At 62.5% G+C, this 110,444-nt stretch carries 113 protein-coding genes, 3 tRNA genes, 1 other RNA gene and 3 pseudogenes (2 of these 120 cut by a window edge); 70 read left to right on the top strand and 50 right to left on the bottom strand.

What is annotated here, in order from left to right:
* Both FQV27_RS03585 and FQV27_RS03580 read left to right on the top strand, forming a co-directional pair.
* Positions 1-629, top strand: partial view of a hypothetical protein gene (locus tag FQV27_RS03585; RefSeq protein WP_147096422.1) — the 3' portion only. The gene continues 1,177 nt to the left of window position 1, outside the view; only the last 629 of its 1,806 coding nucleotides appear in the window; its start codon lies beyond the left edge, outside the window; its stop codon occupies positions 627-629.
* 49 nt (positions 630-678) lie between these two features.
* The gene (locus tag FQV27_RS03580) at positions 679-1,668 is read left to right on the top strand and encodes a type 2 periplasmic-binding domain-containing protein (protein ID WP_186827202.1); all 990 of its coding nucleotides are present in this window, start codon (positions 679-681) and stop codon (positions 1,666-1,668) included.
* Between the two features lie 59 nt (positions 1,669-1,727).
* On the opposite strand, the gene FQV27_RS03575 is transcribed toward FQV27_RS03580, so the two are convergent.
* The 4 genes from FQV27_RS03575 to FQV27_RS03560 all read right to left on the bottom strand — a co-directional run bounded on the left by FQV27_RS03575 (position 1,728) and on the right by FQV27_RS03560 (position 4,572).
* Positions 1,728-2,156: a DUF6691 family protein gene (locus FQV27_RS03575; RefSeq protein WP_147096420.1), complete on the bottom strand. Its 429-nt coding sequence runs from the start codon at positions 2,154-2,156 to the stop codon at positions 1,728-1,730.
* A gap of 4 nt (positions 2,157-2,160) precedes the next feature.
* The gene (locus FQV27_RS03570; RefSeq protein WP_147096419.1) at positions 2,161-2,592 is read right to left on the bottom strand and encodes a YeeE/YedE family protein; all 432 of its coding nucleotides are present in this window, start codon (positions 2,590-2,592) and stop codon (positions 2,161-2,163) included.
* A gap of 143 nt (positions 2,593-2,735) precedes the next feature.
* On the bottom strand, positions 2,736-4,136 hold the full coding sequence (locus tag FQV27_RS03565; protein ID WP_147096418.1) for a hypothetical protein: 1,401 nt from the start codon (positions 4,134-4,136) through the stop codon (positions 2,736-2,738).
* A 346-nt stretch (positions 4,137-4,482) separates the two neighbouring features.
* A tRNA-Ser gene (locus tag FQV27_RS03560) sits at positions 4,483-4,572 on the bottom strand.
* A 103-nt stretch (positions 4,573-4,675) separates the two neighbouring features.
* Here FQV27_RS03560 and FQV27_RS03555 point away from each other — a divergent pair.
* From FQV27_RS03555 to FQV27_RS03530, 6 genes are all read left to right on the top strand, one after another.
* Complete coding sequence (locus tag FQV27_RS03555; protein ID WP_147096417.1) at positions 4,676-5,557, top strand: hypothetical protein; 882 nt, start codon at positions 4,676-4,678, stop codon at positions 5,555-5,557.
* Positions 5,554-6,645 (top strand): NUDIX domain-containing protein, encoded by a 1,092-nt coding sequence (locus tag FQV27_RS03550; protein WP_147096416.1) that lies wholly within the window; start codon positions 5,554-5,556, stop codon positions 6,643-6,645. The genes FQV27_RS03555 and FQV27_RS03550 overlap by 4 nt, the downstream gene beginning before the upstream one ends.
* Positions 6,646-6,742: 97 nt before the next feature.
* Entirely contained in the window at positions 6,743-7,771 is a 1,029-nt protein-coding gene (locus FQV27_RS03545) for a cysteine synthase A (RefSeq protein WP_147096415.1), read from the top strand.
* A gap of 5 nt (positions 7,772-7,776) precedes the next feature.
* Positions 7,777-10,269 carry a mechanosensitive ion channel family protein gene (locus FQV27_RS03540; protein WP_147096414.1) on the top strand — a complete coding sequence of 831 codons (2,493 nt, stop codon included), beginning with the start codon at positions 7,777-7,779 and terminating at the stop codon, positions 10,267-10,269.
* A gap of 153 nt (positions 10,270-10,422) precedes the next feature.
* Positions 10,423-11,793 carry a homogentisate 1,2-dioxygenase gene (gene hmgA, locus FQV27_RS03535; protein ID WP_147096413.1) on the top strand — a complete coding sequence of 457 codons (1,371 nt, stop codon included), beginning with the start codon at positions 10,423-10,425 and terminating at the stop codon, positions 11,791-11,793.
* A gap of 63 nt (positions 11,794-11,856) precedes the next feature.
* Positions 11,857-11,932: transfer RNA gene (locus FQV27_RS03530), tRNA-Val, on the top strand.
* On the opposite strand, the gene FQV27_RS03525 is transcribed toward FQV27_RS03530, so the two are convergent.
* Both FQV27_RS03525 and FQV27_RS03520 read right to left on the bottom strand, forming a co-directional pair.
* Positions 11,920-12,777 (bottom strand): glycosyltransferase, encoded by an 858-nt coding sequence (locus FQV27_RS03525; RefSeq protein WP_147096412.1) that lies wholly within the window; start codon positions 12,775-12,777, stop codon positions 11,920-11,922. The two genes, FQV27_RS03530 and FQV27_RS03525, sit on opposite strands and share 13 nt — an antisense overlap.
* A gap of 15 nt (positions 12,778-12,792) precedes the next feature.
* Positions 12,793-13,401, bottom strand: a complete 609-nt coding sequence (locus FQV27_RS03520) for a sulfotransferase family 2 domain-containing protein (protein ID WP_186827201.1) — start codon at positions 13,399-13,401, stop codon at positions 12,793-12,795.
* 232 nt (positions 13,402-13,633) lie between these two features.
* Between FQV27_RS03520 and FQV27_RS03515 the strand changes: the two genes are divergently transcribed.
* From FQV27_RS03515 to FQV27_RS03480, 9 genes are all read left to right on the top strand, one after another.
* Positions 13,634-14,779 carry an isovaleryl-CoA dehydrogenase gene (locus tag FQV27_RS03515; protein ID WP_246133007.1) on the top strand — a complete coding sequence of 382 codons (1,146 nt, stop codon included), beginning with the start codon at positions 13,634-13,636 and terminating at the stop codon, positions 14,777-14,779.
* Positions 14,780-14,802: 23 nt separating this feature from the next.
* Positions 14,803-15,402, top strand: a complete 600-nt coding sequence (locus FQV27_RS18820; RefSeq protein ID WP_186827200.1) for a hypothetical protein — start codon at positions 14,803-14,805, stop codon at positions 15,400-15,402.
* Positions 15,399-15,926, top strand: a complete 528-nt coding sequence (locus FQV27_RS03510) for a lysozyme inhibitor LprI family protein (RefSeq protein WP_186827199.1) — start codon at positions 15,399-15,401, stop codon at positions 15,924-15,926. The genes FQV27_RS18820 and FQV27_RS03510 overlap by 4 nt, the downstream gene beginning before the upstream one ends.
* Positions 15,927-15,960: 34 nt before the next feature.
* Positions 15,961-17,565 carry a carboxyl transferase domain-containing protein gene (locus FQV27_RS03505; RefSeq protein ID WP_147096409.1) on the top strand — a complete coding sequence of 535 codons (1,605 nt, stop codon included), beginning with the start codon at positions 15,961-15,963 and terminating at the stop codon, positions 17,563-17,565.
* A 2-nt stretch (positions 17,566-17,567) separates the two neighbouring features.
* Complete coding sequence (locus FQV27_RS03500) at positions 17,568-17,942, top strand: ASCH domain-containing protein (protein WP_147096408.1); 375 nt, start codon at positions 17,568-17,570, stop codon at positions 17,940-17,942.
* On the top strand, positions 17,939-18,424 hold the full coding sequence (locus tag FQV27_RS03495; RefSeq protein ID WP_147096407.1) for an O-acetyl-ADP-ribose deacetylase: 486 nt from the start codon (positions 17,939-17,941) through the stop codon (positions 18,422-18,424). Before FQV27_RS03500 ends, FQV27_RS03495 begins: the two co-directional genes overlap by 4 nt.
* Positions 18,425-18,506: 82 nt before the next feature.
* Positions 18,507-20,438: an acetyl-CoA carboxylase biotin carboxylase subunit gene (locus FQV27_RS03490; protein ID WP_147096406.1), complete on the top strand. Its 1,932-nt coding sequence runs from the start codon at positions 18,507-18,509 to the stop codon at positions 20,436-20,438.
* The gene (locus FQV27_RS03485; protein ID WP_147096405.1) at positions 20,435-21,304 is read left to right on the top strand and encodes a hydroxymethylglutaryl-CoA lyase; all 870 of its coding nucleotides are present in this window, start codon (positions 20,435-20,437) and stop codon (positions 21,302-21,304) included. The genes FQV27_RS03490 and FQV27_RS03485 overlap by 4 nt, the downstream gene beginning before the upstream one ends.
* Positions 21,301-22,092, top strand: a complete 792-nt coding sequence (locus FQV27_RS03480; RefSeq protein ID WP_147096404.1) for a crotonase/enoyl-CoA hydratase family protein — start codon at positions 21,301-21,303, stop codon at positions 22,090-22,092. The genes FQV27_RS03485 and FQV27_RS03480 overlap by 4 nt, the downstream gene beginning before the upstream one ends.
* Here FQV27_RS03480 and FQV27_RS03475 read toward each other — a convergent pair.
* Positions 22,089-23,204, bottom strand: a complete 1,116-nt coding sequence (locus tag FQV27_RS03475; protein ID WP_281290014.1) for an NADH:flavin oxidoreductase/NADH oxidase — start codon at positions 23,202-23,204, stop codon at positions 22,089-22,091. The two genes, FQV27_RS03480 and FQV27_RS03475, sit on opposite strands and share 4 nt — an antisense overlap.
* 66 nt (positions 23,205-23,270) lie before the next feature.
* On the opposite strand from FQV27_RS03475, the gene FQV27_RS03470 reads away from it, so the two are divergent.
* On the top strand, positions 23,271-23,573 hold the full coding sequence (locus FQV27_RS03470; RefSeq protein ID WP_147096403.1) for an ArsR/SmtB family transcription factor: 303 nt from the start codon (positions 23,271-23,273) through the stop codon (positions 23,571-23,573).
* On the opposite strand, the gene FQV27_RS03465 is transcribed toward FQV27_RS03470, so the two are convergent.
* Positions 23,570-24,772, bottom strand: coding sequence for an aminotransferase-like domain-containing protein (locus FQV27_RS03465; protein WP_147096402.1), 1,203 nt, complete (start codon positions 24,770-24,772; stop codon positions 23,570-23,572). The two genes, FQV27_RS03470 and FQV27_RS03465, sit on opposite strands and share 4 nt — an antisense overlap.
* A 178-nt stretch (positions 24,773-24,950) precedes the next feature.
* Between FQV27_RS03465 and FQV27_RS03460 the strand changes: the two genes are divergently transcribed.
* The 23 genes from FQV27_RS03460 (at position 24,951) to cysE (ending at position 44,772) form a co-directional block, all read left to right on the top strand.
* Positions 24,951-25,976, top strand: coding sequence for an NADP-dependent oxidoreductase (locus FQV27_RS03460; RefSeq protein WP_222611653.1), 1,026 nt, complete (start codon positions 24,951-24,953; stop codon positions 25,974-25,976).
* A gap of 97 nt (positions 25,977-26,073) precedes the next feature.
* The gene (fabF, locus tag FQV27_RS03455; protein WP_147096401.1) at positions 26,074-27,336 is read left to right on the top strand and encodes a beta-ketoacyl-ACP synthase II; all 1,263 of its coding nucleotides are present in this window, start codon (positions 26,074-26,076) and stop codon (positions 27,334-27,336) included.
* On the top strand, positions 27,336-28,493 hold the full coding sequence (gene mltG / locus FQV27_RS03450; RefSeq protein ID WP_147096400.1) for an endolytic transglycosylase MltG: 1,158 nt from the start codon (positions 27,336-27,338) through the stop codon (positions 28,491-28,493). Before fabF ends, mltG begins: the two co-directional genes overlap by 1 nt.
* A 112-nt stretch (positions 28,494-28,605) precedes the next feature.
* Positions 28,606-29,049, top strand: coding sequence for a hypothetical protein (locus FQV27_RS03445; RefSeq protein ID WP_147096399.1), 444 nt, complete (start codon positions 28,606-28,608; stop codon positions 29,047-29,049).
* 369 nt (positions 29,050-29,418) lie between these two features.
* Positions 29,419-29,706 carry a permease gene (locus tag FQV27_RS03440; protein WP_246132983.1) on the top strand — a complete coding sequence of 96 codons (288 nt, stop codon included), beginning with the start codon at positions 29,419-29,421 and terminating at the stop codon, positions 29,704-29,706.
* A complete protein-coding gene (locus tag FQV27_RS03435) occupies positions 29,657-31,003 on the top strand; it encodes a DNA-packaging protein (protein WP_147096397.1) in 1,347 nt (448 codons plus the stop codon). Before FQV27_RS03440 ends, FQV27_RS03435 begins: the two co-directional genes overlap by 50 nt.
* A 78-nt stretch (positions 31,004-31,081) precedes the next feature.
* On the top strand, positions 31,082-32,263 hold the full coding sequence (locus FQV27_RS03430) for a phage portal protein (protein WP_147096396.1): 1,182 nt from the start codon (positions 31,082-31,084) through the stop codon (positions 32,261-32,263).
* 1 nt (position 32,264) lies between these two features.
* Positions 32,265-32,489, top strand: coding sequence for a GTA head formation protein, RCAP_rcc01685 family (locus tag FQV27_RS03425; RefSeq protein ID WP_147096395.1), 225 nt, complete (start codon positions 32,265-32,267; stop codon positions 32,487-32,489).
* Positions 32,490-32,492: 3 nt separating this feature from the next.
* Positions 32,493-33,017 carry an HK97 family phage prohead protease gene (locus tag FQV27_RS03420; protein ID WP_147096394.1) on the top strand — a complete coding sequence of 175 codons (525 nt, stop codon included), beginning with the start codon at positions 32,493-32,495 and terminating at the stop codon, positions 33,015-33,017.
* A gap of 90 nt (positions 33,018-33,107) precedes the next feature.
* Positions 33,108-34,271, top strand: coding sequence for a phage major capsid protein (locus FQV27_RS03415; protein WP_147096393.1), 1,164 nt, complete (start codon positions 33,108-33,110; stop codon positions 34,269-34,271).
* Between the two features lie 139 nt (positions 34,272-34,410).
* Positions 34,411-35,016: a head-tail connector protein gene (locus tag FQV27_RS03410; protein WP_147096392.1), complete on the top strand. Its 606-nt coding sequence runs from the start codon at positions 34,411-34,413 to the stop codon at positions 35,014-35,016.
* On the top strand, positions 35,016-35,345 hold the full coding sequence (locus FQV27_RS03405; protein ID WP_147096391.1) for a head-tail adaptor protein: 330 nt from the start codon (positions 35,016-35,018) through the stop codon (positions 35,343-35,345). Before FQV27_RS03410 ends, FQV27_RS03405 begins: the two co-directional genes overlap by 1 nt.
* A 2-nt stretch (positions 35,346-35,347) precedes the next feature.
* The gene (locus tag FQV27_RS03400) at positions 35,348-35,767 is read left to right on the top strand and encodes a DUF3168 domain-containing protein (RefSeq protein WP_147096390.1); all 420 of its coding nucleotides are present in this window, start codon (positions 35,348-35,350) and stop codon (positions 35,765-35,767) included.
* Positions 35,768-35,778: 11 nt separating this feature from the next.
* A complete protein-coding gene (locus FQV27_RS03395; protein WP_147096389.1) occupies positions 35,779-36,192 on the top strand; it encodes a phage major tail protein, TP901-1 family in 414 nt (137 codons plus the stop codon).
* Positions 36,192-36,509 (top strand): gene transfer agent family protein, encoded by a 318-nt coding sequence (locus FQV27_RS03390; protein ID WP_147096388.1) that lies wholly within the window; start codon positions 36,192-36,194, stop codon positions 36,507-36,509. Before FQV27_RS03395 ends, FQV27_RS03390 begins: the two co-directional genes overlap by 1 nt.
* Positions 36,506-36,736, top strand: a complete 231-nt coding sequence (locus tag FQV27_RS03385; protein WP_147096387.1) for a rcc01693 family protein — start codon at positions 36,506-36,508, stop codon at positions 36,734-36,736. Before FQV27_RS03390 ends, FQV27_RS03385 begins: the two co-directional genes overlap by 4 nt.
* Positions 36,708-37,358 carry a phage tail tape measure protein gene (locus tag FQV27_RS03380; RefSeq protein ID WP_147096386.1) on the top strand — a complete coding sequence of 217 codons (651 nt, stop codon included), beginning with the start codon at positions 36,708-36,710 and terminating at the stop codon, positions 37,356-37,358. The genes FQV27_RS03385 and FQV27_RS03380 overlap by 29 nt, the downstream gene beginning before the upstream one ends.
* Before the next feature lie 6 nt (positions 37,359-37,364).
* Positions 37,365-37,994: a DUF2460 domain-containing protein gene (locus FQV27_RS03375; protein WP_147096385.1), complete on the top strand. Its 630-nt coding sequence runs from the start codon at positions 37,365-37,367 to the stop codon at positions 37,992-37,994.
* Positions 37,991-38,863, top strand: a complete 873-nt coding sequence (locus FQV27_RS03370) for a DUF2163 domain-containing protein (protein WP_147096384.1) — start codon at positions 37,991-37,993, stop codon at positions 38,861-38,863. The genes FQV27_RS03375 and FQV27_RS03370 overlap by 4 nt, the downstream gene beginning before the upstream one ends.
* Complete coding sequence (locus FQV27_RS03365) at positions 38,853-39,281, top strand: C40 family peptidase (protein ID WP_147096383.1); 429 nt, start codon at positions 38,853-38,855, stop codon at positions 39,279-39,281. Before FQV27_RS03370 ends, FQV27_RS03365 begins: the two co-directional genes overlap by 11 nt.
* 16 nt (positions 39,282-39,297) lie before the next feature.
* Positions 39,298-43,161 carry a baseplate multidomain protein megatron gene (locus tag FQV27_RS03360; protein ID WP_147096382.1) on the top strand — a complete coding sequence of 1,288 codons (3,864 nt, stop codon included), beginning with the start codon at positions 39,298-39,300 and terminating at the stop codon, positions 43,159-43,161.
* Positions 43,161-43,874: a DUF2793 domain-containing protein gene (locus FQV27_RS03355; protein ID WP_147096381.1), complete on the top strand. Its 714-nt coding sequence runs from the start codon at positions 43,161-43,163 to the stop codon at positions 43,872-43,874. The genes FQV27_RS03360 and FQV27_RS03355 overlap by 1 nt, the downstream gene beginning before the upstream one ends.
* Before the next feature lie 52 nt (positions 43,875-43,926).
* A complete protein-coding gene (gene cysE, locus FQV27_RS03350; protein ID WP_147096380.1) occupies positions 43,927-44,772 on the top strand; it encodes a serine O-acetyltransferase in 846 nt (281 codons plus the stop codon).
* On the opposite strand, the pseudogene FQV27_RS03345 reads toward cysE, so the two are convergent.
* The 4 genes and pseudogenes from FQV27_RS03345 to ade form a co-directional block, all read right to left on the bottom strand.
* A pseudogene (locus FQV27_RS03345) lies at positions 44,769-45,446 on the bottom strand (NAD-dependent deacylase). The gene cysE and the pseudogene FQV27_RS03345 sit on opposite strands and share 4 nt — an antisense overlap.
* Complete coding sequence (locus FQV27_RS03340) at positions 45,447-45,746, bottom strand: hypothetical protein (RefSeq protein WP_147096379.1); 300 nt, start codon at positions 45,744-45,746, stop codon at positions 45,447-45,449.
* Positions 45,747-45,904: 158 nt separating this feature from the next.
* The gene (locus tag FQV27_RS03335) at positions 45,905-46,090 is read right to left on the bottom strand and encodes a heavy-metal-associated domain-containing protein (RefSeq protein WP_147096378.1); all 186 of its coding nucleotides are present in this window, start codon (positions 46,088-46,090) and stop codon (positions 45,905-45,907) included.
* 44 nt (positions 46,091-46,134) lie between these two features.
* Positions 46,135-47,820 carry an adenine deaminase gene (gene ade, locus FQV27_RS03330; protein ID WP_147096377.1) on the bottom strand — a complete coding sequence of 562 codons (1,686 nt, stop codon included), beginning with the start codon at positions 47,818-47,820 and terminating at the stop codon, positions 46,135-46,137.
* A gap of 181 nt (positions 47,821-48,001) precedes the next feature.
* On the opposite strand from ade, the gene FQV27_RS03325 reads away from it, so the two are divergent.
* Positions 48,002-48,181 (top strand): hypothetical protein, encoded by a 180-nt coding sequence (locus FQV27_RS03325; protein ID WP_147096376.1) that lies wholly within the window; start codon positions 48,002-48,004, stop codon positions 48,179-48,181.
* Positions 48,182-48,332: 151 nt separating this feature from the next.
* Here the strand turns inward: FQV27_RS03325 and FQV27_RS03320 are convergent, their stop codons facing one another.
* On the bottom strand, positions 48,333-49,445 hold the full coding sequence (locus tag FQV27_RS03320; RefSeq protein ID WP_147096375.1) for a Hint domain-containing protein: 1,113 nt from the start codon (positions 49,443-49,445) through the stop codon (positions 48,333-48,335).
* Between the two features lie 342 nt (positions 49,446-49,787).
* Positions 49,788-51,587 (bottom strand): translation elongation factor 4, encoded by a 1,800-nt coding sequence (gene lepA / locus FQV27_RS03315; protein WP_147096374.1) that lies wholly within the window; start codon positions 51,585-51,587, stop codon positions 49,788-49,790.
* A gap of 164 nt (positions 51,588-51,751) precedes the next feature.
* Here lepA and FQV27_RS03310 point away from each other — a divergent pair, with 164 nt between their 5' ends.
* Complete coding sequence (locus FQV27_RS03310) at positions 51,752-53,731, top strand: acyltransferase family protein (RefSeq protein ID WP_186827198.1); 1,980 nt, start codon at positions 51,752-51,754, stop codon at positions 53,729-53,731.
* A 3-nt stretch (positions 53,732-53,734) separates the two neighbouring features.
* Here the strand turns inward: FQV27_RS03310 and FQV27_RS03305 are convergent, their stop codons facing one another.
* Positions 53,735-54,508, bottom strand: a complete 774-nt coding sequence (locus FQV27_RS03305; RefSeq protein WP_147096372.1) for an alpha/beta fold hydrolase — start codon at positions 54,506-54,508, stop codon at positions 53,735-53,737.
* 73 nt (positions 54,509-54,581) lie between these two features.
* On the opposite strand from FQV27_RS03305, the gene FQV27_RS03300 reads away from it, so the two are divergent.
* Genes FQV27_RS03300 through FQV27_RS03290 form a run of 3 tightly spaced genes read left to right on the top strand, consistent with a single transcriptional unit; the run spans position 54,582 to position 56,669 of the window.
* Positions 54,582-54,965 carry a hypothetical protein gene (locus tag FQV27_RS03300; RefSeq protein WP_147096371.1) on the top strand — a complete coding sequence of 128 codons (384 nt, stop codon included), beginning with the start codon at positions 54,582-54,584 and terminating at the stop codon, positions 54,963-54,965.
* 58 nt (positions 54,966-55,023) lie between these two features.
* Positions 55,024-56,337 (top strand): tRNA (N6-isopentenyl adenosine(37)-C2)-methylthiotransferase MiaB, encoded by a 1,314-nt coding sequence (miaB, locus tag FQV27_RS03295; protein WP_147096370.1) that lies wholly within the window; start codon positions 55,024-55,026, stop codon positions 56,335-56,337.
* The gene (locus FQV27_RS03290) at positions 56,337-56,669 is read left to right on the top strand and encodes a DMT family transporter (protein WP_147096369.1); all 333 of its coding nucleotides are present in this window, start codon (positions 56,337-56,339) and stop codon (positions 56,667-56,669) included. Before miaB ends, FQV27_RS03290 begins: the two co-directional genes overlap by 1 nt.
* Positions 56,670-56,679: 10 nt before the next feature.
* Here the strand turns inward: FQV27_RS03290 and FQV27_RS03285 are convergent, their stop codons facing one another.
* Positions 56,680-57,141, bottom strand: coding sequence for a DUF4177 domain-containing protein (locus FQV27_RS03285; RefSeq protein WP_147096368.1), 462 nt, complete (start codon positions 57,139-57,141; stop codon positions 56,680-56,682).
* Positions 57,142-57,272: 131 nt separating this feature from the next.
* Here FQV27_RS03285 and FQV27_RS03280 point away from each other — a divergent pair, with 131 nt between their 5' ends.
* Positions 57,273-58,187 (top strand): DUF5996 family protein, encoded by a 915-nt coding sequence (locus tag FQV27_RS03280; RefSeq protein WP_147096367.1) that lies wholly within the window; start codon positions 57,273-57,275, stop codon positions 58,185-58,187.
* Positions 58,188-58,258: 71 nt separating this feature from the next.
* Here FQV27_RS03280 and gatB read toward each other — a convergent pair whose 3' ends face one another.
* Positions 58,259-59,773 carry an Asp-tRNA(Asn)/Glu-tRNA(Gln) amidotransferase subunit GatB gene (gene gatB, locus FQV27_RS03275; protein ID WP_147096366.1) on the bottom strand — a complete coding sequence of 505 codons (1,515 nt, stop codon included), beginning with the start codon at positions 59,771-59,773 and terminating at the stop codon, positions 58,259-58,261.
* 80 nt (positions 59,774-59,853) lie between these two features.
* Entirely contained in the window at positions 59,854-60,372 is a 519-nt protein-coding gene (locus tag FQV27_RS18815) for a hypothetical protein (protein ID WP_186827197.1), read from the bottom strand.
* Positions 60,373-60,462: 90 nt separating this feature from the next.
* On the opposite strand from FQV27_RS18815, the gene FQV27_RS18810 reads away from it, so the two are divergent.
* A complete protein-coding gene (locus FQV27_RS18810) occupies positions 60,463-61,119 on the top strand; it encodes a lytic transglycosylase domain-containing protein (RefSeq protein ID WP_186827196.1) in 657 nt (218 codons plus the stop codon).
* A gap of 29 nt (positions 61,120-61,148) precedes the next feature.
* Here FQV27_RS18810 and FQV27_RS03265 read toward each other — a convergent pair whose 3' ends face one another.
* Positions 61,149-62,531 carry a dipeptidase gene (locus FQV27_RS03265; RefSeq protein ID WP_147096364.1) on the bottom strand — a complete coding sequence of 461 codons (1,383 nt, stop codon included), beginning with the start codon at positions 62,529-62,531 and terminating at the stop codon, positions 61,149-61,151.
* 154 nt (positions 62,532-62,685) lie between these two features.
* Here FQV27_RS03265 and hemA point away from each other — a divergent pair, with 154 nt between their 5' ends.
* From hemA to fnrL, 3 genes are all read left to right on the top strand, one after another.
* Complete coding sequence (gene hemA, locus FQV27_RS03260; RefSeq protein WP_147096363.1) at positions 62,686-63,915, top strand: 5-aminolevulinate synthase; 1,230 nt, start codon at positions 62,686-62,688, stop codon at positions 63,913-63,915.
* A 114-nt stretch (positions 63,916-64,029) separates the two neighbouring features.
* A complete protein-coding gene (locus FQV27_RS03255) occupies positions 64,030-65,346 on the top strand; it encodes a helix-turn-helix domain-containing protein (RefSeq protein ID WP_246132982.1) in 1,317 nt (438 codons plus the stop codon).
* Between the two features lie 143 nt (positions 65,347-65,489).
* Positions 65,490-66,257, top strand: a complete 768-nt coding sequence (fnrL, locus tag FQV27_RS03250) for a transcriptional regulator FnrL (RefSeq protein ID WP_147096362.1) — start codon at positions 65,490-65,492, stop codon at positions 66,255-66,257.
* Here fnrL and FQV27_RS03245 read toward each other — a convergent pair.
* The 5 genes from FQV27_RS03245 to FQV27_RS03230 are packed head-to-tail and all read right to left on the bottom strand — an operon-like array spanning position 66,254 to position 70,587.
* A complete protein-coding gene (locus FQV27_RS03245; RefSeq protein ID WP_147096361.1) occupies positions 66,254-66,940 on the bottom strand; it encodes a M48 family metallopeptidase in 687 nt (228 codons plus the stop codon). The genes fnrL and FQV27_RS03245 overlap by 4 nt on opposite strands.
* Before the next feature lie 5 nt (positions 66,941-66,945).
* Complete coding sequence (locus FQV27_RS03240; RefSeq protein WP_147096360.1) at positions 66,946-67,533, bottom strand: DedA family protein; 588 nt, start codon at positions 67,531-67,533, stop codon at positions 66,946-66,948.
* Positions 67,530-68,711 (bottom strand): vWA domain-containing protein, encoded by a 1,182-nt coding sequence (locus tag FQV27_RS03235; RefSeq protein WP_147096359.1) that lies wholly within the window; start codon positions 68,709-68,711, stop codon positions 67,530-67,532. Before FQV27_RS03235 ends, FQV27_RS03240 begins: the two co-directional genes overlap by 4 nt.
* Positions 68,711-68,875 (bottom strand): hypothetical protein, encoded by a 165-nt coding sequence (locus FQV27_RS18805; RefSeq protein ID WP_186827195.1) that lies wholly within the window; start codon positions 68,873-68,875, stop codon positions 68,711-68,713. Before FQV27_RS18805 ends, FQV27_RS03235 begins: the two co-directional genes overlap by 1 nt.
* Positions 68,872-70,587 (bottom strand): MORN repeat-containing protein, encoded by a 1,716-nt coding sequence (locus FQV27_RS03230; protein WP_246132981.1) that lies wholly within the window; start codon positions 70,585-70,587, stop codon positions 68,872-68,874. The genes FQV27_RS18805 and FQV27_RS03230 overlap by 4 nt, the downstream gene beginning before the upstream one ends.
* A gap of 117 nt (positions 70,588-70,704) precedes the next feature.
* On the opposite strand from FQV27_RS03230, the gene FQV27_RS03225 reads away from it, so the two are divergent.
* A complete protein-coding gene (locus FQV27_RS03225; RefSeq protein ID WP_147096358.1) occupies positions 70,705-72,375 on the top strand; it encodes an NAD+ synthase in 1,671 nt (556 codons plus the stop codon).
* 93 nt (positions 72,376-72,468) lie between these two features.
* Here the strand turns inward: FQV27_RS03225 and FQV27_RS19245 are convergent, their stop codons facing one another.
* Both FQV27_RS19245 and fucP read right to left on the bottom strand, forming a co-directional pair.
* A complete protein-coding gene (locus FQV27_RS19245; RefSeq protein ID WP_281290013.1) occupies positions 72,469-72,591 on the bottom strand; it encodes a hypothetical protein in 123 nt (40 codons plus the stop codon).
* Between the two features lie 122 nt (positions 72,592-72,713).
* Positions 72,714-74,006 (bottom strand): L-fucose:H+ symporter permease, encoded by a 1,293-nt coding sequence (fucP, locus tag FQV27_RS03220; protein WP_147096357.1) that lies wholly within the window; start codon positions 74,004-74,006, stop codon positions 72,714-72,716.
* Positions 74,007-74,166: 160 nt separating this feature from the next.
* Between fucP and rnpB the strand changes: the two genes are divergently transcribed.
* Positions 74,167-74,538, top strand: an RNA gene (rnpB, locus tag FQV27_RS03215) — RNase P RNA component class A.
* A gap of 19 nt (positions 74,539-74,557) precedes the next feature.
* Here rnpB and FQV27_RS03210 read toward each other — a convergent pair.
* Together FQV27_RS03210 and FQV27_RS03205 are read right to left on the bottom strand one after the other, a co-directional pair.
* Complete coding sequence (locus FQV27_RS03210; protein ID WP_147096356.1) at positions 74,558-74,896, bottom strand: antibiotic biosynthesis monooxygenase family protein; 339 nt, start codon at positions 74,894-74,896, stop codon at positions 74,558-74,560.
* Positions 74,893-75,063 (bottom strand): annotated as a pseudogene (locus tag FQV27_RS03205) (NIPSNAP family protein); the annotation flags it as partial. The pseudogene FQV27_RS03205 and the gene FQV27_RS03210, both read right to left, overlap by 4 nt.
* Positions 75,064-75,451: 388 nt before the next feature.
* On the opposite strand from FQV27_RS03205, the gene rpmG reads away from it, so the two are divergent.
* The gene (gene rpmG, locus FQV27_RS03195) at positions 75,452-75,619 is read left to right on the top strand and encodes a 50S ribosomal protein L33 (RefSeq protein WP_011750518.1); all 168 of its coding nucleotides are present in this window, start codon (positions 75,452-75,454) and stop codon (positions 75,617-75,619) included.
* A gap of 84 nt (positions 75,620-75,703) precedes the next feature.
* Here the strand turns inward: rpmG and lnt are convergent, their stop codons facing one another.
* Positions 75,704-77,269, bottom strand: coding sequence for an apolipoprotein N-acyltransferase (gene lnt, locus FQV27_RS03190; RefSeq protein WP_147096354.1), 1,566 nt, complete (start codon positions 77,267-77,269; stop codon positions 75,704-75,706).
* Between the two features lie 511 nt (positions 77,270-77,780).
* Positions 77,781-79,373: pseudogene (locus tag FQV27_RS03185) on the bottom strand (DEAD/DEAH box helicase); the annotation flags it as partial.
* A gap of 211 nt (positions 79,374-79,584) precedes the next feature.
* Between FQV27_RS03185 and FQV27_RS03180 the strand changes: the two are divergent.
* A complete protein-coding gene (locus FQV27_RS03180) occupies positions 79,585-81,636 on the top strand; it encodes a cation:proton antiporter (RefSeq protein WP_147096352.1) in 2,052 nt (683 codons plus the stop codon).
* Between the two features lie 131 nt (positions 81,637-81,767).
* A complete protein-coding gene (locus tag FQV27_RS03175) occupies positions 81,768-83,408 on the top strand; it encodes a DUF4139 domain-containing protein (protein ID WP_147096351.1) in 1,641 nt (546 codons plus the stop codon).
* 55 nt (positions 83,409-83,463) lie between these two features.
* Here FQV27_RS03175 and FQV27_RS03170 read toward each other — a convergent pair whose 3' ends face one another.
* The 3 genes from FQV27_RS03170 to tkt all read right to left on the bottom strand — a co-directional run bounded on the left by FQV27_RS03170 (position 83,464) and on the right by tkt (position 87,383).
* Positions 83,464-84,357, bottom strand: coding sequence for a lysophospholipid acyltransferase family protein (locus FQV27_RS03170; RefSeq protein ID WP_147096350.1), 894 nt, complete (start codon positions 84,355-84,357; stop codon positions 83,464-83,466).
* On the bottom strand, positions 84,338-85,288 hold the full coding sequence (locus FQV27_RS03165; RefSeq protein ID WP_147096349.1) for a DMT family transporter: 951 nt from the start codon (positions 85,286-85,288) through the stop codon (positions 84,338-84,340). The genes FQV27_RS03170 and FQV27_RS03165 overlap by 20 nt, the downstream gene beginning before the upstream one ends.
* Positions 85,289-85,364: 76 nt before the next feature.
* Entirely contained in the window at positions 85,365-87,383 is a 2,019-nt protein-coding gene (tkt, locus tag FQV27_RS03160) for a transketolase (protein WP_147096348.1), read from the bottom strand.
* A 320-nt stretch (positions 87,384-87,703) separates the two neighbouring features.
* Between tkt and FQV27_RS03155 the strand changes: the two genes are divergently transcribed.
* The 5 genes from FQV27_RS03155 (at position 87,704) to FQV27_RS03135 (ending at position 90,881) form a co-directional block, all read left to right on the top strand.
* A complete protein-coding gene (locus tag FQV27_RS03155; protein ID WP_147096347.1) occupies positions 87,704-88,441 on the top strand; it encodes a 50S ribosomal protein L21 in 738 nt (245 codons plus the stop codon).
* 4 nt (positions 88,442-88,445) lie between these two features.
* Positions 88,446-88,718, top strand: a complete 273-nt coding sequence (rpmA, locus tag FQV27_RS03150) for a 50S ribosomal protein L27 (protein WP_147096346.1) — start codon at positions 88,446-88,448, stop codon at positions 88,716-88,718.
* Between the two features lie 88 nt (positions 88,719-88,806).
* Positions 88,807-89,367 carry a GNAT family N-acetyltransferase gene (locus tag FQV27_RS03145; RefSeq protein WP_147096345.1) on the top strand — a complete coding sequence of 187 codons (561 nt, stop codon included), beginning with the start codon at positions 88,807-88,809 and terminating at the stop codon, positions 89,365-89,367.
* Positions 89,368-89,472: 105 nt separating this feature from the next.
* Entirely contained in the window at positions 89,473-90,366 is an 894-nt protein-coding gene (locus FQV27_RS03140) for an aldo/keto reductase (RefSeq protein ID WP_147096843.1), read from the top strand.
* Positions 90,363-90,881 carry a flavin reductase family protein gene (locus FQV27_RS03135; RefSeq protein ID WP_147096344.1) on the top strand — a complete coding sequence of 173 codons (519 nt, stop codon included), beginning with the start codon at positions 90,363-90,365 and terminating at the stop codon, positions 90,879-90,881. The genes FQV27_RS03140 and FQV27_RS03135 overlap by 4 nt, the downstream gene beginning before the upstream one ends.
* Here the strand turns inward: FQV27_RS03135 and FQV27_RS03130 are convergent.
* The 3 genes from FQV27_RS03130 to FQV27_RS18800 all read right to left on the bottom strand — a co-directional run bounded on the left by FQV27_RS03130 (position 90,869) and on the right by FQV27_RS18800 (position 94,651).
* Positions 90,869-92,347: a carboxypeptidase M32 gene (locus FQV27_RS03130; protein ID WP_147096343.1), complete on the bottom strand. Its 1,479-nt coding sequence runs from the start codon at positions 92,345-92,347 to the stop codon at positions 90,869-90,871. The two genes, FQV27_RS03135 and FQV27_RS03130, sit on opposite strands and share 13 nt — an antisense overlap.
* Positions 92,344-93,492: a heme A synthase gene (gene ctaA, locus FQV27_RS03125; protein WP_147096342.1), complete on the bottom strand. Its 1,149-nt coding sequence runs from the start codon at positions 93,490-93,492 to the stop codon at positions 92,344-92,346. Before ctaA ends, FQV27_RS03130 begins: the two co-directional genes overlap by 4 nt.
* A 73-nt stretch (positions 93,493-93,565) precedes the next feature.
* Complete coding sequence (locus FQV27_RS18800; RefSeq protein ID WP_186827194.1) at positions 93,566-94,651, bottom strand: DUF5671 domain-containing protein; 1,086 nt, start codon at positions 94,649-94,651, stop codon at positions 93,566-93,568.
* A 150-nt stretch (positions 94,652-94,801) separates the two neighbouring features.
* On the opposite strand from FQV27_RS18800, the gene FQV27_RS03115 reads away from it, so the two are divergent.
* Positions 94,802-94,876, top strand: a tRNA-Gly gene (locus tag FQV27_RS03115).
* A 92-nt stretch (positions 94,877-94,968) separates the two neighbouring features.
* On the opposite strand, the gene FQV27_RS03110 is transcribed toward FQV27_RS03115, so the two are convergent.
* Positions 94,969-95,217, bottom strand: coding sequence for a BolA family protein (locus FQV27_RS03110; RefSeq protein WP_147096341.1), 249 nt, complete (start codon positions 95,215-95,217; stop codon positions 94,969-94,971).
* Positions 95,218-95,287: 70 nt separating this feature from the next.
* On the opposite strand from FQV27_RS03110, the gene FQV27_RS03105 reads away from it, so the two are divergent.
* Positions 95,288-95,917, top strand: coding sequence for a J domain-containing protein (locus FQV27_RS03105; protein WP_147096340.1), 630 nt, complete (start codon positions 95,288-95,290; stop codon positions 95,915-95,917).
* Between the two features lie 73 nt (positions 95,918-95,990).
* On the opposite strand, the gene FQV27_RS03100 is transcribed toward FQV27_RS03105, so the two are convergent.
* Together FQV27_RS03100 and FQV27_RS03095 are read right to left on the bottom strand one after the other, a co-directional pair.
* Positions 95,991-97,283: a homoserine dehydrogenase gene (locus tag FQV27_RS03100; protein WP_147096339.1), complete on the bottom strand. Its 1,293-nt coding sequence runs from the start codon at positions 97,281-97,283 to the stop codon at positions 95,991-95,993.
* 162 nt (positions 97,284-97,445) lie between these two features.
* On the bottom strand, positions 97,446-97,985 hold the full coding sequence (locus FQV27_RS03095) for a hypothetical protein (protein ID WP_147096338.1): 540 nt from the start codon (positions 97,983-97,985) through the stop codon (positions 97,446-97,448).
* Positions 97,986-98,134: 149 nt separating this feature from the next.
* On the opposite strand from FQV27_RS03095, the gene FQV27_RS03090 reads away from it, so the two are divergent.
* Complete coding sequence (locus FQV27_RS03090; RefSeq protein WP_147096337.1) at positions 98,135-98,671, top strand: DUF4174 domain-containing protein; 537 nt, start codon at positions 98,135-98,137, stop codon at positions 98,669-98,671.
* Positions 98,672-98,808: 137 nt separating this feature from the next.
* Here FQV27_RS03090 and FQV27_RS03085 read toward each other — a convergent pair whose 3' ends face one another.
* The 6 genes from FQV27_RS03085 to FQV27_RS03065 form a co-directional block, all read right to left on the bottom strand.
* Positions 98,809-99,372 (bottom strand): hypothetical protein, encoded by a 564-nt coding sequence (locus FQV27_RS03085; protein WP_147096336.1) that lies wholly within the window; start codon positions 99,370-99,372, stop codon positions 98,809-98,811.
* A 130-nt stretch (positions 99,373-99,502) separates the two neighbouring features.
* Entirely contained in the window at positions 99,503-99,727 is a 225-nt protein-coding gene (locus tag FQV27_RS03080; protein ID WP_147096335.1) for a YMGG-like glycine zipper-containing protein, read from the bottom strand.
* A gap of 80 nt (positions 99,728-99,807) precedes the next feature.
* On the bottom strand, positions 99,808-100,041 hold the full coding sequence (locus FQV27_RS03075) for a hypothetical protein (RefSeq protein ID WP_147096334.1): 234 nt from the start codon (positions 100,039-100,041) through the stop codon (positions 99,808-99,810).
* Between the two features lie 126 nt (positions 100,042-100,167).
* Positions 100,168-100,590 carry a hypothetical protein gene (locus FQV27_RS03070; protein ID WP_147096333.1) on the bottom strand — a complete coding sequence of 141 codons (423 nt, stop codon included), beginning with the start codon at positions 100,588-100,590 and terminating at the stop codon, positions 100,168-100,170.
* Positions 100,591-100,691: 101 nt separating this feature from the next.
* Positions 100,692-100,829, bottom strand: a complete 138-nt coding sequence (locus FQV27_RS18795) for a hypothetical protein (RefSeq protein ID WP_186827193.1) — start codon at positions 100,827-100,829, stop codon at positions 100,692-100,694.
* Positions 100,830-100,992: 163 nt separating this feature from the next.
* The gene (locus FQV27_RS03065) at positions 100,993-101,655 is read right to left on the bottom strand and encodes a DUF6497 family protein (RefSeq protein ID WP_147096332.1); all 663 of its coding nucleotides are present in this window, start codon (positions 101,653-101,655) and stop codon (positions 100,993-100,995) included.
* A 239-nt stretch (positions 101,656-101,894) separates the two neighbouring features.
* Between FQV27_RS03065 and alr the strand changes: the two genes are divergently transcribed.
* The 6 genes from alr to FQV27_RS03035 all read left to right on the top strand — a co-directional run bounded on the left by alr (position 101,895) and on the right by FQV27_RS03035 (position 107,072).
* On the top strand, positions 101,895-102,941 hold the full coding sequence (gene alr / locus FQV27_RS03060) for an alanine racemase (RefSeq protein WP_246133005.1): 1,047 nt from the start codon (positions 101,895-101,897) through the stop codon (positions 102,939-102,941).
* Positions 102,938-103,705 (top strand): MlaE family ABC transporter permease, encoded by a 768-nt coding sequence (locus FQV27_RS03055; protein ID WP_147096330.1) that lies wholly within the window; start codon positions 102,938-102,940, stop codon positions 103,703-103,705. Before alr ends, FQV27_RS03055 begins: the two co-directional genes overlap by 4 nt.
* On the top strand, positions 103,702-104,430 hold the full coding sequence (locus tag FQV27_RS03050) for an ABC transporter ATP-binding protein (RefSeq protein ID WP_147096329.1): 729 nt from the start codon (positions 103,702-103,704) through the stop codon (positions 104,428-104,430). The genes FQV27_RS03055 and FQV27_RS03050 overlap by 4 nt, the downstream gene beginning before the upstream one ends.
* A 155-nt stretch (positions 104,431-104,585) precedes the next feature.
* On the top strand, positions 104,586-105,665 hold the full coding sequence (locus FQV27_RS03045; RefSeq protein ID WP_147096842.1) for a PhoH family protein: 1,080 nt from the start codon (positions 104,586-104,588) through the stop codon (positions 105,663-105,665).
* Complete coding sequence (ybeY, locus tag FQV27_RS03040) at positions 105,658-106,143, top strand: rRNA maturation RNase YbeY (RefSeq protein ID WP_147096328.1); 486 nt, start codon at positions 105,658-105,660, stop codon at positions 106,141-106,143. The genes FQV27_RS03045 and ybeY overlap by 8 nt, the downstream gene beginning before the upstream one ends.
* Positions 106,143-107,072 carry a hemolysin family protein gene (locus FQV27_RS03035; RefSeq protein WP_147096327.1) on the top strand — a complete coding sequence of 310 codons (930 nt, stop codon included), beginning with the start codon at positions 106,143-106,145 and terminating at the stop codon, positions 107,070-107,072. Before ybeY ends, FQV27_RS03035 begins: the two co-directional genes overlap by 1 nt.
* 39 nt (positions 107,073-107,111) lie before the next feature.
* Here FQV27_RS03035 and lexA read toward each other — a convergent pair whose 3' ends face one another.
* The 5 genes from lexA to FQV27_RS03010 all read right to left on the bottom strand — a co-directional run.
* Positions 107,112-107,804 carry a transcriptional repressor LexA gene (gene lexA / locus FQV27_RS03030; protein WP_147096326.1) on the bottom strand — a complete coding sequence of 231 codons (693 nt, stop codon included), beginning with the start codon at positions 107,802-107,804 and terminating at the stop codon, positions 107,112-107,114.
* 92 nt (positions 107,805-107,896) lie between these two features.
* Complete coding sequence (locus FQV27_RS03025; protein ID WP_147096325.1) at positions 107,897-109,072, bottom strand: molybdopterin molybdotransferase MoeA; 1,176 nt, start codon at positions 109,070-109,072, stop codon at positions 107,897-107,899.
* A complete protein-coding gene (gene moaC / locus FQV27_RS03020) occupies positions 109,069-109,539 on the bottom strand; it encodes a cyclic pyranopterin monophosphate synthase MoaC (protein ID WP_147096324.1) in 471 nt (156 codons plus the stop codon). The genes FQV27_RS03025 and moaC overlap by 4 nt, the downstream gene beginning before the upstream one ends.
* Positions 109,536-110,324, bottom strand: a complete 789-nt coding sequence (trpC, locus tag FQV27_RS03015) for an indole-3-glycerol phosphate synthase TrpC (RefSeq protein ID WP_147096323.1) — start codon at positions 110,322-110,324, stop codon at positions 109,536-109,538. Before trpC ends, moaC begins: the two co-directional genes overlap by 4 nt.
* Positions 110,325-110,367: 43 nt before the next feature.
* Positions 110,368-110,444, bottom strand: the 3' end of a protein-coding gene (locus FQV27_RS03010) for a uracil-DNA glycosylase (RefSeq protein WP_147096322.1). The gene runs 583 nt beyond the window's last position; the window shows 77 of its 660 coding nt (coding positions 584-660); its start codon lies beyond the right edge, outside the window — the gene reads right to left on this strand; it ends in the stop codon at positions 110,368-110,370.

Raw genomic sequence — 110,444 nt, 5'->3', positions numbered from 1 at the left:
GCTCTTGGGTGAAATGGGCATTGAGGAAGCCGCCTCTGTGGAGACTGATAATCACGAGTATATTGCCGTCGTTCGTGGCGATGCTTTTCGTCGGTCTATTGCTTCTGTTGATTGATTTTGCGTTTGGGAATTTAAGGACCAGCACTCAGATGCGGGACTTTCTTACGGCTAACTGGAGATATATTCTGTTCTTCTGGCCGCTCGGCATGTGCGCTTCCGTTGGTGTGCTGATCGCGACCGACCAGCACCTGCGACTTCCGGCCAAAAAGACGGTCTTGTGGACGCTGACCTGCATCCTTCCGTTGGCGCTTATCGCGCTGACTTGCGTGCTGGTGGCGGTGCCCAACAACACCGGTTCCGAGGGCTGGATGTCATTTTTGTGGACCGTTCGTGAGACTCTGTATCATGTCGTCCCGATCACCATCTTCTTGCTGGGCTATGCGGGCTTGCTCGAGTTTTGGGAAGATGAGGAGGATAACAGAAAGGCCAGTGAAAGTGTGCGGGCAGTCAGCAGAAAGTGGCCTGCAAGGTCACGCAGCAGAAAGTGGTCCGTGTGGGCACGCGGCAGATTGTGGCCCGTGTGGGCACGCAGCAGAAAGTGGCCCGCACGATCGCGCGGCAGAAAGTGACCCGCTGATGAAATATCTTTTCATGCTGTTACTTCTCATCCTGCCCTCGATGGCATTGCCAGATGCGACTCGCGATGATGAGAGGCTTACACTTCATGTCGGCGTGCGCGCCGATGCACCGCCGTTTTCGTATCTGCCGCGCCCGATGTTCGTCGCTGCCGGGAAGGGCACGGCGACACTGGGTAAGGCGGGTTATGCGGGATATATCGTTTATATCTGCGACCGTGTCATCGACGTGATGAAAAGCCGACGTGATCTGACGCCAAACGAGGCTGACACTGGCCTCGACTTCGACGTCGAGATTGTTCAGGTTACCGCGGATAACCGGTTTGATCTGCTGACAGCGGAAACCGGGACGAAGATCGATATCCTCTGCGATCCCGCCACGGCCACCTATCGGCGGGTAAGGGATCATACGGCTTCAGTGCCGCTATATATGTCAGGCATAGGGTTTGCGGCGCGAATCCGCGACGGGCAGGTGAATACAGGCGGTAGCGGTCGGATCGCTGTCGTGGGGAAGACCACAGCCGGCGATTACGGCATCAAGCGAATACTCGATGCCGGCGAGTGGCCCAATTACAAAGAGCGCCTGCTTGCATACATTCACAATCCGTCGGATCACGCCCAGTCAGTTCAGGGCGCCGTCCCAGCATCGCTCGGCATCGTCGAAGCCTTTCCAACACATGAACAGGCCGCCCGCGCATTCTGCAGCGACCCTGAAGACGCGAAATACAGGTTCAACTACTATGTCGGCGATATGGAGATCGTGAACCGGGCGCTGATGGTGTACGGCACGCCGAATTGCAAGTTCGAGCGGGCGACCGCTACTTACAGCGACGACCGCTACACGATCTTCATGCGCAACCCGGAACAGGCCGATGCCAGAAAGGCGCGGCTTTTGATGCGCTTTTCCCGCACATTGACCGAACTGGTGCTGACAAATCCCTCGCTGCTGGAGGAAGCCTTCCAGGCGAATTTCGAGCGCTACAGCCGCAGCGACAAGCTTCGTATCTTTTTCTGGAGCCTCTATGGCCCGTAACCGGGACCAATTGCCCGGCGTTTGGTGACTGCGCCTGACGCGGCTTCCTCTGCTGGCTTTCAGCCGGCAGCGCGTGTCGCGGTTTTGGCAAGCACGCGGTGCAGATAAATCCCGGCAACGACCGAGATTAAGAACAGCGCGACCTCCCAGCGGCCTGTCCCAAGCGCCGGGATCGCCGCACCGGGGCAGAAGCCTGCGATACCCCACCCCATGCCGAATAAGGCCGAACCGCCGATGAGCTTGCTGTCGATGATCATCGAGGTCGGGATCTGGAAGCTGCCACCGAACAGAGGGGCGTCGCGCCGCCAGACCAGACGGTAGCCGCTAAATGTCACGATCAGGGCACCGCCCATGACAAAGGCGAGACTGGGATCCCAGCTGCCCGCAATGTCGAAGAAGTTCAGCACCTTGGCGGGGTCCATCATACCTGAGATGGCAATACCTGTGCCGAAAACGAGGCCTGTGAGCCAAGCGAACATCAACTTCATCGGCTCAGCCTCCAAACACGTGGCGGATCAGGAAAACGGTGATTGCGGCAGTCGCCATGAAGGTCGGCACAGCAATAAGCGAGCGGACCGACAGGCGCGCCAGCCCGCAGACGCCGTGGCCCGAGGTGCATCCCGACCCGAGGCTTGCGCCCAGACCGACGATGACGCCGCCGACGACGATCATGGCGGGGCTTATCGGAACCGTCAGTGCCGGCATCGTGCCTGTCACGGCGAAGATCAGCCCGGGTGCGAGGACCATCCCGGCGATGAGGACAATGCGCCAGTCCATCTCCTCGCGGTCCTGGGCGAACACGGCGCCCGACAGGATGCCCGTCGCACCGAAGATGCGCCCAAGGCCCAGCATCAGCAGAACGGCACCGAGACCGATCAAAAGACCTCCGCCGAAGGAGGCGAGGGGCGTGAATTCTGTGGGCATTTAGAACCTCGTCACTTTCATTTGCGAGCGCCGCTTCGAGCCCGATTTTGACGCTGAAAGGCTCCGCAGTTCAAGCGTGGCGCTTCGCCGGACGGACGAGTTCTTCAAGCCTGTTCATTCTGATGGAGTTGCTCCCGATACGGCTACTTCGGAAGTTTTACTGGCACCAGCTGCCCGACCTCTTCGAGCGGGCCGAAGGCTGACGCCTCCTCGACCTGCTGCTCGGTCAGCAGGACCGCATAGCCCGTCATCGCCATTGAATAAACCTCGGATACAGCTACTGTTCCTTCATAGACGCTGCCAAGGTTCAGTGCTTTGACAACGTCATCAGGCTCGGGACCAAACATGACCCCTACGACCGGCGTACCAGGCTCCAGCGTCGATCCCGGTTGCAGGATGAAATAGCCACCGGCCGAACGAGCAGCTGAATCGCAGGTGCTGCGCGGGTCGCCCACCTTCAGGATCGGATGCCCAGGTGAGATTGCGATCAAGCGATCGCGTTCGGCCATTTCGGGGCGGGTGCCATACCAGCTGAGCGTTGTATCGCGAAGATGCGACGGTGCGTTCGCTTGTGTGAACTCGCATTCGATGATCGGTGCATTGCCACCAAAAGACAGGTCCCGAAGATCCTGACAGATCGCCTGTTGGGTGGCCTCCTCGTTGTCGATGCCGTCAAAGCAAGTGTCATCCGCCGTAACGTCTTGCCAACTGAAATTGTGAATACGGGCAGAAACCAACGACCGGCCCTCGCGAGGCTTCGTCACGAGTTTCACGCCCTTTGGCTTCGCGGGGTCTTCGGTCAGCTGCTTCAGCACGACTTCTTCCGGCGGAAACGGCAGTTCGAACTGGTCGGGAACATCCCCGAAATAGACCGTGGTATAGCGGATATCATCTGCGACGATCTCGGGAATGACGCGACCAGCCTTGCGCTGCTGCTGCATCTTGGTCAGCTGCGCCAGCAGGTCGAGATCTTCTACAGAGCAGGCGTTGAACAGTTTTGCGGTGTCATAGCACATATGCTCGACCCCGAGCTGCAGTCCTGACCAGCGATATCTGCTTCCCGTGCCCTGCTCGAATGCATCGACGCAGTTGAAATGGGCCTCGCCTGGCGCGCGGCACGCCGGATTGACCTCGGCAAGCCACTTCGCGCGGTCGAAATCGTAACCTTCCAACGGTGCCCTGCGCTCGGTCATCGGCATGTCGATATCCAGAAAATTCGCCAGCAGCGGGGGCATTCCGGATATGCGCGCCAGCTGCCCGGCCACGTCCTGGAACTCGTTCTCAATTCCTTGCCACTTGTCCAGCTCAGCCTGGGCCGAAGCACATCCGCCACACGCATCGAGCTGAGCCGTGGCCGCGGCGATGTTGTCGCGCCAAAGTTGCCTTTCGGCCTGATAGTCGGCGAAGCTTCGCGCTGCCAAGCCAACCTGATCGCCCATGGTTTCGTAGAAAAAGTACTCGGCAACGACATCAGCATACGCCGAGTGCTGCGGCAGACCCGCAAAACTTCCCACGACCAGCAGCGAGATACAACGACGTCTCATATGGCCACCACTCCTGATGCCAGACTATTGCATTCGAATCGCCGGTCGATCCTAGGATTATAGCATTTTGGACATAAAAAATCACTCAAAAACAAATGGGTACGGTATCGCGTCGAAGCGACCTTCCCGTTGGCCTCGCGCACGCACGAGCCGAAAGAGCGGCAAAGGATCAGTCTATCAGATCGCCCTGCCGTTCCGCGGCATCGGTTTCAGGCGCCGTGAGAAGACACTGAGAGCGGAGCAGTGGGACGCATCCCGATGCGAGAGCAGACCGCACTTAGCAGACCCACCCGTGCTTGCGCAGGTCAAAAGAGGCTTAGCACTATCAGTGAAACACTTGGAATAATGGCGGAGAGGGTGGGATTCGAACCCACGGAACCCGTGAAGGCTCAACGGTTTTCGAGACCGCCCCGTTCGACCACTCCGGCACCTCTCCGCGCTTTTCTGGTGTGGTGGAGGCGCATGTAGCGGGCGGGGGGTTGAAGCGCAAGGGGGTTTGGGATGAAAAAGCATCTCCGTCCTTGCGCTGAGGGTTTCTGATGCGGCGGCGCAGCCTGCTTGTAACTTTGCTGATCGTGACTGCGCTGCCGGGGTCGCTGACCTCGCGGGGCGGGTTGCTGAATGGCGCAGCGGCGGCGGGTCACGATCTGACATTGGCGGAACAGGTGTTCCGCGCCACGCTTGCGGACCGGCACGCGGCGGTGATCGAGGCGGAATCGGCGGGCTTCGCGGATCGTATGGCGGCCGTTTATCTGGGCGATGGCAGCGGTGCAGACTGGCGCGAGCAGGTCGCGCGCATCCACGATGCCGGACGGGTCGCCGCGCTTCTTCTTGGCGCTCTTGAATGGCGGCTGGCAGAAAACCCGGCGCTGGCGCAGCGGATGCGCAACTATCTGGGCGCGACCGGAGTTGCCAATGGCACGGACGGCATGGGGCTGGAAATGGCAGCGCGCCTGCAGCTGACGCGTCCTGCGGTCCTGGCTGCGGCGGCCAGACGCATGCAGCAGGACGATGCGGATGGCGGCGCCGCACTTGCCGCGATCCGGCGGATGATCGCGCAAAACGATCCTGTGTCTGCGCGCCTTGCCGCACAGCTTAATCGAGAACTGTCCTTCGCGCGTGGATATTCGGCGGCAGGCGGCTTTGATTTCCCGACCGAACCTGACGATGTCGCCGCCGACCTTTCGCTGCAGCTTCCCGAACACGTGGCGCAGATCTCTGCCGAAACCGAACTCGCGCTTTATACCGCTTTTGCGCCACTTGGGGCGCAGGCGATCGAGCGGATTGCGGCGGCGCGCGCAACGCCGCAGTCGCGCGCGTTCCGGGCCGTTCTGGACCTTGCGGAAGCGGATGTTCTTGACCAGCTTGCGGCAGAAAGCGGCCGTGCCGCAGCCAGACGCGATAAAGGGAGCCCGCTATGAGCGAAAGCCGAATGATCCTTGCCGGGCCGCTGGCCACGGACGAACTGTGCGACGTGCTGGGTGTGGCGGGTCAGACGCTTGCGCTTCCCGGCAGAGTTTGCGGCGGTGCGCAAGCCGGGATCGGCGGTGACTGGCCCCGGTATGAGACAGCGGCGGGCGAGGTTCCGGCGATTGAGGTGGCACCGACAGCGGCGCTGATGCGCTATCTGGATGTGATGGGCCTGCATCCGCAGCATATTGCGGGGCGGGAGGTCTGGGGCTTCGGCGGCGGTGGTGGTGATGACTGGTCGACGGCTGCGGCACCGCTCATGGCACTTGTGGCAAAGCTGATTCTTGAACGCGGGACTGAACGGGAGGCCGCGCAGGTCCGCGCACGTCTGCGCCGCATTGCCGAAGTCGCCGCCGCGGGCCTGCGCATCCGCACTGAGCCCGAGGCCACGGAATTGCTGCCCGAACCCGATTCGTCGCGCGTCGAGGTCCGGTCGCGGCATGAACGCTATGGCCGCTATTTCTCGGTCGAAGAGGTCGAACTGCGGCATCGGCGGCATGATGGAAGCTGGTCCGAACGCCTTGCGCGCGAGGTTTTCATCTCTGCCGACGCGGCGCTGCTGTTGCCCTATGACCCGGTCCGCGACGAGGTGCTGCTTATCAGTCAGTTCCGCGTCGGCCCCTTCGCGCGTGGTCAGGCGCAATGCTGGATGCTGGAGCCGATCGCCGGGCGCATCGACGTGGGCGAGACGCCCGCCGATGCGGCGCGGCGCGAGGCGGTGGAAGAGGCCGGGCTGAGCGTCGGCAGGCTTTACGCGCTACCCGGCCATTATCCGACACCGGGCGCAAACAGCGAATATTTCTATCCCTTCGTGGCGACCGTCGATCTTTCGGATTACCGGGCCGGGCAGGGCTTCGGCCTGGATGACGAGGGCGAGGATATCACGACCCATGTCCTGCCGCGCGCCGCGCTTTTGCGGCTGGCGATGTCGGGGCAGTTGCAATGCGGGCCGCTGTTCGCGATGGCGCTGTGGCTGGACCGTCAGGCAGACGCGATCCGTGCCGGGACGCAGCCTGAAGCGGGAACGATGCTGGCGTGAACGTGATTCCAACCTGCTGATTTCACGCCTTCATGCCTTGCCGCCGTGGCTTCGCCTGCTATTCATCAGGATTGGACGTGACAGGAAAGGCCCGGACATGGACATCCGCGACGATCTCGCCGCCGCTATCGGCAATACCCCTCTGATCCGCTTGCGCGGCGCCTCCGAGGCGACGGGCTGCGAGATTTTCGGCAAGGCAGAGTTCATGAACCCCGGCCAGTCCGTCAAGGACCGCGCGGCGCTGTTCATCATTCAGGATGCGGTCGCGCGCGGCGAATTGCGCCCCGGCGGAACCATCGTCGAAGGGACTGCGGGAAATACCGGGATCGGGCTGGCGCTTGTCGGCGCCTCGATGGGGTTCCGGTCGGTCATCGTCATCCCCGAGACGCAGAGCCAGGAAAAGAAGGACATGATCCGGCTGGCCGGTGCGGAACTGGTGCAGGTGCCCGCCGCGCCCTACAAGAATCCCAATAATTTCGTGCGCTATTCCGAACGGCTTGCAAAGGAGCTGGCCCGAACAGAGCCGAATGGCGCGATCTGGGCGAACCAGTTCGACAATGTCGCCAACCGACAGGCGCATATGGAAACCACAGGCCCCGAGATATGGGAGCAGACCGACGGGAAGCTGGACGGTTTCATCTGCGCCGTCGGTTCTGGCGGGACCCTGGCGGGCGTCGCCATGGCGCTGCAGCCGAAGGGCGTGAAGATCGGTCTTGCCGACCCGGAAGGTGCGGCGCTGCATTCATTCTATACGACGGGAGAGTTCGACAGCCCCGGTAGCTCTATCACCGAGGGTATCGGCCAGGGCCGCATCACCGCCAACTTGGAGGGGTTCACGCCCGATTTCAGCTATCGCATTTCCGACAGCGAGGCACTGGAGGTGCTGTTCGATATGGCCGAGAATGAAGGGCTTGTTCTGGGCGGATCTTCCGGGATCAACGTCGCGGGCGCGATCCGTATGGCGCGTGACATGGGGCCGGGCCACCGCATTGCCACGATCCTCTGCGACGCGGGGAACCGCTATCAGACCAAGCTCTATAATCCCGAATTCCTGCGCGAGAAGGGCCTTCCTGTGCCGCGTTGGCTTGACGGTGCAACCAGCGAAATGCCCGAAGTATTCGAGTGATTGCCTTGTTTTTTAAAGTTTTTCGCATTGCCGCGCTGGCGCTGCTTTTGCTTGCCACGCAAGTTGCGGCCCAGACAGATCAGAATATCGACTACAGCCGCTGGGAAACCTTTGCCGGTCAGGCAGAAAACGCACTCGGCAATAAAGAGACGACGACCGCGACGCTGAATTCGATCCGGCAGAACGCCGATAACTGGCGAGAGCAGTTCGCGGGTTACAAAAACCCGAACGAATCGCAGATCCAGTCCGTTCAGGATCAGATCGACGCGCTTGGACCTGCCCCTGCCGAAGGCGCGACAGAGCCGGAGGAAACGGCCAATCGCCGCGCCGACCTGAACGACCAGCTCGCCAAGTTGAAGGCCCCGGCGACGCAGGCGTCAGAGGCACTGGCCCGTGCGCGGTCCATCATCGCGCAGGCGGATGAGGCGATCGGTGAGCGCGAGGCGCAAGAAATCCTGTCGCAGACCCCATCGCCGCTGCTGCCGTCAAGCTGGCTTGCCGCGTTGCAGGATGGGGTGGCGGTATGGGACGGGATAGGCACGGACGCCATCAATGGCCGGACGCGCGCGCAGTTTCTGGAAAGCGCCCCGAAAATCCTGTCCTATTTCCTTGCAGCGCTGGCGCTGCTGACCTTCGGGCGGCGCTTCGTTGATTCGCTGCCGTCGCGGCTGGGGGCGCGCGCCACCGGCGATGCGCGCGCGGTCATCGCCTTTGTCGTGTCGCTGGGTCAGATCCTCGTGCCGATGCTGGGCATCGCGCTGTTGGCCTGGGGGCTTGATGCGGCGGGACTGTTCGGGCGCTGGCTGACGCCGTTCCTTCTGTCCCTGCCACCGGCAGCTTTGGTGTTCTTCAGCGGTCGCTGGCTTGTGCGGACGCTGTTTTCATCAGCCTCGGTCGCCTATGACACGTTGAACATCCCGGCGAGCAAGCGCGGATTCGCGCGCTTTTACGGGACCGGGCTGGCCGTCATGCTGGCGCTTCATTCGATCCTGTCGCACGCAGCGCTGCCACTGGCGGGCTATGTGCGCAGCAGCAATGCGCCACCGCAGATTCCCCATGCGATTTCTGCGGCGGGCGCGGGTGTCTTTCACCTGATCCTGTTCATTCCCGCAGCGTTCTTCCTGTTCCAGCTTGCCAATATCCTGCGCCGCATGACGCGCTATGACGGGACCGAGACACCGCCTTTCCGCGCCCGTGTTCTGTCCTATTTCGCTGCCTTCCTGCGCATCGCCATCGTCGTCCTGCTGGTGCTGATGGCACTTGGCTATGTGAACCTCGTCAACGCGATCTTCTGGTCGCTGGTCAAAAGCCTTGGCCTGATCGGCCTTCTGATCCTGCTTTATGACTTCTGCGCGGATCTCTATTCGCTCAGCCGTCGCGGCAAGGAAGGGGCGCGTGATTCGCTCATTCCGATGCTGCTCGGCTTCCTTCTGGTTTGCGCTTCCATCCCGGTTTTCCTGCTGTTCTGGGGTGCCACGCCTGCCGAACTTGAAACCTTGCGTCAGCGCATCGTCAGCGGCTTCTCGGTCGGTGGTATCACGATCTCGCCCGGCGGCGTTTTCGCCTTCGGCGTTGTGTTTGCGATCGGCTATTTCCTGACCGGCACCGTCAAGAACGTGATGCGCAACAGCGTGTTGCCGCGGACACGTCTGGACGCGGGCGCGCAGAATGCCGCCGTCGCCGGGATCGGCTATGTCGGGATCACGCTGGCGATCCTGCTTGCCGTCACCTCGGCCGGGATCAACCTGTCAAGCATCGCCATAGTCGCCGGTGCGCTTTCCGTCGGGATCGGCTTCGGCCTGCAGACCATCGTGCAGAACTTCGTTTCGGGCATCATCCTGCTGATCGAGCGTCCGATCAGCGTCGGTGACTGGGTCGAAGCCGGGGGACAGCAGGGGATCGTGCAGGATATCTCGGTCCGCTCGACGCGGATCAAGACCTTCGATCAGACCGATGTGATCGTGCCGAACAGCGATCTGATAAGCCAGTCGGTGACGAACTGGACGCGCGGGAATTCGCGTGGCCGCATCATCGTTGCGGTCGGTGTCGCCTATGGCAGCGATACCCGCAAGGTAGAGCGTATCCTGCGCGAGATTGCCGAGGATCAGCCGACCGTCCTGATCGACCCGGCCCCCGCGGTTCTGCTGACCAATTTCGGGGCCGACAGCCTTGATTTCGAGGTGCGCTGCATCCTCTCGGACATCTCGGGCGGCGTCGGCGTTGCCTCGGAAATGCGACACCAGATCGCGCAGCGCTTCTCGGACGAGGGGATCGAAATCCCCTTCGCGCAACGCGATCTGTGGCTGCGCAACCCCGAAACGCTTTTCGTCAAGCCGAACGGCAGGGCCAAACCCGCCAAGGCCGACAAGGCCGAACTTGCCGGGCCGCAGGAGGTGCCAGAGAAGCACGAGATCGCCGATATCCGGTCAGTGGGAGAGTTCCCGGACAACGATGGCGGCGGCGACGGCGATGGGGGTGGCGACGGCGACAGCACCTGATGCCGCTTCCGCGCGCGCCGATGCGTTCTGCGCCCCGCCTGTCGCCATATGCGACGGCGGGGCGTTTTCTTTCCAGACGGCAGATCCCCGGATTTCGCGGTTGACTTGGTTGCATATGCAACTTAATCTTGTGCCAGAAAATGGGGGATCAACATGACAATCGACGCCTTGCCGCAAGGCATGATCCGTGCCGCCACCGCCAATGGCACCGCAGCGCATGAAGGCTATATGCCCGGTTTCGGCAATGACTTCGAAACCGAGGCGCTGCCGGGCGCGCTGCCGCAGGGGCAGAACAGCCCGCAGAAATGCAGCTATGGTCTTTACGCCGAACAGCTTTCCGGCACCGCCTTCACAGCGCCGCGCGGCCAGAACGAACGCACCTGGTGCTATCGCATCCGCCCCAGCGTCAAGCATGTCGGGCGGTTCAAGAAAATAGATCTGCCATACTGGAAATCGGCCCCGCATGTGCTTCCCGATGTCACCAGCCTTGGCCAGTATCGCTGGGACCCGGTGCCCCATAAGGCAGGCGAGGCGCTGACCTGGATCACAGGCATGCGCACGATGACCACGGCGGGCGATGTGAATACGCAGGTCGGCATGGCGGCCCATATCTATCTGGTCACGGAATCGATGAAGGATGAATATTTCTTCAGCGCCGACAGTGAGTTGCTGGTGGTGCCTCAGGAAGGCAGGCTGCGGTTCTGCACCGAACTGGGCATCATAGATCTGGAGCCGAAGGAGATCGCGATCATCCCGCGCGGTCTGGTTTACCGCGTCGAGGTGCTGGAAGGGCCGGCGCGCGGCTTCGTTTGCGAGAATTATGGTCAGAAGTTCGACCTGCCCGGACGCGGCCCGATCGGCGCGAACTGCATGGCCAATCCGCGCGATTTCAAATCCCCTGTCGCCGCATTCGAGGACCGCGAGGCGAAAAGCCGCGTCGTCATCAAATGGTGCGGCCAGTTCCACGAAAGTTTTATCGACCACAGCCCGCTGGACATTGTTGCCTGGCACGGTAACTATTGCGCCTATAAGTATGATCTTCGTACATATTCCCCGGTCGGCGCTATCCTGTTCGATCACCCGGACCCGTCGATCTTTACGGTTCTGACCGCGCCGTCAGGGCAGGAGGGCACGGCGAATATCGACTTCGTGCTGTTCCGAGAACGCTGGCTGGTAGCCGAACACAGCTTCCGTCCGCCGTGGTATCACAAGAACATCATGTCCGAGATGATGGGAAATATTTACGGCATCTACGACGCCAAGCCACAGGGCTTCGTGCCGGGCGGGACCAGCCTGCACAACATGATGCTGCCGCACGGGCCTGACCGGAACGCCTTTGAACACGGCTCGACCGAGCCGATGGTGCCCGCCAAGCAGGACAACACCATGCAGTTCATGTTCGAAACCCGCTTCCCCCAGCAACTGACAGAGTTCGCCGCGAACGAAGCACCTCTGCAGGACGATTATGTCGATTGCTGGGACAGTCTGGAAAAGAAGTTCGACGGCACACCGGGCGAGAAATAACCGCTGAAAGCCCCTTGATCCCGCGCCCGCGCCGGTCTAATCCGGCGCGGTTCGCATTCGCGCGGGCGGTTAGCTCAGTTGGTAGAGCGCTTCGTTTACACCGAAGATGTCGGGGGTTCGAGCCCCTCACCGCCCACCATTTTCCCCATCCTGTTCGGCAGCACGCTTTTCCAGCGACGCGAGTTCTCGCTGGCGCTTGGCGATCTTGTGTTCGATCGCGCCTGCGATATCCGCACGTTCGGGCGCAAGGATGCGTGCATCCTTCAGGCGCTGGCGGAAGCTTGCGATGTCCATGCGAAGATAGCGGCGGTCGTGATCCAGGTCGTTTTCGGTGCGCGCGGTCAGCCCGACGCCACGACGATAGCGGACCAGCTTCTGGTCGATGTAATGCGCACGCTCCAGCAGACGGGCGCGGAAGTAGAAAACCCGATCCTCGATCGCGTCGGTTTCCGTGATCGGGCCGCAGTCATCCATGATCCGCGGGCTCCATGCGCAGGTCGCCCCGATGCATGTCGAGTTTGTCCGCGCCGTCCGCACGATGTCGAAATCCATGCCAATCCGCTGCCGCTTGCGTCGCCGCTGGCTGCCCCACAGCTTGCCGTCGGGACGCATGTCCAGCACATCGGAATGCAGAAGCCACGCGCCGGTTTCGCGATAGGCCTGCGCCAGCACGGAAACCCGATCCGGCTCTGATATGTCGTCGCCCGCGTTATAGACGATCAGGTCACTGTCGGCGGCCAGTTCGAACAGGTGATTGACATGCCCGATCAGCCCCTTGTTCGGGACGTTTCTGTTGATCGTTATGTTGTGCGGCCCGTCATAGTCGTCAACGGTGCGGCGGATCACGTCATACGTCCCGTCCGGAGAGTTGTCGTCGCTGATGAGGATGTTCAGGCCGTCATGGTCCTGCGCGAAGGCGCCCAGCAATGTCTCCCGGATGAAGTCCTGCTGCTTGTAGCACATGATCGCCAAGGTGATTTTCATTCGGCCCCCGTCGGATCAGCTATATCCGAATCTCTCATAGTCAGCGTTATAGATGCGGCGGATCAGGTCGTCCGTCTGTTGGTCGTCATCCGCAGCGGCCTTGTAGCTGCCGCGCAACTCTTGCGGGAAGGGGGCGGTTGCCGGAAGATCCAGCAGCCCCGCAAGCCAGTCTTCCAGCGCGGCGGTGCCGTCTTCAAGCCGAAAAACCCGGCACCAGTCCGGCACGAAGGCGTTCTGCGGCAGAAAGTGGTGATCGAAGCTGCGATGCCGCCTGTCGTCGAAGCCTTCGATCTGCTGAACGAAATTGGCGAAGGTTTCCCCGGCCGGGATGCGCTTTTCGTGGTCGCGGTGATAATGGAACGCGCTGCGAAGCCGGGCCTTCGGCGCGCGGACAATGGCAAAACCCGCATCGAAGAAATCTGCCGGAAACAGCCGTTCAAGATCCTTCGCAAGCATGTGCTGGGGCGAGCTTTGCGTCCAGTTTCTGCCGCGCCCTGCCTTGTACTTGCGATCCAGCATGGCCACGCATCCGAAGCGGCGCAGATAGTCTTCGGCACTGCTGCCCGCGCATTTCGGGACATGCGCGAAGTAGATGACCTTGCCCTGTCCCCGAAAGATCGGCACTGCGCTTCCCTTCATGAATCCCAACGTCGCGGTGATGGCCTAAATGCGCGTGACGCTGTCCAAGTGCAAGCAGGCCTTTCAGCCCGAGACGTTTTATCGCGGCCGCGCGATTGACGCGATGCCTTGTGCGGCGCAGTCTTTGCTTGACGCATGGCCCGTCGATGACGCATATACGGCGTTATATGAACGTGCGTTCAAATAACGGGAGGGGATGGCCTTGTTCACGCATGGTATGGAATTCGATCTGGGCGAGGATATTGGTGCGCTGCGCGAGATGGTGCATCGGTTTGCGCAGGAACGTATCAAGCCGCTGGCCGCAAAGACCGACAGCGAGAACGCCTTCCCGAACGAGCTTTGGCAGGAATTGGGGGAACTCGGCCTGCTCGGCATTACCGTGTCAGAAGACTATGGCGGCTCCGGCATGGGCTATCTTGCCCATACCATCGCGACCGAGGAAATCGCGCGGGCGTCCGCCTCGATCAGCCTGTCTTACGGTGCGCATTCGAACCTGTGCGTGAACCAGCTGAAGCTGAATGGCAGCGAGGAGCAGAAGCAGAAATACCTGCCGAAGCTGTGTTCCGGTGAACATATCGGCGCGCTTGCCATGTCCGAGGAGGGTGCCGGTTCCGATGTCGTCGGCATGAAGCTGAAGGCGGAAAAGCGCAACGGTTACTATGTCCTGAACGGGTCCAAATACTGGATCACCAACGGCCCGGATGCCGATACGCTGGTCGTCTATGCGAAGACCGACCCAGAGGCCGGATCGAAAGGCATCACCGCCTTCATCATCGAAAAGGGCATCAACGGCTTCACGCAAGGCCCGCATTTCGACAAGGTCGGGATGCGCGGATCGAACACGGGCGAGCTGATTTTCGACAATTGCGAAGTTCCGTTCGAAAACGTGCTGGGCGAGGAAGGCAAGGGCGTGCGGGTGCTGATGTCGGGGCTCGATTACGAACGTCTGGTGCTGTCGGGGATCGGGACGGGCATCATGGCCGCCTGTCTGGACGAGGTCGTGCCCTACAGCAAGGAACGCAAGCAGTTCGGTCAGGCGATCGGAAATTTCCAGCTGATGCAGGCCAAGATCGCAGACATGTATGTCGCGATGAACACCGCCAAGGCTTATGTCTATGAGGTCGCGAAGGCCTGCGACGCGGGCAAGGTCACGCGGCAGGATGCGGCGGGCGCGGTGCTTTACGCATCCGAACAGGCGATGGTGCAGGCGCATCAGGCCGTGCAGGCGCTTGGCGGCGCAGGCTTCCTGAATGACAGCGTGGTCAGCCGCCTGTTCCGTGACGCCAAGCTGATGGAAATCGGCGCAGGCACATCCGAAATCCGCCGCATGCTGATCGGGCGCGAATTGATGGCGGGGGCGTGACCCGCGCGCCGATGATATGGTTGATGACGGCGCTGCCCGCCGCGGCGCCGCTTGCCGCCGTGGCGCAGAATATGCCCAGCCTGCCGGAAATGCCGCCGCCTCCCGGCCGCAATGCCCTGTTCGAACAGGTTCTGGAAGACGCAAGCGCCGAAGAACGCATCGAACTGGCAACCACCTATTACGCGACCGACAAATGTGCGGTGTCGGACGATCCTGACGGCTGCTTCATGGACGGCTATCAGACCTGCTTGGCCAATCTGGGCGATCGGGCGGAACTGGCCTGCATGACCGCCCATGCCATGGGATGGGAAGGGACGATGAACGTGCGCAGCTCCGAAATGGCGTTTGCTGTGCTGGATGCGCAGGACCGGTCGCCCAAGCGCGCCGAAGGCGATGCATTCGATGACGCAGTCGATGACTATTTCGAAGAACAAAGCGCGTTGATCCGCACCGCAAACGGTGAATGCGATGCGAAGGGCCGCATGATGTCCGGGGACGAGGCGCTTGTTGCGATGATGCGCTGCCACGCCGAACGAAAGTTCGCCATCTTCATGCAGTTGGAAGACCTGATCCAGCCGCTGCAGGATATGCTGGCGCAAGCCGGGATGGAGGCGATTCCATGATGCTCCGCTGCGCCGCCCTGCTGGTATGCGCCGCGGCAAGCGCCGGCGCGCAGGAACCGTCCGCCGACACCTCGCTGGTCGAGGCCTGTCTGGACAATATCTCTATCGCGCAGGCTGATGGGGTCGATGCGAAACCGCAGGATTGCATCGGCCTGTCCGCCAACGCCTGCATGGCACAACCCGGCGGGGATTCCACCGCGAGTATGATAAGCTGCACTTCGGGCGAGATCGACTTCTGGGACCGGCAACTGAACGAATCCTATCAGGCGCTTCTGACCGAAGCGAAGGCATGGAAGCCCTCCGGCGATCCGCGTGTCACACCGGATATGGCCCCCGAAAAGGTGCTGCGGCAGATGCAGCGCGACTGGATCGCCTATCGCGATTCCAGCTGTGACTGGGCGTCGCGCCCGTGGGAAGGCGGCAGCATCATCGGCGTCATCCGGGCAGGCTGCCTGCTGGATGCGACCGCCGAACAGGCGATCCGGCTGCGCGGCAGGTTGATTGAAGAAGAAGGGATGCGCTGATGGACCATCATTACGCCGAGAGAAGGGGACAGGCATGAAACTGAAGTCATCGGTGATCCCGACATCCGACGCCTTCAAGGCCAATCGCGAGGCGCATCTGGGCCTGATCGCCACCGCACGCGAGGCGGCAGAGGCCGTGCTGGCAGGCGGCGGCGAAAAGGCGATGGAACGCCATACCTCTCGCGGCAAGATGCCGCCGCGCGAACGGGTGGCAAACCTTCTCGATCCCGGCTCTCCGTTTCTGGAAATCGGCGCGACGGCGGCGCATGGCATGTATGACGGCGACGCGCCGGGCGCGGGCGTGATCGCGGGGATCGGCAAGGTTCACGGGCAGGATGTGATGGTCGTGGCCAATGACGCGACGGTCAAGGGCGGCACCTATTACCCGATGACGGTGAAGAAGCATCTGCGCGCGCAGGAGATCGCCGAGGAGTGCCATCTGCCCTGCGTCTATCTGGTCGACTCGGGCGGCGCGAACCTGCCCAATCAGGACGAGGTCTTCCCGGATCGCGATCATTTCGGGCGCATCTTCTATAATCAGGCGCAGATGAGCGCGAAGGGTATCCCGCAGATCGCGGTGGTGATGGGGTCCTGCACGGCGGGCGGGGCCTATGTGCCCGCCATGTCGGATGTAACAATCATCGTCAGGGGTCAGGGAACCATCTTTCTGGCGGGGCCGCCGCTGGTCAAGGCCGCAACCGGAGAGGTCGTCAGTGCCGAGGATCTGGGCGGCGGCGATGTTCATACCCGCCTGTCGGGCGTCGCCGATTATCTGGCCGAGGATGACGCCCATGCGCTGGCACAGGCCCGCCGCGCGATTTCGAACCTGAACCGCCACCTGCCGCAGACGGTCGTCTGGGAAAACCCGGAAGCCCCGGCCTATGACCCCGAGGAAATTTTGGGCGTTGTCCCCGGCGATCTGCGCACGCCCTATGACATCCGCGAGGTTATTGCGCGGGTGGTGGACGGGTCGCGCTTTGACGAGTTCAAGGCGCGCTACGGCGAAACGCTGGTGACAGGCTTCGCCCATATCGAAGGCTGCCCGGTCGGTATCATTGCCAATAACGGCGTGCTGTTTTCCGAGGCGGCCCAGAAGGGCGCGCATTTTGTCGAACTGTGTTCGCAGCGCGGTATTCCGCTGATTTTTCTGCAGAACATCACCGGGTTCATGGTGGGGCGCAAATACGAAAACGAAGGCATCGCGCGGCATGGGGCCAAGATGGTCACCGCCGTTGCCACCACGAATGTCCCGAAAATCACCATGCTGGTGGGCGGGTCGTTCGGCGCGGGGAACTATGGCATGTCGGGCCGAGCCTACAGCCCGCGCTTTTTGTGGACATGGCCGAACAGCCGGATCAGCGTCATGGGCGGGGAACAGGCGGCGGGCGTGCTGGCGACCGTTCGACGCGACGGGATCGAACGCAAGGGGGGCACATGGTCGGCGGAAGAAGAGGCCGAATTCAAGCGCCCGACAATCGAGATGTTCGACCGCCAGTCGCACCCGCTTTATGCCTCGGCCCGGCTTTGGGATGACGGCATCGTGGACCCACGCAAGACCCGCGACGTGCTGTCGCTGTCCCTGCGCGCCAGCCTGAACGCCCCCATCGAGCCCACACGCTTCGGCGTCTTCAGGATGTAACGATGGACCCGGTCGGCTTCACATTCGGCGACTCGCGCGAGTTGAACGAAACGCTCATCGCTCTGGTCCGCGCGGGCACGAAAACCGCCACCTGCGGCGCGCTGCGCGATTTCGACGAAGGCGAGGAAATGCCGGTGGTCGGCCGGCGTGACATCGCGCTCGACTGGGACGGCAAGCCCGCGTTGCTGATCGAAACGACCGAGGTAACAACCCTGCCGTTCAGCGAGGTCCCGCAGGATTTCGCACTGGCCGAAGGCGAGGGCTGCTTCGACGACTGGCGCCAGGCCCATATCGCCTTCTTCACCCGCAACGGGGGCTATGATCCCGATATGCTGCTGGTCTGCGAGCGCTTCCGTCTGGTTGAGGTGCTGCGATGATCCAGGTCTTGCAGGGCGATATCACCACGCTTGACGTTGACGCCATCGTCAATGCGGCCAATGAAACGCTGCTTGGCGGGGGCGGTGTGGATGGGGCGATCCACCGCGCGGCAGGGCCGGAATTGCTGGCGGAATGCCGCAGCATCGGCGGCTGCCCGACGGGTCAGGCGCGGATCACCAAGGGCTATAATCTTCCCGCGCGCCATGTCATCCACACCGTCGGTCCGGTCTGGAAGGGCGGCGGTCAAGGCGAGGATACGCTGCTGGCCTCGGCCTATCGCAACTCGCTCGAACTGGCGCGCAGCCACCGCCTGACCACCATCGCTTTCCCGGCCATCTCGACGGGCGTCTACGGCTTTCCGGCAGATCGCGCATCGCATATCGCGGTCGACATGATCCGGCGCCACGCCGCTGGGATGACCGTGACGCTCGTCGCCTTTGACGACACCGCCGCGCAAGTTCTGCGACAGGCTCTGACATGAGCCCTTCTTCTTCACCCAAATATCCCGCGGGGGTGCGGGGGCGCGAAGCCCCCGTATTGGCCCGTCAGACAAAGGAGCCGCCATGTTCCAGAAAATCCTGATCGCCAACCGGGGCGAGATCGCCTGCCGCGTTATCGACACCTGCAGGAAGCTTGGGGTGGCCACGGTCGCGGTCTATTCCGACGCCGACCGCGCGGCGCGCCATGTGGCAATGGCGGATGAGGCCGTGCATCTGGGCGGGCCGGCGCCGAAGGACAGCTATCTGCGCGGCGACGCGATCATTCAGGCAGCGAAGGATACAGGCGCGCAGGCGATCCATCCGGGATACGGGTTTCTCAGCGAAAATCCGGATTTCGTCGATGCGGTCGAGGCTGCGGGGCTGGTCTTCATCGGTCCCTCCGCCAAGGCCATTCGCGCTATGGGGCTTAAGGATGCCGCAAAGGCGCTGATGGAAAAAGCGGGTGTGCCTGTCGTGCCCGGTTATCACGGCGACAATCAGGATGCGGGTTTTCTGGCCGAACAGGCCGAACAGATCGGCTATCCGGTGCTGATAAAGGCGGTCGCGGGTGGTGGCGGCAAGGGCATGCGGCGCGTCGATGCGCCCAGGGATTTTGCCGATGCGCTCTCCTCGGCACAGGGCGAGGCGCAGACGGCATTCGGCAACCCGGATGTGCTGATCGAGAAATATATCCTCCAGCCCCGCCATATCGAAGTGCAGGTTTTCGGCGATGGTGTGCGGGCCGTGCATCTTTTCGAACGCGACTGCTCGCTGCAGCGCCGCCACCAGAAGGTGATCGAGGAAGCGCCTGCGCCCGATATGCCTGAACAGGTCCGCAAGGTCATGGGTGCTGCGGCCACCCGCGCGGCCGAGGCGATCAATTACAAGGGCGCGGGCACGATCGAATTCATCGTGGACGGATCGGACGGTCTGCGCGAGGACGGATTCTGGTTCATGGAAATGAACACCCGCCTGCAGGTCGAACATCCCGTGACCGAATTGATTACCGGCGTCGATCTGGTGGAATGGCAGCTTCGCGTCGCGTCCGGCGAACAGCTTCCGGTCAGGCAGCAGGAACTCTCGATCCACGGTCACGCCTTCGAGGCGCGGCTTTATGCCGAGGATGTGCCTGCGGGCTTTCTGCCCGCCACGGGAACGCTGGCGCATCTGGAATTTCCCGATCACGCGCGGATCGAAACCGGGGTGCGGCCCGGCGATACGATCAGCCCGTGGTACGACCCGATGATCGCCAAGGTGGTGACCTGGGGACCGACGCGCGCGATTGCGCTGCGGGCGCTGGAAACCGCGCTTGTCGATACCGAGGTTGCGGGATCTGTCACCAATGTCGATTTCCTGATCGCCCTGACCCGACATGACGGGTTCCGCAAGGGTGATGTCGATACCGGCCTGATCGGGCGCGATCTGGATGCGCTGATCGACGCCGCCGAACCCGATCCGCGCGCGCAGGCGCTTGGCGTGGTCGGGTTGGCGGGGCTGGCTGATCCGTCGGTGCAAGGTGGCATGACTTTGTGGCAGCCCTTGCGCCGGACGATTGCGTGGGAAGGCGGCGAGGCGCTGCTGGAAGTCGAAGGACCGGGTGCGGCCCGCGTGACAATCGACGGGACCGCCCACGAGGTCCGCTGGCAGGGAGAGCGCTGGTGGGTCGATGATACGCTGCGCCGCAACCGCATTGTCAGCCACGCCGCCGGGGTCAGTGTCTTTGGCGGGCGGACGGTGTCGATGAAGCCTGTGGATGCGCTTGACCGCGCCGGGGACGAGGCCGGGGGCGGGCTTACCCTGTCGCCGATGCCGGGGTTGGTCAAGGCGGTGTTTGTCGAAGCTGGCCAGCAGGTCAGCGCCGGGGACAGGCTTGCCGTGCTGGAGGCGATGAAGATGGAACACACGCTGACCGCCGCGCGCGACGGTATCGTAGCCGAGGTTCTGGCCGCCGCCGGCGATCAGGTCGAGGCAGGTGCAGCATTGATCCGGCTGGAGGAAGAGGAGGCAGCGGCATGAGCGGCTTTGTCGAAATCTTCGAAATGGGCCCGCGCGACGGCTTGCAGAACGAAAAGCGGCTGATCGATTCCTGCGACAAGATCACGCTGGTGGACCTTCTGTCGAAGGCGGGCTTCCGGCGGATTGAGGTGACAAGCTTTGTCAGTCCGAAATGGGTGCCACAAATGGGCGACGCGGCCGAGGTCATGGCCGGGATCAGGCGCGCGCCGGGTGTCAGCTATGCCGTGCTGACGCCCAACATGAAGGGCTATGAGGGCGCGAAGGCGGCCCGCGCGGATGAGGTCGCGGTCTTCACGAGCGCCTCGGAAGGGTTTGCAAAAGCCAATCTCAACGCCACCATCGACGAAAGTTTCGAACGCTTCGCGCCCATCATGGACGCCGCGAAAGCCGACGGCATCCCGGTGCGCGGCTATGTCAGCGTTGTCACGGATTGCCCCTTCGATGGACCGACCCCGCCCGAAAACGTGGCCCGCGTCGCGGCGCGTCTGGCCGCGATGGGCTGCTATGAAATCAGCCTTGGCGATACGATCGGGCAGGGGCGCCCCGAAACCATCGACGCCATGCTGGCGGCGGTGCTGGAGGAGGTGCCGGCAGAACAGCTTGCCGGGCATTATCATGATACGGCGGGGCGCGCGCTTGACAATATCGACGCCTCGCTGGCGCGCGGGCTGCGGGTGTTTGACGCCGCCGTGGGCGGTCTTGGCGGCTGCCCCTATGCGCCGGGTGCCGCCGGGAACGTGGCGACGGAACGGGTCGCCGCGCATCTGTCGCGGGCGGGCCATGACACCGGGCTGGACATGAACGCCATCACACTCGCCGCCGATTTTGCGCGCGGCATGCGCAGCACGACGGAGACATCTGCATGAGCGAATTCGATACCATACGCATCGACACCGACGCGCGGGGCGTGGCGACATTGTCGCTGGCGCGGGCCGAGAAGCATAATGCGCTTTCGGCGCAGATGCTGGCGGATCTGACCCGCGCGGCCAGCCTGCTGAGCCATGATGACGCGGTGCGCGTGGTGATCCTTGCGGCTGACGGGCCGACCTTCTGCGCGGGCGGCGATCTGGCATGGATGCGCGAACAGATCGATGCGGATGCCGAGACGCGCCGGGCGGGCGCGCGGCAATTGGCGAATATGCTGATGGCGATGAATACGATGGCCAAGCCCGTGATCGGGCGTGTGCATGGCAATGCCTTCGGCGGCGGGATCGGCATGATGTCGGTCTGCGATGTCGTCGTGGCCGCGCGGGGTGCGAAATTCGGCCTGACCGAGACAAAGCTGGGCCTGATCCCCGCGACCATCGGCCCCTATGTTCTGGCCCGGATGGGCGAGGACAAGGCGCGGCGCGTCTTCATGTCGGGCCGGCTTTTCGATGCCGAGGAAGCAGTCAGCCTGAACCTCGTGGCGCGGCTGGCCGATGCGGCCGATCTGGATGCCTTTGTCGAGGAAGAGGTCGCGCCCTATCTGCTTTGCGCGCCGGGTGCCGTGGCCGAAGCCAAGCGAATGGCCCGCACCCTTGGCCCTCGCATCGACGAAGCTGTGATAGATCACAGCATCGACAGGCTGATCGCCATGTGGGAAGGCGACGAGGCCCCCGAGGGCATCGCCGCCTTCTTCGACAAGCGCAAGCCGCGCTGGCAGCAGGGCTAGGCCGCGCGGTAGCGCTGCAGCCAGTGTGCGTAGGGCGTGGGCAGGGTGGCCCATGCCGGGTTTTCGACGCCAAGCTTCTGTGCAGCGTCATAGGGCCAGTGCGGATTGGTCAGCATCGGTCTGCCAAGCGAGATCAGATCGACAAGTTCGTCCTCGATAAGCTGGTTGGCCTGTTCGGGCTTGCTGATATACCACGAGGTCGAGGTCGGAAGTCCGGTTTCCTGCCGCACGCGCCCCGCGATGGGCGCCAGGAATGCCGGCCCCCACGGGATGTCGGCGTCCGGCGTGGAAAAGCCCATGCTGACATCGACGAGGTCCAGGCCCTCGGCCTTCAGGCTGCGGATCGTGTCGATCGCGTCGCCTAATGTTTCCTCGTCCTGCCCGTCGAATTCGATGACGCCGATCCGCGCCAGAATGGGCTTCTGTTCTGGCCAGACCTTGCGAACGGCTGCAAGTGTCTCGATCAGGAAGCGGGCGCGGTTCGCCGCGCTGCCGCCATAGGCATCGGTGCGGGTGTTGGAATGCGGCGACAGGAAGCTTTGGCCAAGATAGCCATGCGCGAAGTGCAGCATGAGACTGTCCAGTCCGATCTCGTTCGCGCGCAGGGCCGCATCGACAAAGCCCTGCTGGACGCGGGCGATATCATCCAGCGTCATCTCTCGCGGGATCTTTGGCAGATCGCCGCCAAAGGCGATTGCTGAAGGCGCGATGGTCTGCCAGCCACGCGGGTCGTTGCCCGGGATATGATTGTCCCCTTCCCACGGGGCGTTGGCACTGGCCTTGCGCCCGGCATGAGCGAGCTGGATACCCGAGGCTGCGCCCGACTTGCCAATCTCGGCGACGATGGGCGCGAGCGCTTCTGCCTGCGCGTCGTTCCACAGGCCCAGACAGCCGGGGGTAATGCGCCCCTCGGGCGTGACGCCGGTCGCCTCGATCGTGACCAGCCCCGCACCGCCGCGCGCCAGGCTGGACAGATGCGTTCTGTGCCAGTCGTTGGCCAGGCCGTCGGTTGCGGAATATTGACACATCGGCGACACCGCGATGCGGTTGCGAAGCGTCAGGCCCCTGAGCGTGAGGGAATCGAAAAGTTCGGGCATGAGAGTTCCAGTCATTCGGTACTGTTGTTCGAATATTATCGAACTATAGACTTAAGCTGGCCGATATGTCAAGATGCCGCCATGAGAGCGTTCAAGCACCCGCAGATCGAGGATGTGGCAATTGCCGATGTCCTGCATGCATTAAGCGACCCGATCCGGCTTGGAATCGTGGCGCAGCTTGCACAAGAGGGCGAGGCGAGTTGCAGCGCGCTGGATGGTGGCCGGCCGAAATCCAGCATGTCGCATCATTTCCGGGTCCTGCGCGACGCGGGGATCATCATGTCGCGCCCAGAAGGCGTGTCGCATCTGAACACGCTGCGGCGCGACGACCTGAATGATCGGTTCCCCGGTCTTCTGGACGCCGTTCTTGGGGCCGTGCGCTAGCTGGCGCGGAGCAGGCGGCCAAGCCGGGCAATGCCCTCGTCAACCAGTTCCTTTTCGTGCAGCGTGAAGCTGAGGCGGATCGTGTTGCGGCCCGTTCCGTCCGGGTGGAAGGCATGTCCGGGAACGAAGGCGATACGCTCTGTCTTCAGGGAGCGGGCAAGAAGCTCTGCACCATCTGTGCCGTCGGGCAGGGTCAGCCAGACGAACATGCCGCCTTCGGGCCGCGTCCAGGTCACACCTTCGGGCATCTCTCGGTCAAGTGCGTCCAACATCAGGTCGCGGCGGCGGCCATAGGTTTCACGCAGCGACGGGATGTGATCCGCGAAATGATCGCGGGCGACGATATGGGTGGCAATCTGGTTCAGCGTTGACGTATGCAGGTCGGCCGCCTGTTTCATCAGCACCAGCCGCCCGATGACAGACGCTGCCGCGCAGACCCAGCCGATGCGCAGACCCGGCGCGAGGGTCTTGGAGAAGGAGCCGCTATAGATTGTGCGGCAGGCGTCGATGCTGCCTTTTCGTGCGATTTCCGTGGCGAGGATCGGCGGGATCGCCGTGCCGTCATAGCGTAGCGTCTGATAAGCCGCGTCTTCGATTATGGCGATGTCCAGTTCTTCTGCCAGATCCAGCAATCGCTCGCGCCCGGCCTGATCCAGCGTGACGCCGGTCGGGTTGGCGAAATCGGCGGAGAGATAGGCGAATTTCACCCGGCCCGGCGCTGCGGCATCGTGGTAATCCTGCGCCTCGCGGTTCGATCCGGGATCGAGCCGGTCAAAGCGCGGCTCATAAGCGTTGAATGCGCCGAGCGCGCCCAGATATGTCGGCCAGCCGACAAGGGCGGTATCGCCGGGCGACAGCATCAGCTTGCCCAGATAATCCAGTGCCTGCTGCGAGCCGGAGGTGATGAGGATATTGTCGGGGGTACAGGGAACGCCGATCAGGCCCATCTGGTCGGCAATCCAGTCGCGCAGGGGGCCGTAGCCTTCGCTGACCGAATATTGCAGCGACGTTGCATATTGGCTGTCGGACAGGGCGGTGGTCATCGCGTCGCGAAACGCTTCGGCCGGGAACAGTTTCGGGTCCGGGATGCCACCCGCGAAAGATATGATGTCCGGCTGATCCAGAAGCTTCAGAAGCTCTCGGATCTCGGATGCTTTCATTCGCGACATGCGACCGGCAAGTATCTGTTCCCAATTCATGATTCGACTCCCCCAAATCGTCAGCGGAAGCGTTTGCGCAAGGCCGTAAGTAAGTCAATAGCATTGACCTGTATGGCGATGCCGCAGCGTCAGTTTCGGGTGTGCCAATCTTGAAATGCGGCGCTGATACGATTTGATCGAAGGGCGACAGTCCAGCACAAGATCATGGAGCGGCGCGATGGGGACCGAGACGATGCAGGCATTCGCGATGACGAAATATGGCGGCCCTGAGGTCGCCGAACTGCGCGAGATGCCGAAGCCAGCGCCCGGCGCTGGCGAGGTGCTGGTCCGCGTCCATGCCGCGGGGCTGAACCCGGTCGACTACAAGATCCGCGAGGGTGGCCTGAAGGCGATCCTGCGCTTTCCGCTGCCCGCCGTGATGGGCAACGAAATTTCGGGCGTGGTCGAGGCGCAGGGTGAGGGGGCGAGCCAGTTCCCACCGGGAACGCGGGTCTTTGCGCGGATGCCGAAGGACCAGATGGGCGCATTTGCCGAATATGCGGTTCTGCCGGAAAAATTCGTGGCTCGTGTCCCCGACGGGGTCGATATGGTGGCGGCGGCAGGTGTGCCACTTGCCGGGCTGACCGCCCTTCAGGCGCTGCGCGACGAGCTGCATCTGACGCCGGGCAGCCGCGTGTTCATTCCCGCAGGTGCGGGCGGGGTCGGCACATTTGCGATTCAGATCGCGAAATGGCTGGGGGCAGAGGTCGTGACCACGGCGTCGCCGCGCGGTCGCGAATTGGTTGAGCGGCTCGGTGCCGACGAGATCATCGACTACACCACGGAAAAGTTTCAGGACCGGCTGAGCGGACTGGGCGGCGTCTTTGACCTGTTGGGTGGGGATGATCTGCTGGCCGCATTCGATGTGGTCAAACCGGGCGGCAAGGTCGTCTCGATCGCGGGCCTGCCAGAGCCGGTGACGGCGCGTAAGGATCTGGGACGTGGACCACTTCTGACCGCAGCGTTCTGGTTTGTTTCCAGAAAGTTAAGGAAAGAAGCCAGAAAGCGAGACGTCACCTATCGGTTCCTGTTCATGCACCCGAGCGGACCGGAACTGGCTGAACTTGCCACACTGGTCGAGGCAGGAAAGATCGAGCCGGTGATCGACAGGGTCTTTCCCTTCGCACAGATGAAAGAGGCTATGGCCTATCTGGAATCCGGGCGTGCCAAGGGCAAGGTCGTCGTGCAGATGGCGGAAGAATAGGTCGCAGCGCCTGCATCGACAGGGCAGCGCGACATTGCGCGTTGCCCGCCTCGCGTGTATCACGGCTGAAATTTCGGGCAGAGCGAGGAAGATGCCGATGCGCAGGGTTGTTGTCACCGGGCTGGGAATGGTCACGCCGCTGGCTTCTGGCGTGGAAGAAACCTGGGGCCGTCTTCTGGACGGTCAGTCCGGTGCCGGGCCGATAACGCGGTTCGACGCCGAGAACGTGGTGACGAAATATGCCTGCGAAATTCCGTTTGGCGACGGAACGGATGGCAGTTTCAATCCTGATGACTGGATGGAGCCGAAGGACCGCCGCAAGGTCGATGATTTCATCCTTTACGGGATGGCGGCTGCCGTGCAGGCGGTGCGCGACGCCGGGATCGAGGATTTGCCAGAGGACGAGAAGCTGCGCGCCGGCGTGATGATCGGATCGGGCATTGGCGGGCTGACATCTATTGCGGAAACGGCCGTTCTGATCAAGGAAAAGGGGCCGAAGCGGGTGTCTCCGTTCTTTATCCCCGGCTCCCTCATAAACCTGATCTCGGGTCAGGTGTCGATCCGTTTCGGCCTGAAGGGGCCAAACCATTCCGTCGTGACGGCCTGTTCGACCGGGGCGCATGCGATCGGCGATGCGGCGCGGCTTATCATGCTGGGCGATGCCGATATCATGGTCGCAGGCGGCGCTGAAAGCCCGATCAGCGAGATCGGAATCGCGGGTTTCAACGCGTGCAAGGCGCTGTCCACGAAACGTGGCGACGACCCGCAGGCGGCCAGCCGGCCCTATGACGATGACCGCGACGGCTTTGTGATGGGCGAAGGCGCAGGTGTCGTCGTGCTGGAGGAATATGAACACGCCAAGGCGCGCGGCGCGAAAATATATGCCGAGGTGCTGGGATACGGGCTGTCCGGCGACGCCTATCACATCACCGCGCCAAGCGAGGACGGTGATGGCGGCTATCGCGCAATGCAGAACGCGCTGAAGAATGCCGGGCTGGAACCCGCCGATGTCGACTATGTGAATGCACATGGCACCTCGACCATGGCAGATACGATCGAACTGGGCGCGGTCGAGCGTCTGCTGGGTGATCATGCCAAGGATGTAACCATGTCGTCGACGAAATCATCTATCGGGCACCTTCTGGGCGCCGCCGGTGCGGTCGAGGCGATTTTCTGCATCCTCGCCGTGCGCGACCAGATCGCGCCGCCGACGATCAATCTGGACAATCCTGCGGTCGAGCCAAAGCTCGATCTTGCCGCGAACGCAGCCGTGCGGCGCAAGATTGACGTCGCCCTGTCCAACAGCTTCGGTTTTGGCGGCACGAATGCCAGCCTGATCGTGGGCAAGGTGCGCGACTGATGTGGAAGAATATCGCCTCTACCTTCCTGACGCTCGCGGTGGTTCTGCTGATCGCGGTTGCAGCGTTGGTGGCGTGGGGAAAGACGCAATATACGGGACCGGGCCCGGCGCAGGTCGCGCAATGCGTGCAGGTCGCACGCGGGGCCAGCCTGTCCGCCGTGTCAAAGACGCTGGCCGAGCAGGGCGCAATTTCGAACGCCTATATTTTCCGCACCGGGGCAGATGCCGCCGGAAAGTCGCGCGATCTTAAATTCGGATCTTACCTCGTGCCGCCGCAGTCGAGCATGGAGGATATTGTCGGCGTCATCACCGCAGGCGGTCCATCGACATGCGGCACCGAGGTGATTTACCGCGTCGGCGTGCGGGCGGATTCGGTCGTGCTGCGGGACATCAACCCGGAAACGGGCGCCTATGAGGAGCGGGTGAAATACGATCCCGCAACCGAACAAGTCCCGGAGGCGATCGCCAAGGCTGAGGAACAGGCCGATGCCAGACTGCGCGTGGCAATCGCCGAGGGCGTGACGAGCTGGCAAGTTGTCGAGGGTTTGAAGCGGGCGGATTTCCTGTCGGGTGACGTCGGCTCGGTCCCGGCCGAGGGGACGCTGGCACCCGACAGCTACGAGGTCGCGAAGGGCGCGGATCGCGCCGCCCTGCTGGCCGAGATGGAGCAGCGCCAGTCGGCGATACTTCAGACGGCCTGGGATGCACGGCCATTTGGGCTTCCCTACGAAAACCCTGAACAGGCGCTTATCATGGCCTCGATCGTAGAGAAGGAGACCGGCATCCCCGACGAGCGCGCCACCGTGGCCAGCGTCTTCGTCAACCGGCTTGAACAGGGCATGCGTCTGGAGACCGATCCGACCGTCATCTATGGCGTGACGGAAGGGCGCGGCGTGCTCGATCGCGGTCTGCGCCGGTCGGAACTGTCGCGCCGGACGGATTGGAACACCTATCAGATCGACGGGCTGCCAAAGACACCGATTGCCAATCCCGGTCGGGCCGCCATTGAGGCTGCCCTTAACCCGGCAGAAACGGATTATGTGTTCTTCGTCGCCGACGGCACTGGCGGGCACCAGTTCTCGCGCACTTTGGAAGAGCATAATGCCGCCGTTGCACGCTGGCGCGAAATCGAGGCGCAGCAGGGAAGCGGCGGCTGATCCTGACGGGTCCTTCCTGTACTGATCATCCCCGCGCGGAACTTCCGGGCGGGGATTTTGGTTGATGGGAAAGCCGTTCGCGGCGTTCAGTTTTCAACCACGGAGTCTCGATATGAAACTTTCGGATATGTTTGCCAGCCTGTCCCGCAACGCGCAGGAGCTGGAGAAACGCGCCGCCAAATGGCAGGAAGAACTGGGCAATCGCAGCGATGAAATGATCGACAGCGCGAAAACCTGGATGGCCAATGCCCAGAAGCGGGACAATGATCTGCAAGAACAGGTGAAGAACTATTTCAACGACGCCAGCGAGCAGGTGAAGGCGCAGTGGGATACCGCCAAGGCCGAGTGGGATGGCGAGGTCGCCAAGCTGAAGGCCAAGGGCGAGGAGGTTCGCAAGAAGGCAGAAACCATGCAGGCCGAGGATACTGCCGATTGGTACGAGGCCTATGCCGCGAATATGGTCGCATATGCGCAGCAGGTTCAGGACGAGGCTGCGAATGCCGTGGCCGCCGCCAACGAGGCCCGTGCGAAAGCGGAAGACACGAAATCTGCCTGAGCGGCTGTGACACGGAATCGCGCGCTGTTATGTCGCGCGATTCTGCCGTCTCGCGGCCTGAATCGCGACTGTTTCTGGCAAGTGTTGCGTGACGAGCGCTTGGGTGTTGCGCAAATTAAGTAGCTGTGTCTACTTATATAAATTGATCTACGTTGCAACCATAGGTTTAATCATTGACTTGGCGAACGGTCTAAAGTAGAAAGTTTACATGCTGGGAGAAATGGGCAAGCCGCCGGGTCACTGACCTTGGGCGGCTTTTTCGTTTCTTGGCTCGTGCGGACAGATCACGAGGCGGGGCATGACTGGATGACAGTGAATTTCGATCCGGGGAAGGAACAGCCAGAGGGGCCGTTCCTGCCCCAATCGGCCATGGAAGACATCGATATTGCGGGACAGCTGTTTCGCGATTGCGCGGAAGATCTGACCCGGCTGCAGCACAAGTTGCGGGCCGGTGAGGTGGGCGAGCTGAAAGACGCGGTCAAAGTCGCGCGAGAGCTTCGTTCCGCCACGCAGATGATGCTGGAGGAAAGGAACAAGGTTGAAAAACTTCGCAAGGACATTGCAGGAAGCGTCGGGGACGGCTGTTTCGACCTCGACGCCGCCAGAGATGAAATCGGGCGCCGCCTGGCTTGCCTCCGCCGCGCCGGGGGAAGTTGACGAGTTTTTGTCAGGGCTGAGCGACAACGCGCTGGCAAGTCTGCCCTGGATTTTCGAGTTCTGGGCGTTGCCGCATCAATTGCCGCCAGCGGGCGACTGGAAGAGCTGGGTGATTATGGGTGGGCGTGGCGCGGGGAAAACCCGCGCCGGGTCCGAATGGGTGCGCCGCAAGGTCGAAGGCGCGACGCCGGAAGCGGCGGGGGAATGCAGCCGCGTGGCGCTGATCGGGGAAACCTTCGATCAGGTGCGTGAGGTGATGGTGTTCGGTGATAGCGGCATCCTTGCCTGCTCTCCGCCCGACCGGCGGCCCGTCTGGGAAGCCTCGCGCCGTCGGCTGGTCTGGCCGAACGGGGCGGTTGCGACGGCGTTTTCGGCGCATGAACCGGAGGCCCTGCGAGGCCCGCAATTCGATGCGGCCTGGGTTGACGAACTGGCCAAGTGGAAAAAGGCCGAGGATAGCTGGGACATGCTGCAATTCGCACTGCGGCTTGGCCGCCATCCCCAGCAGGTCATCACGACCACGCCAAGGAATGTGGAGGTGCTGAAGCGTATCCTGCAAAGCGCGTCCACCGTAACGACGCACGCGCCCACGGACGCAAACCGGGCCTATCTGGCGGAAAGCTTTCTGGCCGAGGTTGAAAGCCGATATGGCGGCACGCGGCTTGGGCGGCAGGAACTGGACGGCATGCTTCTGGAGGATGTCGAGGGTGCGCTGTGGACAACGCAGATGATCGAAGCGTGTCGCGTCGACCGCCTGCCGGCGCTGGATCGCGTCGTTGTGGCGCTTGATCCGGCGGTGACTGGCGGGGCGGAATCTGATGAGTGCGGGATCGTCGTTGCCGGTGTCGCCATGACGGGAGAGCCGAAGGATTGGCGCGCCTACGTGATCGAAGATGCGACGATACGCGGCGGACCAACTGACTGGGCGCGCGCCGCGATTGCGGCGATGGACCGGCACAAGGCTGAAAAACTGGTGGCCGAGGTCAACCAGGGCGGCGATCTGATCGAAAGCGTTATCCGCCAGATCGACCCGCTGGTGCCGTTCCGCGCGCTGAGGGCCGGGCGCGGCAAGGCGCTTCGCGCCGAGCCCGTCGCAGCGCTCTATGAACAGGGCCGTATCAGGCACTTGCGTGGTCCCTCGCTAGGCGCGCTGGAGGACCAGATGTGCAGGATGAGCCTGCGCGGCTATGAGGGCAGGGGATCGCCCGACCGGCTCGACGCGCTTGTCTGGGCGGTTCACGAGCTGATGATCGAGCCCGCGCAGGGCTTCAGGCGACCGCAGATGCGAAGCCTCTAGAGGCTTTCCAGACGATATTGACGCGAAGGGCTGTCCTGCGGGGCGGCCTTTTTTCATGAACAGAGACGGAGGCGAGGCATGGCGTTTCGTTTGTTTTCACGGCAGCCCGACGCGGCGCCGGCACTGGAAAGAAAGGCAAGCGCAACCGGGCGCATCGCCGCTTTGGCGGCGGGGGCCGGTCGGGTCATCTGGTCGGCGCGCGATACCGGCACGCTGACGCGGGGCGCGTTCATCGGCAACCCGGTCGGCTTTCGCGCCGTCCGCCTGATTGCCGAGGCGGCGGCCGCGGTGCCGCTGGTTTGCCAGGATTCCGAGCGGCGCTATGACACCCACCCGGTCATGGAACTGCTGCGGCGACCCAATCCGGGGCAGGGCAGGGCAGAGCTGTTCGAGGCGCTGTTCGGGCAGATCCTTCTGAGCGGCGACGGCTATCTGGAAGCCGTCGGGACCGGCGAGGGCATGCCTGCGGAACTGCATGTGCTGCGATCCGACCGGATGAGCGTGGTGCCCGGCCCTGACGGCTGGCCGGTTGCCTTCGAATATGCGGTCGGCGGTCGCAAACACCGTTTCGATATGATGGGCAGCCCGGACCCGATCTGTCACATCAAAAGCTTCCATCCCAGCGACGACCATTATGGTCTGTCGCCCCTGCAGGCGGCGGCTGTGGCGGTGGACGTCCATAACAGCGCCTCGGCCTGGTCGAAGGCCCTGCTGGACAATGCCGCCCGGCCGTCGGGCGCTATCGTCTACAAGGGGCCGGACGGGCATGGGAACCTGTCGGCAGAACAGTATGACCGGTTGGTCATCGAGATGGAGAGCCACCATCAGGGCGCGCGCAATGCCGGGCGCCCGATGCTGCTGGAGGGCGGTCTGGACTGGAAACCGATGGGGTTTTCGCCGTCCGACATGGAATTCCATCAGACCAAGCAGGCTGCGGCGCGAGAGATTGCGCAGGCCTTTGGTGTCCCGCCAATGCTGATCGGCATTCCGGGCGATGCGACTTACGCGAATTATGCTGAGGCGCACCGGGCCTTCTATCGCCTGACGGTCTTGCCGCTGGTGACGCGTGTCGCGGCATCTGTCGCGTGGTTCCTGTCCGAGCATCTGGGGGCCGAGGTCGATCTGCGCCCGGATCTCGATCAGGTGCCGGCACTGGCCGAGGAGCGCGATCAGCAATGGGCGCGTGTGGGCGCCGCCACATTCCTGAGCGATGCAGAAAAACGCGCGGCACTTGGGCTGCCGCCATTGGCGGAAGGCTGAGATGGAGGGGTCGCGTTTTGTGGAGGACCCGCATCATCACCGCTTCGAGGCGCAGGAACGCGTGATGGCGCTGCAATTCGGCGCGGTCGACAAGCGGCTGGAGCGGATCGAGGCGCTGATCGAAGGTCTGGAGAAGCGGCTGTGGATGACGGTTTACGGCGTGGTCGGGGTGATCCTGACGCAGGCCGTGCAGTCGATCCTTGAATTTGCACCGAAAGGAGGCTGACCGATGGAAAGCGGTCTGGAGCTGAAATTTGCCGGCGGCAAGCCGGTGATGACCGAGGGGTCGGTCATCGAAGGTTATGCGAGCCGCTTTGGCGTCCCCGATCAGGGTGGCGACATCGTGGCGAAGGGTGCGTTCGGTGCCTCGCTTGCCAGGCTTGCCGCCAGGGGGGACAAGGTGCGGATGCTGTGGCAGCACGATCCCACCAAGCCGATAGGCGTCTGGGATGAGATCCGCGAGGATGCCACCGGGCTGTGGGTCAAGGGGCGGCTTTTGCACGATGTGGCGCTGGCGCGCGAGGCTGCGACCCTGATCGAGGCAGGCGCGATTGACGGGCTGTCCATCGGCTATCGCACCATCCGTGCCGAAAAGGACCAGAAGGCACGCAGGCTGCTTTGCGAGGTCGAGCTTTGGGAGGTGTCGCTGGTGACGTTCCCGATGCTGCCCGAGGCGAAGCTTGGCGCGAAAGCAGATCACGAGATGGAATTCGCCGCAGCGCTGATCGCTGCGACGGAGGCGCTGCGCGGCTGATCCCGCACAGACCGTAAGGGTTCGGGCGGTGCCTGTCGCACCACCCGCACGAACCGGGGCCAGACCCCGATTACCGATGAGGAGACGCTGATGAGCGAGGTCAAGACGGGGGCGCAGGCCGCCCCCGGCGAGTTGAAGGGTGCGCTTCTGGGGTTTGTCGATGAACTCCGGAACTACCGCCAGGATATCCAGAAGAAACTCGATGCACAGGATGAACGCATGAGCATGTTCGAACGCAAAAATGCCTTTCGCGCCCGTAGCCCGCTGTCAACGGAGGCGGCGACCGAAGTTCCCCATCAGAAGGCATTCAATGACTATCTTCGCAGCGGCGACGACGCCGGCCTGCGCGGTCTCGCGATCGAGGAAAAGGGTCTGACCGCCGCCGGCGATGGCGGCTTTCTGGCCGCACCGCAGGTTGAGGCAATCGTGCAGAGTTCGCTGAGCAATGCGGTCTCGCTTCGTGCTCTTGCGAATGTGGTTGCTGTCGAGGCGTCAAGCTATGACGTGCTGGTCGATCGCGACGACATGGTGACGGGCTGGGCATCCGAGGACAGCACCACCGAGACGGCATCTGCAGGCGTCGAACGGATCTCGATCCCGCTGCACGAGCTCTCTGCCATGCCGAAGGCCAGCCAGCGACTGCTGGACGACGCCGCATTCGATGTCGAGACCTGGCTGGCAGACCGGATAGCCGAGAAGTTCGCCCGAGCCGAGGCACACGCCTTCCTGCGCGGCGACGGTCTGGAAAAGCCGATGGGCATTCTGAACGCCGATACCGACACCTCCGGCAAAGGCGCGATCGGCAGCATCGGCGAATTGTCGACCGGGGTTTCGGGCGGGTTCGCGGCCGATACCGCCGCAGAGGTGCTGATCGATCTCGTCTATGCGCTGCCCGCCGCGCATCGCGCCAATGCTACCTTTATCATGAGCTCGAAAACCGCGGCGACTGTGCGGAAGCTGAAGGACGGCGATGGCCGGTTCATCTGGGCTGACAGCCTTGCTGCGGGCGAACCCGCGCGCCTGCTCGGCTATCCGGTGATGCTGGCCGAGGAGATGCCGGAAATCGCGGCCGACAGCCACTCGATCCTGTTTGGCGATTTCAAGGCTGCCTACACCATCGTGGAACGGCCCGAGCTGCGTGTGCTGCGTGACCCGTTCTCTGCCAAGCCGCATGTCCTGTTCTACGCCACCAAGCGCGTCGGCGGCGGTCTGGTCGATGGCCGTGCCGTCAAGGTTCTGAAGTTCGGCGCCTGATCCAAAGGGCGATCGAGGGCCGCGCCGGCTGTCACCTGCCGGTTCAGCAACTGTCCGCGCATGCCCAGGCTGGCATGCCGGCGCGGCTTTTCCTGTGAACAACCGGCCAGTTTGGTCCGGCTCGGACGGGAGGTTCGGGATGATACTTGTCGAGGAGACGACACTGGCGGATGCGGCGCTGCCAGTGGCCGAATTGCGGGCGCATCTGCGGCTGGGGTCCGGCTTCGATCTGGCCGAGAGCAGCGACGAAGACCGCGCACTGGCGGGATTTCTGCGCGCGGCCATGGCGACGATCGAGGGGCGCACCGGTAAGGTGCTGTTGAGCCGTCAGTATCGCATGGTACTGGACGACTGGCGCGACAGCGCGGCACAGGCGCTTCCGATGGCGCCTGTCAGCGAGGTTCAAGGCATAGAGATTTCGGTCGCAGACGGCATATCACGCGCTATCGCGTCCCAACATTGGTACCTGGTGGCCGATATAACGCGCCCCTTTATCCGGCCGCGCGGTGCAGCGCTTCCATCGGTGCCAGAGGGTGCGAATGTTGTCATCCGGTTCACGGCAGGATTTGCCGATAACTGGGCAGGGGTGCCCCCGGATCTGGCGCAGGCCGTTCTGATGCTGGCGGCGCGTTACTACGAGGATCGCAGCGATGACAGTGCGCGGCGCGCATTGCCGATGGGCGTCAGTGCGCTGATCGAACGCTGGCGCGCAGTGCGTGTCCTGGCCGGACGGAGGGCGAGGTGATGTCGGCACCAAAGCTTACGGTGCCTCTTCGGCTGGAAACGAAGGAGCGGCAGGCCGACGGGCTGGGTGGCCATCGCGCTGTCTGGCGCACCATCGGTCTGGTCTATGCCGAGATGCGCAGCGGAATTGGCAGGCTGCGCGGTGCCGAAGCAGGCCCGGAAAGCGTCGTTGGCTGGACGATCACGCTTCGGGCATTTCCCCAAGGCGATCCGCGACGCCCGATCGCTGGACAGCGGCTGCGTATGGGATCGCGCAGTTTCCGCATCGACGCGGTTGCCGAGGCAGATCCTGCCGGTCGGCATCTGCGGGTCATCGCAGAGGAGGAATGAGTATGAGTTATCTCGCTTCGGTCGCCCTTCAGGGTGCCGTGTACCAGTGCCTGCGTGATGATCCTGAGCTGAACGCACTTGTCGGCGACGCGGTGTTCGACGCCATGCCGATTGATGCGCCGAGCGGTGTCTATGTCTCGCTTGGACCGGAGGAGGTCACCGATCAGTCCGATAGTGGCGGTCGCGCGGCGCGTCACGACTTTGTCGTTTCGGTTCTTGCCGGAACCGAGGAGGCGGCAGGGTTTCGCGCGGTCAAGGAGGCGGCGGTCGCTGTCAGCGCGGCGCTGGAAGGCGCTGATCTTGTAACGGAAGCAGGCCGCCTCGCCGGCCTGTGGTTTCTGCGCGCCCGCGCCAAGCGGGTGAAAAACGGCGCCGAAAGGCGGGTCGATCTGACCTTTCGCGCGCTTATCGATATGGCCTGAGGAGGCAAAGCATGGCGGTACAAAACGGGCGAGATCTGCTGATCAAGATGGACATGACCGGTGCGGGCGAGTTCGAGACGGTTGCGGGGCTTCGCGCCACGCGGATCGGGTTTAACGCGGAAACCGTGGATGTCACCAGTCTGGAAAGCGAAGGTCGCTGGCGAGAGCTTCTGGGGGGCGCTGGGGTACGATCTGCTTCGATTTCGGGGTCGGGCGTTTTTCGCGACGCGGCGACAGATGGGCGCGCCCGGCAGGTGTTTTTCGACGGCGAGGTGCCACGTTGCCAGGTCATTATTCCCGATTTCGGGATTATCGAGGGGCCGTTCCAGATCACATCGCTGGAATATGCCGGCAGCCATAATGGCGAGGCCACTTACGAAATCGCACTTGCAAGCGCCGGTGCACTGAATTTCGTGGCTCTGTGATGGTCAATCCGATGCGTGGCGAGGTTGAGATCAAGCTGGACGGTGTCGCCCACACGGCAAAGCTGACGCTTGGTGCGCTGGCGGAGCTGGAAACAGCGCTGGGGACAGCGTCACTGGTCGAGATTGCGGAGCGATTTGAGCAAGGGCGCTTTTCGGCTGCGGACGTCATCTCGGTCATCGTTGCGGGCTTGCGGGGCGGAGGCTGGCGCGGCGAGCGGGAGGTCTTGCTTTCGTCGGAAATCGAGGGCGGGCCGGTGGAGGCTGCGCAGGCCGCAGCACGGCTGCTTGCGCGCGCCTTCGGCATAGCGGGCCAATGACCGGCCTCGACTGGCCAGGCCTGATGCGGGCCGGAATGACAGGACTGGGGCTGACACCTGAACAGTTCTGGTCGCTCACCCCAGTAGAACTCGCGCTGATGCTGGGCATTGACCCGGTTTCAGCGCCCATGACTCGGTCGCGGCTGGCCGCGTTGGCAGCAGCTTGGCCAGACCGGCACTCGACAACGGAGGATCTGGATGACGGACAAGAACGGTCTCGATCGTGAGAGCGACGAACTCGACCGCCAATACGAGCGATCTACGCAGATGACCGCGACACTTTCGGCAGAACTGGGGCGAATGCAGCAGTCGATGCTGTTGACCAGCAGAGAGGCCGACAGCTTCGCAAATGGCATGGGCAGCGGACTGAAGCGCGCCTTCGACGGCCTCATCTTCGACGGAATGAAATTGAGCGATGCATTGAAGGGCGTCGCGCGAAGTATGGCCGACACGGCGTACTCAATTGCGATGAAGCCCATCAAGGATGCCGTTTCGAGCGCGCTTGCCCAGAGCATCGGGGGCGGAGAGCCCACACCATTCGCGAAAGGTGGCGCGTTCAGCCAGGGCCGCGTGACTGCCTTCGCGAAAGGCGGCGTTGTCGCGCAACCGACGCATTTCCCGATGCGGGGTGGCACCGGTCTGATGGGAGAGGCCGGACCCGAGGCAATCATGCCGTTGACGCGCGGTGCGGATGGGCGTCTGGGTGTGGCGTCATCCGGCGGAGCCGGCAGACCAATCAACGTAAGCATCACGGTGAACACACCGGACGTCGCGGGCTTCGCCCGCAGTCAAAGCCAGATCGCCGCGCAGATGGGTCGTCTGCTCGCGCGTGGTCAACGCAACCTGTGAGGCAACATGTTCCACGAGATCCGATTTCCAGCAAATCTGTCCTTCGGTTCCATAGGCGGTCCCGAGCGTCGTACCGAGATTGTCGCACTGACGAACGGTTTCGAGGAACGCAACACACCCTGGGCACATTCGAGACGCCGCTACGACGCGGGTCTTGGCCTGCGGTCGCTCGACGATATCGAGGCTCTGATCGCCTTCTTCGAAGCGCGGGCCGGTCAGTTGCATGGCTTCCGGTGGAAGGATTGGGCTGACTTTAAAAGCTGTCCGCCTAGCCGCACGCCGGAATTTCGCGATCAGGTGATTGCAACGGGCGATGGGAGCACGCGCAAGTTTCAACTCATCAAGACCTACAATTCGGGGCCAGCGTCGTATTCACGCCCAATTCAGAAGCCGGTTCGCGCAACCATCTCGATCGGCGTAGGTGGCGACGAGATGCGCGAGGGTGAGGATTTTACGGTGAATGCAGCGACTGGCGTCGTCACGCTGGCGCGCTCACCCGGCCAGGGCGCAGAAGTCACCGCAGGATTCGAGTTCGATGTGCCGGTGCGCTTCGATACTGACCGCATCGCGGTATCCGTCTCGTCGTTTCAGGCGGGTGATATTCCCGAGGTTCCGGTTATCGAGGTCCGACAGTGACAACAACAACAATTGCAAGGGCGTGGTCGATCACCCGCAAGGACGGGCTCACGCTCGGTTTCACCGATCACGATCAGCAGCTGAGCTTTCACGGTATTTCCTTCAGACCAGACGTCGGGCTGACTGCGCAGGCGGTCGTTCAAGGCACCGGTCTTTCGGTTGATAACACCGAGGTCATCGGCGCACTTTCCGATGGTGCAATTGAAGAACGCGATATTGTCGCTGGCCGTTGGGACGGCGCTGAATTGTGCCAATGGGAGGTCGATTGGGCTGACCCCTCGAAAGCTGTTCTGGTTTTCCGCGGGCATCTTGGCGAGGTGACGCGTGGTGGGGGTATGTTCAGAGCCGAGCTGAGAGGGCTGTCAGAGCCACTTAACAAGGTAAAAGGCAGGGTTTTTCAGCCGCGCTGCAGTGCGTTGTTGGCAGATTCAGCATGCAAGGTTGACATGACAGCCCCCGGATTATCGGCTGAGGGCATTCTTGAGGACGTCGATGGCGCGCGCCTGACGCTAAGTCACCTCGCGGGCTATGATGACCGGTGGTTCGAGCGCGGCAGGATTAACATCCTAACCGGCGAGGCCGCCGCAATTGAGGGGCATATCAAAAACGACCGCGCAATGCCGGGTGGGTTGCGTGAAATCGACCTATGGGTTGAACCGGGCGGATTGCCGCGTCGGGGCGACAGGATTCGGATTGAAGCGGGCTGTAATAAGTCTGCATCAATGTGCCGCGCGAAGTTCAATAATTTCATAAATTTCCGCGGCTTTCCTCATCTCCCCGAGGAGGATTGGCTGATGGCCCCTGCAAAGAGGTCTGCACGGTCAAGCGATCTGCTCGACAACCTCGATGAGCACTACGATGTCAAATGATTCAGATGTCGTACGCATAGCGCGGACGTGGATCGGGACACCCTATTCGCACCAGGCATCGGTTCGGCACGCCGGTACGGACTGCCTTGGGCTGATCCGCGGTATCTGGCGCGAGCTTTATGGAGCAGAGCCGGAAGCAGCGCCGTCATATACGCCAGATTGGGGTGAATACGACCGGTTGGAAACTTTGCTGGACGGCGCGCGGCGTCACCTGATCGCCGACGATGAGAATGACAGGATCGGTCAGGTCCTGCTGTTTCGCATGCGGACCGGCGCAGCGGCAAAGCATCTTGGGGTGCTGTCGCGCGAAGGCGCGTCGCCAGCATTCATCCATGCATATGATCGTCATGGCGTTGTCGAGAGCCCGCTTTCTAAGCCGTGGCGCGACCGGATAGCCGCGCGATTCCGCTTCCCCTGACCTTAAGGAGATTTACATGGCAACGATCCTGTTGTCCGCCGTCGGCGCGTCCATTGGCGCGGGTTTCGGCGGCACCGTTCTTGGTCTGGGTGGCGCAGTCATTGGACGAGCGATAGGTGCCACAGTCGGTCGCGTGATCGATCAACGCATACTCGGTACGGGCGGCCAGGCCGTTGAGACCGGACGCATTGACCGCCTGCGCATTCAGACGACCGGAGAGGGGATCCCGATCCCGCGCGTTTGGGGTCAGATGCGCATGCCCGGTCATGTCATTTGGGCTTCGCCACTGACCGAAATCTCGTCCAGTCAGGGTGGCGGAAAGGGCACAGGGCCACGCGTCACCAATATTTCGTACCGGCTAAGCTATGCCCTTGCTATCTGCGAGGGGCCGATCCTTGGGATTGGCAGGGTGTGGGCGGATGGTGAGGAAATCGCGCCCTCGGATCTGAACCTGCGCGTGTATAACGGCACTGAAGAACAGATTCCGGACCCATGCATTGCGGCTCACGAGGGACATAATGCGCCTGCGTATCGTGGGATCGCCTATGTCGTTCTGGAGGAGTTGGATCTGGAGCGTTGGGGAAGCCGCGTTCCTCAACTGAGCTTCGAGGTCACGCGTGCGAGTGTTTCGGGCGGTGACCTGTCGGGATACGTCCAGGCGGTCGCGATGATTCCCGGAACGGGAGAGTACTCGCTTGCGACGACGCCGGTTACGTATGACCTAGGGATGGGCGAAAAGGTTTCCGCGAACAGTTCGAGCGTGCTGGCGCAAACAGATTTCCTTGCCTCAATGGACATTCTGGGCCGAGAGCTGCCTAATGTGAACTCCGTCTCGCTGGTCGTATCTTGGTTTGGCGACGATCTGCGCGTCGGACATTGCCAGATCCAACCAAAGGTTGAGGATAAGAGCCGCGACGGCGATGAGATGAATTGGCGTGCCGGCGGTATTGATCGCAGTCTCGCGATCGAGGTCGCGAAAAAAGATCAGCGCCCGGTATATGGCGGCACGCCTGCTGATGCGTCTGTATTAGAGGCGTTGCGTGCGATAGCTGGCTCGGGCCGCAAGGCAGTATTTTATCCCTTCATTCTGATGGAGCAGCTCGCCGGGAATGCGCGCCCTGATCCGTGGTCTTCAAATTCTGATCAGCCTGTGATGCCCTGGCGTGGCCGCATTACCGCGGAAGTTGCGCCGGGTCGGGATGGAAGCCCGGATGGAACGGCCGAGAATGTCGAGGCTATCGGCAAGTTTTTCGGCACGGGTTCACCCGCTGACTTCTCCATCAAGGGTGAGCATGTCGTATATTCCGGCCCAGACGAATGGAGCTACCGTCGCTTTATCCTGCATTACGCGCATCTTTGCGCGGTTGCAGGTGGACTTGATGCGTTCCTGATAGGTTCCGAGATGGTCGGTCTGACGCAGCTGCGCGGACCCGACAACAGCTTTCCCGCAGTCGAGGCGCTTTGCGCGCTTGCTGCCGAGGTGCGCGGGATTCTCGGCCCGACGGTGAAGATAAGCTATGCCGCTGACTGGTCAGAGTATTTCGGCTATCACCCAGGCGGCGGCGACGCGTTCTTTCATCTCGATGCTCTTTGGGCCGATCCGAATATCGACTTTATCGGTATCGACAACTACATGCCTCTGTCCGACTGGCGCGATGGCGAGGATCACCGCGACGCGCGCTGGCGCAGGATCGATGCGGTCGGCTATCTGGAATCTCAGGTCGCTGGTGGCGAGGGATACGATTGGTATTACGCGGACCCTGCCCATCGCGATGCTCAGATACGCACCCCGATTACCGACGAGGGGTACAAAGAGCCGTGGATCTGGCGCTACAAAGACATCTACGGCTGGTGGGCCAACCGCCACCATGATCGCGTTGACGGCGTTCGGCAGGGCGCGTCGAGCCCATGGGTGCCGCGGTCGAAGCCAGTTTGGTTCACCGAGATGGGATGCGCGGCGCTCGATAAGGCGACGAACCAGCCAAACAAGTTTCTTGATGCATTCAGTTCGGAATCGCTGCTTCCGCACTATTCCTCGGGTCGACGAGACGACGTTGTGCAAGCGGCATATATTCGTGCGATGTCACGATACTGGGGAAATGCGAACAACAATCCAATCGGCTCTTACGGAGGCCGAATGGTTGACATGTCACGCGCACATGTCTGGTGCTGGGACGCGCGACCGTTTCCTGCCTTTCCAGGGCGAACAGATCTTTGGTCTGACGGTCCAGCGTGGGATCGCGGTCACTGGCTAAACGGTCGCGCGGGCGCCGTGCCGCTTGCGTCGGTTGTGGCCGATATATGCTCAGCCGCAGGCGTGGCGTCCTATGATGTCTCCGGGCTGTCGGGGGTTGTGCGCGGCTATGCAACGAGCGCCTCAGAAACGCCGCGTGCGAGTCTGCAACCACTCATGCTGGCTTATGGTTTTGACGCTGTCGAGCGCGACGGAATGCTGCGCTTCATCATGCGGGATGGCCATGTCACCGCCGCTGTCCGCGCCACGCAACTTGCCGAGCAGGAGGGCGGAGCGCAGGAAGCAGTCCGCATGGCCGAGGCTGAAATGGTCGGCCGAGTCCGATTGTCGCATGTCGCGATAGGGGACGCATATGCGACATCGACCGTGGAGGCGTCGCTTCCCGGCGACGATTCCCGGGCGGCATCGGACAGCGAAATTCCCGTGCTCCTGACTGTTTCAGAGGCGCGCGCGACCGCCGAGCGTTGGCTGGCGGAGGCGCAGCTAAGCCGCAACACCGTTCGCCTTCGTCTTCCGCCTTCGCTCAGTTCGCTTGGGCCTGGCGATGTGATCGCCCTGCAAAATGAGGCGGATGATCGCGCTACGCGCTGGCGGATCGAGCGCGTGGAAAGAGCTGGATCTGTCACAGTTGACGCGGTCATGACCGAGCCGGGCCTTTATCTACCGGCAGAATTTCTTGAGGGCGGGATCAGCGTTCCACGTTATCAGCCGCCTATGCCGGTCCTTCCGGTCATTATGGATCTGCCGCTCATGCGCGGAAACGAGATCCCTCATGCGCCGCATCTTGCGGTGGCCGCAAGTCCGTGGCCGGGCTCTGTCGCGGCTTACGGTTCGATGCAGGAGGATAGCGACTTCATGCTGGACGCGGTTCTGCCCCGCGGCGCGATGATCGGCGTCACTCAGTCTGTTCTGCGCAGGGCGCGGCCTGGTCTCATCGATCGTGGTGAAGGTCTCCGAGTGCGATTCCGAACTGGCGCGGTATCGGATGCCTCGATGCAGGCGCTGCTTCGTGGCGCGAACCGCATCGCGATCGGAGACGGCTCTCCTACGAACTGGGAAATTCTTCAGTTTCGACGCGCCGAGCCGCTGGCCCCTCGTTACTGGGCGCTCCATGAGCGACTTCGCGGTCAGTGCGGTACCGACGGGCAGGTTCCGGACGAATGGCCGATCGGATCGATCGTGGTGGTGCTGGACAGCGCATTGCAGCAATTGTCTGTCGATCCCGTGGCGCTGGGGCAAAAGCTGTACTGGCGCATCGGCCCTGCCATGCGGAGTGTCGACGATGCGAGCTACCGCTTACGTTCGACGATGACTCGCGGCATCGGGCTTCGGCCACTCTCGCCGTGTCACTTGCAGCTAAGCAGAGGCAGGCTGAGCTGGATACGCCAGACCCGGCTTTCTGGCGACCGATGGGACCTGAGAGAGGTTCCGCTTGGCGAACGTCACGAACGCTATCTTCTGCGTATCGCACTCGGTCTGTCGATCTTCGAGTTCGAGACTGGACAGACCTATTTCGACCTGCCGGATGATCTGGCTTCGCAAGCGGGGCAGGGCAGACTTTCGGTATCTGTCGCACAGATATCGGACGAGTACGGTCCAGGAAACTTTGTCATGAGGAGTTTTTGATGAGCGATCAAGCAACATCCCGCCTTGAATTGCCGCTGGTTCAAGCCGCACAGGCGCAAAAGCACGTAACAGTCAACGAGTCGCTTGCGCGGCTTGATGGCCTTGTGAACCTCGTTCTCATCAGCAGCACGCAGTCGAGCCCGCCTGCCACGGTCGTTGATGGCGTGTGCTATGCCGTTCCCACTGGTGCGACCGGTGATTGGCTGGGGCAAGGCGGGAAGATCGCGATTGCGGTAAATGGTGGCTGGGTCTTCAGCGACGCGCATTCCGGTATGCAGGCATTCATCAAGGACCAGGGCGCCGAGGCCATCTTCGACGGAGATATATGGGTCGCCGGCGCAATAACGCTTGGTCGCTTCGGCTCGGCTCTCGTCGCAAGAACAGACGAGATGGAAGTAGAATTGTCACCCGGTGCCAGCGTCACGACGAACCTCTATATTCCGACCGCTGCGATGGTAATCGGCGCGACCGGGCGGGTGACGGCGACGATCACCGGATCGCTTACCAGCTGGAAGATGGGGACTGCCGGTGCGCTTGATCGATTCGGATCGGGTCTTGGTGTTCAACAGGGTTCCTGGGCGCGGGGGATGTTGTCGCAACCCTTCACTTACTGGAACCCGGCACCCGTCATACTGTCAGCAGTCGGCGGAGATTTCGCGACAGGCGCTGTTCGGCTTTCGGTCCATTGGCTGGAATTGACGCTACCACGTTGATGGGTTTCCGTTGCCGTACCTTTGCGCTATTTTCCTGCAAAAGGAGATGGCCATGAACAGTCCCGCAAAATCCTTTACCTCCGCCGCGACGCCCTTGGGCGACGCGGCACTTTGGGCGCAGATTTGCGAAGAGGCTCGTGACGCTATCAAGTCAGAGCCGTTGCTTGGCGCACTGATACATGCGGGTCTGTTGCATCATGCGAGCTTGCAATCCGCGCTTGCCTACCGCTTCGCGATGAAACTGTCTTCGCCAGAGATGAGCGAGCAGCTTCTGCGAGAGATAGCTGAAACGGCTTATGCCGCCCGACCGGAGCTTGTCGCGGCGGCTGTCGCCGATCTTCGCGCCGTGTATGAGCGAGATCCAGCAACGCACCGATTTCTTCAACCACTTCTGTTTTTCAAGGGTTTTCAGGCGCTTCAGGCCTATCGCATCGGTCACTGGCTATGGAATGAAGGCCGGCGTGACATGGCTTATTTCGTGCAGATGCGCTGCTCGGAAGCGTTCGGTGTCGATATTCACCCGGCTGCGAAAGTTGGGCGCGGTGTCATGATTGACCACGCGCATTCCATTGTCATCGGAGAGACAGCGGTCGTGGGCAACGATGTTTCCATGCTCCACTCTGTTACGCTTGGCGGTACGGGCAAGGCCGATGGAGACAGGCACCCGAAGATCGGGGATGGGGTGCTGATCGGCGCAGGGGCCAAGGTTTTGGGCAATATTTCGGTGGGACACTGCAGCAGAATCGCCGCCGGTTCTGTTGTGCTGAGCGATGTGCCGCCGTGCAAGACCGTAGCGGGGGTACCAGCGCATATTGTCGGCGATGCCGGTTGCACTGATCCTGCCTTTACGATGGATCACCTTATCGACGTAACAGACACGGTGGTTTCTGATACCTAACGCAGCGTGCTGACCCACCTCGGAACTACTTGTGTTGCCGGACCTACGAGATGCTGATGAAAATCACGGCTGACTGCGGAACGGTCGAGGTTCAATTCTATGCATTCAGCACCGCTTCGCCTCGCATGCTGGACGAAGCCGGCTGCGGGATAGACCTGACCGGATGTGCCGATCGCCGCGAAAATGTCAGCCCGTTCGATTGACCTGAATATCTCGTCCATATGATAGGGCATTTCTCCGAACCAGACGATATCCGGCCTGACCTTTGGTCTGTCACAGGCCGGTCAGCGTGATTCCACGCTCGCTTCTGCTGGAGAGGGCCATCGGTTGCCGCAAGATGCACAAAGAGCCGTCGCCAGATCGCCGTGCATGTGTATCACACTAGCCGATCCGGCACGCTCATGAAGATCGTCGATATTCTGTGTAACGAGCGTCAGTTCGTGATGCTTCGCAAGATCGGCAAGGGCGAAGTGGGCGGCATTCGGCTCCGCGGCTCTCGAAGCGGCACGACGGGCATTGTAGAAGCGGTGAACGAGTGCCGGATCTCGCTCATAAGCCTCAGGCGTGGCAACGTCTTCGACGTTATGATCCTCCCACAGCCCATCCTCGGCGCGAAATGTTCTCAGACCACTTTCTGCCGAGATGCCCGCGCCGGTCAGAACGACGATGCGCATTTAGCGGCAATACGCCTCTGCCGCGCCCGCAAACCGCTTGTAGCGAGACCAGAACGCGTTGTCGGAATCACGCTTTGACATGCGTACGACCTGCGCACGATGCGGGTCGCGGAAAAACGAAGCGGCCAGCCGCTGATCCGAGCGCGACAAGGTTTGATCTGCGACCTGCTGAACGCAACGACAAAGAGCCTGCTGCCCCGCGCCACGCTCCGAACGAATGCACGCGTTGTCTACCGGTCCTGCCATGGCGAGCGGTGTCGTCAGAAAGATCGCCGCTGTGGCGATTACGATGCGATTCATAGCTGTCTCCTCGGTCTGCCTGATGCCTTTACGGCTTTTTCTGGGGGCAGCTTGCGACGCCCCGATGGCGAAATCCTAGCAAACCGATGCGTTTCACTCAATCACAAGCTGCGGGTCACTAGTCGTGTATCGGCTGAGATCGCGGTCAATATATGGTGTCACGCCGGTTGAGGGCTGTATCCGGCTTTCCGAATCGCGTCGGATGCGCGCGCTGCATCTATTCCGTCGATCAGAACTTCTCGCTTCTCCAAGTCTACACTCGCGCTTCCGCCCGCGTCGCGTACCGCATTCTCGATCGCTGCCTTGCAATGGCTGCAAGTCATTTCAGATACGATGAACTTCATAGCGACTTCCCCTTTATCGATCGAATGTCCGCATATCGGCGGCGTCAGATGATAGCGAACCTGTCCACGTCAATCAGCCCCTTATCGGTAATTTTAAGATGAGGAATTACCGGAAGCGCCAGGAAGGCAAGCTGTAGGAACGGCTCGCTCAGGATGACGCCGATTTCGCGGGCGGCTCGTCTCAGCTCAATCAGTGCTGCGTGAACTTCCTCGAACGGTCGGTCGCTCATCAGGCCTGCGATCGGAAGTGCGAGCTCCGCCGTCACTTCCCGTTCCCTGACCACCACGAAGCCGCCACCAATCTGCGCCAACCTCTCGGCCGCGACGACCATGTCCTGGTAGTCGAGGCCGACAAGAGCAATATTGTGGTGGTCGTGACAGACCGTTGATCCGATTGCACCCGACTTGATGCCGAAACCACGCACAAATCCGTTCGCGATGTTTCCGTTCCGACCATGCCGTTCGACCACAGAGATCCGGGCGAGGTCGCGGGCCGGGTCGGGGACACGGTCGCCTGCGGTGGCCTTGATATGCTCTGTCAAATAGTCCGTCAGGATACGGCGGTGCTGTATGCCGATCACCGGCGTCTTTCCCGCGCCAGGCATGCGGAACATGTCGGCATTTATTCTCGGCAGTTTGACCGTATTCGACCCGATATCGCGAAGCTGCGCGCGCGCGGCAAAGGCGTCGGCATCCACGGGGACACCACCACAGATCACACTGCGTAGCCGGCAGCTTTCCACGTCATCCAATATCACGATATCGGCGCGCTTTCCGGGCGCAATCTGGCCGCGATCCTTCAGACCGAACGCTTCTGCGGCCGAGAGGCTGGCGGTGCGATAGACGGAAAGCGGATCGCATCCATGCCCAATAAGGCGGCGGATCATGTTGTCCAGATGTCCCTCCTCGGCGATGTCGAGCGGGTTTCGATCATCCGTGCACAGGCACATATATGGCGCCGTGAGAGGTGTCAGCACGGGTGCCAGCGCATCGAGGTCCTTCGACACGGAACCTTCGCGGATCAGCACACGCATTCCCTTTTGAAGCTTCTCGATCGCTTCGGCTTGCGTCGTCGCCTCATGCTCGGTCCGGATGCCTGCGGCGATATAGGCATTCAGATCCTTGCCAGAAAGGAGGGGGGCGTGTCCGTCGATATGTCTGCCTGAAAAGGCGCGCAGCTTATCCATGCACACCGGGTCGCGGTTCAGAACGCCGGGATAGTTCATAAATTCAGCCAGCCCGATGACCCGATGATGTTCCGCAAGCGGGCGTAGATCGGCGGCATTGATCGAAGCCCCCGAAGTCTCCATCGGCGACGAGGGGACGCAGGACGACAGGTTCACCCGCAGATCCATCAGCATCGCATCGGCTGCGTCCAGAAAGTAGCGGATGCCGTCAAGGCCAATGACATTGGCGATTTCATGGGGGTCGCAAATGGCAGTGGTCACGCCGCAAGGCAGTACGCACCTCTCGAATTCCAGAGGCGTGACACAAGAGCTTTCGATATGCAGGTGGGTGTCGATAAAGCCCGGCACGAGCACGGCGCCCGAGACGTCCAGTTCGCGACATCCCTGATATTCCTCGCCTATTCCGACAATCGTGTCGCCGCAAATGGCCACATCGCCGGCTATCCGCGCGCCGGTAATCATGCACCAGACCTCGCCGCCTTTCAGCACCAGGTCGGCGGGTATGTCGCCGCGCCCCTGCGCGATGCGATCTTCAAGGCTCATCTGACTCTCCGGTTTTCCGCAGTTATGATTCAGTATGGTTGCCAGCTTCGCAAGGGGCGCCGGCGCAAGATACGGGGTTTGCCGGCATGGTTGCCAGATGCCGCAGGGCCAGCGAATTAAGTTGAAATTCAACCTGCGATCTGCGTAAATTCTGCGGCCTCAATTTTCACTGGAGATCGCTATGAAGAATCCTTGGATGAGCGCATGGCTGTCAGCCGCAAACAGCATCGCAGGCGCTTCGCGCGGGCAGATGATCGCAGAGATGAACAAGGCGCAGACACAGTTCATCCAGGAATGGCAGCGCGCCTGGGTCGATGCGTGGCTGGCGTTGTGGTTCCCGACGAGCGGTCGCGGAAAGTGACTGTGGCGGAAATACTGGCAGGGCTGCACTGACGACTTGGACATGATGACCGCACGCTGTGCTGGCGTGACCGCCGTGATCACGCGCGACCCCGGGTCTATGTCTTGCGCTTCGCCAACGCGAACTGTTTAGGTTCTGATCGGTGTTTCCGTCAATTGACGATCAGGCTTCGCCGATTTTTCATGTGACGCGCAGCAAGATCGCGCGCCCGTCGACCCGTCACCACGGGACGCGCCGGTTCTTGGCCGGCTTCGTCCCAGCGGAGTTGCGGGAAAATCGTGAATATCTCTTGGCGCGCAGATTTTCCGACGCTGTTGATCGCTTCCGGGCCGGTAAACAGGCTTTCGGCTTCGGCTCCGTTCGCGAAAACGATCTCGTGCCGGTCGAAGAGGATATGAAAATAAGTGACTTCGCTTGCATCTTCGACGACGTCGATACCATTCATCGAGCAAAGTTGCTTGGCAGCGACCAGCACCTCTGCCGCACCGAACATCCGCTGTGCTATCTTCGAGCGGACGAGGATTCTGTGCTGAGGGCTGACCGTCAGGTCGCGGGTTGGCGTCCCCGCACCGAGGCTGCCCGCGCGAATGAGGATCGGGCGAAGCTTCGGCGATCTCGCCAGGTCAACCGCATCCAGCCTTCGCCGTCCTATCCAGCGTATCGGCTGGAACCCGTTGTCGCGAACGCGAACGCGAGCGCCGTGCTTCAGGTTCTCGATTGGAAGTGCGCCGTGCTCTGTCTCGATAAGGGTACCGAGCGTGAAGCAGATCGCCTGATTTGGTGAAACTGGACCGTCTACACGGTTACCATTCTTGTCATACTGAACGCTCTGACCGTTAGACGAGGCCGCGATCACTTGCGCTGTCGAACCACTGGCAGGGCCCTCGGTGGCGGTGATCGCGCCGGTACTAGGCGCGATTTCAACGAATTTCAGGACATTTACTGTCCCATCGCTATTGGTGCGGGTCAGCGCCACGGCTTCGGGTTCGCTGGCATCAGGCGGGTTGGTAGTCGGCGCCGTAAGCGTACCCGGTACGATGATCGAATATGCACCGGTGTTCGGGTCACGCACCGCATCCGCCGGGTCGAGCGTTACAATCTGCTCAACCGTGCCATTCTGTTGATAGAAGGTCACCTGGAAGGTGCTGTCGCCTGCTGACATGGCCGCCAATTCAGAGCCGGTCACCCTGATCTCGACGAACTCCGACTGGCCAGAATTGCTGGCATAGTTATTCTGATAGTGAATTTCGGAGATGAATGCCATTCTCTATCCCTAAACTCGAACCGTGCGCGCGCGACGCTTCGGTGAATTCGCGTTCTGCTGCACCAGATTTTTGTGCGAATGCTGCAACCTGCGGGTTAGTTAGCAGACCGCGGCCACGTTTCAAGAAATGCTAGGCGAAACGAGACGAGCCATTCACATAATGAGCTGACGTTTCGGTTATCGTTGCAATTTCGGCACATTGGGGCGCGCTGAAATTGCTATGACAGGCCGATTGCTTAGAGTGACATCGCGAGGGTTCTGCGAAACCGCGTTCTAAGGCGAATTGGCACGAGCATGCAGGTGGATATTCGGCTGGCAGACGAAGTCAGATCGCGAAGCCGATCACCCATCCATCTTCAACGCCTGAATAAACGCCGTCTGCGGGATCTCGACCTTGCCGAACTGGCGCATCTTCTTCTTGCCAGCCTTTTGCTTTTCCAGCAGCTTCTTTTTCCGCGTTGCGTCGCCGCCATAGCATTTCGCGGTCACGTCTTTGCGCATGGCTGACAACGTCTCACGCGCGATCACCCGGCTGCCGATGGCCGCCTGAATCGGTATCTTGAACATGTGGCGCGGGATCAGTTCTTTCAGCTTTTCGACCATGACGCGGCCGCGCGCCTCGGCCCGGTCGCGGTGGACCATGATCGACAGCGCGTCCACAGGCTCGTCATTTACAAGGATCGACATCTTCACCAGATGATCCTCGCGATATTCGCTGATCTGATAGTCGAAGCTCGCATAGCCCTTGGTCACCGATTTCAGCCGGTCGTAGAAATCGAACACCACCTCGGCCAGCGGCAGGTCATAGACAACCATCGCGCGGCTGCCCGCATAGGTCAGGTCAAGCTGGATGCCGCGCCGGTCCTGACACAGTTTCAGCACGTCGCCCAGATATTCGTCAGGCACCATGATCGTGGCCTTGATGCGCGGCTCTTCGATATGATCGACGATCGTCAGGTCGGGCATGTCGGCGGGGTTGTGCAGTTCACGGACTTCACCGTCGCGCATGTGCAGCTTGAATACGACGGACGGCGCGGTGGTGATCAGATCCAGATCGTATTCGCGTTCCAGCCGGTCGCGGATAACCTCCAGATGCAGAAGGCCAAGGAAACCGCAGCGGAAGCCGAAGCCGAGGGCCGCCGAGGTTTCCATCTCATAGCTGAAGCTGGCATCGTTCAGGGCAAGCTTCTCGATGGCGTCGCGCAGGGCCTCGAAATCGTTGGCATCGACAGGGAAGAGGCCACAGAACACCACCGGCTGCGCAGGTTTGAAGCCGGGAAGGGGCTTGTCTGTCGGCTTTTTCTCATGCGTGATCGTGTCGCCGACGCGGGTGTCGCGGACCTGCTTGATGGATGCGGTGAACACGCCGATCTCGCCCGGTCCAAGTTCCGCGATATCCTTCATTGCGGGCGTCAGCACGGCCAGCTTGTCCAGACGATAGGTCGCGCCGGTCTGCATCATCTTGACCTGATCGCCCTTGCGGATCACGCCGTCCATCACACGGATCATGACAACGACGCCCAGATAGGCGTCATACCAGCTGTCCACCAGCATCGCCTTCAGCGGCGCATCCCGGTCGCCCTTCGGCGCGGGCAGGCGGGTCACGATCGCCTCCAGCACATCCGGGATGCCAAGACCGGTTTTCGCGGAAATCGGAACCGCCTGTGACGCGTCGATACCGATCACATCCTCGATCTGCTCCTTGACGCGGTCAGGTTCTGCCGCTGGCAGGTCGATCTTGTTCAGCACCGGCACAATCTCGTGATCCGCGTCGATTGCCTGATAGACATTCGCCAGCGTCTGCGCCTCGACCCCCTGCGTCGCATCGACGACCAGCAGGCTGCCTTCGACCGCGCGCATGGACCGGCTGACCTCATAGGCGAAATCGACATGGCCGGGCGTGTCGATCAGATTCAGCACATAGGTGCGCCCATCCTTCGCCGGATAGGCGATGCGCACCGTATTTGCCTTGATGGTGATACCGCGTTCGCGCTCGATATCCATGCTGTCCAGAAGCTGGGCCTTCATGTCGCGCTCGGCGACGGTGCCCGTCAACTGGATCAGCCGGTCGGCCAGCGTGGATTTACCGTGGTCGATATGCGCCACGATGGAGAAGTTGCGGATAAGATCAAGCTCGGTCATGGCCAGCCTATACAAGGCCGCGAAGGGCGCGGGAAGGGGGTATGATGCCTGAAGCGACGCGACGCCTGCGCCACCCTGGGACGCGGAATGGCTGCAAGCGCGCTTGCCGCGAATCTCGTATTCGATTACCGTTTTCCGGTAGCGATTGCAGTAGTAAATGGTTGATGAGATACAGACCGGAAATTGACGGTCTCCGCGCGGTGGCGGTGGTTCCGGTCATCCTGTTCCACGCAGGGATGGATGTCTTTTCCGGCGGCTATGTCGGGGTCGACGTGTTCTTCGTGCTCAGCGGCTATCTGATTTCAGGCATAATCCTTGATGATCTGGAGCGCGGGCGTTTCAGCCTGCTGCGCTTCTATGAACGCCGGGCAAGGCGCATCCTTCCCGCGCTTTTCCTGACCCTCGCCATCTGCTGTGTTCTGGCATGGATGTGGTTGCTGCCGCGCGACATGAAGGATTTCTCGCAAAGCGTCGCCGCGAGCGCGCTTTTTGTTTCGAACCTGCTGTTCCTGCGTGAGAGCGCTTACTTCGACATCGAATCCGACCTCAAGCCGCTGCTTCATACCTGGAGCCTGTCGATTGAAGAGCAATATTATCTGCTGTTCCCGCTTCTCTTCGGGTTTCTGTTCCGGCGCTTTCGCGGCGCCCTGTTGCCTGCCATTACGGGAATTCTGCTGATCGGCTTTATCTGGTCAGTATGGCAAAGCGTCGCCAGTCCGCAGCGCGCCTACTTCCTGCTGACCACGCGCGCATGGGAGCTGATGGGAGGGGTGCTGGCCATGCTGATCCTGACCCGGCACCCGCCGAAGGTTTCACCTCGTCTGGCGCGCTTTCTGGCATTGGCTGGGCTGATCCTGGTCATCGGGGCGGTGTTTACCTTTGATGAGGGCACGCTTTTTCCCGGCCCCTTCGCGCTGATCCCGGTGGCGGGCACGATGCTGGTCGTGATCTTCGCGACATCTGACACGGGGATCGGCCGCGCTCTCGCGTCAGGTCCGCTCGTTCTGATCGGGCTGATAAGCTACAGCGCCTATCTGTTCCACCAGCCGATGCTGGCGTTCCTGCGCTATATGAGCGTTGACGAACCGGGGCTGGCCAACAGAACCTTGCTGGTCATGGCGGTCTTTCCGCTGGCCTGGATTAGTTGGAAATATGTCGAGACACCGTTTCGTGGCGGCCAGGGCATCCCGACACCCGCAATCCTCGGCGCCTCCGTTGCCGGGCTTTGCTGCTTCGCGATTCTCGGCGGCATCGGCAATCAGCGTGACGGCTATCTACGCTTTGACATGACGCCCGACGAAGCGGTGATGCTGCATTCACTTGAACGCAGTGGACTGGGCGATTGCGCCGATATCAGGGCCTGCCTGACCCCGCCGCCGCTATCGGAAGACGTGCTGCTGATCGGCGATTCAAACGCTTTTCACTTTTCGGCCCCGCTGGCAGAGGCGCTGGCGCGTCAGGACAGGCGCCTCATCAGCCTGACGCGGGGGGGATGCTTCCCGTCTGACAGGGCCCGGCGGCATAACCGCCCCGATGCGGTGAACGAGGCATGTCGCGCGCATTATCGCGCACTTTTCGACTATATACGCGGCGACTGGCCAAAGCCTTCGACGGTGCTGCTTTCGGCGGCATGGGCGAGTTACTTCTATGGAAGTGACTATTTCAGGGGCAATCCCGCTCAACGAACCCCTTACCCCGATGCGCGGGTTTCGCTGATCGACGCAGAGCAGGTTGATGACGTATTCCGCAGGCGCACGATCCGCGACGAGATCACAGCCCTGCTGACGCTGCTGTCGCAGAAATTTAGCCACGTCTGTGTCGTCGGTCCGCTGCCCCTGTTGACCAATGATTTTCACGGCGGCGTTCCCGCGCTGCTGGCAGGGATCGAAGGCGTCAGCGAGCGTGACTTCCTGTCGGAAACGGACGAGCTACTGCAGGCATTCGCGGCCGAAAACCTGCCGCCGCATGTGCGCGTCCTGTTTCCGCACCAGCGCATCTGCCGGTCAGGCATCTGCGAGACGCAGCGCGACGGGCGCTATCTTTATGCCGACAGCGCACATATCAGCGATTACGGCGCGCGCTCCGTCTTCGCCGAGATGTTTGCAGGCGATCCGGCCTGCCTGGGTGCAGGCGACGAAGAATAGGGCTTAGTCCAGAAAGGCGGCCACTGCGTCAGCGACACGCTTCGGTTCCTCGGCATGCAGCCAGTGCCCGCAATTCGGGATATATTGCAGCTCGGCCTGCGGGAAATAATCGCGGATCGCGTCGGCCCTTGCGCCGGGGCTGGCGTAATCCGATTCCCCGCCCGCAAGAAACAGCGCCGGTCCTTCGAATGCGCGCTTCGGCAGCCCGTCGGGCCATCCCGTCAGCAGCGCCATCTGGTCGCTCAGCACTGGCAGGTTAAGTTTCCATCGCGGCGGATCGGCCTTCAGATCAAGGCTCTGCAGAAGAAAGGCGCGGACGCCCGGTTCGTCCACATGCTGCGCCAATCGCTTGTCGGCCTCGGATCGCAGGCGCAGGCCATCAAGATCGAGGGCCAGCATCGCATCGACATATTCCTGCTGCGAATGGCTGTAGCCGAAGGGCGCAATGTCCAGAACCGCAAGCCGGCGCACCATCTCGGGTCTGCTCAGCGCCAGGACCATCGCGGCCTTGCCACCCATCGAATGGCCGACAATATCGGCCACGCCGCCATGCGCCTTTATCACCTCGGCCAGATCGCCTGCCAATGCGGGATAGGAATGATCGGGATCGTGTGGCGAGTCGCCGTGGTTACGCATGTCCACCGCGATGACCTTGCGGCCGCCGTCCAGCCGCCTTTCCAGCCCGCCAAGGTTTTTTGCGGACCCGAAAAGCCCGTGAACCAGAACCACGGGCGGCAGGCCGTGATCTTCCCCTGAAATGATCGTGTTCAGCATCATGGCGGCAGCTTAGCCGGGCTGGATCGCCGCCGCCAGCCCGTCTATGATCCGCCTTGGACGGATTGGGAAACGTATGACGCCACTGAATGTAAGAAGCTGGGCCGAGGAGGTCGCCGTTCTGATGGCCACCCGTCTTGGCGGCACGCGCCGGGGCGAGGTCGTCGATCTCGATACCATGTTGCGCCGTCGGGGCGGGGCGCTGCCGCGTAAGCTGTACAAGAAGGCGGTGATCCTGCGTGATGCCGAGACGATCACCAATGCCCCGAAAATCGCGCGGCAAACCGATTTTAGCGATGCGGCGCAGGCGCATGCCGATCTTGTCGCCTATCTGAAGCCCTTCGGTCGCGTGACCCGGATGCAGGAAAAGGCGACCAATTTCGCGGCTTCGGTGGTTTTCGGTTTGCTGATGCTGGGCATCGCGATCATCTGGGTTCTGGTCTGGCAGGACTATCTATAGCCCGGCTTCTCTTTGCCCGTGCAATCGGTTAAGACGCGCGCTTGCAAAGGAACGCGACATGGCTGAACCCAAGAAGCTTTTCATAAAGACTTACGGCTGTCAGATGAATGTCTATGACAGCTCGCGCATGGCCGAGGCGATGGGCGCGGACGGATATGTCCTGACCGAGGATCAGGCCGAGGCCGATATGGTCCTGCTGAACACCTGCCATATTCGCGAAAAGGCGGCTGAAAAGCTGTATTCCGACTTGGGCCGGCTGAAACCCTTCAAGGCCGAAAAGCCGGACCTGAAGATTGCCGTCGCGGGCTGCGTCGCGCAGGCCGAGGGCGAGGAGATCGTGAACCGGATGCCGCTGGTGGATATGGTCGTCGGCCCGCAAAGCTATCACAAGCTGCCGGCCATGGCGCGCGGCGAAGGTCCGCGTGTGCTGACCGAATTCCCGGAAGAAGACAAGTTCGACCATCTGCCAAAGGCACGGGCCACCCGCCGCGCGCCGACGGCATTTCTGACCGTGCAGGAGGGCTGCGACAAGTTCTGTGCCTTTTGTGTCGTGCCCTATACGCGCAGTGCAGAAGTCAGCCGCCCGGTCGAGCGCATCCTGTCCGAGGCGCGCGACCTGGTCGAGCGCGGCGTGCGCGAGATCACGCTGCTTGGTCAGAACGTCAATGGCTGGCACGGGGCAGGGGCTGACGGTCGCGAATGGCATTTCGGGCGGCTGATCCGCGCCGTCGCTGAAATCGACGGGCTGGACCGCATCCGCTATACGACCAGCCACCCCAACGACATGACCGACGATCTGATCGAGGCGCATGGCAATGAACCCAAGCTGATGCCCTATCTGCATCTGCCCGTGCAGTCGGGCAGCGACCGGGTTCTGAAGGCGATGAACCGCAAGCATACGGCAGCAGAATATCTGCACCTGATTGACCGCATCCGCGCCGCGCGCCCGGACATCATGCTGACCTCGGATTTCATCGCGGGCTTTCCCGGCGAAACCGATCAGGATCACCGCGACACGCTGAAGCTGATTGAGGATGTGGGCTACGGCACTGCCTTCAGCTTCAAATATTCGCCGCGACCGGGGACGCCCGCCGCAGGCCGGGAAGAGGTGCCATCCGATGTCGCCGATGCGCGTCTGCAGGAAATGCAGGCGCTGCTGTCGCGCCAGCAGAAGGCGGCGCAGGAGAGCATGATCGGGCGCAGACTTGGCGTGCTGTTCGAAAAACCGGGCCGCCAGACGGGCCAGATGATCGGCAAATCCGACTACCTGCATTCGGTCTTTGTCGATGCCCCCGATGCGCAGGTGGGCGAACTGGTCGAGGTCGAGATCACGCATTCCGCGCCGAACTCGCTGGCCGGGAGGCTTCTGTGATGCCGGTCTGGGCGTGGCTTGGCGGTGCGATTCTGCTGGAGGTGATCGGCACAATCGCGTTGCAGCAATCGGCGCAATTCTCGCGAACTGTGCCGACGCTTGTCATGGCGCTGTGCTATGGGTTTTCTTTCTATGCGCTGTCGGTCGTCGTGCGCTCGATGCCGGTGGGCGTGGTCTATGCGATCTGGTCGGGAACCGGCATCGCGCTGATCTCGCTTATCGGGGTCGTGTTCCTGAACCAGCATCTCGATCGCGCCGCACTTGCCGGGATTGGACTGATCACAGCGGGCGTCGTGGTCATCAACATGTTCTCGGGGGCAGGCCCCCACTGACGGCAGGTGCTCAGCGGTCGCCGCGATTGCCGTCAATGGTGGTTTTTTCCGCGCCGGGCTTTTCGGCAACGCGCATCTTTTCGGAAAACACCGGCGATGCTGTTTCGGCGGGCTTTTCAATCTCGGCTGGCTGAGGCTTCGCGGTCTCGGTCCCAGGGGCAGAAACTGTCGCCGTTGAAGCAGGCGCTTTCGCAGCGGCGGGCAGGGCAGGGGCCGCCGGTCGGTCGTCTGCGTGCACCCGCACCGGGCGGCGGAAGATCAGCAGGTTGTGAAACAGCGTCGTGCGACCGGTCAGGCCACTGCGCTCTTCTGAGGGCAGGGTTTCCGTCCGAAGATATTCCCAGCCATCCGCCGCCATGCGGTTGATCTCGTCTGTCAGGGTCAGCGCATAGCGTTCGGCCGGCGTCTTTGCGGATTTCGCTTTCTCGCTGCGAATGGGCGCAGGGGTGGCAGTGTATTCAAAGCGGGACAAAGGCAGTTCCTTCTTCACGGTTGCGCAAGGATAGGCTGGCGCGAACCGCCATTCCAGTCCCCGCAGGCGAATTTCCTTCTGCTTTCTGCGGCAAGCCGCCTATGATCCGGGGATCAGCTGCGGAGGACAAGATGAACGGCACGCTCTACACATCCGAAAACTGGCCGCCGCTGTCATACGAGGATTTCGCGCCGACGCAGCGTTTGCTGCACATGATCCTTCAGGTCATGGGCAAGCTGAAACTGGCCGAGCCTTTCCACGCCCAATGGGCAGAGGTCATCCTGGAGCTTTCTGCGCGCGGGTTGACCACCGGACCGATCCCCTACGCCCAAGGCGTCTATGAGGTCCGACTGGATTGTATCGCACATCGGTTACACTGGGACAGCAGCACCGGCGAAACGGGCGAAATCACGCTTGGTCCCACATCGGTCGCGGCCGTGACGACCGAACTCCTCTCGCAACTGAATAATGCTGGCATCCCGGCCCGGATTGACATGATGCCGCAGGAAGTCCCGGACAAAACGCCCTTCGACAAGGACAAGACCGAACGGCCCTATGACCGCGCACTGGTCAACGCCTGGTGGCGCATCCTTCTCAGCGTTCAGCGCGTTTTGTTCAGGTTTCAGGGCCGCTTTGCCGGAAAGACGCAGCCGATCGGACTGATGTGGGGGACGATGGATATTCGCCTGCCTCTTTATAGCGGCAGGCCTGCGAAACCTGCGCCCGATGCGGGTTTCATCAGGCGAAATGCGATGAATGCTGAACTGATGGAGATGGGCTGGTGGTCGGGTGATCCCTCGCATGCCCAACCGGCCTTCTATGCCTTCACCTATCCGGAACCGAAAGGGATCGGGCAGGAAAAGATCGCGCCCGATGCGGCCGGCTGGTCAGCCAAGATGGACGAGTTCGTACTGGACTATGACGCGCTGCGCCGGCTTCCCGACCCCGATGCCGCGCTTATGTCCTTCTGGGAGACGACATATGACGCAGGTGCCAGAACAGGCAATTGGCCGAAGGAACTGCTGGGCAGCGGGAAGCCGTCGTAACCTGCGGGTGATCCAACGTCCGGCATCCCCGGACGATCCTCACTGCGCGCGGCACCCGCCACGCCGTGGCGTCAAAGCCCCAGCTTCTTTGCCACCAATTCGTTCACCGCAGCCGGGTTGGCCTTGCCGCCCGTAGCCTTCAGCACCTGACCGACGAACCAACCGGCAAGCTTCGGGTTGGCCTTGGCCTTTTCGACCTGCGCCGGGTTGGCGGCGATGATTTCATCAACCGCGGCTTCGATCGCGCCCAGATCGGTGACCTGTTTCATTCCGCGCGCCTCGACGATCTCCGCCGGCTCGCCACCTTCCGTCCAGACGATTTCGAACAGGTCTTTGGCGATCTTGCCGGAAATATCGCCCTTGGCGATCAGGTCGATGATGCCGCCCAGTTGCGCAGCGCTGATCGGAGAGGTTTCGACCGTCAGTCCTTCCTTGTTCAACCGACCGAACAATTCGTTGATGACCCAGTTCGCGGCCATCTTGCCGTCGCGTCCGCCGGCCACCGCCTCGAAATAGTCGGCATTTTCGACTTCTGCGGTCAGGACGCCCGCGTCATATTCGGACAGTCCCATTTCCTTCACGAAGCGGGCTTTCTTGGCATCGGGCAGTTCTGGCATCGCCGCGCCGATCTGATCGACCCATGCCTGCTCGATCTCCAGCGGCAGCAGGTCGGGATCGGGGAAATAGCGGTAATCATGCGCTTCCTCCTTCGACCGCATGGACCGGGTTTCGCCCTTGTCTGGGTCATACAGGCGCGTTTCCTGCACGATCTTGCCGCCGTCTTCGATAATGCCAATCTGGCGGCGGGCCTCGTATTCGATGGCCTGCTGGATGAACCGCAGCGAGTTCATGTTCTTGATCTCGCACCGGGTTCCCAGCACGCCGAAATCGCCGGTTTCCATGAACCGTTCATAATCTCCGGGCTTGCAGACGCTGACATTCACGTCCGCGCGCAGGTTGCCGTTCTGCATATTGCCGTCGCAGGTGCCCAGATAGCGCATGATCTGGCGCAGCTTCGACACATAGGCCGCCGCCTCTTCCGGGCCGCGAATGTCGGGGCGGCTGACGATTTCCATCAGCGCGACGCCGGTGCGGTTGAAATCGACAAAGGACATGTTCGGGTCCATGTCATGGATCGACTTGCCGGCGTCCTGTTCCAGATGGATACGTTCGATCCGGACACGGCGCGCCACGCCCGGTCCCATATCGACGATGATTTCGCCCTCGCCCACGATGGGGTGATACAACTGGCTGATCTGATAGCCCTGCGGCAGGTCAGGATAGAAATAGTTTTTGCGGTCGAACGCGCTGAACAGGTTGATCGCCGCTTTCAGGCCAAGCCCGGTCTTGACCGCCTGCGCCACGCAGAATTCATTGATGACCGGCAGCATGCCCGGCATCGCGGCATCGACGAAAGCAACATTGCTGTTCGGTTCTGCCCCGAAGGTGGTCGAGGCCCCGGAAAACAGTTTCGCGTTGCTGCTGACCTGCGCATGCACCTCCAGCCCGATGACCAGTTCCCAATCCGACGTGGCACCGGCGATGCGCTTGGGTTCGGGCGTGGCAAATTCGAGATGGTCGAGCATGGCGTCTATCCTGTCTTGTCGTCCGGGGTTCTATGCCGGGCGGGCCGCACGGGCAAGGGCCGAGGCAACGCGGCTAAGGATCAGCGCAGCTTCAGAATCCGTGCGATGTCGTCCAACGCTTCACGCTGCTTGTCGTTTAGTCCGCCCCTGCGGCCGCCAACCTCGCTGAGGACGGGCAAAAGGGTTTGGAATGCAGCATGGTCCAGCTTTGCCAGTCGCTTGGTGATCCGTGTTATGGCGGGCTGCGGCCCCTGACATTCGTTCATCAGCCAGCGGCCAAGGACCATCATTTCATCAATATCGTCATGCTTGATGCCCAGACGGCTGCCAAGCGTGTTGGCAAGCGCGGTCAGATCCTCGCGTGCCGGCATGCCGCCCAGTTCCAGGAAGGCCACGGCAATTGCAGTGATGGCAAGGTTCGGCTCGTCGATGCCTTCGACAGGATGCGCATTGGCGCGGCGGCGAAAGCCAAATCGGCGCGGCGCATTGACCAGATCGCCGGCGATATTTCCGATCTCGCGGGCGGCTTCACGGGCCATGTTGAAGCGCCAGTACCAGACACCGGCCGCGCTCAGGATGCCCAAAATCACAAAAAGCATGACGCTCCCCAACTCTTTACCAAAAACGGGTATGCAGATGCGAAACTATCAGCTAGCGCATCGGCAAAGACAATAACGTCAGCGTGGATGATGCGTAAATTCGTTAAACTGGCCATTCTGGCCACAACAGTTGCAGTCGCAGGCTGCGACAGTGCCAATATCGGAAAGTCGGCGGTCGATGCGCCGACGCTTTCCGCGAACAAGCCGGGCCTTGCGGGCCGCGCCGTTGCGGCCCTTCCGGGAACCGCGCCCTTGCCCGATATGCGATGGGACGGCCGTCAGAATGACGAGGCCTGGACCCGCGCGACGCTGGCCGCGCTGAATGCCGAAGGGGCGGTGCTGATGTCGCGGGTGCCGTCGGATGTCATGGAATACTGTCCGGGCTATGCCAGCCAGACGACCGAAAACCGCCGTGCGTTCTGGGCCGGCCTTCTGTCGGCCGTGGCCAAGCATGAAAGCAGCCACAATGCGGCCGCGCGCGGTGCGGGCGGGCGCTATCTTGGCCTGATGCAGATTTCGCCTGCCACGGCGCGCAATTTCGGTTGCGGAGGCTCGCTGCTGGACGGCCGGGCGAACATGGCCTGTGCGGTGCGTATTGCCGCCACCCAGATCGGGCGTGACAACGCGATTGCCGGCTCGTCCAAGGGGGGCTGGCGTGGGGTCGCGCGGGACTGGATGCCGCTGCGCAACAGCGCGAAACGCGCCGAAATCGCAGCGTGGACCCGCTCTCAAAGCTATTGCCGGTGATGAAGCGGGGCGCCTGAGCGCCCCAGCCCTTAACGCAGTGCCGAAAGGATGCGCGCCCAGCTTCGCGCGCCCTTGGCGAAGCTTTCGACGTCATATTTTTCGTTCGGGGAATGGATGCGGTCATCGTCGCGGCCAAAGCCTATCAGCATCGCGTCCATCCCGAGGATGCGCTTGAAGTCGCCGGCGATGGGAATCGATCCACCCATGCCGATATAAACCGCCTCGCGGTTCCATTCCTCGGACAGCGCCTGTTTCGCGGCCTCGAATGCGGGGTCTGACAGATCCATGACCGCCGCCGGAGAGCCGCCATGTTCATGGAATTCGACCCGGCAATCGGCGGGGATGAAGCTTTCGACATGGGCGCGGAACGCGGTGCGGATTTTCTCGGGGTCCTGCGTGCCGGTCAGCCGGAAGCTGACCTTGGCGCGGGCCTCGGCGGGAAGGACGGTCTTGAAGCCGTCGCCGGTATATCCGCCCGTGATCCCGTTGATTTCGGCCGTGGGCTGGTTCCAGACCATTTCCAGCGGCATGCGGCCCTTTTCGCCGACAGGATGTTTCAGCCCGACGCGCGACAGGAACTCTTCCGCATCGAAATCCAGCGCCTCCCAGTCGCGGCGCAGATCGTCCGACAGTTCCTGCACGCCGTCATAAAAGCCGGGCAGGGTGACGCGACCGTTTTCATCCTTCAGCGCGGCAAGCGCGTCGCACAGGATCTGGATCGGATTCGCCGCCAGCCCGCCGAAACTGCCCGAATGCAGGTCCTGATTGGCGGCGTGGACAACGATTTCCTCGCCCACAAGCCCGCGCAACTGGCTGGAAATCGCCGGCCGCCCATCCGCCGACATCCCGGTATCGCAGATCAGGGCAAGCGACTGCGACAACTCGTCACGGTTCGCCTCCAGGAACGGGATCAACGAGGGAGAGCCGGATTCCTCCTCGCCCTCGAACAGCAGGGTCAGGCCTGACGGCAATTCGCCATGTACATCCTTCCACGCCCGGCATGCTTCGACAAAGGTCATCAACTGGCCCTTGTCGTCCGACGCCCCGCGCCCCCGGATTACCTTTCCGTTCGGCGTATCCTCGATCGCCGGATCGAAGGGCGGACGGTTCCAGAGGTTCAGCGGATCGACCGGCTGCACGTCGTAGTGACCATAGAAAAGCAGCGTTCTTTCAGTGCCTTTCGGGGTCGAGGCCACGACCATCGGATGACCCGTCGTCGGTCGCACATCGGCGCTGAAACCGAGGTCGCGCAGTTCATTCGCCAGCCAGTTCGCGGCCTCGGCGACATCATCGTCATGGGCTGGATCGGTCGAGATCGAGGGGATGCGCAGAAACCCCATAAGCCGGTCGAGCGCGGCAGGGAGATCGGCATCAAGGCGGTTCAGGACGTCATCAGTTTTCTGGTCGGCCATCTTTTCTGACTATTTTTATTGGGATTAACCCGTGGAAACCTCACGACAAAAAGGGAAGTTTGCCCTGTAACTCGGCGCATTTGACCCTTATCAATGTCGCACGCATATTGATCTGACATGATCGCACCCAGCAAGCAAGGCAAGGGACCCCGCGATGAATTACGACGCCGCTCTCGATCTGGCGATTGGCAAGCTTCATGAAGAAGGACGCTATCGCACATTCATCGACATCGAACGTCGCAAGGGTGCCTTCCCGCATGCCATGTGGACCCGTCCTGACGGGACTGAACAGGAAATCACGGTCTGGTGCGGCAATGACTATCTGGGCATGGGTCAGCATCCTGCGGTGCTGTCGGCGATGCACGAGGCGCTGGATGCGACCGGCGCAGGGTCCGGCGGCACGCGCAACATTTCGGGCACCACCGTCTATCACAAACGGCTTGAGGCGGAACTTGCCGACCTTCACAAGAAGGAATCGGCACTCGTCTTTTCAAGCGCTTACATTGCGAATGATGCGACGCTCTCGACGCTGCGCAAGCTGTTTCCGGGACTCATTATCTATTCGGACGAACTCAACCACGCCTCGATGATCGAAGGCATCAAGCGGTTCGACGGTGCCAAGCGGATTTTCCGTCATAACGACGTGGCGCACCTGCGCGAATTGCTGGAGGCCGACGACCCGGACGCGCCAAAGCTGATCGCCTTCGAATCGATTTATTCGATGGACGGCGATTTCGGCCCCATTGCGGCGATCTGCGATCTTGCGGATGAATTCAGTGCGCTGACCTATCTGGACGAGGTTCACGCGGTCGGGATGTACGGGCCGCGTGGCGGCGGGGTTGCGGAACGCGACGGGCTATCCGCGCGGATCGACATTTTCAACGGCACGCTCGGCAAGGCATTCGGCGTTTTTGGCGGATACATCGCTGCAAGCGCGAAGATGGTCGATGCGATCCGCAGCTATGCGCCAGGTTTCATCTTCACCACCTCGCTTCCGCCCGCGGTGGCGGCGGGGGCGGCCGCCTCGATCGCGTTTCTGAAGACCGCAGAGGGGCAAAAGCTGCGTGACATGCAGCAGTTGCACGCCCGGATCCTGAAAATGCGGCTGAAGGGGCTGGGCATGCCGATCATAGATCACGGCAGCCATATCGTGCCTGTGCATGTCGGTAATCCGGTCCATTGCAAGGCCCTTTCCGACATGCTGCTGCGGGATTTCGGCATCTATGTCCAGCCGATTAACTTCCCGACCGTCCCGCGTGGCACCGAACGCCTGCGTTTCACGCCTTCTCCCGTGCATACGCCCGATCAGATCGACGCGTTGGTGCGCGGCATGGATGCGCTCTGGGCACAGTGCAAACTGAATCGCTCGGTTGCTGTAGCGTAACAGCAGTTCGGGGTGATCCTCTCTCGCGTCTGTGATAACCTTCTCTTAACTAAGTTATGCAAAGTTGCGATTCGCGCGACTTGCTTCGGGGCAGAGTATATAGGACAGGCGTGAATGATCGGGCTGCCGGCTAAATCTTCGCCACAGCATGAACCCGGACCTGATTCCGGGGTCGAGGACTATGATTCGCCGCTCGGCGATATCATGCGGGGTGAGCGTGCGACTTTGGGTAAGTCGCTGCTGGATGTTCAGCGAGAGCTGCGCATCCGGGCAAGCTATATCGCCGCCATCGAGAACTGCGACATTTCCGCCTTTGACGCACCCAGCTTCATCTCTGGCTATGTGCGGTCCTATGCGCGCTATCTTCGTATGGACCCGGATTGGGTGTTTCGCAGATTCTGCGCCGAATCTGGCTTTGAGCCGACCCACGGCATGGCGGCATCCGCGTCCGGTCCCAAGCCGCAGCGTCGTCCCTCGGACCCGGCAGAGGCGCTGGCAAACCCGCGCGCGCTGTTCATCCCGCAGCCTGAACCCTTCTGGTCGTCGGTCGAGCCGCGGGCAGTCGGATCGCTTTTCGTGCTGATCGCGCTGGTGGCGGGGCTGGGTTATGGCGGTTGGTCGGTCCTGCAGGAATTGCAGAAAGTTAATCTGACGCCGGGGGATCAGGTTCCCGGTGTAACCGCTTCGCTTGACCCGGCCGAACCGGCGGCCCAGCCGGTCTCGGACGAGACTGATGATCTTGCCGTCAACCTGCCGCAACCCGAAGGCATCGACCGGATCTATCGCCCGCAGGTTCTGGAAGTCCCGGTTCTGACGGCGCGTGACAGCCCGATCGCCTCCATCGATCCTGAACTTCCCTCGCCAGAGGCGGTTGCCTCGGCGGCAGAGGTGGCCGGGCAGGGTACGGCGACGGTGGTTCCGGCAGGCGCGGTAAATGGGGCACTTCAGACGGTGTCGGGCGGCCCAACGCGGCTGCTGGCACGCGGCACGGACTATGGGCCGCAACTGCCCGCCGATCAGCTTGCTGTGCGGACCGTCGCGCCCGACGCGCCGGAGCTTGAACTTGTCGCGGTGCGTCCGGCCTGGGTGCGCGTAACCTCTGCTGATGGGACCGTCTTGCTGGAAAAGACCATGGATGCGGGCGAGCGCTTCGCGATGCCGAAGCTTGAATCGCCGCCGGTGCTGCGTGCAGGGAACTCCGGCGCTGTCTATTTCATGGTCAATGGCCGCACTTACGGTCCGGCAGCGCCCGGCGCGCAGGTCGTCAAGAATGTTGAACTGTCCCCGTCAAGCCTCACCTCGCGCTATGCATTTGCGGATCTGTCGAAGGACGAAGACCTGAAAAAGCTGGTCGCGGTGGCCTCGGCCGATCCTGCGCTTATGCAGGGTGACACGGGCGACGCGCAGCCGATCCCGCTTCGTCAGGACTGATCGCACGGGCTGATCGTCCGCACCTGACAGCGCGCCAGTTTCCATCCGTTCGATGATATCTGACAACCGCGTGCGGGGCAGCGCGCGGTTGCGCTTGTCCTGTCATCGGCGTAGCAAGTGCTGGCGTACAGGATAATTCACTCATGCAGGTAAAGGCCCCGATTTTCGCCGGTCAGGTGCGGTATCCCGACGATCTGCCAAGCTGCGATCAGTGCCCGATCCGTGACCGGGCGATCTGCGCGCATTGCGAGGCGGACGATCTGACGCGGCTGGAGGCGACGAAATATTATCGCCGCTGCGAGGCCGGGCAGGTGATCGCCCTGATGGGCGAGCCGATGGATTTCGTGGCATCCGTCGTTGATGGGGTGGCAAGCCTGACCCAGACGCTGGAAGATGGGCGCACGCAGATGGTCGGCCTGTTGCTGCCAAGTGATTTTCTGGGCCGACCGGGGCGCGATTGCGCGGGATATACGGTCACAGCGGCAACCTCGATGCAGCTTTGCTGCTTCCGGCGCAAGCCTTTCGAGGTGATGCTGGCCTGCAATCCCCGCCTGACGACGCGGCTTCTGGAAATGACCCTGGACGAGTTGGACGCGGCGCGCGAATGGATGCTGCTTCTGGGCCGCAAGACCGCCCGCGAGAAGATCGCGTCGTTCCTTGTCATCCTCGCGCGGCGTGGTGCGGCGGTAAACTTTGCCCGGCCGGGCCAGTCCCTGAGCCTGTCCTTGCCGCTGACACGCGAGGCGATGGCTGACTATCTGGGCCTGACGCTGGAAACGGTCAGCCGCCAGATATCGGCGCTGCGACGTGACGGGGTGATCCGGCTTTCGGGCAATCGCGACGTGGACGTGCCAGATTACGCCCGCCTTCTGGCCGAAAGCGGCGGCGATCGCGACAGCGCGCGGGCTTAACGGTCCTTCCAGCGTTCGCGATTGGCTTCGATCGCGGCAATGCGACGATCCAGCGCAGGATGCGACAAAAGCCATGCCGGCGCGTTGGCCCGGCGTCCGCCGGTAAGTTTTTCAAGCTTGCGAAAAAGCGAGATCTGGGGCGCCGCCCCGATCCCCGATTTGACCATCAGCGCGGTCGCGAAACGGTCAGCCTCGAACTCGTCCTTCTGCGACAGGCGCGCGACCATCGCCGCCAGCATCAGGTTGATGAGCCATGGGCCGACAAAGGGCAGAAAGCGCCCGATGGTGACAAGAAGCACCGAACGCAGCACGTTCTGGCCGGCAAAGTCGATCATCCGCCGCTTGCTGTGGCCATGCGCGACATGGCCCAACTCATGCGCGACGACGCCGGTGATTTCTTCGGGCGTGACCTCGCCATTCTCCATGCGTTCCAGAAAGCCGCGCGTGATGAAGATGCGCCCATCGGGTGCCGCCAGCCCGTTTATCGCCGGAATTTCATAGATATGCGCCCGGATGCGCGGCAGATCCATTGCCGCGCCAAGCCGGTCGAGAAGCGGGTTCAGTCGCGCATCGTCAAGGGGTGTCGAACGCTCGTTCAGGTCCTGCTTCATGCGCCACGCCGAAAAGAACCAGATGGCAAAGCCATAGGCGATCAGCAACAGCAGGGGCAGAAACTTCAACATGGCATCTATATGGTGGGCCTGTGCATCCGACGCCAGAGCCAGCGCGCAAGAAGGAACAGCGTCATCGCGCAGGCAACGGCGGCAAGCGCCTTGATTTCGGCCGCATCGCTGTTGCGAAACTGGCGTCCGAAGACATGGCCGATCCCAAGATGCAGCGCCGCCCAGATCACTTCGCCGCCAAGCGAGGCCGCCGCAAAGCCCGGCAGCGCCACACCAGATGCGCCGGCGACGTAATTCGTGGGCGGCCCAAGCGGTGTCACCAGCCAGCGCGACAGGAAAATCGCCATGAGCCCCCGCCGCGCCATGAACTCGCGCGCCTTGCGCATCACCGTGGCAAAGCGCGCCCCGCGACCGGCAAAGCGTGGCGATAAACGACGCGAGAGCGAGAACGCGGTCAGGTCGCCAAGGAACGCGCCGCCAATCGCCCCGGCGGCGGCAAGCGACAGAAAATCATGCCCGGTCCCGCTAAGCGCCCCTGCGCTGATAAGCAGAAGCGAGGTCGGCACCGGCACCATCATGCAGGACAGGAATGCCGAGATCGCCAGCAGCCAAGGCCCCCAGCTGGGCAGCAGCCTCAGAAGCTCCTGCGTCATCCCAGAACCCGCATCGCCTGCGACAGACCTTCCAGCGTCAGCGGCATCATGCGGGACTCGAAAATGTCGCCGATCATCCGGATGGATTGGGTATAGCGCCAATGTTTCTGCGGAACCGGGTTCAGCCAGACGTGATCGGGCCATGTCTCGGCGGCGCGGCGAAGCCAAAGCTCGCCGGGTTCGGGGTTCCAATGCTCGTTCGCGCCACCCGGCACCGCGATCTCATAGGGCGACATCGAGGCGTCTCCCACGAAGATGCACTTATAGTCGCGCCCGAAGCGATGCAGGATGTCCCAGGTCGGTGTCGTTTCGTTCCAGCGACGCCGCGAGTCCTTCCAGACGCTTTCGTAAAGGCAGTTGTGGAAGAAGTAATGCTCCATATGCTTGAACTCTGCCCGCGCGGCGCTGAACAATTCATCGACGATGCGGATATGGTCGTCCATGCTGCCGCCGACATCCAGAAACAGCAGCACCTTTACGGCGTTCCGCCGCTCTGGTCTGGTCTGCACGTCGATATAGCCGTGATCGGCGGTCGCGCGTATCGTGGCGGGCAGGTCCAGCTCCTCGGCGGCACCGTGGCGCGCCCATTGCCGCAGCCGCTTCAGGGCGACCTTGATATTGCGGGTACCCAGCTCGACACTGTCGTCGAAATCGCGGAATTCGCGCTTGTCCCAGACCTTCACCGCGCGCCTGTGGCGGCTTTCGCTTTGCCCGATGCGCACGCCTTCGGGGTTATACCCATAGGCACCGAAGGGTGAGGTGCCCGCCGTGCCGACCCATTTGCTGCCGCCCTGATGGCGTCCCTGCTGTTCGGCCAGCCGTTCGCGCAGCTTTTCCATCAGCGCCTCGAAGCTGCCGGTCTTTTCGATCTCGGCCTTCTCGGCATCGCTCAGCAGCTTCTCGGCCAGCTTTTCCAGCCATTCCCGCGGCAGTTCGACCTGATCCAGAAGCGCCTCGACCGGCACCTGTTCAAGGCCGGAAAAGGCTTCGGCGAAGGCGCGGTCGAAGCGGTCCAGATGGCGCTCATCCTTGACCAGAGAGATGCGCGCGAAATGATAGAACTCGTCGACATGCCACCCCGTGACCCCGGCATCCAGACCGGCCAGCAGGTCAAGATATTCCCGAAGGCTGACCGGCACGCCGTGGCGGCGCAGGCTGTCGAGAAGCGGACGGAACATCAGGCCATGCGGGCGATGATGAGTGTGGCGAAAAGGCCCAGCAGGCCGAGCGCCAGCATATGCGCCAGCGCCCATTGCACGCGGTCCTTCTGGTCGCCACCTATCCGGCCCGCGCGCACCCAGCCAAGCGCGAAGCCGATTACAGCACAGGCGATGACGATCATTGCGAACTCTCCGTCGGGGCGGTGGTATCCGGCACGGCTGGCAGCGACGTGTCGGGCTGCAGGGCCGTCTGGCCGTCCTGCGGCATTTCCCCGGCCTCCGATTCGGTCGGCAGCTGTGGCGTCAGGTTGTCCTCGGCCGAGGCGGCCTCAGGGGGTGCCGCTGAGGTGTCTTGCGCCACCCCGGTATCCGCAGCACCGGGCGCAGTTGCGCCTTGCGGTGACGAGGTTTCCCCGGCGGGGTCGCTGAAGCGGTTCTGGTCCCATTCGCCCGACGCGACTTGACCCGTGGCATAGTGCATGACGCCCTGACCCTGCCGTTTCCCGGCGGCGAAATGGCCGGTATAGGTGTCGCCCGTATCGTATTGCGCGGTGCCCTCGCCGTCGATTTCTCCGGCTTTCCAGCCGCCTTCATAGATGAAGCCCGCAGGCGTCGTCAGCTTGCCCTGACCTTCGCGCAGCCCATCGACGAATTCGCCGGTATAGACGGTTCCGTCCGGATAGGTCGCCTGACCGCGCCCGACACGCTGCCCGTCTTTCCATTGCCCGTTATACACATAGCCATCGGGGTAGGTCATGCGCCCCTGACCGTCGATGCGTGCATCGCGGAAGCTGCCCTCATAGACCATGCCGTTGCTGTAGGATGCGCGACCCTGACCCTGGATCACGCCGGCGCGCCAATCGCCTTCATAGCTTGCGCCGTCGGTATAGGTGATCTTGCCGGTTCCCTCGGGCTGGTCGGCGGCCATCTCGCCCTCATAGACAGACCCGTCGGGATATGTGACGCGGCCCTGTCCCTGCATCTGTCCTGCGGCCCACTGGCCCTGATAGACATAGCCATCGGTGCCGGTGAATGTGCCGGTGCCGTCGCGCTTGTCGTCGCGGAACTGGCCCTCGTAGATGTCGCCGTTGGCATAGGTGGCGCGACCTTCGCCTTCGCGTTTGCCGCCGCGCATCTGGCCTTCGTAGCGGTCGCCTGACTGGTGCGTGACCTCGCCCCGGCCCGACATCTGCCCGGCTTCCCACGTCCCGTCATAAATAAGCCCATCCGGCATTGTCAGCTTGCCCCGACCCGCGCGCTGCCCCGCCAGCATCTGGCCTTCATAGATCGCGCCGTCCGGATAGGTGATTTTCGCCTGGCCCTCTTTCGCGCCATTCACCCAGTCGCCTTCGTAGCGATAGCCGCTTGGCTGTGTCAGCAGGCCCCTGCCGTGATGCATGGCGTTCTGGAATCCACCTTCATAAACCGCGCCATTGGCGTATTTCGCGACGCCCTGGCCGGTAATCAGACCTTCGACCCAGTCGCCTTCATATGTGCCGCCATCGGCATAGGTGATCTTGCCGGTGCCATTCGGTTTGCCCTTCGCGAAAGAGCCTTCATAGACGGACCCGTCGGGAAAGCGCGCGCGGCCCTGACCGACGATCTCGCCCTCGACCCAGTCGCCTTCATATTCATAGCCGGAGGGAAGCGTGTACTTGCCGCGCCCGTGCTGAAGCCCGCCGCGGAACGTGCCTTCGTACACGCCGCCATCGTCATATTGCTTGGTCACAACGCCAGAGGTCGCGCCGCCCTGCGGAGTCTGCGCAGGCGTGCCCGTATTGTTGTCCGGGGTCGTCTCCTGCGTGACCGTCGGCACCGTTGCCGCAGGTTGCCTGACCTGCGCCGCTGCCGGTCCTGCCATTACCAATACTGCCGCTGTAAGCGCTGCCTTCATGCCCGCCTCCGTTCTTTGCCCCATCGTTTAGCCGATGCGGAACCGCAGCGCAAAGCCTGCCGTTCCCCTTCGCCGCCCGCTGCGTTATGGCTGGCGCAAGGATTTGAGGATTTTACCATGACCGACAGCATCCGCATCACGCTCGCCCAACTGAACCCGACGCTCGGCGACCTGGAAGGCAACGCCGCAAAGGCCCGTTCCGCATGGGAAAAGGGCAAGGCGGCGGGGGCGGCCATCGTCTATCTGCCGGAAATGTTCATCACCGGCTATCAAACGCAGGACCTCGTTCTGAAAAAGGGTTTCGTCGATCACGCGGTCAGCCAGGTCGAGGCGCTGGCACGCCAATGCGCCGACGGGCCCGCCCTTGCCATCGGCACGCCTTGGGGCAACGAGGGCAAGCTCTATAACGCCTATTTCATCTGCGAAGGCGGCGAGATCACCGCGCGCATCCTGAAACACGAACTGCCGCATAAACAGCTTTTCGACGAGATGCGCCTGTTTGACGAAGGCCCGATCTCTGGCCCTTACTGCATCGGTGGTGTGCGCATCGGCAGCCCGATCTGCGAGGATAGCTGGTGGCCGGACGTGGCCGAGGCGCTGGAGGAATCCGGCGCAGAGATTCTGGTTGTGCCGAACGGCTCGCCCTATCACCGCAACAAGCTGGACCTGCGCATGGGCCATATGGTCGCCCGCGTCGTCGAAAACCGCCTGCCGCTTGTCTATCTGAACTCGGTCGGCGGGCAGGACGATCAGATCTATGACGGGGCCAGCTTCGTTCTAAACCCCGGCCCGGATGGCGGCGCGGAAAAGGTCGTGCAATTCGCGCCATTTGACGAGGTGATCGACCATATCGACTTTACCCGCACCCCCGATGGCTGGCGCGCCGCACCCGGCCAGATGGCCGAACAGCCCGATGAATGGGAACAGGATTATCGGGCCATGATGACCGGCCTGCGCGACTATCTGCGCAAGAACGGTTTCCGCAAGGTTTTGCTGGGCATGTCCGGCGGCATCGATTCGGCGCTGGTTGCAACGATTGCCGCAGATGCGGTCGGGCCGGAAAATGTCCGCTGCGTGATGCTGCCTTCGGAATACACTTCGCAGGCCAGTCTGGACGATGCCGCCGACGCCGCCACCCGCCTTGGCGTCCGTCTGGACACGGTCCGGATCGACGGTGCCCGCGACGCGGTCGAAGACGCGCTTGCCCATCTGATGGAGGGCACCAAGCCCGACGTGACCGAGGAAAACATCCAGTCACGCCTGCGCGGCCTGATGCTGATGGCCATCTCGAACAAACATGGAGAGATGCTGCTGACCACCGGCAACAAATCCGAGGTCGCCGTGGGTTACGCCACCATCTATGGCGACATGGCCGGCGGCTATAACCCGATCAAGGATCTCTATAAAACCCGCGTGTTTGAAACCTGCCGCTGGCGCAACGCCAATCATCGCGGCTGGATGATGGGCAAAACCGGAGAGGTGATCCCGCCGCAGATCATCACCAAACCCCCAAGCGCAGAGCTGCGCCCGGATCAGAAGGACAGCGATTCGCTGCCGCCCTATGACGTGCTGGACCAGATTCTGTTCGGGCTTGTGGAAGAGGATCTTTCGCTCAAAGACCTCGTCGCCAGGGGGTTCGACGCCGAAACCGTCAAACGCGTGGAATGGCTGCTGTATAACAGCGAATGGAAACGCTATCAGGCCGCGCCCGGTCCGCGCATCTCGACCAAGGCATTCTGGCTTGATCGCCGGTATCCGCTGGTCAATCGCTGGCGGGACGAGCTTTAGGGCGAATCTCTGATCATTCCTTTCCGGGATCAGGCATAAAAATAAGGCCGGGCGTCGTCCCGGCCTTAGAAATGGTGGGTCATGTCGCGCGCCTCAGTTCAGGGCGTCGATCTGATGCGGCATCAGCACGTGCCACCAACGGCGCGCCTTCGGTTTGACCTGCTCGCGGACCAGATCCGAATACTGACCGCCATAAACCGCGAAATATCCAAGCATCTCATTATCCTTTCCACTTTCTACACGGTCAGGATATGGGCATTTGTCATGCGCTAACAATGCGCGTTTCGACAATGCCGCATTGCAATTGCTGCAATGCGGCATTGGTCATTGTCAGACCGTCAGGTCGCGGGCTGCGCAGTCATCCGGTTTTTGCTGCGCAGGTCGAAAACACCGTAGGCGGCGACGACAAGGAAACAAAGGCCCGGCACGATATACGAGAAGGCGGCCCCCTGCGCGTCCATCACGGCCCCATGAACAAGCGGCATCAGCGCGCCGCCAAGAATGGCCATGACCAGCCCAGCGGCGCCGAACTTGGTGTCGTCGCCAAGCCCGTGCAGCGCGATGCCGTAGATGGTTGGAAACATCAGCGACAATGTGGCGGAGATTGACACCACCGCCCAGACCCCGGCGATATTCGGGCTGCTCATCGCGAACAGGCACAGCGCCGTGCCGCAAAGCGCCATCAGCGTCAGAAGCATCGCGGGCCGCAGATAACCCATCAGCCAGACCATGACGAAGCGTGAAACCAGAAAGATGATGAGGCTCGCCTGAAGATACCAGCCAGCATCTGCCTCGGTTCCGCCGATCGCGTCCTGCACATACTGGATCGTGAAGGTCCAGACGCATGTCTGCGCCGCGACGTTGAAAAATTGAGCAATCACGCCAAAGCGATAGTGCCGGTTCTTCAGAAGCCTGCTTAGGGTTGCGCCGAAATGGACCTCGTGGCCCTCTGCGGTCATCTCGCGCTTGGTGGGCATCGGGATCAGGGCAATCGCGATCCAGATCACGACAAGAACGCAGGCAAAGCCGACATAGGGTGTCATGACCGCGCTCAGCTCCTCGACCTGGATCGCGCGCAGGGCATCGGGGGCCATGGCGGCGCGTTCGGCCTCGGTCGCGGGGTTCAGGCGGGGCAGGATCAGGGTCGCCGCCAGAAACACGCCGATATTGGTGCCGACAGGATTGAATGCCTGCGCAAAGTTCAGTCGGCGGGTGGCGTTATGTTCCGGCCCCATCGAGATCACAAAGGGATTGGCCGAGGTTTCCAGGATCGACAGGCCGCCCGCCAGCATGAACAGCGCCATCAGGAAGAAGCCGAAGGTCATCGCCTGCGAGGCAGGATAGAACAGAAATGCCCCGCAGATCGCACAGCCAAGCCCGACCAGAACGCCGGTCTTGTAAGAGAAACGCCGGTTGATGAAAGCCGCCGGCAGGGCGAGGCAGAAATAGGCGCCATAGTACGAAAACTGCACGAAGGACGCTTGCAGCGTGCTCATCGAAAAGATCTTCGAAAAGACCTTCACAAGCGGATCGGTCATGTTCGCGGCGATGCCCCAGGCGGCGAAACACGTGACCAGCAGGATGAACGGCAGACGCATGCCGTCATAGAGATATTTCGACTTCTCGGCCATAATCGCTCTCCTCCTCAAATGTCTGTATTGTTTGGCCAGTCTTCCCCGACGTAAAGCCGGAAATTATGCTGTCCTTTTACAGGTCTGACGCATTCGCGCGACAAGCCGCCGGTCAGTGCCGCTTGACCTTACGGCGTTAAATCCTCATATGCGCGTTCACGCGGATGGCCGGGTGACCGCGGGGGCACGCCCCCGAGGAAAGTCCGGACTCCATGAGGCAACGGTGCCGGGTAACGCCCGGCGGGGGTAACCCCAGGGAAAGCGCAACAGAGAACAGACCGCCTGTGCCAGTCACAGGTAAGGGTGAAACGGTGGGGTAAGAGCCCACCGGGGGGCTGGCAACAGACCCCGCATGGCAAGCCCCACCGGGAGCAATGCCGAATAGGGACCTCGTGCCGGCAACGGCAGCGCCGCCTTGCGCCAGAAGGTCCGGGTTGGCAGCTTGACGCACGCAGTAATGCGCTGCGCAGAGGAATGGTCATCCAGAGGGGCAACCCTTGGACAGAATCCGGCTTACAGGCCATCCGCGTGTTTTATGCCGGCCCTATTTCTCAGCCATGCCGTTCGCGACTGTCGGCAGGCGCCTGATCGCGCGGCGTCATTCCGTAGTCGCGGATGACATGGGCCACCCGCAGCCGGTAATCGGCCAATACCCCGCCGCGCCCTTCGGCCTGCGCCTCTCGGTGGCCGGCGGTATTGCGCCAGGCCATCACCGCCGCCTCATCCTCAAAGAAGGACAGCGACAGGTAACGGCCCCGTGTCGCAAGGCTTTCAAAGCGCTCGACCGAGATGAAACCGGGGATGCGCTCCAGTTCCGGTCTCAGGCTGGCGGCGAGGTCGAAATATCGCTCGGGTTGTGCGGGTTCCAGCTCGAATATCACGGCAATCATGTGTCTGCTCCATGTGGGGCAGAGACGAGTTTCAGGAAGGTCCGGTCCTCGCGCAACAGGAATTTCTCGCGCTGCGCGAAAGCATAATTTTCCTGTCCGAGCGGATCGGCGGTGAGGCGGGCGCGATACGCCTCGTAACCGGCCAGACTGTCGATGTGATAGATGCCTTACGCCATGCGATGCTGTCGCGGGACTTGCTGGACCGGCAGGACGAAGCGATCACGCTGACCCCGCAGGGCCATGAATTTGCAAATGACTTTATGCCTGATGGGCTTGGCCCGACCTCTCGTGCACCGCTTTGCCGGGAATGCCTGGATTGGAGCGAGCATCGCGCACATCTGGCCGGGCGGCTTGGCCGGGCGATGCTGGCGCGGATGGTCGAACTCGGCTGGGCGCGGCGTCAGCAGGGCAGCCGTGTGATCCGTTTCACCCGAGATGGCGAAACCCGCTTTTCTGCCATGTTTTCCGGTTGACACGGGGCTTGCAGACGCTAAAAGGCGGCTTCGATGAATTTTCGCGGCGGTATTACAGCGCCGCCGCAGCAGGAGACGAACCATGGCGAAGCCGACGACGATCAAGATCCGTCTGAACTCGACGGCCGGGACCGGGCATTTTTATGTTACCAAGAAAAACGCCCGCACCATGACCGAAAAAATGACGGTCAACAAATACGACCCAGTTGTGCGCAAGCATGTCGAATACAAGGAAGGCAAGATCAAGTAAGATCGCTGCCAACCGACGATGACGAACGAACCGCGCTTTTGGCGCGGTTTTTTCGTGTCGTGACGGGACAGGAAAGGCGCAGGATCAGTCGTGCCTGCGCCGCAGGATCGTGCCGAACAGCACCAGAAGCGCAGCCAGCAGTGTCGGCGAGGGCCCAAGACGGGTCCAGAGCGTGACGGGCAGTGGCGCGGGCAGCTTCGCGTCGATATGTCCGACGACACCCAGTGGCAGCGACGCCGTGACACGCCCGAGCGGGTCTATCGCGGCGGTGATGCCGGTATTGGCCGCACGCATCAGCGGCAGCCCGGATTCGATTGCGCGCAGGCGCGCTTGGGCGAGATGCTGATATGGACCGGATCGGGTGCCGAACCACGCATCATTGGTCACCTGCAGCAGCCACTCGGCACCTTCGACTGCACGCAGATGCTGGGGGAATATCGCTTCATAGCAGATCAGCGGCTGCACTGGCGGCAGGCCGTCGGGGCTTAGCAACTGTGGTCCGGGGCCGGGGGTATAGCCGAAACCCTGGCGCGCGGCGAAGGCGCCGATCCCGAAGCGCGCCATCAGATCGCCCCAGGGAATGTATTCGCCAAAGGGCACCAGATGGAACTTGTCATAGATCTGCGCGACTTTCCCGCCCGGCGCGACCTCTATGAGGGAGTTATAGTATCGCGTCTCCTCGGCGCGCTGGATGCCCATGAGGACGGGTGCGCCGGCCGCATCGCTCAGGATGGGAAGCGCATTTCCTGCATTGTTCAGAAGGAAACTGACGGCGGTTTCGGGCCAGATCACGGCAGCCGGGCGCGGGCCGCTTGTCGGCGCCGCGCTTTCTTCCAGCAAACGCTGCCAGAATATCTGCGCCCATTCCGGGTCCCATTTCAGCGCCTGATCCGCGTCGGGCTGCACGAGGCGCAGTGTCACGTCGCGGTTCTGTATCGGCGTATCAAGCCGGTTGAGCCCCGCCGTCCAGACGACCGCGACCAGAAGCACCGACAGTACCGCGCCGGGCAGGGCGCCGGTCGGATCACGGCGAGCCTTGCGCCAGAACGCGATTGGCAGCGCCGCGACAGTCAGGCTGAGCGCGGAAAGCCCCACAGGTCCGATGAAGGCAGCCGCCTGTGCGGCGGGGGTGTCTATCCAGATATGGCCCAGCAGGGCCCAGGGCAGGCCCGTGAAGATCCAGCCGCGCAGCCAGTCCGACATCACCATCACCGCAGCGAAGACGATGGCGCGCGAACGCCATTCATCTGCGCTGCGACCGCGTGTCAGGCGGCCAGCGACGAATCCCGGAACGGCCCAGAACACCCCGCCACCAAGTGCCAGGAAGATCAGCGCGAAGGGTGCCATCCAGCCATAGACGTCCGGCTCGACCAGAAACGGCTCGACGATCCAGTTCATTGCCAGCGCGAAATACCCGGTTCCGGCAGCGAAGGCACGAAGCGCGGAACGGGCAGAGCCCTGGGCGCTGCCGACACGCCAAAGGATCAGGCAAAGCGCCGCAAGGCTGACGGGCCAGAACCCCCAGGGCGCCTGACCGAGCGCAGATGCAGCGCCAAGCCCGAGATCGCAAAGACTCGACCGCGCGGCCTGCCAGAACCCCGCGCGCGTTCGCAGGCGCGGTTGGTTCGCAAGCGGAGAGGGGGCGGTCATCGCCGCCGCTTCAGCTTTCGACCGGACCGGGTGCGGTTTCAGGCGCCGTGGCAGCATCGGCATCGGCATCGGCCTTCTTGGCGCGGCTGCGGCGCGGGGCGCGCTTGGGCTTTTCGGCTGGTTCGTCGCCGGACGCCGCTGCCGTGGACTCGGGCGCTGCTGCTTCGGTATCCGCCTTCTTGGCGCGGCTGCGGCGCGGCGCGCGCTTCGGCTTCTCGGTCGTTTCGGCAGGCGTTGAATCGACCGGGGTGCTGGCGTCTTGCGCGGGCGCATCGGCAGGCGCTGCCTCTGCTACGGCATCCTGGTCCTTCTTGCGGCTACGGCTGCGGCTGCGCGTCGATTTCGCTTTAGGGGCGTCGGCGGGTGCCTTCATGGCTTCCGGGCTCGCATCGGCATCATCGGTCGTCTCGGATGCCGCATCGTTCGGGGCCGTGGTTTCGGATGTGTCGTCCGCCCGCCGGCTGCGGCTTCTGCTGCGCGTCTTTCGCGCAGGCGTCTTCGCCTCGGGGGCAGCAGCGTCATCGGAAGCCGTCGCCTCGGATGCCGGCGTATCCTCCGTCTCGGCACGCTCCATCGCCGCAGCGGTTTCCGCCAAAGCGGCAGAGAAGCTTTGCTTCATGAATTCAGGGATATGATCGCCCATCCCGCTGACGGAACGGCCATGCTCGCGCCGGTCGTTGCGCCGATTGTCGTCCCGGCGATCATTCCGGTGATCATCACGACGGTCATCGCGGCGCCGGCTGTCGCCCTGGCTTTCCTGCGCAGCATCAGTGCGCGCGTCGTCGCGACCCTCTGGCGCTTCGGCAGCGGCTGCGTCCTTGCGCTGATCCTCACGGCGATCCTCGCGCCGATCATCTCGGCGCGAGCGTCCACGCGCGCCCCGACCGCGGGACTGATCGCGGCCGGCGTCGCGCGGCGCACGCGGGGCGGATTTCGCCGCGTCGGACAATGCGAAACCTTCCGGAGCATCAGCGCGCGGCAGCGCGTGCTTCACCAGATGTTCGATCGCAGTCAGATATTTCTCGTCCGCAGGGGTGGCAATCGAATAGGCCGTGCCCTGACGCCCGGCGCGCCCGGTGCGGCCAATGCGGTGGACATAATCCTCGGCATGGCTGGGCAGGTCGAAATTGAAGACATGGCTGACGGCAGGAATGTCCAGACCGCGCGCCGCCACATCCGACGCGACAAGGAACCGCAGCGAGCCGTCGCGGAACGCGTCCAGCGTCTTCATCCGCTGCGACTGGTCCAGATCGCCGTGGATGGGTGCTGCATCAAAACCGTGCGCTTTCAGTGACTTCGCGACGATATCTACTTCTGTTTTGCGATTGCAGAAGATGATGGCGTTCTTCAACGCCTCGCCCTCAGCCTCGATCAGCGCGCGCAGCAATTCGCGTTTCTGCTTGGCGGTCTGGTCTTTGCGCGTCGGCGTGATCTCGACCAGCTTCTGGGTGATGGTTTCGCTGGTCGTGGCCTGACGCGCGACTTCGATGCGTTCGGGCGTGTGCAGGAAGGTGTTCGTAATGCGCTCGATTTCAGGGGCCATGGTGGCGCTGAAGAATAGCGTCTGGCGCGTGAAGGGGGTCAGCTGGAAGATGCGCTCGATATCAGGGATAAAGCCCATGTCGAGCATCCGGTCGGCCTCGTCCACGACCATCACCTCGACCCCGGTCAGCAGCAGCTTGCCGCGTTCGAAATGGTCCAGCAGGCGGCCCGGCGTGGCGATCAGCACATCGACGCCGCGGTCGATCAGCTTGTCCTGTTCGCCAAAGGACACGCCGCCAATCAGCAGCGCCTTGGTCAGACGGGTATGCTTGGCGTAGATGTCGAAATTCTCGGCCACCTGGGCGGCAAGTTCGCGCGTCGGGCACAGGACCAGCGAACGCGGCATCCGCGCCCGTGCGCGACCGCGCGACAGGCGGGTAATCATCGGCAGGGTAAAGCTGGCGGTCTTGCCGGTCCCGGTCTGTGCGATCCCCAGCACGTCGCGGCCCTCCAGCGCGGGGGGGATGGCACCTGCCTGAATTGGCGTCGGGTTTTCGTAACCCGCCTCGGCAATGGCTTTGAGGACTTTCGGATCAAGCTTGAGATCGGTGAATTTTGTCATTTGCGTCCATTCGCTGTGCGCGTCGCACAGGTGATAAAAATGGGACGCCGTTCCACGCCCCTCATCCGTTCGCCGGATGCGAACGCCAGATGCCCTAGCTTAATCGCCGTTATTCGTCAATCTTAACAGAAAAATGCCCGCGCCGCTGCGGCAGATGCGGAACAGAATCAGTTCGGGCGCGGTTGGCATCCGATAATCTGAGGGAATAGTGATGGCAGTAACTTCCGAAGCGGGGCTGAGCCCGGTCGAGGCATTCGCCCTTGTTGGGGTTGTCGGCGTTGGCGCGCAATGGCTGGCATGGAGGTTTCGCTTGCCCGGCATCGTCATGATGCTGGTCGCCGGTCTTATTCTGGGTCCGTTCACCGGGATATTCGTACCGTCGCGGGATATTGGCCCGCTTGTCGGGCCGATGATTTCGCTCGCCGTTGCGGTGATCCTGTTCGAGGGCGGGCTGACGCTGAATTTCAAGCAGCTTTCTGATGCCGCGCCGGGTGTGCGCCGGCTGGTCTTTGTCGGCGCGCCACTTGGCTGGCTTCTGTCGTCGGCCGCACTGGCGTTCATCGCGGGGCTGAGCTGGCAGTCGTCCATCGTGTTCGGCGGGGTCATGGTCGTGACCGGCCCGACCGTCATCGCGCCGCTTCTGCGCGCCGCCAAGCTGCACAACCGTCCCGCCCAGCTTCTGCAGTGGGAGGCCATCGTCAACGACGCGCTTGGCGCGCTGATCGCGGTTGTCGCGCTGTTCGTGGTCATGGTCCGTCAGCAGGAAATGGATATGTCCCACGCCGTCATGACGGTCGGCGTCGGGATCGCCTTCGCGACGCTTGTGGGCTTTGCGGGCGGGCTGGCCGTGGTCAAGGCCTTCCGAGAGGCGCTTGTACCCGAATACATGAAGGTGCCGATGCTTTTCGTACTGGTCCTCGCGGTCTTTGCCGTGTCGGACATGGTGCTGCATGAATCGGGGCTGCTTGCCGTGACGGTCATGGGCCTCATCATCGCCAATGCCGACCTGCCATCCTATACCGAGATCTACCGCTTCAAAGAGCAGGCGACGACGCTACTTCTGTCGGGCGTATTCATTCTGCTTGCCTCGAACGTCAAGCTGGAGACGATGGAGCTGCTCGATTTCCGGTCGGTCCTGTTCATTCTGGCGGTCGTGCTTCTGGTGCGCCCCGCGACCGTGCTGTTGTCGCTGGCGTTCACGTCGATCCCCATGAACGAAAGGCTGCTTGTCGCCTTTACCGGCCCGCGCGGGGTGGTGCTGCTTGCGATTTCCGGCATCTTCGCAGAAGCGCTTGTCTCGGAAGGTGTGGCCGATGGTGCCGTGCTTCAGCCGCTGGCCTTTGTTCTGGTTCTGGCGACGGTGGTGCTGCACGGCTTCACGCTTAAACCGCTTGCGCAACGGCTTGGCCTGACCTCGGGCGATGCACCGGGGGTCATTATCGTCGGCGGTTCGACCTTTACGACCGGGCTTGCGAAGGCGCTTGATAATCTTGACGTGAAGGTGCTGATCTCGGACCCGAACCGGGGTCAGCTTCGATCTGCGCGCGAGGCCGGTGTGCCGACCTATTACGGTGACATCCTGTCAGAGGCGGCTGAACACGGCGTGGAGTTCATTGCCTATTCCACGATCCTCGCCGCGTCGGACAACGATGCCTATAACACGCTTGTCGCGACTGACCTCGCGCCGGAATTCGGGCGCGATGCGATCTGGCAGGTGCTGCGCAGCAAGGAAGATCGCGCCCGCCACGCTTTGCCAAGTCAGTTGGGTGGCCAGCCCCTGAACGATGGGAAGACGCTGGCGCAATATCTCGATCTGCTTGCCGACGGCTGGGTGTTCCGCACCACGCGCCTGACCGAGGAATATACGATCGACGACTGGCGCGCGGCGCGCGAGGGCGTCATTCCGCTTGCCACGTTGCGCGACGGCCAGCTTCGGTTTGTCACGCGTGAGACGGAATTGTCGGGCAAGGCGGGCATGCGCATCGTGTCGCTGATCCCCCCGGAAATCGCCGAGAAGATCCGCCGCGAGGCCGAGGAAAGCGCCAGGCAGCGCGAGCAGGCGAAGACCGAGGCCAAAGCGGCAGAGGAGGAGGCCGCCCAGGAAGGCGCGGTCGAGGCGGCAGAGCCTGACGGATCAGAGGATGACGCCGCCAGCAACGACGCCGCACCGCAGAGCGATGAAAGCCCGCGCCAGCGGGAAAAGGCGCGCGCCGAAGCCGAAGCAGTGCGAAAGGGCGATGGCGAGGGCAGCCGCGACGCCTGACCCGCGGCCTCAGATATTGCCGCTGCGGCGACTGTCGCCGCGGGCGGAACGCGGCATTGTGACTTGAAAAACAATGCCGCTCTTCGCAGGCTCGAATGGAATTTCACCTCTACCCCAGCGAAGGACCGTTCATGCGTTACCTGTTTGGCTCTGTTGCCCTTTTCGCCACCACTTCCGTTCTTGCCTTGTCAGCGTCCGCCGATGTTTTCGAGGTAGAGGCCCCGGTCTCGGACGTGACGCTTTATCCCCAAGGGGCAAGCGTGATCCGGCGCGCCACGGCGGATCTGCCTACCGGCGCGCATCAGATCGTCATTCCGGGCCTGCCCGCCGATACCGATCCCGCCAGCCTTCGTCTGACTGCCGACGGCGCCACACTGGGTGCCGTCAGCCTGCAGACCGGACGCGCCTTGCCCGACGGCGCGCCGGAGTCGCAGGCGATCACAGATGCGCGCGCCGAGGTGCGCCGCCTTGAGCTCGCGCTGCGCGAACGCGATGCCGCCGTCGCCGCGATCAAGGCAGAAGCGCAGGCAGCCGAGGATCTGCTGTCCTTCCTGCGCACGCTCGCAAGTTCGGAAAATGCGACCACGGGGGATGTGGGCGGTCTGGTCGATATGGTCGCCGCGCGCATGCTTGCGGCACGGCGCATGGCGATTGACGCCGAGACCCGCGCGATTGCAGCAAATCAGGGTCGTGAGGAGGATGAGAACGCGCTTGAGGACGCCGTCGCCCGCCTTGACGCGCTGGTAGAGCCGCGAAGCGATCAGGCCGCACTGGTGATCGCGGTCGAGGGGCAGGGCAGACCAGCCACGATCTCGGTGACGGCGAATACATGGTCGGCTGGCTGGCGCCCGGTTTACGATATGCGGCTGGATCAGCAGGCAAAGACCCTGACGCTGGAACGTGGTCTGATGGTCGAACAGCAGACGGGCGAGGACTGGTCGGGCGTCACCCTGACACTGTCGACCAGCCGCCCTTCGGACAGGTCCGAGCCGAGCGAGCTTTATGAGCAGATCGTGCAGGCGGTCGATCCGCGCAGCGGCGCGGTTCGTCGCGAAAGGGCGGACGCGGTTGGGGCAATGGCCGCGGCAGAAATGAGCGATGCCGCCGCCCCCGCGCCGGTCGTGGCCGAAAGCGCGAATGTCGACTTTCAGGGCGCGACGGCGGTCTACAATTACGCGTCGCCGGTCGATATCCGAAGCGGTGTCGATGCGCTGCGCCTGAAGCTGGACGAGCAGGCCTTGCCCGTTGACGCGATGGTGGCAGAGGCTGTTCCGTCCCGCGACACGCGCGCCTATCTTGTCGTCGATACCAAGAATCCATTGCCCGACGTGATCCTGCCCGGACCCGTCACGCTTTATGCTGACGGAAACAGCGTCGGGCAGACGGAGCTTGGTCTGATCGCATCCGGCGACGAGATGCATACCGGGTTCGGCGCAATCGACGGTATTGTGCTGGAACGGCGCACGCCGGACCGGGAAAGCGCCGAAGGCGGCTGGATCCGCCGCGCGGCCTCGATGGCGGAAGAAGCTGTCCTGCAGGCGAAGAACCTGACCGGGCGCGACTATACCTTGCGGCTGATCGACCAGGTTCCTGTGTCAGAGCAGAAAGAGGTGACGGTCGATTGGCAATCCTCGGTCGAGCCGACTGAGCAGGACCCGGATGGAAAGCGCGGCGTTCTGGTCTGGGAAATGCCGCTTGCTGCGGGCGAGACGCAGGAAGTGCATCTCAGCACGGAAATTCGCTTGCCAGAAGGGCAGGAGCTGATCCGCTGATCGCTGCGCCAACTGGCCCTTCGCGCGGATGAGCCTGCAGCGAAAGCGCGGGGGATCAGCGGTCGCGCTTCTTCCAGCGGCGGTGAACCCAGAACCACTGATCGGGTCGGGCACGGATCTGGCGTTCGAGATCGTCGTTCAGCGCCTGCATCATCTCTTCCGGGGTGCTGTGGGCGATCGGTGCGCCAACCTCGACCCTGAAGCCAAGCCCGTCAGGCTGCCTGACGCCCGCGATCGGCACAAGCAGCGCGTCATAGCGCAGCGCCAGTTCGGCGGGTGTCAGGACGGTGCGCGACGGCAAGCCGAAGAATTGCAGCCGGGTTCCGTCGTGGACGAACTGATCGAAGCCAAGCGCGAGCATTCCCCCGCCACGCAGGAATTTCAGCATTGCGGCGAAGCCGGACCGTCCGCGCGGGAAAATCGGCTCGGCAATCGCGCGAATTGCGGGAATATAGTGGGCATTGAAGGCGGGGTTGTTCATCGGGCGATACAGCGCGCCAACCGGCCAGCCCCGCGCTGCGAGCGCTGCGCGCATGGCGTCGTAATTCCCGAAATGCGCGCAGCCCAGGATGACCGGGCGGTCGTGTTCCGCGGCCTCCTGCAATGCGCTCACGCCGGGTCCGCTCAGCGGGTCGGTGTCGCGAATGCGCGCGGTGAATTCATCGCCCGAATAGATTTCGGCCATGGATCGCCCGGCATTGTCGAGCGCGCCGCGCGCGATGCGCACGCGTTCGGCCTCGGGCAGCTCGGGCATGGCAAGCGCCAGATTTTCGCGTGCGCGGCGGGACCAGCCGGCGACGGGACCGAGGATGCGCGAAAAGAACCAGCCGACCAGTGGAATGCGGTGCTGATAAGGCAGCACGCGCGCCAGCCCCATCACGGCCAGGAAAGCCGCATTTGCAAGCCGGTCTGTCCAGCCGATCTCGTCTTCAGTTCTGGCCTTGGGCATCGCTCATCATCTCCTTGCGGGCCAGCTGCGCTTCACGCGACCAGATATAGATACCGGCAGCCACGATGATAACGGCCCCTGTCACCGTCCAGCGATCCGGCAGGACGCCCCAGAACAGCCAGCCCCAAAGCGCTGCCCAGATCAGGCCGGTATAGCCGAAGGGCGCGATTGCGCCTGCCTCTGCCAGCGAAAAGGCGTGGATCAGCAGCGCCTGCGAGGCCGCGCCGAACAACCCGATAATCACGAAGGCCCAAAGATGTTCGGCCTGAACGGGTTGCCAGAAGAACGGCACGACCGCGCTGCTGGCCAGCGAACCGATCAGGACCGACCATATCAGCGATGTGGCCAGCGAATCCGAACGGACCGCGCGTGTCAGCAGCGCGCCCGCCGCATAGGTGAATGCCCCGATCAGCGGCAGGATCGAGGCAGGGTTGAACACGCCCATTCCCGGCCGGATGATCAGCAGCGCGCCGATCATCGCGGCCACGATGCCAGCGACGCGCCGCCAGCCGATGGGTTCGCCCAGAAACAGGGCCGCGCCGAGGGTGATAAGCACCGGGTTCATGTCCATGATCGCCGTCGCCTCGGCAATCCCGATGTACTGGATTGCGGTGAAGAACAGCGAAACAGATGCAAGCTGCGTCATCGCGCGCCAGAATTGCAGCCCCGGCTGCCGGGACCGCAGGCTGGGCAGGAAGCGGCTGCGATAAAACAGCAGGATCACGACCAGATTGCCCATGAAGCGCGACCACACGACCTGCGGGGGGGCGTAGAACTGGCCCAGAAACTTTGCCGTGGCGTCCATCAGCGTGAACAGAAAGACCGCCAGAAGCAGGATCACGATGCCGCGCGTCTGATCGCCGTCATGGCGCCTGCGTGTGCCGTCGCGTTCGCGACCGAACAGCGCGAAGGCGCGCGGCAGAGGACGCATCAGGACGCCGAAGCCGCAACGATATCAGATCGTTGCGGCCCGGTGGTGGTTTTGCGTTGCGGGCAGGCTCTGCCGCTCACAGCAGCGCCTTGGCCTTTTCGACGGTATTTTCGGGCGTGATGCCGAATTCCTGATAAAGCGTTTCGGCCGGTGCCGACGCGCCGAAATGGGTCATGCCGATGAAATCGCTGGTTTCGTCCGAACCGCCTTCGCCCATCAGCAGCCAGTCCCAGCCCTGACGGATCGCTGCCTCGATACCGATGCGCACGGTGCCTGCGGGCAGCACCTCGCGGCGATATGCCTCGGGCTGCGCGCGGAACAGTTCCATGCAAGGGACCGACACGACACGGGTCGGAATTCCCTGCGATTCCAGCGTCTCACGCGCATTGACGGCGATCTCGACCTCAGAGCCGGTCGCCATCAGCACCACCTTGGGCGCGGCAGACGCCTCGCGCAGGATATAGGCGCCCTTTGCCGACAGGTTTTCGCTGGCAGTTTCGCGCAGCAGGGGCAGGTTCTGCCGCGACAGCGCCATGACGGTCGGGGCGTCGCGCGTCTCGATCGCGATTTCCCATGCCTCAGCCGTTTCGATCAGGTCGCAGGGACGCATGACCAGCGTGTTCGGCGTCGCGCGGCAGATCGCCAGATGCTCGATCGGCTGGTGGGTCGGACCGTCCTCGCCCAGACCGATACTGTCATGCGTCATCACATAGATCGGCGCGATCCCCATCAGGGCCGAAAGTCGCATCGCGCCGCGCGCATAGTCGGTGAAGGTCAGGAATGTCCCGCCATAAGGGCGCAGGCCGCCATGCAGGAAGATGCCGTTCATGGCCGCCGCCATGCCATGTTCGCGAATGCCATAGCGGATATAGCGCCCGGCGCGGTTCTGGACGTTGAATTCGCCCAGATCGGCGGTCTTGGTCAGGTTCGATCCGGTCAGGTCGGCAGAGCCGCCGAACATCTCGGGCAGGTGGGGGTTCACGACCTCCAGCACCATTTCCGATGCCTTGCGCGTCGCGACTTTCGGCTTCGATTCCAGCGCCTGCTCCTTCAGCGCGGTGATCGCAGGTGCCAGCTTCGGGCTGACATCGCCCGAGATGCGGCGCGCGAATTCGTCGCGTTCCTCGCCCGGTAGCGCATCGACGCGCTTCTGCCATTCAGCCCGCTCCTCGGCGCCGCGCTTGCCGATATCGCGCCATTGCGACAGGATATCGTCCGGAATGATGAATTCGGCATGGTCCCAGCCGTACGCGCGGCGGGTGGCGGCGATTTCCTCTGCCCCCAACGGCGAGCCATGCGCGCCCGAGGTATCCTGCTTCTTCGCAGAGCCATAGCCGATGATGGTCTTGCAATCGACAAGCGTCGGCCGGCCATCGGAATTCTGTGCTTCGGTCAGGGCGCGATCAATATCGGCGGCGTCATGGCCGTCACAGGACAGCACGCGCCAGCCAGATGCGGCAAACCGCTCGTGCTGATTGGTCTTGTCGGCGATTCCGACGCGGCCGTCGATGGTGATGTCGTTATTGTCCCACAGCACGATCAGCTTGCCGAGCTGCTGTGCGCCGGCAAGCGCGATGGCTTCCTGGCTGATCCCCTCCATCAGGCAGCCGTCACCGGCGATGACCCAGGTACGGTGGCTGCAAAGCTCTTCCCCGAACTCGGCGCGCATGGCTTCTTCTGCCATGGCGAAGCCTACGGAATTGGCGATGCCCTGACCCAGCGGGCCGGTCGTCGTCTCAATCCCTTCGGCGTGGCCGTATTCGGGATGCCCCGCTGTCTTGGAGCCCCATTGCCGGAAATTCTTGATCTCCTCCAGCGTCATATCCTCGTAGCCGGTCAGGTAAAGCAGCGCATAAAGCAGCATGGAGCCGTGGCCGGCCGACAGGATGAAACGGTCGCGGTCGAACCAGTGCGGGGCCGAGGCATCGAACTTGAGGTGCTTGCCAAACAGCACCGTCGCAACATCGGCCATGCCCATTGGCATCCCGGGATGGCCGGAATTGGCAGCCTGAACAGCATCCATCGCGAGGACGCGGATCGAGGTGGCGAGGTTCCAGTGCTGCGGGTCGGCCTTGCGGCGGGCGTCGAGATCCATGGCTGCATCCTTGCAATAGAGGTCGGACCCCTGATAGCAGTTGCCGCCCCGGTTTCAAGCCGCCCTGATCGCGGGCAATTGCGGCAGGACGCGACATGCGCGGATTTGTGCAGGAATGAAACGGGGAAATCGGCCCGATAACGGTTGACTTGAAAGGCCGAATCCGCCATATGCACCGGACCGGCCGGGCATCTGCCCTTGGCCGGTATGCTATTTTCAACAATCGCCCATGACCGGGCGCGCCGTCCGAAGGCGGGGCTTGTTCCCCGAAACGCCAGCAGATGCTGGGGCCGCAGGATGCGGGATACGAAGGAAAGACGATGTTCGCAGTTCTTAAAACGGGCGGCAAGCAATACCGCGTTCAGGCGGGTGATGTGCTGCGCGTTGAAAAGCTGGCCGCCGATGCAGGCGACAAGGTCCAGTTCAACGAAATCCTGATGGTCGGCTCGACGATCGGCTCGCCGCTTGTCGATGGTGCCGCCGTGCAGGCCGAAGTGATCGAACAGATCAAGGCCGACAAGGTCGTCACGTATGTCAAGCGCCGCCGCAAGCACAGCTCGCAGCGCACGCGCGGCCACCGTCAGCAACTGACCCTGCTGCGCGTTACGGACGTGCTGGAAAAGGGCGGCGACAAGTCTGACGTGAAGGAAGCCATCGGGGCACGCACTGCCGGTGCGGCTTATGTCTCGGACGCGAAGCCTGCCAAGAAGGCGGCTGCACCGAAGAAGGCGGACAAGCCCGCGAAGGCCGAAAAGCCGGCCGCCAAGAAGGCCGACAAGGCCGAGGACGCGCCGAAGGCGTCTGCCGGCACCCGCCCGGCGAACCTTCTGACCGAGGCCCGCGAAGGCGGTGCCGACGACCTGAAACTGATCTCGGGCGTGGGTCCGAAGCTGGAAGAGCTGCTGCACGAGAACGGCGTTTTCCACTTCGACCAGATCGCTGCCTGGAAAAAGGCCGAGGTCGAATACATGGACGACCAGCTGTCGTTCCATGGCCGCATCGAGCGGGAAGAATGGATCAAGCAGGCCAAGGATCTGGCCAAAGGCAAGAAGGACTGAAACCATGGCACACAAGAAAGCAGGCGGTTCGTCCCGTAACGGCCGCGATTCCGCTGGTCGCCGCCTTGGCGTCAAGCTGTATGGCGGTCAGGCCGCCATTGCCGGCAATATCATCGTTCGCCAGCGTGGCACCACGTGGTGGCCGGGCGCCAATGTCGGCATGGGCCGCGATCACACCCTTTTCGCGCTCACCGATGGTGAAGTCAGCTTTAAGAAGGGTCTCAAGGGCCGCACCTATATTTCGGTCATGCCCGCAAGCGCCGAGGCCGCCGAGTAAGCCGATATTAACCCGGCTGTGATAGGGGGATCGGCGCAAGCCGGTCCCCTTGCTGTTTTGGGGCCTGGCCCCTGTTGGAGGAGATGTCATGAGTTCACTGGCTTTTGCGAGTGCCGATCACGGGACCGGGCACGCTGTGATCGAAACCGAGCGGCTTTCCCTCAGGCCCTTGCGCCGTTCGGATGTCGGGCTGATCGCACATTACACCGCTGACCGCCGCGTTGCCGAAGGCACGCGCGCAATTCCCCACCCGCTGCCGCCCGGCGCGGCAGAGGCGTTTGTCGCCCGCGCTATGGACAGCGAAGGCGGCGAGGACGTCTGGGCAATCGACGGCTCCGCCCGCGGGCTTGGTGAATTGCTGGGCGTCGTCTCGTTGACCCGGATGGAGGACAAGCAGTCAGAGCTTGGATTCTGGGTCGGGGCTGGCTTCTGGAATACCGGCTTCGCGAGCGAGGCGGTCGCCGCACTTGTGGCGGTGAACCCACATGGCTCGCGGACGCTTTTTGCCGAAGTTTTCCAGGATAATCCTGGCTCGGCGCGGGTGCTGACGAATTGCGGCTTTGCCTATCTTGGCGATGCCGAAAGCTGGTCGGTGGCGCGCAATGCACGGGTCGCGACCTGGACCTATCTGCGCCGGATGGCCGAATAAGCCTGCGACATAGGGTGCGATCACCTTAAGTCGGGCGACGATACTTCAACTTCCCGCCGCCACAGCCTATACAGCGGATGACTTCCGAAGGGGCTGTTGATGGATATGGACAGGTATCAGATCGCGGATGACGTCGCGATAAGCCGCATTGCCTACGGGATGTGGCGCATCGCTGCCGATCCTGATACCGGCCCCGCCCATGTGCAGGCCAAGCTGGAGGCTTGTCTTGCGCAGGGCGTGACGACGGTAGATCAGGCCGATATCTACGGGAATTACGCAGCCGAAGCCCTGCTTGGCGCGGCGCTTGGCGCGTCACCCGGCCTGCGCGACAGAATCGAGATCGTGACCAAATGCGGCATCATCGCGCCCGTCGGGCGCCATTCCGGCGCGCGGGTCAAGCACTATGACACCTCTGCCGCGCATATCGCCGGCTCGGTCGAAGAAAGTCTGCGCGCGATGCAGACGGACCGGATCGACCTTCTGCTGATTCACCGTCCGAACCCGCTGATGAACCCCGATGAGACGGGCAGGGCGCTGGATGAGCTTGTCGCGGCGGGTAAGGTCCGTGCCGTCGGCGTGTCGAATTTCCGCCCCTATGATGTTGCGCTTTTGCAGGATTCGATGTCCTCGCCGCTCAGCGTCAATCAGATCGAAATTTCGCTGGCCGCGCTTGACCCGTTCACGAATGGCGATCTGGCCTATCTTCAGCGCTCGGGCATGGTGCCGATGGCGTGGTCGCCCTTGGCCGGGGGCGCATTGTTCGCCGGTGTTCGCCCCGCATTGATCGAGGCGCTGCGCGAGATGGCAGAGGCGAAGGGCACCGATATTGCCGCGGTCGCGATCGCCTGGCTGCTCGTGCATCCCGCCGGGATCGTCCCGGTGATGGGCACAAATACGCTTGAGCGCATCGCGCGCCTCGATGACGCGCTTGCGGTCGAGCTTGACACGCAGGATTGGTTCACGCTTTACGCCGCGGCCCTTGGCCACGACGTGCCATGACCAGCTTTGTCCCCGATCACGCCAATGCAAGAGCATTTCGCGACGCGCTCGGCAGCTTCGCGACGGGTGTAACGGTCGTGACGATACCGACCGCGACCGGACCAGAGGGCGTGACGGCGAACAGCTTCGCCTCGCTGTCGCTCGCCCCGCCGCTGGTGCTGTGGTCGCCGGGAAAGTTCTCGCGCCGCCATGATCTGTTCGCACGCGCGCCGCATTTCAGCGTGCATGTGCTGAAAGAAACGCAGAAGCATCTTGCCGATCGTTTCACGCGTGGCGGGACGCAGTTCCTCGATCTTGCCCACCAGATCGACGAATACGGCGTGCCGGTCATCCCTGACGTGCTGACCCGCTTCGACTGCGAACTGGAAGCCGCGCATGATGCGGGCGATCACACGCTGGTCGTCGGCAAGGTTCTGCGCGTCGAGGCGGGCGAGGGCCAGCCGCTGGTCTTCGCACAGGGTCAGTGGGGCGGGCATCGGACACCCGCGCCGCCTGATCGCGATCAGAGCGCGTAGATTCCGCCGAATTTCTTTTCCAGATAATCGAGCAGCGGCTGCGGCGAAACCGGCGCGCCAGAGGCCTGTTCGATCAGCGTCACAGGCGGGATCAGACTGCCGTGCCGATGCACGTTCTCGCGCAGCCATTCGACGGCAGGCGTCGCATCGCCGCGGGTCAGCGTCTCGTCCAGATCGGGCACAGCCGCGCGCATCGCCTGATTCAGGCACCCTGCATAGACATTGCCGAGCGCGTATGTCGGGAAATAGCCGAACAGCCCGACGGCCCAATGCACATCCTGCAGCACCCCGTTCGACGGCTTGTCGACCGCGACGCCGAAATCCTTCAGGAAGCGCGCATTCCACGCCGCCTCAAGGTCGGCCGCATCCAGCCGGCCAGCGATGAGATCGCGTTCCAGATCAAAGCGCATCATGATGTGCAGATTATACTGCACCTCGTCCGACTCGGTTCGGATATAGCCCGGCGTGACGCGGTTGACGCTGGCATAGAAGGCATCCGGGTCAGTGATGTTCATGCCGTCAAAGGCATCCGACATGCGCGCGAACAGCCATTCCGTAAAGGCGCGCGAACGGCCGATCTGGTTTTCGCTGATGCGCGACTGCGATTCGTGAACGCCAAGCGAGACACCGCGACCCAGTGCCGTGAAGGCGTAATCGCTGTCGATCCCAAGCTCGTAATTCGAATGACCGACCTCGTGGATGGTGGAATAGATGCAGTTGAACGGGTCGGGAATTGCCACGCGTGTCGTGATGCGGCTGTCCTGCCAGCGCCCCGAACTGAAGGGGTGCACGGCCAGATCCATCCGTCCCCGCGTCCAGTCATAGCCGAAGGCAGTGGCACATTGGCGTGCCAGGCGAAGCTGGGTTTCGGCAGGAAACTGCCCCTCAAGTAGCGGGGGCTGTTCTTCGGCGCCCAGAACATCGTCACGAAGCTGGACAAGCCGAGGGCGCATTTCCGAGAAGATTGCCGCAATGGAATCGGCATCCGCGCCCGGTTCGTAATCGTCAAGCAGCGCGTCATAGGCGTCACCGCCATCGGCAAGCGCTGCGGCCTCCTCGCGCTTCAGCATCAGGATTTCGGAAAGCGTCGGCAGGAAGCCTGCGACATTGTCTTCGGCCCGCGCCTCGGCCCAGATACCCTGTGCAAGCGAGGTCAGCCGCGCCAGTTCGGTCGCCAGCCGCGCCGGGATGCGGGTCTGGCGATGATAATCGCGCCCGATCAGTTCCAGCATCCGGCGATCTTCCTCGTCCTCGACTTCCGATTCAGCACCGTCCAGCCATTCGCCGATGCGCGGATCGGTGCGGCGTTCGTGCAGAACCGCCTCCATCGCGGCCATCTCCTCGGCGCGTTGTTCGGTCGCGCCGCGCGGCATGACGGTTTCCTGATCCCAGCCTAGCCGTTCGGCGACCGATGACAGCGCCTCGGTCGTGCGCTGGTATTCCATCAGGCTGTCAAAATCGCTCATTTCACCGCTCCGCGAATCGAGGTTTCAAAAGGGTAGCGCGCATGGTGGCGGGCGCGGATAATCAGCACGAACAGCACGACCGCCCCCAACTGGTGCAGCAGCGCCAGCGCCAGCGGCGCGCCGTGGATGACATTCAGAATGCCTAGTGCGATCTGTGTCGCCACCGCAACCAGCATCACGGTAAACGCGCCACGGGTGACCGGGTGCGGAGAGCGGCGCGCGCGCAGCCAGACGACCACCGCGAAGATGGTCAGCAGATAGCCCGCCATTCGGTGAACGAACTGCACAAGTGCCGGGTTCTCGAAGAAATTGCGCCAGCCAAGGCCGGCATCCCAGATCGCGGACGGTATCCATTCGCCGCCCATCGTCGGCCAGCCGGTATATTGGCGGCCCGCGTCGATCCCCGCCACCAGCGCCCCCAGCAGAATCTGCAGGAAGGCGAAATGCATCAGGCCGGTCGACATGGAAAACAGCTTTGCCTCACCCGCGCGGCGGGCGCGAAGCAGGGCGGCCTCGGACCGCGAAAGCTGCATCGCATACCACGCGATCAGCCCGAGGATCGTGAAGGCGAGGCCCAGATGGATGGCAAGCCGATAGCTTGCAACCGAGGTGAGCGTTGTCGTGGCCACGCCCGAATGAACCATCCACCAGCCCACAGCGCCTTGCAGTCCGCCCAGAACGCCAAGCCCCAGCAGGCGCGGTGTCCAGCCCGTCGGGATGCGCTTCGTGGCCCAGAAGAACAGGAAGCCCACCGCCCAGACCAGTCCGACCAGCCGGCCCAGCAGACGATGCGACCATTCCCACCAATAGATGCGCTTGAATCCCGCGACATCCATATCCGGGTTTTCTTCGGTGAATTGCGGAATCTGCTTGTAGGCGTCGAATTCGGCCTGCCAGGCGGCGGCGTCCATCGGCGGCACGACGCCCGTGACTGGTTTCCATTCGACAATTGACAGGCCCGATCCGGTCAGGCGCGTCGCCCCGCCAAGCGCGATCATGACCGCGACCATGACGAAGATCACGATCAGCCATGCGCGGATGGCGCGGCGCGCGCCCTTCGGTGCTGCGTCGATCATTCCGCCGGTCGGCGGCGTTGCGCGCGGTGTGTCGGTTGTGACTTCCTGAAAAACAGGGCGCTTGGCCATGAAAACTCCTGCCTGGATCTGGGCATTTGATCGGGCATTGGCTTAGCCTGTGCGGGCCGGGGCGTCCAGCCGGTCAGTTCGCGGGTGCGACTTCGAATTGGTCCATCGGCACGAAATTCGGTTCGCTTCGCCCGGTCCATTCGCTGACGAGGCAGCCGCTTTGCGCGTCGAACTGCGCGCCATAGCTCATGTCACCGACCAGCTCTGGCAGCTCGAACGCCGCGCAGACGCGCCAGTGACGATCGTCGATGCGGGTATAGGTGTAAGCTTCGCCCGTCGCGGGATTGTCGGCCGGAGGCGGGGACGGACACAGATCAGTGATTTGCGGCGCATCGGGCAGGCGCCCGGTATCCGCGGCCTGACATTCGATATTCCGGTTGATCGCGCGCAAATCCTCAAGCCGCTGCTCGTCCCGGTTTTCCTGTCGCGCGCGGATCGGACCGCCGCCGACCATCAATCCGGCGATGACAGCGATTGCCGCGCATGCGCCGATGGCCGTGACTGCCACGCCCCATTGCCGGGCAGGTGAGGGGTCCGCCGCATCCTCGTTCAGTTCGTCGCGGTAATAGGCAAAGACAAGCCCTGCGACGCCCGCGACGATCAGCGCCTTGATCGTGAAGCGCAGCGTCATGTCACCATCGAGCAGCGCATAGACTGTCGCCACCAGATCGCCAAGCAGACTGATCGTCGCAAGCAGGAGTGTGACCGAGGCAACCCATTTGCGCACCAGCGAGCGGCGGTGCCCCTGATCGGCTGCGCTTCGCCGCTGGATCGCGCGGTTCAAAAGCAGGAATGCCGGTGTGAAGGCGATCAGCGCGGATATCGGCCAACGCATATAGGCGTACCGATATGGCCTGATCCGGTCAGGATCGGGTAACAGCGCGTCGGTCAGCCGGAACCCGAGCATGACGAGATGAATGGCGACCACGCCAAGCGAAATGAAAAGCAGTCCATAAACGAGCGCCTCGCGCGCAGACACATAGGGGCGGGGTCGCGGAACGGGGGGCAGCCCTTCGGCGCTGATCCAGCCGTCAAGAGCATTGGTGCGTTCGCGTTCGGACCAGCCCGCCGACTGCAGCGCCGCGTCGATCTCGGCGCGGCTGCGTCCAGATTGAAGCGCGGCGTGGACAAATTCAGTGATCTGTTCGGAAGGGCGCATGTCTGTCCTTTTGCCGTCAGCAGGCCAAATCGCGCTGCAATCGGCAAGGCAAAAAAATTTCCGAAAGGCAGATTTTTCTGCTTGCACCCCCCGTCCGCGTAACCTAAATCACCCCTCACCGGCGGCCAAGGCTACCGGACAGAAACGGATGCGGGCGTAGCTCAGGGGTAGAGCATAACCTTGCCAAGGTTAGGGTCGTGAGTTCGAATCTCATCGCCCGCTCCAGTTTCTCAGGCAAAAAGACCAGGCTTCGGCCTGGTCTTTTGCGTTTCTTCCTTTGGCATGATGCCTGGGAGGATTGCGCGCGGCGGTGGGTCTTAGTCGCTGGCTTCGATCGCCAGGGCGTGGATTCGCGGGACGATATCGCCCAGTGTGCGGTGAATCAGGCGGTGACGCTCGACCCGGCTGAGATCGCCAAGCGTGGGTGCGGCGATCCGGACCCGGAAATGCGTCTGGCCCCCCTCGCGCCAGCCCGAATGCCCTTGGTGCTGCTCGCTTTCGTCCAGCACTTCCAGCCGCGTCGGCTGAAGGGCCTGCAACCTTTCGCGCATCTCATCGGCAATCATTCGATCCTCCCCCTTTTATCCGGTGCGAAATAGATTAGACTGCTGAACCCGAGAAGAACAAGGCGCGCAAATGAGTAACGAAGACCCATTCGGTTTCGATCTTTCGGCCAAAACAGATAAGAAACGCAGGACCAAGGGGCGTCGCGGCATGACTGGCGCGTTCGAGACCTCGACCCGGATCTGCGACAAGGAAGGCTGCGAGGAGCCGGGGCAGTACCGTGCGCCGAAGAATCCGCGCAACCTCGATGACTATTTCTGGTTCTGCAAGGATCACGTCCGCGAATACAACCAGAACTGGAATTATTTTCAGGGCCAGTCGGAAGAGGAATTTCAGGCCTTTCTGGATAACGCGACCGTATGGGAGCGTCCGACAAAGCCGTTCAATCGCGGCGTTCAGGAACAGGCATGGGCACGGCATGGAATCAGCGACCCGATGGAGATCCTCGGCTCGAACGGCACCGATCCGTCGGTCCGCGCCACCGCCGCGCGCCGCAAGCTACCACCGACCGAGCGCCGGGCGCTGGATATTCTTGAAGCGCAGGACAGCTGGACACGGACAGAGATCCGGAAGCAATACAAGGCGCTGGTGAAGGTTCTTCATCCTGACATGAATGGTGGCGACCGCTCTGACGAAGAGCGGCTGGCCGAGGTTGTCTGGGCCTGGGACCAGATCAAGGAAAGCCGCCATTTCCGGGATTGATCGCTGAGGCAAACGAAAACGGCGCCCCGGATCGAGACGCCGTTTTGCCTGCTATGCTGACGCGCCGGCCGGATCAGGCCTGCACTTCCTCAATCCGCAATTCGACCGGCTCTTCCGCAATGACGCCGGTTTTCGGCAATTCGGCGATCGCATGGTCAATCGCGTCGGGCGTGGTCTTGTGGGTCACGATCAGAACCGGGGCCGGGCCGTCTTCGTGATCGTATTGCCGCATTCGGTGGATCGAGATCCCGGCATCGCCAAGCACGGTCGCCACCTTCGCCAATGCGCCCGGTTTGTCCAGCAGGGCGAGGCGCAGGTAATAGGCGGCGGGCACCGCTGTTCGTGCGGGCTGCGCGCGGGTCAGGCGGCTGGCGGGCTGGCTGAAAACCGGCACCCGAACGCCGCGAGCCAGTTCCACGACATCGGACATCACCGCGCTTGCGGTCGGGCCTTCGCCGGCGCCCGCGCCGCGCAGGACGATCTGGCCGACGCTGTCCCCCTCGATCACCACCATATTGGTGCCGCCCTGCAATTGCCCGAGCGGGCTTTCTGCCGGGACGAGGCAGGGCGACATGCGCTGTTCAAGCCCGCGCGCGGTCATCTGGGCCACACCCAGAAGCTTGATGCGATAGCCCATATCGGCGGCGCGGCGGATATCGTCGATGCTGACACGCTCGATCCCCTCGATCTCGACACCGTCGAAAGCGACCTGGGTGCCGAAGGCGATCGACGACAGGATCGCCAGTTTATGGCTCGCGTCGATGCCGCCCACATCCAGTGTCGGATCAGCCTCCAGATAGCCGAGCTGGCGGGCTTCCTCGAACACGTCCTCGTAGGGCAGGCCGGCACTTTCCATCCGGGTCAGGATATAATTGCAGGTGCCGTTCATCACGCCCATGACGCGGCCGATGCGGTTGCCCGCCAGCGATTCGGTCATTGTCTTGATGACAGGGATACCGCCCGCGACGGCGGCTTCGAAGCGGATGACGCGGCCATTTGCCTCGGCCAGTTCGGCCAGTTCCTGACCATGCATCGCCAGCAATGCCTTGTTCGCGGTGATGACATCCTTGCCGTTCTTCAGCGCGAGTTCGACCGACTCGCGGGCGGTGCCGCTGTCGCCACCGATCAGTTCGACATAGATGTCGACGTCATCGCGCGTCGCCAGCTCGTTCGGGTCGTCGACCCATTCATAGCTCGAAAGGTCGGCGTCGCGATTTTTCATTCGGTCGCGGGCGCTGACGGCCGTGATCGCGACCTCGCGTCCGGAACGCGCCGACAGCAGGTCGGCATGCTTCTGAATGATCTTGACGACACCGATCCCGACGGTGCCAAGCCCGGCGATGCCGAGCCGAATGGGGGCGGACATGAAAGCCTCTCGTCTGACGTGACGGCGTGTTAGCGCGGCCAGCCCGTCGTTGCAACGCGCCTGCGCAAAAGGCGGGACCAGAAAAGCCTGATGGAGGCTGGTGCGATGATTGTCCCGGAGGACAACTTTTCGTTCCGACGCCGTTCGATCTGCGGCCGGCGTTCAGTCCCTGTCCTGATGCGCGTCGTCTTCGTCGTTTCCGACCCATTCGCCTTCGATCCCGGTCGCGCGCATGATCGACACGATACGTGCCGCGACGTCCAGCGTTTCCTCGCGGATCGCGGTGATGTCGCTGGCCTGAAGATCATCGGGGAAAGTCTCGCCCTTCGTGTTCAGGAATGACGGATGCCAATGGCCGTCCTTCGCGCCGGGTTTCCAGGACGCGTGGCACAGAAGGTTGCGGTTCTGGCGGATACGACGCAACTCTGTCGCAAGCTTGTCTCGGCCACGGGCCTGCCGGCGCTGCGCCTGCTTGATGAATTGGTCGATCAGCGTGCCGAGCGTGTCGTCCGCAATATCCTCCATCCGCTGCAGGAAGGACGCGACGGCGCGGTCGTCGGGCTTTTTCCCAAGACCTTCCAGCGAAAGCGAGAAGATGGCCCGCTTCAATGCCTCTTCCAAGAAGCCGAAACCGGCGATGGCGTGGCCAAGTTCTGCGGCGAAATCGGCGGGAAGGCGGGCAGGGGATCGAGGCATGGACATGCGCGATTCCTACTTCAGCTTTCGGGGAATGTCTGCACCATGAATCTCTGCTTGATACGGTTGCCGGGATGCGGTCGCGCTACGGGACACGAAGCCCTTCTTTCCCTTTTGGTCAAAGCGCCTATATGAAAAGGGCAGGGAAGGTGCCGATGAAGAATGCGTTGACGATCACATTGATTTTCATCTCGGTCGCGGCGATGGGGCCGGGGCGCGAAATGCAGGCACCGTCGCGCGTCAACCCGCCCTCGCCGGCAGAGGTCGACGCGATGCAGGCCGCGCGCAACGCTGAAAACGCGCCGCCCGCCGCAGTGTCCGACAGCACGCTGCATATCGTCGAAGCGACCGAGGTCACGCCCGATTCGCTTCTGTGGCAGGCGCGTCCCGTTGTCGTCTTTGCCGATACCGCCGCCGATCCTGCCTTTCTGACCCAGATCCGGTCGCTGCAGGGCCTTCCGGCACCGCTGATCGAACGTGACGTGATTGTTATCACCGATACAGACCCTGCCGCGGCAAGCGAATGGCGGCGCAACCTGCATCCTCGGGGATTTTCGCTGGTTATCATCGACAAGGACGGCCAGGTGAAGCAGCGCAAACCCGTTCCGTGGAGCGTGCGCGAGATTTCGCGCGCAATCGACAAGTTTCCGTTGCGTCGAGAGGAAATTGGTCGCGCCGGCCTCGGGCCGTAATTTCGCGGGACAAAACCGCAGAATCTTGCGTAATCGCGCCAGAATACTTATAATATGAGTATCAGGAATGGGAGTAAGCAGATGTCTGCCCTTTACACGCCAAAGCCGATCAAGGTTCGCACCGGCCCCCGGCCGGGTTACTGATCCGGACCTGAAATCAGCGCCGTTCCGTCCATATTGGACCGGATCGCCGATAATGCGCCTTCGCCCAGTTCGATGGCGCCAAGCTTCATCGAAATATAATCACGATACATCGCCGCGGCACGCGCATTCCCGACGCGTGCGGTATCGAGCGCGCGCAGATCGGTTATCATCGCCCCGATCGCGTTCAACTGGCTGTAATACAGAACGACAGGATCGACCGTATCGCGCGGCAGGACGTGTATCTCGCTGACGATCGCGCGAAAGATCGCATCGTTATGCTCGGTCGGGATGACCGGGAAATAACCTTCCTCCGCTTCGATCCGGTCGGCGATATGGCCGCCATATTCGGCGATCTGATCCCGCTCCAGCACGGCCAGATAGGCCCTGATCTCGGCAAAAAGGGCGCGCTGCACATCGCGCACCCGCTCGGCGCGCTGCTTGGCGTCCCGCTTGCGGCTTTGCCATGCGACCACCCACCAGCCCGCCGCCAGAAACAGGCCCGCGATCATCGCGGATTGCGCCTGCGGCGAAAGGATCTGATCGAGAGGCGGGGTCATCAGGTTACGTCTGTCATCTGTCGGAACGGGTGTCCGTTGCTTCTAGCGCATTGCGACTGACAGCGGCAATGGAAAGCGCCCGCGAGCCGGAAGCTCGCGGGCGCTTAATGTCCATGAAGGCGAGCGCCCGTTACTGGCAGAGACGGACGTCGTTGCACAGCGCGCCAGCAGCAGCGCCGATCGCTGCGCCTTTATAGACGTCGCTTTCCTTCTTGCCGCCGACATGGGCGATGGTCGCGCCAGCAGCGGCGCCGATGGCCGCGCGGTCAACATCGGTCGGGTTGATGTTCTGGGTGCAGCCGGCCAGGCCGACAGTGACGATAGCGGCCAGAGCCGGGATGGTCAGTTTACGCATGGTTCCTGTTCCTGAAAAAGGACGCAGACATCAGCCCGCGTCCCGTGGATGAGTTGGTAAGGATGCCGGAATGGTCCGGCTTACTGGCAGACGCGCGCGTCGTCGCACAGCGCGCCAGCGGCAGCGCCGAGAACCGCGCCGGTCCCGATATCTTCGTCAAAGGCTTTTGCGGCGACGGCGCCCGCGCCGGCACCGACAAGGGCGCGCTGCGCATCGGGCGACATGCCGGTGCCATAAGGGTCATTCGCGCAGGCCGAAAGCGCTGCGACGGCGAAGATGGCGCCAGCCAGGCGGAGAGAGGTCTTGATCTGCATATTACACTGCCTTCTGTTCAGTTAGCCCTTTAACGGGCATGTGTCGTTGCAACGCCAAATTGCCACAAACGTTCACTCCCGAAAACTGACAAGGACGTGAAAAGGTTACGGGCGGCACTTGACCGCCTATATATTTTCGTAATCTTCGGATTCATCGTCGTCCCAGTCGTCATTCCAGTCGTCGTCCTGCTCGGATTCGTCGGCATCGGTTGCGAAGATTTCCGGGAAATTGGCCTCGGCTTTCTTCATGTCGATGCGGAAAAGCTGTTCGTAGGATGTCGGGTCCAGCTTTCCTACCGCGAGGACCTCTCGGCCAAGCAGCCATGACAGCCGCCCTGCGTCGAGATTTCCCCTTTCGAACTCGTCTTCACCGAAATGGTCGATCAACGCAGCCAGAAATCCGGCATCTGCGCGCCGGTCAGCGGGACTGCGGTCGCGGAAGCGTTCGCGCGCGGCAAGCTTGGTCGCGCCCTTGGAATTGGCCCGGCGGATGGTGAACTGATAGTCGGTCGAGGGCAGGCGGGACGGAAAGCCGCGATGTTTCTGCATATCGGTCCTTCGGTTGCTGACCCGCGCTCAACCGCAGCTTACCGTTCCGGGCTGCGGCACACGGGCGGACACGCCGCCCGTGCGATAGGCGTCACGGAAACTCAGTTGGCGCCGTACTTGCCCTGATAGACCGGCTCGACCGAGACGGCGGCCGGGGTGGTGACCACTTCCGGCTGACGCGGTTGGCAAGCGGCCAGGATACCCACGGCGATGAGGGCAAGCGCGATATTCTTCGACATTGTCTGCTCCTGTAAGCGGGGTTTGACTACCCCTTTTTGTCAGTGGTTGTCGCACGCATTGCGCGGACGGCCTGATTCTACGAAGGAATTCCGTGTCGCGATAGGCAGCCAATTCGGGCGTCGGCGTGTCGCCGCCGATCTGTGGCAGGCTTGCATCAGCCTGTCAGAAAGGTTCCCAGACGCATTCGTCGCGGTCGGGCGGCAGGCTGAAGGCTTCGAACAGCTGGACTGCGCCGCTTTCCAGATCGCCAGATGCCGTCGCCCTGTCAGACAGCGAGATGACGATTTCCGTCGGGCGGGGCGCGGGGCTTGCGATGCGCGGCAGCACGTATTCCTCGCACAGCCAGACGATGTCGTCATGCATCGGATCGCGGAACAGGATGTCGGGCGCAGGCGGCAATGCCACGCCATCGTCTTCGGCGACAATGTAGGCGTCGGCGGCCTCCTCGGCATTCTGGAACGAGATCACCGGCGCCAGATCAAGCTCCTGCGCAGATATCAGCCCATCATCGACCGCCCCGCTTAAAATAGCTGCACCGCCGGCACCTTCGCTGCTGGCCAGGTCAGAAAGCGCCGCCATGTCTTCCTCGGTCAGGTTATCCATCGGCGCGGGTTCAGCCATTGGCACAAGGTCAGCGAGATCGGGCGCGACGAAGCGAAAGCGATATGTCAGACCATGCGCACCCGGCACGCCGTGGATGGTTTCCTGCCAATAGATCGGCTGCCCGGACGGCACGGGCAAAGGGATCTGTGTGACATCCTCTGCCAGGGCGGCAGTGGCGATAAAGGGAAAGATGATCCGGGCAGTGGCGTTCAGGACTGTCATGGCGAAGGGGTGTGGGTGTTCCGGTCGGGTCCCGGCAAGGGACAGAATGATGCACGGCACGCTTGCAGCCGCGATTCGGGCGGGGTGCCGGCGCTGCGATCAAAGATTGCGACGCCGGTACTCGTGGGTAAATCGATGCGGATTGGCCGCTGATCCTCAAGCCGGTGATGGCGAAAAATTTTCGGATGTTGCAACTCTGCATGCTCCCCCGACCCTCGGCGCTTGACCTGAGCCGGTCGATGGAGGAAAGCAGCAGCATGGTTTTGAAGATCGACCTTTCGGCCCTGAAGGCCAATTACCGTGCCTTGTCGGGGCTTGCGTCGGGCGCGCGCGCCGCTGGTGTCGTCAAGGCCAACGGCTATGGTCTGGACGCCGCCACCGTCTCGGCAGCGCTGGCAGAGGCTGGCGCACAGGACTTCTTCGTGGCCTTGGCGTCAGAAGCGCCTGCGGTGCGGAGCGCGGTCGGTGGGAAGGCGCGGATATTCGTGCTTTCGGGGCATATGTCCGGTGCCGATCCGGGCGACGCGATCCCGGTTCTGAACAGCCCCGAGCAGTATTTCCGCGACCGCGCGACCCGACCCGGACGGCCGTTCGCCATCCAGCTCGACAGCGGAATGAACCGTCTCGGGTTCGAGCCGGACGAATGGGCCGCCCTGAAGGCAGAAATCCTCTCCGCCGGGCCAGAGCTTGTGATGTCGCATCTGGCCTGCGCGGATGAGCCGGATCACCCGATGAACGCCCGCCAACTTGGTGCTTTTCGCGCCATGACCGATGGCATCGGCGTTCCGCGCAGCCTGTCAGCGACGGGCGGCATTCTGCTGGGTGCGGAATATCACTTCGATCTCGTGCGTCCGGGCATCGGCCTTTACGGCGGTCTGCCATTTGCCGACGCGCTGCCGGTGGTCAGCCTGTCGCTGCCCGTCGTCCAGACGCGCGAGGTTCAGCCCGGAGAGTCGGTGGGCTATTCGAACAGCTGGACGGCCAGCCACGCGACCCGCGTGGCCACGGTGGCGGCGGGCTATGCCGACGGCATTCACCGCACGCTTTCGTCGGACGGCGCGCGTCCCCGCATCTATCTTTACGCGGGCGACGTCGCCTGTCCTTTGATCGGCCGCGTGTCCATGGACCTGATAACCGCCGACATTTCGGCGCTGAGCGATGTTCCGGACGCGCTCGACCTGATTTCTGCGGCCCAGCCGGTTGACGCGGTCGCCGATGCGATGGGCACAATCGGCTACGAGGTGCTGACTTCGCTCGGCCAACGCTACGAACGCATCGCGCAATGATCTCTGCCAGACCCGTATCGCTGACCGGACGGGCAGCGCTTGGCGTGGCGCGGCTGGTCGGGCGCGTGGCACTTTTCGCCAGTCGAAGCCTTTTCATGGTGCCGGAGCCAAGGGAATTTCTGCGCCAGCTTATCCAGATCGGCTGGCTCTCGCTGCCCGTGGTCGGACTGACAGCGCTGTTCACTGGCGCGGCGCTCGCCCTGCAAATGTATTCCGGCGGAGAGCGCTTTGCAGCGGGCGACGTGATGCCTGCGGTCGTTGCGATTGGAATGGCGCGCGAACTCGGTCCCGTTCTTGGCGGGCTGATGGTCGCGGCGCGCGTCGCCTCCTCTATCGCGGCCGAGATCGGGACGATGCGCGTGACCGAACAGATTGACGCGCTTGTCACCCTGTCGGCGGACCCCAGGCGCCATCTGGTCACACCCCGGCTTTGGGCGGCAATCCTTGCGGTGCCGATGCTGGTCGGGGTGGGCGACGTGATCGGGATCATGGGCGGCTGGCTTGTCGGGACGCAGTCTCTCGGCTTCACCTCTGCGGCGTACCTGAAGGGAAGCTGGTCATTCCTTGAAAGCTGGGACGTGATTTCCGGTTTGCTGAAGGGCGCGGTCTTCGGGCTGATCGTGGCGCTGTCGGGTTGTTGGTTCGGCATCAATGCCGGTCGCGGCGCAGCCGGGGTCGGCCGTGCCACGAAATACGCGGTGGTTGTCGCGGCTGTCGGCATTTTCGCGGCGAATTTCGCGCTGACCGGGCTGTTTTTCGGATGACCGCAGCGCTTGAAGCCCGTGATCTGCGCAAATCCTTTGACGGGCAGACGGTCCTTGACGGGGTGAACCTTGCCGTCGCGCCGGGCGAAAGTCTGGTCGTGATCGGGCAGTCCGGCACCGGCAAGTCGGTGCTTCTCAAATGCATTCTCGGGCTTGAAGTGCCCGATTCAGGGCAGACGCTTTGGGAAGGTGCGCCGCTGACGCGAACCAGTCGCGCCCGCTTCCTGGACAGTTTCGGGATGCTGTTTCAGGGCGCTGCTTTGTTCGACAGCCTGACGGTCTGGCAGAATGTTGCCTTCCGGCTGCGTAAAACCCTGGGCGAGCAGGCCGCCCGCCGCGTTGCGGTCGAGAAGCTGGCCCGCGTCGGTCTTGGCCCCGAAGTGGCCGACCTGTTCCCGGCGGCGCTTTCAGGCGGAATGGCAAAGCGGGCGGGCCTTGCGCGCGCCATCGCCGCCGATCCGAAAATCATCTTCTTTGACGAGCCGACAACCGGGCTGGACCCGATCCGGGCGGCGCGCATTAACACGCTCATCCGGGACATCGTGACCGAAACCGGCGCGACCGCGATCACGATCACGCATGACATGACCACGGTGCGCAGCGTCGCCGACCGTGTCGCGATGCTGTCAGGCGGACGCGTCCACTGGCAGGGCGACGTCGCGCAGATGGACGCCGCGACAGATCGTCATGTTCATGACTTCATCCGCGGCATCTGGCGCGGCTGAGCGGCCGGGACTGTGAAACTTTTGCGACAGCGGCGCAGTTTTAACAGCAACCACTTGTGCAAACCCGTCACGCACCCCACGATGGGGGTGCTGACAAACCGGAGACCTCATTGGGCCTGACTCCCACCGCACCCGATACCGCCGCGCAATCCGCCATGCAGGGCGAGACGCTTCTGGAATTCCCCGATAACCGGCTGCTGATCGAGCTATGCGGCCCCGCCGATTCGCACCTCGCGCAGATCGAGGCGGCGCTTCATGTGCATATCCTGCGTCGCGGCAACCTTCTGGCCGTGGTCGGCCCGCAAGCCGCGCGCGAAGAAACCGCCCAGCTTCTGCAGGCGCTTTATGCCCGGCTGGAGCAGGGGCGCCCGGTCGCTGCCGCGGAAATAGACGCCGCACTGCGTATGGGACCAGAGGCAGAGCCAGCCTCTCGTTCGCCGGACGAGCAGCTTGAAATGTTCAGCTCCGGTCCGATCGAACTGCGAACCCGTAAGAAAACGGTGGAACCCCGGACCGAGGCGCAGAAGGACTATGTCCGCAACCTGTTCGCCAATGAGATGGCCTTTGGCATCGGCCCGGCCGGTACCGGGAAGACATATCTCGCGGTCGCGGTCGGCGTAACGATGCTGATCGGCGGCCATGTCGACCGAATCATCCTGTCGCGCCCGGCGGTGGAGGCAGGCGAAAGGCTGGGCTTTTTGCCCGGCGACATGAAAGAGAAAGTCGATCCTTATATGCAGCCGCTTTATGACGCGCTGAACGATTTTCTGCCTGGCAAGCAGCTTGCGAAGCTGATGGAGGAAAAGCGCATCGAGATCGCGCCACTTGCCTTCATGCGCGGGCGCACGCTGTCCAACGCATTCGTGGTTCTGGACGAGGCGCAAAACGCTTCGACCATGCAGATGAAGATGTTCCTGACCCGTCTGGGCGAAGGCTCGCGCATGGTCATCACCGGCGACCGCAGTCAGATCGACCTTCCGCGCGGCATGCAGTCTGGACTGGTCGATGCCGAGCGTATTCTTGGCGGCATAAAAGGCATAAGCTTCAATTACTTCACGGCGAAGGATGTGGTGCGCCATCATCTGGTCGCGCGGGTGATCGAAGCGTATGACGCTGCGGATGCCGAAGCGTTGGCGCGCGGTGAGGATCAGGCGCAGGGAAACTATCCGCCGCGCCGCGCACCCGGAAGCTCTGTCCGTAGTCAGGGACGCGGGCAGGGACGCGATAATGGCTGAGATCGACACTGTCATCGAGGACCACAGATGGGCCGCTGCCGGGCTTGATATGTTGGCCGAACGTGCAGGGCGCGCGACACTTTCATGGCTCGGGATGGATGCGGATATTGTCGTTATGGGCTGCGACGATGCGCGCATCGCTGATCTGAACCGCGATTTCCGCGACAAGCCGCAACCAACGAATGTGTTGTCATGGCCCACAGTCGAGCATGTCGATCATGCGCCGGGCGCGCATCCGCCGCGCCCCGATATCGACGAACTGGGCGATATCGCCATCGCCTTCGAAACCTGCGAGCGCGAGGCGAAGGCGCAGGACAAGCGGTTTGACGCTCATGTGACGCATCTTCTTGTCCATGCCATTTTACATCTGGCGGGCTATGACCATCTGAACGACGCTGATGCCGAGACAATGGAAGCGGCAGAGCGCGAAATTCTTCTGCCACTCGGCATTAACGACCCCTATCTGGAGAGGGCATAATGAACAGCGATCCATCCCGAAGTCCCACCCCCGTCGCCGATGTCGGGGCCGATCCAGCAGGATGGGCCGACGGCGTAGGCGGCGAGGGACGCGATCTGCCAGCCTCACGCGGTTTTCTGGGGCGGCTTTTCGGGGCTTTTTCGGGCGGCGAGGAGGCTGGCTTAGACATGGATGCCAGCGCGCCGAATGCCGTCGTGCCGGGGATGGTCAATCTGCGTCGGATGCGGGTCGACGATGTCGCGATCCCCAAGGTCGAAATCGTCGCCGCGCCGGTCACTGCAACGCTGGACGAACTGGTGGATATGTTTCGCGAGCATGGCTTCTCGCGAATACCGGTGTTCAGGGGAACATTGGACAGCCCGATGGGACTTGTCCATCTGAAGGATCTGGCGCTGAAGCACGGCTTTGGCAGTAAGCCGGGCGGCAAGTTCAGCCTGCGCCCGATGCTGCGACCGCTTCTTTACGTGCCGCCGTCCATGCCGATTGGCGTGCTTCTGCAACAGATGCAGAAAGAGCGTATTCATATGGCGCTGGTGATCGACGAATATGGCGGCGTCGATGGGCTTGTCACGATCGAGGATCTGATCGAGCAGGTGATCGGCGAGATCGAGGATGAGCATGACGAGGTGGAAGGTGGCCTGTGGCTGGCTGAAAAGCCCGGCCAGTGGCTGATTCAGGCGCGTGCGCCGCTTGATGAACTGGAGCGAGAGACGGGCCTGCGGCTTGCCCCCGGCGAAGAAGAGGAGATCGACACGCTTGGCGGCCTGATCTTCACGCTTGTAGGTCGGGTGCCTGTCAGGGGCGAGGTGATCCCCCATGTTTCTGGCGCGGAGTTCGATATCGTCGACGCCGACCCGCGTCGCGTCAAGCGCGTCCGTTTGCGCCTGCCATCGCAGATGTCCGATAAAGTCAGGGCAGACGCGAACTGACGGGCCGGAAATATCGGCGCGAATTCGGCCAGCTTCGGGTCAGTAACTGCGAATGAGCCCCACGAGCCGGCCCTGAACGCGGATTTTGTCTTCCGGCAGTATCCGCGTCTCATAGGCCGGGTTCGCGGCTTCAAGCGCGATCATCGCGCCCTTGCGGCGATAATATTTCAGCGTCGCCTCATGCTCATCAACAAGGGCCACCACGATGTCACCGTTTTGCGCGCTGTCCTGTTCACGGATGACCACGACATCGCCATCATTGATCCCGGCTTCGATCATCGAATCGCCCTTCACCTCCAGCGCGTAATGGTTTTCGCGGCCCGAAAGCATGCTGCCGGGCACCGAGATATGGTGCGATACTTCTGAAATCGCCTCGATCGGAACGCCTGCGGCGATGCGGCCCATGACCGGAAGTTCCATCGCATGCGCCTGAACATCCATTGCGCCGCGCGGTGGGGCAGCGGGCCGATTGCCTTCGATAACCTTGGGCGCAAATCCAGAGGCAGAGCCGGCGAGCGTTTCGGGCAGGCGGACAATTTCAAGTGCCCGCGCACGGTGCGGCAACCGGCGGATGAAGCCGCGTTCTTCCAGGGCGGTGACAAGGCGGTGAATGCCGGATTTCGACCGCAGATCAAGCGCAACCTTCATTTCATCGAATGAGGGCGGAACACCGTCACGCGCCATTCGCTTCTGAATGAACTCGAGCAGCTCGATCTGTTTCTTCGTCAGCATGTTCTGGCCCTGTTGCTTCGGTGTTCGATTAATGTTCTGACATAACTTGCCATACCGGTCAACAGAATGAGGGCAGAAGCGTAAAAATCGGGTTAATCGAATGGAATGAATTCGACGTATTCCCCCGCTTTGCGCGGGCCGTCATTCGGCTTCCGCACAAGCAGGGCATCCGCCTGCGCCAGCAACCCGACGCGCGCGGAATCCTGATCTTCAAACGGCGTGATCACGGGGACGCCATCGCGCATCGACAGCGCCGCGCGCAGGTAATGCTGGCGGTCGCCCTCGGGCGGCAGATCGCGGCCGAGCTCGGCGCGACGCAGGCGCGATATTGGCCCCAGACCCAGCATCGCGCGAATAAGGGGGCGAATGAATATTTCAGCGCAAACCATCGCGGACACAGGGTTTCCGGGCAGCCCAATCATTGCGGAGCCGCCGATCTTCCCGGCGATCAGCGGTTTTCCGGGCCGCATGGCAATCTTGTAGAAGGCGCGCTCCATACCAGCGTTTTCGGTTACTTTGCCGATCAGGTCGTGATCGCCGACAGATGCGCCGCCGATCGTCACGATCAGATCCGCGCCCGCCGCGCGCTCGAAACTGTCTTTCAGGCTAGCCTCTGAATCCCCGGCGATCGGCAGAATGACTGTCTCGGCCCCCTCTCGACGCGCGAGTGCGCCAATAGCGATGTCGTTCGAGCTGACAATCTGGCCAGCGGCGGGCGTGCTGCCGGGCGGCACCAACTCGTCCCCGCCGGGCAGGATCACGACTTTCGGGCGTCGCGTGACAGCGATCTGCGCGACATTCATCGACGCGATCAGGCCCAAATCGCGCGGGGTAAGCGGGCGTCGCGGGAAAAACTCGGAACCTTCGGCAAAATCAGTTGCATGGAGGCGTATATTATCGCCTGTCTGGGGGGCAGTGACGCGGATGTCATCGCCCTGTCGCGACACGTTTTCCTGAATCACCACGCAATCATATGCGCCGGGAACGGCCGCACCTGTCGAGATCCGCACCGCTGTTCCGGGCGCGGCATCGCCATCCCATGGCCGGCCGGCAGCGGATTCACCAACCACGCGAAGTGTCTCGCCCATTTCGTCGCGGCGTATCGCGTACCCGTCCATCGCCGAGGCGTCGAAGGGGGGCTGGCTCAGCCTTGCGCGCACGGGCATGCTCAACACGCGACCAAGCCCATCCTGAACTTTCACTTCTTCGGTGGAAAGCGGACCGGAAAGGGCAAGAACGCATTCAAGCGCTTCGTCAACCGTAATCATTTCGCCTCGTAATCACCTGATTTACCGCCTGACTTTCGCAGCAGGCGGATGCCGTCGATGCGCATGTCCTTCTCGGCCGCCTTGAGCATGTCGTAAATGGTCAGGCAGGCCACCGATACGGCGGTAAGGGCTTCCATCTCCACCCCCGTCTTGCCGGCCGTCCGCAACCTTGCGGTCACGCGAATTCCGGGCAAGTCCGCGTCAGGCACGAGATCGAGCGCGACGCGCGTTATCGGCAGCGGGTGACAAAGCGGAATAAGATCGGATGTGCGCTTCGCGGCCATGATCCCGGCGATGCGCGCGACGCCCAATACATCGCCCTTCGCCGCGCCACCTTCGGCGAGAGCCAGCGTTTCGGGCCGCATAAGAACGACACCCTCGGCGACGGCCTCTCGGTCAGTCACGGATTTATCTGATATATCGACCATATGTGCCTGACCTTGCTGGTCAAAATGCGTCAGGCTCATGCGGCACCGAGGATCTGCCGGGTCGCTGCGGTGACATCCTGCTTTCGCATGAGGCTTTCACCGATCAGGAAACGTCTTGCGCCGGCGCGGGCCATACGGTCGAGATCCGCGACCTCGAAAAGCCCGCTTTCACAGACGATGTGGCGGTCCTTGGGGATCAGCGGTGCGAGATGCTCGGTCACGGCAATATCAAGCTCGAAGGTCTTGAGATTGCGGTTGTTTATCCCGACAAGCGGTGATTTCAGGCGCAGCGCTCGGTCCAGTTCCGCACGGTTGTGAACCTCGATCAGCGCGTCCATCCCCCAGCTTGCGGCGGCGTCCTCCAGCTCGGCGGCAAGCGTATCATCGACAGACGCCATGATGATCAGGATCGCATCTGCGCCCCAGCTTCGCGCCTCGGCGACCTGATAGGTGTCGTACAGAAAATCCTTGCGCAACACCGGCAGATCGCAGGCATTGCGGGCGGCAGTCAGGAATTCCGGCGCCCCCTGAAAACTGGGCCGGTCAGTCAGCACCGAAAGGCAGGCCGCACCGCCTGCCTGATAGGCCCGCGCCAGCGCAGGTGGGTCGAAATCTTCGCGGATAAGGCCGCGCGACGGGCTTGCCTTCTTGATTTCAGCGATAAGCCCATAGCCTGTCACGGCCTTGGCACCAAGCGCATTGGCGAATCCGCGCGGCGCACTTTCGGCACGCGCGATGCTCTCGATTTCCGAAAGCGGGCGCTCTGCCTTCGCGGCCGCGATTTCGTCGAGCTTGTAGCTTTTGATCTTGTCCAGAATGGTCATGGGCGGACCATAAGCCCCGGCGCGGTGCGAGGGAAGCCCGCAATCATCCGCGCGACGGCGCGTCCCCGGATAATGCCCAGTCGATCGGGGCCTCATCGTGTGTTTCAAGCCATTCATTGA

The sequence above is a fragment of the Paracoccus aurantiacus genome, assembly GCF_007993065.1.
Lineage (GTDB): Bacteria > Pseudomonadota > Alphaproteobacteria > Rhodobacterales > Rhodobacteraceae > Paracoccus > Paracoccus aurantiacus.
Note: the sequence above shows the minus strand (reverse complement) of the source record. Positions and strands in the feature narration are given on the sequence as shown.

Coding starts and splice junctions, on each gene's coding strand:
- FQV27_RS03580 (WP_186827202.1), top strand. CDS start 679: ATGGCATTGCCAGATGCGACTCGCGATGATGAGAGGCTTACACTTCAT.
- FQV27_RS03575 (WP_147096420.1), bottom strand. CDS start 2,156: ATGAAGTTGATGTTCGCTTGGCTCACAGGCCTCGTTTTCGGCACAGGT.
- FQV27_RS03570 (WP_147096419.1), bottom strand. CDS start 2,592: ATGCCCACAGAATTCACGCCCCTCGCCTCCTTCGGCGGAGGTCTTTTG.
- FQV27_RS03565 (WP_147096418.1), bottom strand. CDS start 4,136: ATGAGACGTCGTTGTATCTCGCTGCTGGTCGTGGGAAGTTTTGCGGGT.
- FQV27_RS03555 (WP_147096417.1), top strand. CDS start 4,676: ATGCGGCGGCGCAGCCTGCTTGTAACTTTGCTGATCGTGACTGCGCTG.
- FQV27_RS03550 (WP_147096416.1), top strand. CDS start 5,554: ATGAGCGAAAGCCGAATGATCCTTGCCGGGCCGCTGGCCACGGACGAA.
- FQV27_RS03545 (WP_147096415.1), top strand. CDS start 6,743: ATGGACATCCGCGACGATCTCGCCGCCGCTATCGGCAATACCCCTCTG.
- hmgA (WP_147096413.1), top strand. CDS start 10,423: ATGACAATCGACGCCTTGCCGCAAGGCATGATCCGTGCCGCCACCGCC.
- FQV27_RS03525 (WP_147096412.1), bottom strand. CDS start 12,777: ATGAAAATCACCTTGGCGATCATGTGCTACAAGCAGCAGGACTTCATC.
- FQV27_RS03515 (WP_246133007.1), top strand. CDS start 13,634: ATGGAATTCGATCTGGGCGAGGATATTGGTGCGCTGCGCGAGATGGTG.
- FQV27_RS18820 (WP_186827200.1), top strand. CDS start 14,803: ATGACGGCGCTGCCCGCCGCGGCGCCGCTTGCCGCCGTGGCGCAGAAT.
- FQV27_RS03510 (WP_186827199.1), top strand. CDS start 15,399: ATGATGCTCCGCTGCGCCGCCCTGCTGGTATGCGCCGCGGCAAGCGCC.
- FQV27_RS03505 (WP_147096409.1), top strand. CDS start 15,961: ATGAAACTGAAGTCATCGGTGATCCCGACATCCGACGCCTTCAAGGCC.
- FQV27_RS03500 (WP_147096408.1), top strand. CDS start 17,568: ATGGACCCGGTCGGCTTCACATTCGGCGACTCGCGCGAGTTGAACGAA.
- FQV27_RS03495 (WP_147096407.1), top strand. CDS start 17,939: ATGATCCAGGTCTTGCAGGGCGATATCACCACGCTTGACGTTGACGCC.
- FQV27_RS03490 (WP_147096406.1), top strand. CDS start 18,507: ATGTTCCAGAAAATCCTGATCGCCAACCGGGGCGAGATCGCCTGCCGC.
- FQV27_RS03485 (WP_147096405.1), top strand. CDS start 20,435: ATGAGCGGCTTTGTCGAAATCTTCGAAATGGGCCCGCGCGACGGCTTG.
- FQV27_RS03480 (WP_147096404.1), top strand. CDS start 21,301: ATGAGCGAATTCGATACCATACGCATCGACACCGACGCGCGGGGCGTG.
- FQV27_RS03475 (WP_281290014.1), bottom strand. CDS start 23,204: ATGACTGGAACTCTCATGCCCGAACTTTTCGATTCCCTCACGCTCAGG.
- FQV27_RS03470 (WP_147096403.1), top strand. CDS start 23,271: ATGAGAGCGTTCAAGCACCCGCAGATCGAGGATGTGGCAATTGCCGAT.
- FQV27_RS03465 (WP_147096402.1), bottom strand. CDS start 24,772: ATGAATTGGGAACAGATACTTGCCGGTCGCATGTCGCGAATGAAAGCA.
- FQV27_RS03460 (WP_222611653.1), top strand. CDS start 24,951: ATGGGGACCGAGACGATGCAGGCATTCGCGATGACGAAATATGGCGGC.
- fabF (WP_147096401.1), top strand. CDS start 26,074: ATGCGCAGGGTTGTTGTCACCGGGCTGGGAATGGTCACGCCGCTGGCT.
- mltG (WP_147096400.1), top strand. CDS start 27,336: ATGTGGAAGAATATCGCCTCTACCTTCCTGACGCTCGCGGTGGTTCTG.
- FQV27_RS03445 (WP_147096399.1), top strand. CDS start 28,606: ATGAAACTTTCGGATATGTTTGCCAGCCTGTCCCGCAACGCGCAGGAG.
- FQV27_RS03440 (WP_246132983.1), top strand. CDS start 29,419: ATGGAAGACATCGATATTGCGGGACAGCTGTTTCGCGATTGCGCGGAA.
- FQV27_RS03435 (WP_147096397.1), top strand. CDS start 29,657: ATGAAATCGGGCGCCGCCTGGCTTGCCTCCGCCGCGCCGGGGGAAGTT.
- FQV27_RS03430 (WP_147096396.1), top strand. CDS start 31,082: ATGGCGTTTCGTTTGTTTTCACGGCAGCCCGACGCGGCGCCGGCACTG.
- FQV27_RS03425 (WP_147096395.1), top strand. CDS start 32,265: ATGGAGGGGTCGCGTTTTGTGGAGGACCCGCATCATCACCGCTTCGAG.
- FQV27_RS03420 (WP_147096394.1), top strand. CDS start 32,493: ATGGAAAGCGGTCTGGAGCTGAAATTTGCCGGCGGCAAGCCGGTGATG.
- FQV27_RS03415 (WP_147096393.1), top strand. CDS start 33,108: ATGAGCGAGGTCAAGACGGGGGCGCAGGCCGCCCCCGGCGAGTTGAAG.
- FQV27_RS03410 (WP_147096392.1), top strand. CDS start 34,411: ATGATACTTGTCGAGGAGACGACACTGGCGGATGCGGCGCTGCCAGTG.
- FQV27_RS03405 (WP_147096391.1), top strand. CDS start 35,016: ATGTCGGCACCAAAGCTTACGGTGCCTCTTCGGCTGGAAACGAAGGAG.
- FQV27_RS03400 (WP_147096390.1), top strand. CDS start 35,348: ATGAGTTATCTCGCTTCGGTCGCCCTTCAGGGTGCCGTGTACCAGTGC.
- FQV27_RS03395 (WP_147096389.1), top strand. CDS start 35,779: ATGGCGGTACAAAACGGGCGAGATCTGCTGATCAAGATGGACATGACC.
- FQV27_RS03390 (WP_147096388.1), top strand. CDS start 36,192: ATGGTCAATCCGATGCGTGGCGAGGTTGAGATCAAGCTGGACGGTGTC.
- FQV27_RS03385 (WP_147096387.1), top strand. CDS start 36,506: ATGACCGGCCTCGACTGGCCAGGCCTGATGCGGGCCGGAATGACAGGA.
- FQV27_RS03380 (WP_147096386.1), top strand. CDS start 36,708: ATGACGGACAAGAACGGTCTCGATCGTGAGAGCGACGAACTCGACCGC.
- FQV27_RS03375 (WP_147096385.1), top strand. CDS start 37,365: ATGTTCCACGAGATCCGATTTCCAGCAAATCTGTCCTTCGGTTCCATA.
- FQV27_RS03365 (WP_147096383.1), top strand. CDS start 38,853: ATGTCAAATGATTCAGATGTCGTACGCATAGCGCGGACGTGGATCGGG.
- FQV27_RS03360 (WP_147096382.1), top strand. CDS start 39,298: ATGGCAACGATCCTGTTGTCCGCCGTCGGCGCGTCCATTGGCGCGGGT.
- FQV27_RS03355 (WP_147096381.1), top strand. CDS start 43,161: ATGAGCGATCAAGCAACATCCCGCCTTGAATTGCCGCTGGTTCAAGCC.
- cysE (WP_147096380.1), top strand. CDS start 43,927: ATGAACAGTCCCGCAAAATCCTTTACCTCCGCCGCGACGCCCTTGGGC.
- FQV27_RS03340 (WP_147096379.1), bottom strand. CDS start 45,746: ATGAATCGCATCGTAATCGCCACAGCGGCGATCTTTCTGACGACACCG.
- FQV27_RS03335 (WP_147096378.1), bottom strand. CDS start 46,090: ATGAAGTTCATCGTATCTGAAATGACTTGCAGCCATTGCAAGGCAGCG.
- ade (WP_147096377.1), bottom strand. CDS start 47,820: ATGAGCCTTGAAGATCGCATCGCGCAGGGGCGCGGCGACATACCCGCC.
- FQV27_RS03325 (WP_147096376.1), top strand. CDS start 48,002: ATGAAGAATCCTTGGATGAGCGCATGGCTGTCAGCCGCAAACAGCATC.
- FQV27_RS03320 (WP_147096375.1), bottom strand. CDS start 49,445: ATGGCATTCATCTCCGAAATTCACTATCAGAATAACTATGCCAGCAAT.
- lepA (WP_147096374.1), bottom strand. CDS start 51,587: ATGACCGAGCTTGATCTTATCCGCAACTTCTCCATCGTGGCGCATATC.
- FQV27_RS03310 (WP_186827198.1), top strand. CDS start 51,752: ATGAGATACAGACCGGAAATTGACGGTCTCCGCGCGGTGGCGGTGGTT.
- FQV27_RS03305 (WP_147096372.1), bottom strand. CDS start 54,508: ATGATGCTGAACACGATCATTTCAGGGGAAGATCACGGCCTGCCGCCC.
- FQV27_RS03300 (WP_147096371.1), top strand. CDS start 54,582: ATGACGCCACTGAATGTAAGAAGCTGGGCCGAGGAGGTCGCCGTTCTG.
- miaB (WP_147096370.1), top strand. CDS start 55,024: ATGGCTGAACCCAAGAAGCTTTTCATAAAGACTTACGGCTGTCAGATG.
- FQV27_RS03290 (WP_147096369.1), top strand. CDS start 56,337: ATGCCGGTCTGGGCGTGGCTTGGCGGTGCGATTCTGCTGGAGGTGATC.
- FQV27_RS03280 (WP_147096367.1), top strand. CDS start 57,273: ATGAACGGCACGCTCTACACATCCGAAAACTGGCCGCCGCTGTCATAC.
- gatB (WP_147096366.1), bottom strand. CDS start 59,773: ATGCTCGACCATCTCGAATTTGCCACGCCCGAACCCAAGCGCATCGCC.
- FQV27_RS18815 (WP_186827197.1), bottom strand. CDS start 60,372: ATGCTTTTTGTGATTTTGGGCATCCTGAGCGCGGCCGGTGTCTGGTAC.
- FQV27_RS18810 (WP_186827196.1), top strand. CDS start 60,463: ATGCGTAAATTCGTTAAACTGGCCATTCTGGCCACAACAGTTGCAGTC.
- FQV27_RS03265 (WP_147096364.1), bottom strand. CDS start 62,531: ATGGCCGACCAGAAAACTGATGACGTCCTGAACCGCCTTGATGCCGAT.
- hemA (WP_147096363.1), top strand. CDS start 62,686: ATGAATTACGACGCCGCTCTCGATCTGGCGATTGGCAAGCTTCATGAA.
- FQV27_RS03255 (WP_246132982.1), top strand. CDS start 64,030: ATGATCGGGCTGCCGGCTAAATCTTCGCCACAGCATGAACCCGGACCT.
- fnrL (WP_147096362.1), top strand. CDS start 65,490: ATGCAGGTAAAGGCCCCGATTTTCGCCGGTCAGGTGCGGTATCCCGAC.
- FQV27_RS03245 (WP_147096361.1), bottom strand. CDS start 66,940: ATGTTGAAGTTTCTGCCCCTGCTGTTGCTGATCGCCTATGGCTTTGCC.
- FQV27_RS03240 (WP_147096360.1), bottom strand. CDS start 67,533: ATGACGCAGGAGCTTCTGAGGCTGCTGCCCAGCTGGGGGCCTTGGCTG.
- FQV27_RS03235 (WP_147096359.1), bottom strand. CDS start 68,711: ATGTTCCGTCCGCTTCTCGACAGCCTGCGCCGCCACGGCGTGCCGGTC.
- FQV27_RS18805 (WP_186827195.1), bottom strand. CDS start 68,875: ATGATCGTCATCGCCTGTGCTGTAATCGGCTTCGCGCTTGGCTGGGTG.
- FQV27_RS03230 (WP_246132981.1), bottom strand. CDS start 70,587: ATGAAGGCAGCGCTTACAGCGGCAGTATTGGTAATGGCAGGACCGGCA.
- FQV27_RS03225 (WP_147096358.1), top strand. CDS start 70,705: ATGACCGACAGCATCCGCATCACGCTCGCCCAACTGAACCCGACGCTC.
- FQV27_RS19245 (WP_281290013.1), bottom strand. CDS start 72,591: ATGCTTGGATATTTCGCGGTTTATGGCGGTCAGTATTCGGATCTGGTC.
- fucP (WP_147096357.1), bottom strand. CDS start 74,006: ATGGCCGAGAAGTCGAAATATCTCTATGACGGCATGCGTCTGCCGTTC.
- FQV27_RS03210 (WP_147096356.1), bottom strand. CDS start 74,896: ATGATTGCCGTGATATTCGAGCTGGAACCCGCACAACCCGAGCGATAT.
- rpmG (WP_011750518.1), top strand. CDS start 75,452: ATGGCGAAGCCGACGACGATCAAGATCCGTCTGAACTCGACGGCCGGG.
- lnt (WP_147096354.1), bottom strand. CDS start 77,269: ATGACCGCCCCCTCTCCGCTTGCGAACCAACCGCGCCTGCGAACGCGC.
- FQV27_RS03180 (WP_147096352.1), top strand. CDS start 79,585: ATGGCAGTAACTTCCGAAGCGGGGCTGAGCCCGGTCGAGGCATTCGCC.
- FQV27_RS03175 (WP_147096351.1), top strand. CDS start 81,768: ATGCGTTACCTGTTTGGCTCTGTTGCCCTTTTCGCCACCACTTCCGTT.
- FQV27_RS03170 (WP_147096350.1), bottom strand. CDS start 84,357: ATGCCCAAGGCCAGAACTGAAGACGAGATCGGCTGGACAGACCGGCTT.
- FQV27_RS03165 (WP_147096349.1), bottom strand. CDS start 85,288: ATGCGTCCTCTGCCGCGCGCCTTCGCGCTGTTCGGTCGCGAACGCGAC.
- tkt (WP_147096348.1), bottom strand. CDS start 87,383: ATGGATCTCGACGCCCGCCGCAAGGCCGACCCGCAGCACTGGAACCTC.
- FQV27_RS03155 (WP_147096347.1), top strand. CDS start 87,704: ATGTTCGCAGTTCTTAAAACGGGCGGCAAGCAATACCGCGTTCAGGCG.
- rpmA (WP_147096346.1), top strand. CDS start 88,446: ATGGCACACAAGAAAGCAGGCGGTTCGTCCCGTAACGGCCGCGATTCC.
- FQV27_RS03145 (WP_147096345.1), top strand. CDS start 88,807: ATGAGTTCACTGGCTTTTGCGAGTGCCGATCACGGGACCGGGCACGCT.
- FQV27_RS03140 (WP_147096843.1), top strand. CDS start 89,473: ATGGACAGGTATCAGATCGCGGATGACGTCGCGATAAGCCGCATTGCC.
- FQV27_RS03135 (WP_147096344.1), top strand. CDS start 90,363: ATGACCAGCTTTGTCCCCGATCACGCCAATGCAAGAGCATTTCGCGAC.
- FQV27_RS03130 (WP_147096343.1), bottom strand. CDS start 92,347: ATGAGCGATTTTGACAGCCTGATGGAATACCAGCGCACGACCGAGGCG.
- ctaA (WP_147096342.1), bottom strand. CDS start 93,492: ATGGCCAAGCGCCCTGTTTTTCAGGAAGTCACAACCGACACACCGCGC.
- FQV27_RS18800 (WP_186827194.1), bottom strand. CDS start 94,651: ATGCGCCCTTCCGAACAGATCACTGAATTTGTCCACGCCGCGCTTCAA.
- FQV27_RS03110 (WP_147096341.1), bottom strand. CDS start 95,217: ATGATTGCCGATGAGATGCGCGAAAGGTTGCAGGCCCTTCAGCCGACG.
- FQV27_RS03105 (WP_147096340.1), top strand. CDS start 95,288: ATGAGTAACGAAGACCCATTCGGTTTCGATCTTTCGGCCAAAACAGAT.
- FQV27_RS03100 (WP_147096339.1), bottom strand. CDS start 97,283: ATGTCCGCCCCCATTCGGCTCGGCATCGCCGGGCTTGGCACCGTCGGG.
- FQV27_RS03095 (WP_147096338.1), bottom strand. CDS start 97,985: ATGTCCATGCCTCGATCCCCTGCCCGCCTTCCCGCCGATTTCGCCGCA.
- FQV27_RS03090 (WP_147096337.1), top strand. CDS start 98,135: ATGAAGAATGCGTTGACGATCACATTGATTTTCATCTCGGTCGCGGCG.
- FQV27_RS03085 (WP_147096336.1), bottom strand. CDS start 99,372: ATGACCCCGCCTCTCGATCAGATCCTTTCGCCGCAGGCGCAATCCGCG.
- FQV27_RS03080 (WP_147096335.1), bottom strand. CDS start 99,727: ATGCGTAAACTGACCATCCCGGCTCTGGCCGCTATCGTCACTGTCGGC.
- FQV27_RS03075 (WP_147096334.1), bottom strand. CDS start 100,041: ATGCAGATCAAGACCTCTCTCCGCCTGGCTGGCGCCATCTTCGCCGTC.
- FQV27_RS03070 (WP_147096333.1), bottom strand. CDS start 100,590: ATGCAGAAACATCGCGGCTTTCCGTCCCGCCTGCCCTCGACCGACTAT.
- FQV27_RS18795 (WP_186827193.1), bottom strand. CDS start 100,829: ATGTCGAAGAATATCGCGCTTGCCCTCATCGCCGTGGGTATCCTGGCC.
- FQV27_RS03065 (WP_147096332.1), bottom strand. CDS start 101,655: ATGACAGTCCTGAACGCCACTGCCCGGATCATCTTTCCCTTTATCGCC.
- alr (WP_246133005.1), top strand. CDS start 101,895: ATGGAGGAAAGCAGCAGCATGGTTTTGAAGATCGACCTTTCGGCCCTG.
- FQV27_RS03055 (WP_147096330.1), top strand. CDS start 102,938: ATGATCTCTGCCAGACCCGTATCGCTGACCGGACGGGCAGCGCTTGGC.
- FQV27_RS03050 (WP_147096329.1), top strand. CDS start 103,702: ATGACCGCAGCGCTTGAAGCCCGTGATCTGCGCAAATCCTTTGACGGG.
- FQV27_RS03045 (WP_147096842.1), top strand. CDS start 104,586: ATGCAGGGCGAGACGCTTCTGGAATTCCCCGATAACCGGCTGCTGATC.
- ybeY (WP_147096328.1), top strand. CDS start 105,658: ATGGCTGAGATCGACACTGTCATCGAGGACCACAGATGGGCCGCTGCC.
- FQV27_RS03035 (WP_147096327.1), top strand. CDS start 106,143: ATGAACAGCGATCCATCCCGAAGTCCCACCCCCGTCGCCGATGTCGGG.
- lexA (WP_147096326.1), bottom strand. CDS start 107,804: ATGCTGACGAAGAAACAGATCGAGCTGCTCGAGTTCATTCAGAAGCGA.
- FQV27_RS03025 (WP_147096325.1), bottom strand. CDS start 109,072: ATGATTACGGTTGACGAAGCGCTTGAATGCGTTCTTGCCCTTTCCGGT.
- moaC (WP_147096324.1), bottom strand. CDS start 109,539: ATGAGCCTGACGCATTTTGACCAGCAAGGTCAGGCACATATGGTCGAT.
- trpC (WP_147096323.1), bottom strand. CDS start 110,324: ATGACCATTCTGGACAAGATCAAAAGCTACAAGCTCGACGAAATCGCG.